The sequence below is a fragment of the Leifsonia sp. NPDC056824 genome (genome assembly GCF_042789575.1).
GTDB lineage: Bacteria > Actinomycetota > Actinomycetes > Actinomycetales > Microbacteriaceae > Leifsonia.
Map to the genome: position 1 here is coordinate 138,972 of NZ_JBHUAV010000005.1, position 113,844 is coordinate 252,815.

Here is a 113,844-nt window from a genome sequence, read left to right on the forward strand (position 1 = left end):
CATCTGTTGTCTTGGTCCGCCCACTGTCTTCCGCGCATCTGCTCAACTCTGGTGCCGCAGGCGCCCCGTGGCCCGCCGCCCTTGGCCCATCCCCCCACGAATCGCAGCGCTAGTGCGCGAGCGAGATGCCCTGCGTGCTGGGGTTGCCGCTGTAGACGCCGTCGATGACGTCGGCGAAGTCGGCGAGGATCACGTTGCGTTTGATGCTCATCTTCGGCGTGAGGTGGCCGCTGGCCTCCGTCAGCTCCGTGGCGAGGATGACGAATTTGCGGATGCTCTCCGCGCGGGAGACGCCCTGGTTGGCCGCGTCGATCGCGCGCTGGATCTCGGCGTTCACCGCCGGATTCACGGACGCCTCGGCGAGGGTCATGTCCTTGTCCTCGCCGTTGTTCGCCAGCCAGGTCGGCAGCATCTCGGTGTCGAGCGTCACCAGGGCTGCGATGAACGGCTTCTGGTCGCCGACGACGATCACCTGGCCGACCAGCGGGTTGGCGCGGATCGGGTCCTCGAGCGCCGCGGGGGAGACGTTCTTGCCGCCGGCGGTGACGATGATCTCCTTCTTGCGGCCGGTGATGGTCAGGTAGCCGTCCGCGTCGAAGGAGCCGAGGTCGCCGGTGCGGAACCAGCCGTCGTCGAAGGCCGCGGCCGTCGCCTCCGGGTTCTTCCAGTACTCCTTGAAGACGTTGATGCCCCTGACCTGGATCTCGCCGTCCGCCGCCAGCCGCAGGTCCACGCCGGGGAGGGCGGGGCCGACGGTGCCGATCTTGAACATGTCGGGCCGGTTCACGGTCGCGGGCGCCGTGGTCTCGGTGAGGCCGTAGCCCTCCAGGATCTTGATGCCGAGGCTGTGGAAGAAGTGGCCGAGGTGCGAGCCGAGCGGCGCGGAGCCCGAGACGGCGTACTTCACACGGCCGCCCATCGCGGCGCGCAGCTTGGAGAACACCAGCCGGTCGTAGAGGGCGAACTTGAGCTTGAGTCCGAACGGCACCGAGCCGGCCTCGACGGCCTTGGAGTGCTCGACGGCGACCTCGGCGGCGGCGCGGAAGATCTTGCCGCGGCCGCCGGCCTCCGCCTTCTGCTCTGCCGAGTTGTAGACCTTCTCGAACACGCGGGGCACCGCGAGCAGGAACGTCGGCTTGAAGCTCGCCAGCGCGGGCAGCAGCTGCTTGGTGTCGGCCTGGTGGCCCACCTTCACGCCCGCGGTGACGCACAGCACGGCGATGAACCGGGCGAATACGTGGGCCGTCGTGATGAAGAGCAGGGTGGAGGCGCCCTCCAGGACTTCGCCGAGCGCTTCGGTGGCGTTGCGCGACAACTCCACGAAGTTCGCGTGCGTGAGCACGCAGCCCTTGGGGCGGCCGGTGGAGCCGGAGGTGTAGATCAGGGTGCCGATGTCCTCGCCGCGTGCCAGGTTCCTGCGGCGCTCGATCTCGGCGTCCGGCACGTCGACGCCGGCGGCGGCCAGCTTGTCGAGGTCGCCCAGGTGGAGCTGCCAGACCTTCTCGATGAGCGGCAGGTCGGCGTGCACCTCGTCGAACCGGGAGAACATCTCCGCGGTCTCCAGGATGACGGCCTTCGCGCCGGAGTCCGCCATGTTCCACTGCACCTGCGCGGGCGAGGAGGTCTCGTAGATCGGGACGAGCACGGCGCCGGCGAACCAGGCCGCGAAGTCGATCAGGCTCCACTCGTAGCGGGTCTTGCACATCAGGCCGATCATGTCGCCCGGCTGGATGCCGGCGGCGACCAGGCCCTTGGCGAGCGCGACGACCTGGCGGTGGAACTCCGCGGCGGTCACGTCCTTCCAGCCTTCGCCGTCCGGGAGGCTGAACAGCGCGGCGTCCGGAGTGGCGGCGACCCGCTGCACGAGCAGGTCCGTCGCGTTGGCCTCCGGGTCGGCGGGGACGACGGCGGGGGTTTCGAACTGGTTCACGGTAGCTCCCTCGATACCGGGCGGGCGGGGGTCCGGGCCGAATCGCTCCGGCTCGCAGTGGTTGATTACACTCTAGATGGTGCGGCAGGGAGTCTTCCGAGACGGCCCGGTCCGCGCACTTCCACTTCGCCCGACCCACGCCCATCCGGAAGGGGCCCGCCTGTGCATGCCATCGGAATCGACATCGGCGGGACCAAGATCGCCGGAGCGGTCGTCGACGAGCTCGGCGCGATCGTCCGCGAGGACCGCGTGCCGACCGACGCGACGCGTCCGGAGGAGATCGAGAACGCCGTCGTCGCGATGATCGAGCGGCTGTCGGACGGGCCGGAGGAGATCGCAGGCGCGGGCGTCGCCGCCGCCGGCTTCATCGACGCGGCGCAGTCCACCGTGTATTACGCCCCGAACATCAACTGGCGGCACGAGCCGTTCCGGGAGAAGCTCGAGAAGCGCATCGACCTCCCGGTGCTCATCGAGAACGACGCCAACGCGGCGGGCTGGGCGGAGTTCCGCTACGGGGCCGGCCGGCTGGTCAGCGACATGGTCATCCTCACCATCGGCACCGGCGTGGGCGGCGCGATCGTCAGCAACGACCGGCTGTTCCGCGGCGGCTTCGGCGCGGGAGCGGAGATCGGCCACATGCGCGTCGTCCCCGGCGGCCTGCCCTGCGGCTGCGGCGCGCACGGCTGCATCGAGCAGTACGGCTCCGGCCGGGCGCTGCAGCGGATGGCCAACGAGCTCGCCGACGCCGGCGGCATCGGCCAGTCGCTCGCCGACGTGCGCACCCGCACCGGCGAGCTGACCGGCACGGACATCTCCGGCCTCATCATGGCGGGGGACCCCGGCGCGCTCGCCGCCCTGCGCCAGCTCGGCGACTGGCTCGGCCAGGCCTGCGCGAGCCTCGGCGCCGTCCTCGACCCGCAGCTCTTCGTCTTCGGCGGCGGCGTCGCCCAGGCGGGGGAGTTGCTGCTGGAGCCGATCCGCCAGGCCTACCTGGAGAACCTCCCGGCGCGCGGCTACCACCCGGAGCCGGAGTTCAAGATCGCGGAGCTGGTCAACGACGCCGGCGTGGTCGGCGCGGCCGACCTCGCCCGCCTGCACGCGGCGCTCTGAGCCGGTCCTCCCGCAGAGCAGAGCAGGGCACTAGGCTTTCGATCGATGTTCTACTGGCTGATGAAGAACCTGATCGCGGGGCCGTTGCTCCGCGGCGTCTTCCGCCCGTGGGTCGTCGGCCTCGAGAACGTCCCCGCGGACGGCGCGGTCATCCTCGCCAGCAACCACCTCTCGTTCATCGACTCGATCTTCCTGCCGATCGTCGTCGACCGGCACGTCTCCTTCCTCGCCAAGAGCGATTACTTCACCCGGCGCGGCCTGAAGGGCTGGGCGACCAAGGCGTTCATGAACGCCACTGGCCAGCTCCCCATCGACCGCTCGGGAGGCAAGGCCTCCGAGGCCTCGCTCAACACCGGCCTCGCGGTCCTCGCGCGCGGCGAGATCCTCGGCATCTATCCGGAGGGCACCCGCAGCCCCGACGGCAAGCTGTACCGCGGGCGCACGGGCGTCGCGCGGATGATCCTGGAGGCCGGCGTCCCGGTCGTCCCGGTCGCGATGATCGACACCGCCGAGATCATGCCGATCGGCCGCCGCATCCCGCGGATCGGGCGGATCGGCATCGTCATCGGCGACCCGATCGACTTCTCCCGGTTCGAGGGCATGGAGGGCGACCGCTTCATCCTCCGCTCGGTCACCGACGAGATCATGTACGCGCTGCACGCTCTGGGCCAGCAGGAGTACGTCGACGTCTACGCCAGCACGGTGAAGGAGAAGCGCGCGGCGCTCGCCGACTCGGCCTCCCCGCCGCCGGTGGCGGTCCCGTCACAATCCGCCCCCACGACGCCGGAGGCACGTCCGGCGCGATAGGCTCGGTTATCCCAATCCTCCCGACCGAGCGGACCCAGAACAGTGCTGCAGACCACAGATCCCGTCGTGAAAGCTGACGACTCCGTGATCGAGGGCCTGGACTATTGGCGCACGCTCCCGATCAAGCAGCAGCCGCAGTGGCCGGACGCGGAGGCCGCAGCAGCGGCGTCGGCGGAGATCGCTACCCTGCCCCCGCTGGTGTTCGCCGGCGAGGTGGACCAGCTCCGCACCCGGCTCGCGCGTGCGGCCGAGGGCAAGGCGTTCCTGCTTCAGGGCGGCGACTGCGCCGAGACCTTCGCGGGTGCGACCGCCGACCAGATCCGCAACCGCGTCAAGACGGTGCTGCAGATGGCCGTCGTCCTGACTTACGGCGCGTCGGTGCCCGTCATCAAGATGGGCCGGATGGCCGGGCAGTTCGCCAAGCCGCGCTCCAGCGACACCGAGACCCGCGGCGATGTGACGCTGCCGGCCTACCGTGGCGACATCGTCAACGGCTACGACTTCACGCCGGAGTCGCGCGCGGCCGACCCGCGCCGGCTGATCCAGGGCTACCACACGGCGGCCTCCACGCTGAACCTGATCCGCGCGTTCACCCAGGGTGGCTTCGCCGACCTGCGCGAAGTGCATAGCTGGAACCGGGGCTTCGCGGCGAATCCGGCCAACCAGCGCTACGAGGGCCTCGCCCGCGAGATCGACCGCGCCATCAAGTTCATGGAGGCCGCGGGCGCCGACTTCGACGAGCTCACCCGCGTCGAGTTCTACAGCAGCCACGAAGGGCTGCTGATGGACTACGAGCGCCCGATGACCCGCATCGACTCGCGCACCGGCACGCCGTACAACACCTCGGCGCACTTCGTCTGGATCGGCGAGCGCACCCGCGACCTGGATGGCGCGCACGTCGACTTCCTGTCCCGCGTCCGTAACCCGATCGGCGTCAAGCTCGGCCCGGCGACCACGCCGGAGACGATGCTGGAGCTCATCGACAAGCTCGATCCGAACCGCGAGCCGGGCCGGCTGACGTTCATCACCCGGATGGGCGCCGGCAAGATCCGCGACGCGCTGCCGCCGCTGCTGGAGGCCGTCAAGCGCTCCGACGCGAACCCGCTGTGGGTCACCGACCCGATGCACGGCAACGGCCTGACCACGCCGAACGGCTACAAGACGCGCCGCTTCGACGACGTCGTGGACGAGGTGCAGGGCTTCTTCGAGGCGCACCGCGCCGCCGGTACGCACCCGGGCGGCATCCACGTCGAGCTCACCGGCGACGACGTGACGGAGTGCCTGGGCGGCTCGGAGCACATCGACGAGGAGACCCTCGCGACCCGGTACGAGTCGCTGTGCGACCCGCGCCTGAACCACATGCAGTCCCTGGAGCTCGCCTTCCTCGTAGCCGAGGAGCTCAGCCAAGGCTGACCCGCCCCACAGCGACCGCCGAGGGGCACGTCGTTGTCACTTTTCCGCCCGGAAAGTGACAACAACGTGCCCCTCGAGCGTGTGTGCGGGAGTCTGCGAGGGGCGCGGGTCAGAAGCCGGAGAAGTTGACGGTGACGGTGGATCCCTTGGGCGCTTCCGTGCCTGGGGCGGGCGACACCTTGGAGACCACGAGGAGTGGCCCAGACCCTGGCAAATCGCCAATGGGTGGGTACGTGAGCTGGAAGCCGGCTGCCTGCAGGGCCGCCTTCGCCTTGTCCCAGGTCTGGCCGACCACATCGGGCACCGGCACCGGGGCGGGCCCGCGGGACGTCTCGAGGGCGAGCGTGTCGCCCGGGCGCACCGGCTGGCCCTGCGGCTGGGCGGAGATCACGTCGTTCTTGTCGATCGTGTCGCTGTAGCTCTGCGGCCCCGCCGTGGCGTGCAGGCCGACCTTCTCGAGCGCGGACGTCGCGGACGAGACCGACTTGCCTGCGACGTCCGGGATCGGCCCGACCGACACGACGAGGTTCACCGCCGCCGCCTGGAAGTAGCCGCCGCCCCCGGAGATGTCGCTGCCGTCGGAGGCGCGGGTCGCGGAGATGACCGTATTCGCAGGGACTTTCGCGTCGAACTGCTGCGCGACGTCGCCGACCTTCGCCCCGGTCCCCGTGATCGCGGACTTCGCCGCGTCGAGGCCCGCGCCCGCGAGTGCGGGGATGGTGACCGGCTTGGGGCCCTGCGAGACCCGGACCGTGATGGTGCTGCCGCGGTTCGCCGAGGCGCCGGCCTTCGGGTCGGTGCTGGACACCTGCCCTGCCGGGATCGTGACGCTGTACTCCTGCGCCTGGGCGGTCTTGAAGCCCAGGTTCACCAATGTCGTGGACGCCGCGGCCGGCGCCTGCGAGACGACGTTGGGCACCGTCACGAACGCGCCGGGCCCGGAGCCGAAGTACCAGCCCGTCCCGCCGGCGACCGCCGCCAGCACCAGCACGAGCGCGAACAGCCACCAGCCCTTGCCGCGGCGGAGCCGGGCGGCCTGGGTGAGCGTGTCCGTCGCAGTCGGCGTGCTGGAGGCGACCTGCTGCCGGATGGCGGGGTTGATGATCTGGGTGTCGCCGTCGGCGATGTCGAACGCGGGGGACAGCACCATCGTGGGCTGCATCACCGCGTCGCCGCGGATCGACTTCTCGGCCTCCCTGAGCCGGTCGAGCATTTCGCGGGCATCGGAGGGCCGGCGGTCCGGGTCCTTCTCGGTCGCCCACAGGACGAGCTCGTCGAGCTCCGGCGGGACGGCCGGGTTGGCGCTGCTCGGCGCAGGGACGGGGTCGTTCGCGTGCTGGTAGGCGATCTGCATCGGCTGCTCGCCGTGGAACGGCTGCGTGCCGGTGAGCATCTCGTACATCATGATGCCGAGGGCGTAGATGTCGCTGCGCGCGTCGGCGACGCCGCGGGTGACGAGCTCGGGGGAGAGGTAGGCGATCGTGCCGAGGAGGGCCTGCCCCGTCGCGGTGTTGGCGCTCGCGGCGCGCGCGAGGCCGAAGTCGCCGATCTTGATGCGGCCGTCGTCGGCGAGAAGGACGTTCTCGGGCTTGAGGTCGCGGTGCACGATGCCGGCCTTGTGGGCGGCGGCGAGGCCGCTGAGCACGGCCTCCATGATGTCGATGGTCTGCTCGGGCGTCAGTTTGCCGTAGTCCTTGAGCAGGTCGCGCAGCGTGATGCCGGGCAGGTACTCCATGACCAGGTACGCCATGTCGGAGTCCTGGCCCTGGTCGAAGACGTTGACCACGTTCGGGTGGGCGAGCCGGGCGGCGGAGCGGGCCTCCTGCACGAAGCGGCTCTTGAAGGTGTTGTCGTCGGCGAGATGGCCGTGCATGACCTTGATCGCGACCCGTCGCTCCAGGCGCAGATCGGTGGCCAGATACACCGTTGCCATGCCGCCTCGGGCGATCCGCGAGCGCACCTGATAGCGGCCGTCGACAAGACGGCCGATCATCGGGTCTGTCTGGCTCGTGGTCACGGATCGAGTCTAGGGAACGGGGCGCTCGCGAAACCTGCAAAACACCGGTGTGCGCCGGGGCTGTGACCCGGCTGTGACCTTCGGCGCGCCGCGCGCGTCAGCCGAGCTGCGCCAGCCACGCCCGCGCCGACGCCTCCCACTTGGCGTATGCGGTCGGGAAGGCCGAGATCTGCACCGCCTGGGCGGCCTGCGTGACGGTCATCGACGTCCACCCGGGGAGGTCGAGGAGGCCGCGCGTGTGGCCCTTGTTGGGGTTGTGCGCCCCGCCGTAGAAGGCCAGGGTCGCGCGGGTCGGGTCGAGCACCTGGGCGGGCGTTCCCCAGCCGGTGCTCGGCCGCTGCTGGAACAGGCCGAGGGAGTCGCGGTCGCCGTAGCGCACGTTCTTCAGCCCGGACTCCTGGGCCGCCGCCGCGAGGGCGATGACGATGCCCTGGGCGGGGACGCCCTCCTGGTGGCCGATGCGGATGATCAGCTGCGCGTTCACCCGCATCTCGTCGCTGAGCGCGACCACCTGACCCGGCTGGATGACCGGGGCCGGCGGCGGAGCCGGCGCCGTGACGACCGGAGCGGGCGCCGGGATCGGGGCGGCCGCAGCGATCGGCGTGTTCACTGCCGCCGTGGTCATGCCCGGAATGGCGAGCTTCTGGCCCGGGTAGATGATGCTCGCGCCGCTCAGGCCGTTGGCGGCGAGGACGGCGGAGGTGCGGAGGCCGAACTTGGCGGCGATGCCGCTGACCGTGTCGCCGCGGGCGACGGTGTACGCCGTCTTGGACGGCGCGGGGGCGGCCGCCGGAGCGGGCGCGGCCGGAGCGGGGGCCGCGGGCTTCGGCGCGGCGCTGAGCGCGAGCACCTGGCCGGGGAAGATCAGGCTCTTCCAGCTCAGCCCGTTGAGCGCGAGCACAGCGGCGGTGGACATGCCGAAGCGGGCGGCGATGCCGGAGACGGTGTCGCCGGTCTGCACCCGGTAGCTGGCGGGGGCGGCCGCGATCTCGATCTGGCCCGGGGTGGCCGTAACGCCCTCCTGGGCTGCGGCGGCACGGATGGTGTCCGTGCCCGGCGCCCGGTTCTCCGGGGCCCGGTCGCGCACCTCGCCGGTGGCGGCCTGCGCGGGGGCCAGGAGGTTCAGCGTCACCGCGATGGAGCCGGCGATCGCGATCGGCACCGTGCCCAGCATCCGCCGGTTGGTGCTCTCGCTCAGAGACATGGTCGACCCCCTTATGAGTGGCAAAGCCGTTGCCCACGGTGACACACAGTGAGTAAGGAGTCAACCAGTGTGGCTGCTGTGACAACAGTTAACACAACCGTAACATTCACCCGATCGTGTGATCTGCCGCCGGACATGGCACGCTTGTCTGTGTGAACGAGCAGGTCCAGGCCACCGAGTGGCTCACCATCCCCGACCTCGTGGAGCAGCTGGGACTCGGCGTCAGCCGGGTACGCCGCCTCATCGAGGACCGCCATCTCGCCGCGAAGCGCATCGACGGCATCCTCAAAGTCCCCGCCGCGTTCCTGCGCGACGGCGAGCCGCTGGGCGAGCTGCACGGCACGCTCATCGTGCTCTCGGACAACGGCTTCGACGACGACGAGGCGGTCGACTGGCTGCTCGCCGACGAGGAGAGCCTCGGCACGGCACCCATCGAGGCGCTGCGCGCCGGCCGCAAGGCCGAGGTGCGCCGCGTCGCGCAGGCGCTGGCCTGATCCGACTGGGCTGGTCCGACCGCCGGTCAGGACGCCCGGCGGGTGACCGTAACCGCGAGCTCGCGGAGCTGAGCACGCGCCGCCGGGCCGATCGGCGCCTCGTCGAGGGCCTCGATCGCGCTCGCGACGTTGTCCGCGATCATGCGCTCCACCTTCTCGACGGCGCCGGAGTCCCGGATCGTCATCTGGAGGGTCTGGATCTGCTGCGGCGTCAGGTCCTGGTCGCCGAGCAGCTCGTCCAGGGTCGCGCGCGCCCCGGCGGGGACGGCCTGCCGGGTGAGCGCGATGAGGACGGTCCGCTTGCCCTCGCGCAGGTCGTCGCCGCTCGGCTTGCCGGTGACCTCCGCGTCGCCGAAGACGCCGAGCAGGTCGTCGCGCAGCTGGTAGGCGATGCCGAGCGGGAGGCCGAACCGGCGGAGCGCGTCGAGCTGGCCGACCGTCGCGCCGGCGAGGCTGGCGCCGATCAGCAGCGGCGACTCGATGGAGTACTTGGCCGACTTGTAGACGATGACGCGCTCGGCCCTGGCCAGCTGGTCGGCGTCCGGCCGTCCGGCCCAGCCGATCTCTTCGAAGATGTCGAGGTACTGGCCGGCGGTGACGTCGAGGCGCATCCGGTTGAACTCGGCCCGCGCCGACCGCCGCGACGATGCGCTCACGGTCTGGGTCATCCCCTCGTCGAAGAGCTCGTCGCTGAGGATGAGCAGGTAGTCGCCGAGCAGCGTCGCCGCCCCGGTGCCGAACGTCGCGCCCGAACCCTGCCAGCCCTCCTGGTCGTGCAGCCGCTCGAAGCGGCGGTGCGCGGACGGGGCGCCGCGGCGGGTGTCGGAGTTGTCGATGAGGTCGTCGTGCACGAGTGCGGCGGCGTGGAACAGCTCGAGCGCCGAGGCGACGGAGACGACCGCGTCGAGCGGCCCGCCCGCGGTCACCGCCGCGCTGTCACCCGGTTCGTCGGCGGCCGTGCGCACCGCCTGCCAGCCCCAGAAGCAGAACAGCGCCCGGAAACGCTTCCCGCCGCTGAGAAAATCCCTCGAAAAAGCCGCGATCGGGGCGAGTTCGTCGGCTATGGAGACGAGAATGGATGCACGCGTATCGAAGAATCCATCGATTCTTGACTGGATGAGGTCGACGAACCGGATGCTTTCAGACACACGTATAGCCTAGTCAGAGTGGTGCGGCTACAATCGGCCACACAACGCCTAGAACCCGCTAGAAAGAGGGGGGTCCCGGATGCCGCTTTCAGAACATGAGCAGCGCCTCCTCGAAGAGATGGAACGCAGTCTCTACCAGAATGACGCGGATTTCGTCGCGAAGGTCGGAGGCAAGCGGGCCCGCCCCGCGTACCGGTCGATCGTCCTCGGAATCCTGCTCGCCGTCATCGGCGTTGCGGTCCTCGTGACCGGCGTCTTCGTCCAGCTCCCCATCGTCGGAATCCTCGGATTCGTCGTCATGTTCGGCGGTGTGCTCCTGGCCATCGCGCCGGGCAAGCGCGTGGCGATCGATCCCGACGCGGCGGCCGCCGGCTCATCCGGCAAGCCGACCCGTGGCCAGCCCGGCTTCATGGATCGCATGAACGACCGCTGGGACAAGCGCCAGGACGGGCAGCAGTAGCCCCTCCACCGCACTCCACTGACGCACCCACCTTTCGGGCCGATCTTCGGATCGGCCCTTTTTCGTGCGCTCGGCACTCCCTGGGAGTGCATTCGCCCTCCATTTCCCTCCACCGGGTTCTCCCGCGTGATTTCGCGGCACGAACACCCCTAAACGGGGCAAAATTCCCGATTGGGCAGATTTTGTGGATGAGAGTGGAGTAAAGTGGAGGCACACCGCAACCGTGGCCGGGAGAGTGGGGGGTGGCACCGATGTTCCTCGGTACCTATGCCCCCAAGCTGGATGAGAAGGGGCGCATCATCCTGCCGGCCAAGTTCCGGGATGAGCTCGCGTCCGGGCTCGTCCTGACCCGCGGTCAGGAGCACTGCGTCTACGTCTTCTCGCAGCGCGAGTTCGAAGCGCTCCACGAGAAGATCCGGCAGGCGCCGGTGACCAGCAAGCAGGCCCGCGACTACCTGCGCGTCTTCCTCTCGGGGGCGAGCTCGGAGGTCCCGGACAAGCAGAACCGGGTCACCGTCCCGACGGCGCTGCGGTCGTATGCGGCTCTCGACAGGGACCTGGTCGTGATCGGCGCGGGAAGCCGCGCCGAGATCTGGGACGCAGAGGCGTGGGAGACGTACCTCGCCGAGCAGGAGGCAGCATTCGCGAACACGGAGGAGGAGGTGATCCCGGGACTGTTCTAGCGCCTGGCGCCGGACTCCCAGCCATACGCCCTGACACCACTTCCCCGGTGGCAGGTCGGAATGGATGGGGATCAGGAACCAGGAGCCGATCCTCCCGGGTGCGGACATGACAGACGACATCCACACCCCCGTCCTGCTCGAGCGCTGCATCGAGCTGCTCGGCCCCGCCCTCCAGAAGCCGGGCGCCGTCTTCGTGGACGCGACGCTCGGCATGGGCGGCCACTCGGCCGGCGTGCTGGAGCGCTTCCCCGAGGTCATCCTGGTCGGCCTCGACCGCGACCAGGAGGCGCTGGCCATCGCCGGCGAGCGGCTCGCCCGGTTCGGCGACCGCGTCCACCTGGTACACACCGTGTACGACGGCATCCGCGACGCCATCGACGGGCTCGGGTTCGACGAGATCGACGGTGTGCTGTTCGACCTCGGCGTCTCCTCGCTGCAGCTCGACCGCGTCGAGCGCGGCTTCTCGTACTCCAAGGACGCGCCGCTCGACATGCGCATGGACGGCACCAGCGACCTCACCGCGGAGGTCGTGCTCGCAACCTACTCCGAGGCGGACCTGCGCCGGATCTTCCGCGACTACGGCGAGGAGAAGCTCGCCGCCCGCTACGCGCGCCGCATCGTGGAGGAGCGGCAGAACGCGCCGATCGTCCGCTCCGGCCAGCTCGTCGACATCCTGCAGAAAGCCACGCCCGTCGCGGTGCAGCGGCAGGGCCACCCGGCCAAGCGCGTCTTCCAGGCGCTGCGCATCGAGGTGAACCAGGAGCTGGCCGTGCTGGAGCGCGCCATCCCGGCCGCCATCGACGCGCTGGCGGTGGGCGGCCGCATCGTCGTGGAGGCGTACCAGTCGCTGGAGGACCGCATCGTCAAGCGCGAACTGCAGACGCGGTCGCGCTCCAGCGCACCGGCGGGGCTCCCGGTCGAGCTGCCGGAGCACCGGCCCCAGCTGAAGCTGCTGATCCGGGGCGCGGAGCTGGCGGACGACGAAGAGAAGGCCGCGAACCCGAGGGCCACCCCGGTGCGCCTGCGCGCGGCCGAACGAGTGAGGAGGGACTCGTGAGCAACACCGCATTCAAGCGGACCGGGGGGACCGGAACGACCGGCGTCCGCAAGCGTCCGACGATGACCTGGCACGTCCCGGCGTCCGCGGCGGCGACCGCGCAGGCGCTCGACGCGCCCGCGCCGCTCCTCGACCGGCCGGAGCAGCCGGCACGCGAGCGCCGCTCCCACCTCGAGGTCGTCTCGACCCGCAGCCAGCGCCGCGCGCGTCCGCGCACCGTCTACGCGATCACCGCCGTGTCCTCGCTGCTCGTGATCGTGGTCGCGCAGCTCCTGCTCAGCATCGGGGTCTCCCAGGGCGCCTACCAGCTCAGCTCGCTGCAGGCCCAGCAGACGCAGCTCCAGCGAAGCTACCAAGCCGCTTCGGAGGACCTCAACCGGCTCACGTCGCCGCAGAACCTCGCCGCCAACGCCAACGCACTCGGCATGGTGAGCAACAGCAACCCCGCCTACCTGCGCCTCTCCGACGGCGCCGTCCTCGGCGCGCCCGTCGCGGCGACCGGCGCGGCCGGCACCGTGACGGGAGGCCAGGGCAACCTGGTCCCGAACTCGCAGCTCAACGGTGTGCCGCTCGCGGCGGCTCCCGGGCTGACCGTGACCGGTGCTCCCGCGGCCGCCGCAGGGGCCGCCCAAGCTGGGAGTTCCGCAAGCGCGGGTGCGGCCTCCACGACTCCGGCGAAGCCGTCCGTACCGTTGCAGGGAGCGTTGCCGACACCGGTGACGCACTGACGACGCGACGGGACGGACGCGGGGCGTGATCAACAGGAAGATGCTGCGGAGGCGGACGGCCCTCACCATCGTGGCTGTGGCAGCCTTCGTCGCCATCCTCGGCGGCAAGCTGGTCGACATCCAGGTGGTCCGCGCCGACGCTCTGCAGAGGGCGTCGGTGAACGCCAAGGAGGACTCCAAAACCCTCTACGGCAACCGCGGCGACATCGTCGACGCGAGCGGCAAGATCCTGGCGACGACGATCTACACGTACACCGCGGCGGCCTCGCCGTCCGACGCGATCGCCGGCGGCCGCGACAAGATGGTGGAGGCCGCCGCCAAGATCGGCGCGATCACCGGCCAGGGCGGCGACGCGGTGGTGAAGCTGTTCGACGACGCGCTGAAGGCGAACGCCAAGTCCAAGTACGTGCTGATCAAGTCGGGCATGGACGTGACCACCTTCGACAGGCTCGACAAGCTGCCGTACCCCTGGCTCACCTTCGACAAGGCGCAGGCGCGCAGCTACCCGAACGGCGCCGTCGCCGGCAACCTGATCGGCTACGTCTCGCAGGGCGGCAACGGCGGCCTGGAGGCGAGCGAGAACGGCTGCCTGGCCGGCAAGAACGGCCTGCAGACCTACCAGCGCGGCGCGGACGGGGTGGCCATCCCCGGCAGCACGGTCGTCCAACAGAAGGCGAAGGACGGCGGCACGCTCGAGCTCACGGTCGACAGCGACCTGCAGTGGTTCGCCGAGCAGACGCTGGCCCAGCAGGTGAGCGCGACCGGATCGAAGTTCGGCTTCGTGACCGTGGCGGAGGCGAAGACCGGCAAGATCAAGGCGATCGCCCAGTGGCCCGCGCTCGACCCGAACAACATCGACGCCACCGACCCGTCGTACTGGCGCCTCCAGTCCCTCACCGACCCGCGCGAGCCCGGCTCGACGTTCAAGGCCCTCACCGCCGCGATGCTCATCGACCAGGGCAAGGCGACGCCGGCCAGCCAGGTCCTGGCACCGTACGAGTGGAAGTCGGGCAACGGCGCCGACCTGCACGACTCGGGGTACCACGCGCCGGAGCGGCTGACCCTCACCGGCGTCCTGATGAACTCGTCGAACACCGGCATGTCCCAGCTCGGCAGCGCGCTCACCGACCAGACCCGCTACGACTACCTCAAGAAGTTCGGCATCGGCGACGACACCGGGCTCCCGTACCCGGGCGAGTCGTCCGGCATCCTGAACCCGGTCAAGGGCTGGGACGACCAGACCAAGTACGCCACCATGTTCGGCCAGGGCGTCTCGACGACCCAGCTCCAGATGGTGAGCGCCTACCAGGCGCTGGCCAACGGCGGCACCCGCATCCCGCTGACGATGGTCGCGGGCTGCAAGCAGGCCGACGGCACCGTCACCGATGCCCCGAAACCGACCCCGGTGAAGGTCGTCTCGGCCGACGCGGCCACCACGACGCTCGGGATGCTGGAGTCCGTGACGACCACGGGCGAGCTCTCGAAGCAGCTGAAGATCCCCGGCTACAACGTCGCCGCGAAGACCGGTACGGCCCAGCAGCCGGACGGCAAGGGCGGCTATCTGCCGTCGTACTACGTGTCGGTGATGGGGGTCGCCCCGGTGGACGATCCGCAGTACGTCGTTTCGGTCAACCTCGGGTTCCCGACTACCATTACTTCGTCGGCTGCCGCCGCTCCGCTGTTCCACACGATCATGAGCCAGGTGCTGAAGACCTACCGGGTGAAGCCCTCGACGTCGAGCCCGGCCGACTACCCGCCCTACTACTGAATCCGACCGAGACGCCGTCGCCCCGACCGTCTCGTGATCCACGAACCCCCGACTGAAAGTGAGCCCCGTGACAGGACCGGCGCCCTCCTCCCTGCGCCCCGAGCATCCCGTCGCCCGCCCGCTCGCCCAGTTGGTCGCGGAGTTCGGGCTGGATGTCCGGGGAGACCTCGACGCCGTCGAGGTGACCGGAGCAGCCCTCGCGAGCTCGGCGGTCGAGCCGGGCGACCTGTACGTCGGCGTGCCGGGCAAGAACGCGCACGGCGCGAGCTACGCCGCGGCCGCCGTCGAGGCGGGAGCCGTCGCGGTCCTGACCGACGCCGCGGGCGCTGAGCTCGCGGCCGACGCGGGCGTCCCCGTCATCGTGACGCCCGACCCGCGCGCCGCCCTCGGCGCGGTGGCGAGATGGGTCTATCGCACCGACGAGAACGCGGCCACGCTGTTCGGCGTCACCGGCACCAACGGCAAGACCAGCGTCGTCTACCTGCTCTACGGCATCCTGGGCCAGCTCGGCGTCGTCGCCGGCCTGTCCTCGACCGCCGAGCGCCGCATCGGCGAGCACGCGATCACCAGCAAGCTGACCACCCCGGAGGCCAGCGAGCTGCACGCGCTGCTCGCCCGGATGCGCGAGGAGGGCGTCCGCGCCGTCGCGGTCGAGGTCTCCGCGCAGGCGCTCAGCCGGCACCGCGTCGACGGCATCGAGTTCGACGTCGTCGGCTTCACCAACCTCAGCCACGACCACCTCGACGACTACGCCGCGATGGACGACTACTTCGCGGCCAAGCTGGAGCTCTTCCAGCCCGACCGCGCCCGCCGCGGCGTCGTGACGGTGGACTCCGAGTGGGGCCGTTCGCTGGTCGAGCAGTCCCGCATCCCGGTCTCCACGCTCGCCAGCGTGCCGGGCGTCGACGCCGACTGGACGCTGACCGTGATCGAGGAGACCATCGCCGAGACGGTCTTCGAGCTCGCCGGCCCGGACGGGCGGCGCCTGGAGACCAGCGTGCCGCTGCTCGGCGCGTACAACGCCGCCAACGCGGCGCTCGCGATCGTCATGCTGGTGGAGTCCGGCTACGACCTCGACGCCATCGGCGCCGCGCTGGAGCGCGACGGCGGGATCGACGCCTACGTCCCCGGCCGCACCGAGCGGCTCTCCGGCGACCGCGGCCCCGTCGTCTTCATCGACTACGGGCACACGCCCGACGCCTTCCTGTCGTTGCTGGGCGCGCTGCGCCGGGTCACCGACGGCCGGATCGTCATGGTCTTCGGCGCCGACGGCGACCGCGACACCACCAAGCGCGCCGACATGGGCGCGATCGCCGCGCGGGGCGCCGACGCGGTGGTCATCACCGACTTCCACCCGCGCTCGGAGGACCCGGCCGTGATCCGCGCCGCGCTGCTCGACGGCGCCCGCGCCGCCGTGCCGGACGCCGAGCTCTACGAGGTCGCCGACCCGCGCGCCGCCTTCCGCACGGCGCTCTCGCTCGCCGGCGACGGCGACGTGGTGCTCTACGCGGGCCCGGGGCACGAGGACTACCAGGAGGTCGCAGGAAAGCGCCTCCCGTACTCCGCCCGCGACGACGCCCGGCTCGCACTGCGAGAGGCCGGGTGGCTCTGATGATCGCCCTCACCCTGGCCGAGGTCGCCGCGGCGACCCGCGGCGAGCTCCTACTCGACGGCACCGGCGCTACTCCGGAGACCGTCGTGGACGGGCTCTCCACCACCGACTCGCGGGAGGTCGTGCCCGGCACGATCTTCTTCGCCAAGCCCGGCGAGGTGACCGACGGCCACCTGTTCGCCCCGCAGGCCGCCGAGGCCGGCGCGGCGCTCCTGGTCGTCGACCACGCGCTCGACCTGCCGGTGCCGCAGCTGCTCGTGGCCGACACCGTCGTGGCGCTCGGCGACCTCGCCACCGAGGTCATCGCCCGCGTCCGCGCGCTCGGCACGCTGAAGATCGTCGGCGTCACCGGCTCCAACGGCAAGACGACCACCAAGAACCTGCTGCGCGCCATCCTGGAGCAGCTCGGCCCGACCATCGCCCCGCGCGCGTCGTTCAACAACGAGGTCGGCGCGCCGGTCACGATGCTGGAGGTCACCGAGGAGACGCAGTACCTCGTCGCAGAGATGGGCGCCAGCGGCATCGGCGAGATCGCACGGCTGGTCCGGATGGCCCGGCCCGACATCGGCATCGTCCTCAAGGTGGGCCTCGCGCACGCCGGCGAGTTCGGCGGCATCGAGAAGACCCTCGCGGCCAAGACCGAGATGGTCAGCGACCTCCTGGAGTCCGACGTCGCCGTGCTCAACCTCGACGACCCGCGCGTCGCCTCGATGGCCGACAAGACCCTCGCCCGCGTGCTGTGGTTCGGCCTGGACGACCGCGCGGCGGTGCGGGCCACCGACGTGCGCTCGACCGCGCGCGGCACCTCGTTCGTGCTGCACCTCCCGCCGGCCGACGGCGGCGAGGGCGCGGGGGAGTCGCGTCCCGTGCAGTTCCGCGTGCTCGGCGAGCACCACGTCATGAACGCGCTGGCCGCCGCGGCCGCCGCGCACACCCTCGGCGTGGACATCGACACGATCGTGAGCGCCCTGGAGACCGTCCAGCGCGCCGAACGCTGGCGGATGGAGGTCATGGGCGGCGCCCGCGGCGTCACCGTCATCAACGACGCGTACAACGCGAGCCCCGACTCGATGTCCGCCGCCATCAAGACGCTGGCCCAGATCGCCGAGCCGGGGGAGCGCACCATCGCCGTCCTCGGCGAGATGAGCGAGCTGGGCGAGTTCTCCGGCGAGGAGCACGACCGGATCGGCCTGCTCGCTGTCCGGCTGGGCATCGACCAGCTCGTCATCGTCGGGCCGTCCGCACGGCGCATGCACATCACCGCCATCAACGAGGGCTCGTGGGACGGGGAGTCCCTGTACTTCGAGACCCAGGACGCGGCGTTCGACCACCTCAGCGGGGCGCTGCGCTCCGGGGACACGGTGCTCGTCAAGTCCTCCAACTCGGCGGGGCTGCGCTTCCTCGGCGACCGACTGGGAGAATTCTTCTCGTGAGAGCCCTTCTGACCTCCGGCGCGCTGTCGATGGCGTTCACGCTGTTCCTGACGCCGCTCTTCATCCGGCTCTTCCGGCGGCTCCAGTGGGGCCAGTTCATCCGCGACGACGGGCCGCAGAGCCACCACGCCAAGCGCGGTACGGCCACGATGGGCGGCATCGTCGTCATCCTCGGCACGCTGTTCGGCTACTTCACGGCGCTGCTGCTGACGGGCGACGAGACGAGTGTGTCCGCTCTCCTCGTGCTGTTCCTCATGGTCGGCCTCGGGGTCGTCGGGTTCGTGGACGACTTCCTCAAGACCCGCAGGGAGCGCAGCCTCGGCCTGACCGGCTGGGCGAAGGTCGCCGGGCAGGTCATCGTGGCCACGGTCTGGGCGTTCCTGGCCGTCCGGTTCCCGGACGGGCGCGGCTACACGCCTGCGACGATGAGCGTCTCGTTCATCCGTGACCTCCCCATCGACTTCGGCGCGATCACCAAGTTCGGCGTGATCGGCGTGCTGGTCGGCTACGGCCTGTACCTGATCTGGATCAACTTCCTCGTCGCGGCGACCTCCAACGGCGTGAACGTGACGGACGGCCTCGACGGGCTGGCGTCCGGCGCGAGCATCCTCGCCATCGGCGCGTACATCATCATCGGGTTCTGGCAGTCGATCCAGTCGTGCGCGAGCCCCAACCTCAATCCCGAGAACCTCGCCAAGTGCTACGACGTGCGCGATCCGTTCGACCTGGCGATCGTCGCGACGGCGATCGTGGGCGCCGTGGTCGGGTTCCTCTGGTGGAACACGTCGCCCGCGCAGATCTTCCTCGGCGACACCGGCTCGCTCGCCCTCGGCGGCGCGGTCGCGGCGCTCGCGATCCTCAGCCGCACCGAGCTGCTGCTCGTCCTCATCGGCGGCCTGTTCGTGATCGAGGCGGGCTCGGTGATCGTCCAACGGGCGTACTTCAAGGTCACGCGCGGCAGGCGCATCTTCCTGATGAGTCCGATCCACCATCACTTCGAGCTGAAAGGCTGGGCGGAGGTGACGGTCGTGGTCCGGTTCTGGATCATCGGCGGCCTCCTCGTCGCGGCCGGCGTCGGGTCGTTCTACCTCGAGTGGCTCGCGACGTGACCGGATCGCGGGAGCGCCTGGAGGCGCTCACCAGCTGGCACCACGACTGGTCGGGCCTGCGGGTCGCCGTCTTCGGCCTCGGCGTCACCGGCTTCTCGGTCGCCGACACGCTCGCCGAGCTGGGAGCGGAGGTGCTGGTCGTCGCCTCCCGCGCCGACGCCGAGCGCGCCATGCTGCTGGAGGTCATCGGCGCCGAGCTGCTGGAGGAACCGGACCTCAGCGCGCCGCCCGCGCGGCTCGTGGAGTTCGACCCGGAGCTCGTCGTCGTCTCGCCCGGCTTCCACTGGGACCACCCGCTGCTGCTCTGGGCCGACCACCGTGGCCTTCCGGTGTGGGGCGACATCGAGCTGGCCTGGCGGCTGCGCGACAAGGTGGGCGAGCCCGCCGACTGGATCTGCGTCACGGGCACCAACGGCAAGACCACGACCGTCCAGCTGACCGCGACCATGCTGCTCGCCGGCGGCTCCCGCGTCGCGCCGTGCGGCAACATCGGCGTGCCGGTGCTCGACGCCATCCGCGACCCCCAGGGCTTCGACGTGCTCGTCGTGGAGCTGTCGAGCTATCAGCTCCACTGGATCAACCGGAACCGCGGCGGCGTGCTCTCGCCGTACTCGGCCGCCTGCCTGAACATCGCCGACGACCACCTCGACTGGCACGGCTCGATGGAGGCGTACATCGCCGCCAAGGCCAAGGTCTACGACAACGCCCAGGTCGCCTGCGTGTACAACCGTGCCGACCAGAACACGCTTCGCATGGTCGAGGAGGCCGAGGTGGTCGAGGGCGCCCGCGCGATCGGCTTCGGCCTCGACATCCCCGGCCCCAGCGACTTCGGCATCGTGGACGGCATCCTCTGCGACCGCGCCTTCCTGGAGGACCGCCGCAACAGCGCGATCGAGCTGACCACCCTCGACGAGCTCGCGGAGGCCGGCCTCGCCGCCCCGCACGTCGTCGCCAACATCCTCGCCGCCAGCGCCCTGGCCCGCTCCTACGGCGTCGAGCCGCAGGTCATCCGCGACGTGCTCACCGCGTTCCGCCTCGACGCCCACCGCATCGAGCTGGTGCGGGTGGAGGCCGGCGTGAGCTGGGTGGACGACTCCAAGGCCACGAACCCGCACGCCGCCGACGCGTCGCTGCGCGCGTACCCGTCGGTCGTGTGGGTGGTCGGCGGCCTGCTCAAAGGCGTAGACATCGACCAGCTCGTGTCCGCGCACGCGACCCGGCTGCGCGGCGCCGTGCTGATCGGCGTCGACCGCGCCGCCCTGCTGGCCGCATTCGAGCGACACGCCCCCGGGCTGCCGGTGCTGGAGGTGGAGGCCGACGAGACTGAGGGGGTCATGCCGCTGGCGGTTCGGCTGGCCGGCGGTCTCGCCCGCGAGGGGGACACCGTCCTGCTCGCACCGGCGGCGGCGTCGATGGACCAGTTCGCCGACTACGCCGAGCGCGGGCGCCTCTTCCAGGCGGCCGTCAACGAGTTCTTTGGAGGTGAGGCGGATGACGACGAGCCCGCCTCGCGTCCGCCGGGGGCCTGACCCGCGCGATCAGCCGGAGCAGCCCGGGCAGCCGGGACAGTCCGCGGACTCCCGCGGCTTCTCCACCCGCATCTCGCTCGGCCGTGCGATGAACAGCGAGTCCTCCGACTACTTCCTGCTGCTCGGCATCACGCTCTTCATGGTGGTGTTCGGGCTGGTCATGGTGCTCTCGTCGTCCGCGGTCGAGTCGCACAACGACACCGACAACTTCTTCTCGCGGTTCTGGTCACAGGGCATGTACACCCTCATCGGCCTCCCGCTGATGTTCATCGTCTCGCGCATCCCGATGACCTTCTGGAAGCGCTCGATCTGGTTCATCCTCGGCGCGGCCTGCTTCGTGCAGTTCCTGGTGCTGGTGACACCGCTCGGCGTGGAGATCGGCGGCAACCGCAACTGGATCCGCATCGGCGGGTTCGTCGGCCAGCCGTCGGAGGCGATCAAGATCGCGCTCGTCATCTGGCTGGGCGTGGTCCTGGCCCGCAAGCAGGACCTCCTCGACGACTGGCGGCACGTCGCGCTGCCGGTGCTCCCGATCGCGGGCGGCGCCATCGGCGTGGTCGTGCTCGGCGGCGACCTCGGCACGACCATCGTCATGTCGGCGTTCGTGCTGGGCGGCCTCTACTTCGCGGGAGTCCGCCTGCGCTATCTGTTCACCGGACTGGTGGGCGTCGCCGTCGTGGCCGTCGTGGTGGCGATGTCGAGCGCCAGCCGGATGGGGCGCATCGCCGCGCTCTTCGGCGGCACGAGCGCCGCGAACCCCGACGTCAACTGGCAGATCGACAACGGCTTCTACGCGCTCGCCTCTGGCGGCGTGTTCGGCGTCGGCCTCGGCAACTCGCACTCGAAGTGGTCGTGGCTGCCCGCCGCCGACACCGATTTCATCTTCGCCATCATCGGCGAGGAGCTCGGCCTGATCGGCGCGATCGTGGTGCTGCTGCTGTTCGTGATGCTCGCGATCGTGTTCCTGCGGATCATCCACGCGTCCACCGACACCTTCCCGCGCGTCACGACCGCGGCGATCATGGTGTGGCTGATCTTCCAGGCGTTCGTGAACATCGCCGTCGTGCTCGGCGTCATCCCGGTGCTCGGCGTGCCGCTCCCACTGATCTCTGCGGGAGGGACTGCGATGATCAGTTCCATGATCGCAATCGGCATCGTGATGTCCTTCGCCCGCCAGAACGCCCGCGACGCCCGTCGCGCCACCGGCAGCGCCCTGTGAGCCGCTACCTCCTGGCCGGTGGTGGGACCGCCGGCCACGTCAATCCGCTGCTCGCCGTCGCCGACCGCCTGCGCCGCGACGACCCGTCCGCGGAGGTCGTGGTCCTCGGCACGAAGGAGGGGCTGGAGGCGCGGCTCGTCCCGGCCCGCGGCTACGAGCTCGCGACCATCCCGAAGCTGCCGTTCCCGCGCCGCCCGAACGGCGCCGCCCTGCGCTTCCCCGGGGAGTACCGGCGCGCCGTCCGCTCGGTCACCGACCTGATCCGCGAGCGCGGCATCGACGTCGTGGTGGGCTTCGGCGGCTACGCGGCCGCGCCGGCGTACTCGGCCGCCCGCCGTGCGCACGTCCCGTATGCGCTGCACGAGGCGAACGCCCGGCCTGGCCTCGCGAACCGGCTCGGCGCCCGGTCCACCCCGTGGGTCGGCGTCGCGTTCGAGGGAACCCCGCTGCGGCACGCCCGGTTCGTCGGGATGCCGCTGCGCCGCGAGATCGAGGAGCTGGACCGCCAGGCCGCCCGCCCGGCCGCCCTCGCCGAGTTCGGGCTCTCCGCCGACCGCCCGACCCTCCTGGTCACGGGAGGCTCGCTCGGCGCGCGGCGGCTCAACGGCACCATCGCCGACCGCGCCGTGCAGCTCACGGCCGCCGGCTGGCAGGTGCTCCACATCCAGGGCGGCCGCGGCGAGCTGACCGATCCCGGCGTCGAGCACTACCGGCTGCTCGACTACTGCGACCGGATGGACCTCGCGTTCGCGCTGACCGACTTCGCCGTCGCCCGCGCGGGCGCCGCGACGGTCTGCGAGTTCGCCGCCCTCGGCGTCCCCGCCGTGTATGTGCCGTTCCCGATCGGCAACGGCGAGCAGCGCTTCAACGCGGCGGGCGTGGTGGAGGCCGGCGGCGGCATCCTGGTGGACGACGCGGACTTCCTGCCCGGCTGGGTCGACGGGCACCTGCTCCCGCTGCTCGCCGACCGCGCGGCGGTTGTCGAGATGGCCCGCAAGGCCGCGGTCACGGGTGTGCGCGACGGCTCCGACCGGATGGTCGCCCTGATCCGGAGCGCCCTGACCGGATCCTGAGGTTCGCCGCGTAGCCTGTAACCTGTCAACTCGACTCGCGGACCGAAAGCAGCACCTGTGACGATCAAACCCGACCTCAACGCCACCATCCCCGACGAGCTGGGCAGTCTCCACTTCGTCGGCATCGGCGGCTCGGGCATGAGCGGCATCGCGCGCCTGTTCTTGGAGTCCGGCCACACGGTCACCGGCTCCGACGTGCGCCACTCGGCCAACGTCGACGCGCTGCGCGCCCTGGGCGCCACCGTCGCGATCGGCCACGACGCGGCGAACGTCGGCGACGCCGACACCCTCGTGGTCACCGGCGCGCTCTGGCAGGACAACCCCGAGTACCAGCTCGCGCTCGCCAACGGCATCCCGGTGCTGCACCGCTCGCAGGCGCTGGCCTGGCTGATCAACAAGAAGCGCCTGGTCGCGGTCGCCGGCGCGCACGGCAAGACCACGTCGACCGGCATGATCGTCACCGGCCTGCTCGGCCTCGGCGAGGACCCGAGCTTCGTCAACGGCGGTGTCATCGCCTCGCTCGGCAAGAGCTCGCAGACCGGCACCGGCGAGCTGTTCGTCGTGGAGGCGGACGAGTCGGACGGCTCCTTCCTGCTCTACGACACGGCGGTCGCGCTGATCACCAACGTCGACCCGGACCACCTCGACCACTACGGCTCGCTGGAGGCGTTCGAGGACGCCTTCGTGACCTTCGCCAGGGAGGCCGACGAGCTCGTCGTCGTGTCCTCCGACGACGCGGGTGCGAAGCACGTCCACCGCCGGCTGCTGGAGGTCGCGCCCGACAAGCGCATCGTCACCTTCGGCGAGGCGGACGACGCCGACGTGCGCGTCCACTCGATCGACACGGACGGCCCCGTCGCGTTCACGCTGAGTCACGCCGGCGCCGAGTACTCGGCGCGCCTGCGCGTCCCTGGACGGCACAACGCGATCAACGCCGCCGGCGCCTTCGCCGTGCTGACCGGCCTCGGCTTCGAGCCCGCCGCCGCGCTGGCCTCCATCGCGGAGTTCGGCGGCACGGAGCGCCGCTTCGAACTGCACGGCAACGTGGGCGGCGTGAGCGTCTACGACGACTACGCCCACCACCCGACCGAGGTCGCCGCCGCCCTGTCGGCCGCGCGCACGGTCGTCGGCGAGGGCCGCATCATCGCGGTCCACCAGCCGCACCTCTACAGCCGCACGCGCCTGTTCGCGCAGGAGTTCGCCGAGACGCTGGAGACCTACGCCGACGAGACCGTCGTGCTCGACGTCTACGGCGCGCGCGAGGACCCGGAGCCCGGGGTGACCGGCGCGCTGGTCGCGGACCGGTTCCAGCATCCCGAGCACGTCGCGTTCATCGCCGACTGGCAGGAGGCCGCCGATCACACCGCGCGGATCGCGCGCGAGGGCGACTTCGTCATCACCCTCGGCTGCGGCGACGTCTACCGGATCGTCCCGCAGCTCCTCGACTCGCTCCGCCGCGTCCGGGAGTAGCCGCGGTGAAGCGTCCAGCGGGGTTCGACCGGTCGGCGGCACGACAGAACGGCGCTCCGGCGCCCTCCGCGCCGGAGACCGCGGCCCCTGCGCGCCCTGAGCCGGGCCGTGCGGCGTCCGCGTCGCCGGTCGGGACGATCACCGAGCCGATCCCGATCGTGCGCACGCAGGAGCCGATCCCCGAGCGGAAGCCCAGCCCGTCCCGCGCGGCGGCCGACCGCCTCCCGCTCTCCGAGCGCGTGCCGAGCAACCGCGAGATCTCGAAGGCCCTCCGCGCCGCCCGCGCCGAACGCCGGCGGGTGGAGCGCGGAGAGGTGCGCCGGTTCACCAAGCGCTCGCGCCGCCGCAGGATGGCCTGGATCGGCGCCGCGGGCGTCGCCGTCGCGCTCGTGCTCGGCGTGATCCTGGTCGGCCTCTCGCCGCTGCTCGCCCTCCGGCACATCCAGGTCGTCGGCGCCTCCCGGCTCGACGCCGGCGCGATCTCTGCCAAGCTCGGCGACCAGGTCGGCAAGCCGCTCGCACTGCTCGACCAGGCCGCGATCTCCAGCGACCTGGCCGCCTTCCCGCTCATCCGCAGCTACACGCTGGAGAGCCACCCGCCGGACACGCTCGTGGTGCGCATCGTCGAGCGCCAGGCGATCGGCGCCGTCCAGCACGGGTCGGCGTTCGTGCTCGTGGACGCGGCGAAGGTGCCGATCTCCTCCAGCGCGACCCGGCCGGCCGGGTATCCGGTCATCGCCGCGACGGGGGCCGCGGCCGACGCGAACGCCGACTCCGGCTTCGCCGCTGCGGCCGCCGTGCTGTCGTCGCTGCCCGCCGACGTGCTGAGCCGGGTGGACACCATCTCGGCGAAGACGAAGGACGACGTGTCGTTCACGCTCCGCGAGGGCGGCGCGACCGTGGTCTGGGGGAGCGCGGAGGACTCCGCGCTCAAGTCGGCAGACCTCACGGCGCTGCTCACGGGCGCGCCCAAGGCGAACCGTTTCGACGTCTCATCGCCGCACAGCGTGACGACAGGATGACCGGGTTGACGGCGCATTTGCCGACACGCCTGCGAACTGCGGCGGGAGCGGCCCCTGCGGCCCTACCGTCGAAATCGAGAATTGCATACTCAGCATAACTTTAAGCCTCGAGTTGAGGTTGAAGGTTCCCGTGGAGGCCGGACGTGACAGCAAACCAGAACTACCTCGCCGTGATCAAGGTCGTCGGCATCGGCGGCGGCGGCGTCAACGCCGTCAACCGGATGATCGAGCTCGGCCTGCGCGGCGTCGAGTTCATCGCCATCAACACGGACGCCCAGGCGCTGCTGATGAGCGACGCCGACGTGAAGCTCGACGTGGGCCGGGAGATCACCCGCGGCCTCGGCGCCGGAGCCGACCCCGAGGTCGGCCGCCGCGCGGCGGAGGACCACGCGGAGGAGATCGAGGAGGCGCTCGCAGGCGCCGACATGGTCTTCGTGACCGCGGGCGAGGGCGGCGGCACCGGCACCGGCGGCGCGCCCGTCGTGGCCCGCATCGCCAAGTCGATCGGCGCCCTGACCATCGGTGTCGTCACCAAGCCGTTCTCGTTCGAGGGCAAGCGCCGCCAGCAGCAGGCCGAGTCCGGCGTGCAGCGGCTCAAGGAAGAGGTCGACACCCTCATCGTCGTGCCGAACGACCGGCTGCTGGAGATCAGCGACCGCGGCATCAGCATGCTGGAGGCGTTCTCCACCGCCGACCAGGTCCTCCTCGCCGGCGTGCAGGGCATCACCGACCTGATCACCACCCCCGGGCTCATCAACCTCGACTTCGCCGACGTCAAGTCGGTCATGCAGGGCGCGGGCTCCGCGCTCATGGGCATCGGCTCCTCGCGCGGCGCCGACCGGGCCATCAAGGCCGCGGAGCTGGCGGTCGCCTCCCCGCTGCTGGAGGCCTCCATCGACGGCGCCCACGGCGTGCTGCTCTCCATCCAGGGCGGATCGAACCTCGGCATCTTCGAGATCAACGACGCGGCCCGCCTGGTGCAGGAGGCCGTCCACCCCGAGGCCAACATCATCTTCGGTGCGGTCATCGACGACACCCTCGGCGACGAGGTCCGGGTCACGGTCATCGCCGCCGGGTTCGACGGCGGCGAGCCGAAGACCGTCCAGGCCTCGGCCGCGGACGCCCGCCGCTCGACCTTCGTCGAGTCGGGCCACGAGGAGCCGGCGATCACCTCGTCCGCCACGGTCGAGCACGCCGAGCCGGAGGCCGCGGCCACCGAGTGGCACGCGACCGGCGAGACCCCGGTGACCGAGACCACGCAGAAGGACCCGGCGTTCGACGACGAGAATGACGACCTCGACATCCCCGACTTCCTCAAGTAGCCCGCTCGCGGAGCGGCTCGCCGCGGTCCGGGAGGGCGTCGCCGACGCAGCCAGGGCCGCCGGCCGCTCCCCGGACGAGCTGACGACGATCGTGGTGACCAAGTTCCACCCGGCGTCGCTGGTGCGCGAGCTCGCCGCTCTCGGCGTGCGCGACGTGGGGGAGAACCGGCACCAGGAGGCGCAGGAGAAAGCGGCGGAGCTCGCCGACCTGGACCTGCGCTGGCACTTCGTCGGCCAGCTCCAGAGCAAGAAGGCGCGGCAGGTGCGGCGCTACGCGGCCGTCATCCACTCGCTCGACCGGATCGCACTGGTCGACGCGCTGAAGCTCGACGACGCGCCCGACGTGGACGTGTTCGTCCAGCTCAACCTCACCGACGACCCGGGCCGTGGCGGCGTCGCCGACCGCGACCTGGAGCCGCTGGTCGAGCATGTGCTCGCCACCCCCGGCCTGAACCTCCTCGGCGTGATGGCGGTCGCCCCGCTGGACGAGGAGCCGGCGCGCGCGTTCGAGCGCGTGCGGCTCGCGAGCGAACGGGTCCGTGCACTCGCACCGGAGGCCACCGCCATCTCGGCCGGGATGTCCCAGGACTACCGCGAAGCCATCGCCGCTGGTGCGACACACCTTCGCATCGGCACCGCCATTACCGGGAATCGGCCGAGCCTTCGTTAATCTCGAAGAGAAGAAGGTTCATTCAGTGCGTGCGAGGCGTCGGCGCACCGGTCTACACGGAGGAAGCGCATGGCCAACCCGCTGAAGAAGACGATGGTCTATCTCGGCCTCGCCGACGAGGAGCTGGAGTTCGACGAGCCGCAGGAGCAGCACCCGGTGCAGCACCAGCCGCGCCGCGAGGCTCCCGCCCCGTCGCCCGTCCAGCCCGTCCCGCACCCTGCACCGGTCGCACCCGTGGCCGGGCGCGCACCGGTCACGCCGCTGCGCAAATCGTCCACCGCACGGAATGTTTCGGTACAGGAAATGAACGAGATCCTCACAGTCCACCCCCGCCAGTACCGCGACGCGCAGGCGATCGCCGAGTCGTTCCGCGAGGGCATCCCGGTGATCATCAACCTCTCGCAGATGAGTGAAGGCGATGCCCGCCGGCTCATCGACTTCGCCAGCGGACTCTCGCAGGGCCTCTACGGCAAGATCGAGCGGGTGACCCCGAAGGTCTTCCTGCTCTCGCCGTCGCACGTCGTCGTCTCCGGCGAGCACGGCGGCCAGGACGCCGACGTCGACGCCTCCTTCTTCGCGCAGGCCTGATCCACTCTTCGAAAGCGCACCGTCCGGCAGGGCGGTGCGCTTTCGTGCATACGCGGTCGTTCATACTGGAGGGGTGCTTGTCGTCTCGATCATCGCGAACGTGCTCTACTACGTCCTGCTGATCTACTTCTTCGTCCTCTGGGCCCGCTTCGTGCTCGACCTGGTGCGCACCTTCGCGCGGCAATGGCGCCCGCGCGGCTTCGGACTCGTCCTGGCGGAGTCGACCTACGTGGTCACCGACCCGCCGATCCGCTTCTTCCGCCGGATCATCCCTCCGCTGTCGATGGGGCCGGTCGCGATCGACTTCGGCTGGAGCCTCACCATGCTGGTCGTCATCATCGGCCTCTACGTGACCCTCAGTTTCACCTGACGCACTCCGAGCGTCGGTTGGGGTCGGGCTGGGCTGCCGTTGTAGTGTGGTCGAGGCCGACGCACCACGGGTGCGGCGGAGTGCGCGGCGGCCGTGCACTTTGCTAGCGTTGGCTGAACGCACTCATTGTTCGTCCTTTTTAGATCTAAGGTGGCTTCTCATGGCGCTGACTCCGGAAGATGTGGTCAACAAGCGGTTTCAACCGACGAAATTCCGTGAGGGCTACGATCAGGACGAGGTCGACGACTTCCTCGACGAGGTCGTCGTCGAACTCCGACGACTGACCCAGGAGAGCGACGAGCTCAAGCAGCGCCTCGTGGCCGCCGACTCGCGCATCGCAGAGCTGCAGCGCAGCGGTGGCTCCGGTCAGGCCGCGGCTCCCGCGCCCGCCGCCGCCGACAACGGCGAGGTGCAGCGCCTCCAGCAGGAGAACGACGACCTCAAGCAGCGCCTGGCCGCCGCGCAGCAGCAGGCCCAGCAGGCCTCCGCCGCCGCTCCGGCCGCAGCCGCGGGCGCCGCAGCGGGCTTCGCCGCGGGCGCCACCGACGCGAACGACCCGAACGCGACCAACAACCTCCTCCAGCTCGCGCGCCGCCTGCACGAGGAGCACGTCCGCGAGGGCGTGGAGAAGCGCGACGCGCTCATCGCCGAGGGGCACGCCACCGCCGCCCGCATCGTCGCTGAGGCCGAGTCCAAGCAGCGCGCCCAGATCAGCGCCCTCGACCAGGAGCGTTCGGGCCTCGAGCGCCGCATCGACGAGCTCCGCGGCTTCGAGCGCGACTACCGCCAGGGACTGAAGGGCTACATCGAGGGCCAGCTCCGCGACCTCGACAGCCAGTCCGCCTCCCTCGGCGGCAACGCCCCCACCCCGGTGCCCGCGGGCTCCGGCGACGGCCAGGACCAGGGCGCCCAGCCTCCGGTCTTCCCGGGCTTTGGAGGCTAGCCCTTCGAGGGCCAAGGTCAGCATCAGGGCCTTGGTGATCCTGGCGGTGGTCGCGCTCTGCGTGTACCTCCTGGACCAGATCGCCAAGGTCCTGGTCGTCTCGAACCTCTACGAGGGCCAGCAGGTCCAGGTCCTCGGACAGCTCCTCCAGCTCCACTTCGTCAAGAACCCGGGCGCGGCCTTCTCCATCGGCAGCGGGTCGACCTGGATCTTCTCGATCGTCGGCGTCGGCGTGCTCGGCTTCGTCATCTGGTACGCGCCGCGCATCCGTTCGACCGCGTGGGCCATCCTCTTCGGCCTCCTGCTCGGCGGTCTGCTCGGCAACCTGACCGACCGGCTCTTCCGCGAGCCGGGCTTCGGTGTCGGGCACGTCGTGGACTTCCTGCAGATCCCGCTGCTGCCCGCCATCTTCAACCTCGCGGACGTCGCCATCGTCTCGAGCATGGTGCTGTTCCTCATCCTGTCGCTGCGCGGCGTCGGCCTCGACGGCCGGCCGGCCGATGAGGACGACGAGGCGGCGGATGACGACGCGGTCGTCGAGGCCGAGCCCGCCTCGGAGGCGCACGAGCCCCGGAACCCGCAGCCCTGATGCAGTCGCGCAGCCTCCCCGTCCCGGACGGCCTCGAGGGCTCCCGCGTCGACGTGGGCCTCGCCAAGCTCCTCGGCTTCTCCCGCAGCTTCGCCGCCGAGGTGGCCGAGGCCGGCGGCGTCACCATCGACGGCCGTGAGGCGGACAAGTCCGACCGGCTCTCCGCCGGCTCCTGGCTCGAGGTCTCCTGGAAGCCGCGCGAGGAGGCCCGCATCGTGCCGATCGCGGTGCCCGAGCTGACGGTCGTGCACGATGACGACGACATCGTGGTCATCGACAAGCCGGTCGGCGTCGCCGCGCATCCCTCGGTCGGCTGGGAGGGCCCCACGGTCCTCGGCGCCCTGGCGGCCGCGGGCTTCCGCATCTCGACCTCCGGAGCCGCCGAGCGCGCCGGGATCGTCCACCGCCTCGACGCCGGCACCAGCGGCCTGATGGTCGTGGCCAAGTCCGAGCACGCCTACACCGTGCTCAAGCGCGCCTTCCACGACCGCACGGTGGAGAAGATCTACCACGCGGTCGTCCAGGGCCACCCCGACCCGCTCACCGGGACGATCGACGCGCCGATCGGCCGCCATCCCCGCAGCGACTGGAAGTTCGCCGTCGTCGCCGGCGGCAAGCCGTCCGTCACGCACTACGAGACCATCGAGGCGTTCCCGGCGGCGAGCCTGCTGGAGATCCACCTGGAGACCGGCCGCACCCACCAGATCCGCGTGCACATGGCCGCCCAGCGGCACCCGTGCGCCGGCGACGCGATGTACGGCGCCGACCCGGCGCTGTCGGCGCGGCTGGGGCTCACCCGGCAGTGGCTGCACGCCGTCCAGCTCGCCTTCGACCACCCGGCGACGGGGGAGTGGGTGACCTTCACCACGACCTACCCGGCGGATCTGCAACACGCTCTCGACGTGCTCCGAGCGTCGTAGGTCCGACGTAGTCTTAAGCCCTCACCTCGACCCGGAGCAATAGTGCCGACCGACTCCTTCGTCCACCTCCACGTCCACAGCGAGTACTCGATGCTCGACGGGGCCGCACGCGTCAAGCCGCTCATCGAGGCGGCCGTCGAGCAGGGCATGCCGGCCGTGGCGATCACCGACCACGGCAACATGTTCGGCGCGTTCGACTTCTGGCGCACGGCGACGGACGCCGGCATCAAGCCGATCATCGGCACCGAGGCCTACCTGACCCCGCGCACCCACCGCACCGACAAGACCCGCGTGCGCTGGGGCGACGGCGGCGGCGACGACGTGTCGGGCTCCGGCGCGTACACGCACATGACGATGCTCGCGGCGACGACCGAGGGGATGCACAACCTCTTCCGGCTCTCGTCGTACGCCTCCACCGAGGGCTACTACTTCAAGCCGCGCATGGACCGCGAGCTGCTGAACCGCTACTCGAAGGGCATCATCGCGACCACGGGCTGCCCGTCGGGCGAGGTGCAGACCCGGCTGAAGCTCGGTCAGTACGAGGAGGCCAAGAAGGCGGCCGCCGAATTCCGTGACATTTTCGGGCCCGAGAACTTCTTCGCCGAAATCATGGATCACGGGCTCGGCATCGAGCGCCGCGTCATGAGCGACCTGCTCCGGCTGGCCAAAGACCTCGGCCTCCCGCTGGTGGCCACCAACGACCTGCACTACACGCACGCGGCCGACGCCAAGAGTCACGCCGCGCTGCTCTGCGTGCAGTCCGGCTCGACGCTGGACGATCCCAACCGGTTCAAGTTCGACGCCGACGAGTTCTACCTCAAGACGCCCGAGGAGATGCGTCGGATCTTCCGCGACCACCCGGACGCCTGCGACAACACGCTCGCCATCGCCGAGCGCGTCGACGTGAAGTTCGACACCGCGGCCAACTACATGCCGCGCTTCCCGGTGCCGGAGGGCGAGACCGAGCAGAGCTGGTTCGTCAAGGAGATCGAGAAGGGCCTCCATGAGCGCTACCCGGGCGGCATCACCGAGGAGGTCCGCAAGCAGGCCGACTACGAGATCGGCGTCATCTCGCAGATGGGCTTCCCCGGCTACTTCCTCGTCGTCGCCGACTTCATCAACTGGTCGAAGAACAACGGCATCCGCGTCGGCCCCGGCCGAGGCTCCGGCGCCGGCTCGATGGCCGCCTACGCGATGCGGATCACCGACCTCGACCCGCTGCGGCACGGCCTGATCTTCGAGCGCTTCCTCAACCCCGACCGCGTCTCCATGCCCGACTTCGACGTCGACTTCGACGACCGCCGACGCGGCGAGGTCATCAAGTACGTCACCGAGAAGTACGGCTCGGAGCGCGTCGCGCAGATCGTCACCTACGGAACCATCAAGGCCAAGCAGGCGCTGAAGGACTCCGGCCGCGTGCTCGGCTTCCCCTTCTCGATGGGCGAGAAGCTCACCAAGGCGATGCCGCCGCCCGTCATGGGCAAGGACATCCCGCTCACCGGCATCTTCGACAAGGAGCACCCGCGCTTCAAGGAGGCCGTGGACATCCGCGCGGTCGTCGAGAGCGACCCGGAGGCCAAGACGGTCTTCGACACCGCGCTCGGGCTGGAGAACCTCAAGCGCCAGTGGGGTGTGCACGCGGCGGGCGTCATCATGTCCTCCGACCCGCTGATCGACATCATCCCGATCATGAAGCGCGAGCAGGACGGCCAGATCGTCACGCAGTTCGACTATCCGGCCTGCGAGTCGCTCGGCCTGATCAAGATGGACTTCCTCGGGCTGCGCAACCTGACGATCATCAACGATGCGCTCGACAACATCCGCGACAACCGGGGCGAGAACCTGGTGCTGGAGGACCTCGAGCTGGACGACCGCGGCGCCTACGAGCTGCTGTCCCGCGGCGACACGCTTGGCGTGTTCCAGCTCGACGGCGGCCCGATGCGCTCGCTGCTGCGCCTGATGAAGCCGGACAACTTCGAGGACATCTCGGCGCTCATCGCGCTGTACCGCCCGGGTCCGATGGGCGCGAATTCGCACACGAACTACGCGCTGCGCAAGAACAACCTGCAGGACATCACGCCGATCCACCCGGAGCTCGCGGAGCCGCTGGCGGAGATCCTCTCGACCAGCTACGGCCTGATCATCTATCAGGAGCAGGTCATGGCCATCGCGCAGAAGGTCGCCGGGTTCTCGCTCGGACAGGCCGACATCCTGCGCCGCGCGATGGGCAAGAAGAAGAAGTCCGAGCTGGACAAGCAGTTCGAGGGCTTCTCGCAGGGTATGGTCGACCGCGGCTTCTCGATGGCGGCGGTCGGCAAGCTGTGGGAGATCCTCCTGCCGTTCTCCGACTACGCCTTCAACAAAGCGCACTCGGCTGCCTATGGGGTCATCTCGTACTGGACCGCGTACCTGAAGGCGCACTATCCGGCCGAGTACATGGCCGCGCTGCTGACCAGCGTCGGCGACTCCAAGGACAAGATGGCGCTCTACCTCAACGAGTGCCGCCGGATGGGCATCAAGGTGCTCCCGCCGGACGTCAACGAGTCCAACCTGTACTTCGCCGCCGTCGGCACCGACATCCGCTTCGGCATGGGCGCGGTCCGCAACGTCGGCGCCAACGTTGTGGACGGCGTGCGGGCCGCCCGTGAGGAGAAGGGCCGGTTCGAGTCGTTCCACGACTTCCTCAGCAAGGTCCCTGTGCACGCGGCCAACAAGCGCACGGTCGAGTCGCTCATCAAGGCGGGCGCGTTCGACTCGCTCGGGCACACCCGGCGCGCGCTCGTGGAGGTGCACGAGGACGCGGTGGAGTCCGCGGTCAAGATCAAACGCAGCGAGGCGAACGGCGACGTCGGCTTCGACTTCGACAGCCTCTGGGGCGAGGACGAGCAGAACCAGACGCAGCACCACATCCCCGACCGCCCGGAGTGGGTGAAGCGCGACAAGCTCGCGTTCGAGCGCGAGATGCTCGGGCTCTACGTCTCCGACCACCCGCTGGCCGGGCTGGAGCTGCCGCTCGCCAAGCTCGCGAGCACGTCGATCGCCGAGTTGCTCTCCTCCGACAGCGTGCAGGACGGCGACACCGTCGTCATCGCGGGACTCGTGACGAGCGTGCAGCACCGCGTGGCGAAGGCGTCGGGCAACCAGTACGGCATGATCCAGGTCGAGGACTTCGGCGGCGAGATGACCGTCATGTTCATGGGCAAGGCGTACACGGAGTTCTCGCCGATGATGCAGGGCGACTCGATCGTCGTCGTGCGCGGCCGGGTCAGCATGCGCGACGACGGGATGAACCTGCACGCGTTCAGCCTGATGGTGCCCGACCTCGGCCAGGCCGACGACATCGGGACGCTGATGATCACGATGGCCGACCAGCGCGCGACGACCGACACGGTGTCCTCGCTCGCCGAGGTGCTGTCGCGCCATCCCGGCGACAGCGAGGTGCGCCTGCGCCTGGTCAAGGGCCAGGTCGCGCGCGTCTTCGAGGTCCCGCGTCCCGTGAAGGTGTCGCCCGACCTCTACGGCGAGCTCAAAGGCCTCCTCGGCCCCAACTGCCTCGTGTAGCCGCCACATTCGTGCCGAATGTCGCCTTTGGCGACGCGAGAGCGCACATTCGGCACGAATCGCGCCTTCGCACATTCGTGCCGAATGTCGCCTTTGGCGACGCCAAAGTGCACATTCGGTACGAATGTGCGGGGGTCAGTCGAGTTCGCTGGGGCGGTGGTAGCGGCGCTCGTGGTACAGCAGCGGCTCGTCGGGGGCGCCGAGTTCGCCGTCCTCGATCTGGACGACCACCACGGCGCTGTTGTGGACGTGGAACCGCTCCACGATGCGGCCGACCATCCACGCGGTCACGTCGTTGACGACCGGGAGGCCGTGGGGTCCGCGGCGCCAGTGGTCGCCGAGGAACCGCCGCGTGTTGTCGTCCGACAGGATCTCCGCGACGCCCTTGTTGCGCACGCCGAGCATGTGGATGATCACCCGGTCGGTCTCCGCGATCGCCGGCCAGCTCGACGCCGACAGCGCCATGTTGAACGTCGCCAGCGGCGGGACGGCGGACAGCGACGCGAGCGAGGTCGCGGTGAACCCCACCGGCGTGCCGTCGGCGGTCTGCGCGGTGATGATCGCCACACCGGCGGCGTGCCGGCGGAACGCCTGCCGGAAGGCGGAGAGGTCGGGGGTCGCGTCAGTCATACGCAGTTATCAAGCGCCGTTCGGGGTGAGGAATTCCGCGCCAGCTCTCAGGCTGAGCGGAGCGGTGGTGCGGATAGGCTTGACCGGTCATGATGCAGACCATCGATCTCCGCGGAGTCCAGCCTACCCGGGCCGCTTTCGAGCGCCTCGTCCCCCGTCCCGTCGTGGACATCCAGGTCGCCGTGCGCGTCGCAACCGAGTTGATCGACGACGTCCGGGCCAGGGGAGCGGCCGCTCTGGCGGACCAGGCGGCGAAGTTCGACGGCGGCGCCCCCGCCTCGGTGCGCGTACCGGCCTCCGAGATCGCCGCGGCCGTCGTTGCGTTGCCGCCCGACGTGCGCGCTGCGCTGGAGGAGGCCATCGTCCGCGTCCGCGAGGCGACCGCCGCGCAGGTCCCTCCGCCCGCCGAGACCCGGATCGGGCCGGGCGCGACCATCGTGCAGCGCTGGCAGCCGGTGGAGCGCGCGGGCCTGTACGTCCCCGGAGGCAAGGCCGTCTACCCGTCGAGCGTCGTGATGAACGCCGTGCCGGCGCAGGTCGCGGGCGTCGCCTCCGTGGCGCTCGCCAGCCCGCCGCAGCGCGCGTTCGGCGGCGCGGTGCACCCGGTCATCCTCGGGGCGGCCGGACTGCTCGGCATCGACGAGGTCTACGCGATGGGCGGCGCCGGCGCGATCGGCGCGCTCGCCTGGGGCGTGGAGGACATCGGGCTCGACCCGGTCCAGGTCATCACCGGCCCCGGCAACATCTACGTCGCCGCGGCCAAGCGCGTCGTCCGCGGCCAGGCCGGCATCGACTCGGAGGCCGGGACCACGGAGATCCTCGTGATCGCCGACGACACCGCCGACGCCCGCTTCGTCGCCGCCGACCTGATCAGCCAGGCCGAGCACGACGAGGCCGCGGCCTCCCTGCTCGTCACCGACAGCCCGGCGTTCGCCGAGCGGGTCGCGGCCGAGCTGGAGGCCCTCGCCGGCGCCACCAAGCACGCCGAGCGGGTGCGCACGGCGCTGGCCGGCCAGCAGTCGGCGCTCGTGCTCGTGGACGACCTCGCTGCGGCGGCGGCGTTCAGCAACGCCTACGGCCCGGAGCACCTCGAGCTGCAGACCACCGACCCGGACGCGCTGCTCGCGCTCATCCAGAACGCCGGCGCGATCTTCGTCGGCTCGAGTGCCCCGGTCAGCCTCGGCGACTACCTCGCCGGCTCCAACCACGTCCTACCCACCGGCGGCCAGGCCCGGTTCTCGCCCGGTCTCGGCGCGTACTCGTTCCTGCGGCCGCAGCAGGTCATCCGCTACGACCGCGACGCGCTGCGGGAGGTCGCCGACCGCATCGTCGCGCTGTCGTCGGCGGAGGACCTGCCCGCGCACGGCGAGGCGGTCACCATCCGCTTCGAGTGAGGCGCACGGCGACCCGTCCTCCGGGCGTCCTCCCGTGATTCCCCGGTAAGATTCCGTTCATGTTCTGCCCCTTCTGCCGTCACCCGGACTCCCGCGTCATCGACTCCCGCACGAGCGACGACGGGCTCTCGATCCGGCGTCGCCGGCAGTGCCCGGAGTGCGGTCGCCGCTTCTCGACGACGGAGACCGCGAGCCTCAGCGTGATCAAGCGCAGCGGGGTCGTGGAGCCGTTCAGCCGCGAGAAGATCGTGCTCGGCGTGCGCAAGGCCTGCCAGGGCCGGCCGGTGACGGACTCCGACCTCGCGGTGCTCGCGCAGAAGGTGGAGGAGACCATCCGCTCGACCGGCGCCTCCCAGATCGAGGCGAACGACATCGGGCTCGCCATCCTCCCCGAGCTCCGCGAGCTGGACGAGGTGGCCTACCTGCGCTTCGCGAGCGTCTACCAGGCGTTCGACTCGCTGGAGGACTTCGAGGAGGCCATCCAGCAGCTCCGCGTCGAGCACCGGGGCGAGCCGGCCGACGTGCAGAGCTGACGAGCGCACGAGCGCGAGCGGGGTATTCTCAAACCGGCATGTATCGCACACTCTTCTCCCTCGTCCTGTCGAAGCTCGACCCGGAGCGCGCGCACCACCTCGCCTTCCTGGTGATCCGGGCCCTCCCCGCGCTCGGTCTCGGCGGTCTCGTCCGCCGCTTCACCGCGCCGGACCCGTCGCTGGCCGTGGACGCCCTCGGCCTGCGGTTCGACTCCCCGTTCGGCGTCGCCGCCGGTTTCGACAAGGACGGCGAAGCGGTCCTCGGCCTCGGCGACCTCGGCTTCGGCCACGTCGAGGTGGGCACCATCACCGCCCTCCCGCAGCCGGGCAACGACCGGCCGAGACTGTTCCGGCTCATCCCGGACCGCGCCGTCATCAACCGGATGGGCTTCAACAACCACGGTGCGGGGGATGCCGCCAACCGGCTGCTGAAGGTCCGCCGCGCCCGGCAGCGGCCCGTGCTCGGCGTGAACATCGGCAAGAGCCGCGTGGTCGCCGTCGAGGACGCCACCCAGGACTACCTGACCAGCGCCCGCGCGCTCGCGCCGGTCGCCGACTACCTCGTCGTCAACGTCAGCTCGCCGAACACGCCGGGGCTCCGCGGCCTCCAGGAGCTGGAGCTGCTGGCCCCGCTGCTCACCGCCGTCAAGGGCGTCGCAGGGGAGACCCCGCTGCTGGTCAAGATCGCGCCCGACCTCACCGACGAGCAGGTCGAGAAGATCGCGGGCCTCGCCGTCGAGCTGGGCCTCGCCGGGATCATCGCGACGAACACAACGATCTCCCGCGACGGCCTCCTGACCGACCCCGCCGTGGTGGAGGCTGCCGGCGCCGGCGGGCTCTCCGGCGCACCGCTCGCCGCGCGCTCACTGGAGGTGCTGCGCCTGATCCGCGCGCACGTCCCCGCCGAGCTCTGCGTGATCTCGGTCGGCGGCGTGGAGACCGCCGAGGACGTGCAGCAGCGACTCGACGCGGGCGCCACGCTCGTGCAGGGCTACACCGCGTTCCTCTACCGCGGCCCGCTGTGGGCGCGGCAGATCAACCGCGGGCTGCTACGCCTCCGGCGTGCCCTGGTGGAAGCGTAAGCGCCAGCGGCCTCCCACGCGCAGCCACAGCGAGCTGCGCAGGCTGGCGCCGCGGTCGTCGACCGTGCGGGCCGTGAGCAGGATGGCGTCGGCGCCGATCCGCTCGGCGCCGAGCACCGCGAGCTCCGCGGCGGGCGCGTCCTCCTCGGCCAGGGCCTCCAGGATCGCGTCGCGGCCCCACAACCGGCCCGAGCGGCCGATCTCCTCGAAGTCGGGGTGCAGCAGTGCGGCGACCCGGGCGGAGTCCGCACGGACGGTCGGCTCCACGAGCTCGCGTTCCAGCCGCGTCACCACATCCTCGTCCGTCTCGGTCGCGGATAGCAGCTCGTCGAAGAGGTCGAACTCGACGGTCTGGGCGGCAGGCTGGGCAGCAGAGCCCGCGGGAGCGGCCTCGGCCACAGCCAGCGCGGGCGCCGGCTCGTGCACGGCCGCTCCGGGCCAGCCCGGCCCGATCGGGATGGCGTCGTCGTCGCGGTAGGCGGTCGCCGCCGCGCGGGCGCGCTTGTCGGCCGCCTCGTTCAGGTCGTGTCCGGCATGGCCCTTGACCCACTCGAACGTGTACGTGCGGCCCTGCAGCGCCCGGTCGAGCCGCTCCAGCAGCTCGCGGTTGAGCACGGGCGCGCCGTCCGACTTGCGCCAGCCCTTGCGCTTCCAGCCCGGCATCCACTTGGTGACCGAGTTGATCACGTACTGGCTGTCGCACAGGATGCGCAGGTCCTCGTCCACATGCGCGGTCGACTCCAGAAGGTCGATGACCGCCATGAGCTCGCCCATGTTGTTGGTGCCGTGCGGCCAGCCGCCCGCCGACCAGTGCTCGTCGTCGACGTACCAGGACCAGCCGGCAGGGCCGGGATTACCGAGGGCGGAGCCGTCCGCCGCTGCGACGATCGTCACGTCAGGCGGGGTACTGGCCGCGCTTGACCTGCGGCTTCGGGAGGCGCATGACGCGGAGCTGGAACGCGCGCATGGCGGCGTACCACTTGAGACCGCGCTCCACCTTGGTCTTACCGAACTTGTCGCCGACCTTCCTGGTCACCAGGAGGCCGAGCACGATGGCGTCGACCACGGCGATGAAGAAGAACGCCCACAGCGCCACCAGGCCCCAGACCTGCATGAACGCGTAGGGGAGGAAGCTGAGCACGATCACCAGCAGCATGATCGGGATGAGGAACTCGCCGATGCTGAACCGGGCGTCCACGTAGTCGCGCACGTACCGGCGCTGCGGACCGCGGTCGCGCTGCGTGAGGTAGCGCTCGTCGCCGGCCGCCATGCCGACGCGCGCCCGCTCGCGCGCCTCGGCCTGGTGCGTCCGCGCCGCCTTGGCCGCCTCTTTGCGGTCGGTCGGCACGAGCGGCCGCTTGCGCGCGGCCTCCTGCTCGCGGCGGGTGGGCGTCGGGGCGCCCTTGCCCTGCAGCCGGGCCGTGGTCTGTTCGGGGGTCTCGGGGCCGGGCGCCTGTGCCTCGTCCGCCGGGTTCTGTCGTTTCGCCAACGCTTGCGCCTTCGTTTGTGGGGTCCCTTTAAGATTACCCGCATGACAGACACCCAGCAGACTCCTTCCGGCCGATCCGCAGCCGGGGACCGGCCGGAGGTGGAGGAGCGCATCCGCTCCTCCGTCGAGACCGGCCTCCCGTCGACCATCGCCGAGCTCTCGCGCCTCGTGCGCATCCCCTCGGTCTCGTGGACCGCCTACGATCCGGGGAACGTCCGGAAGAGTGCGGAGGCCGTGGCGGAGCTGCTGCGCGACACCGGCGCGTTCGAGAGCGTCGAGATCAAGCAGGCGCCGATCTCCGGGCCGTCGACCGGTGCGGGCGAGGCCCTCGGCCAGCCGGCCGTGCTCGCGACGCGCGCCGCGAAGAACGGCCGCCCGACCGTCCTCCTCTATGCCCACCACGACGTCCAGCCGCAGGGCGACGCCGAGAACTGGGACACCCCGCCGTTCGAGCCGACCGTGCGCGGCGACCGGCTCTACGGCCGCGGCGCCGCCGACGACAAGGCCGGCGTGATGGCGCACGTCGCCAGCGTCCGCGCGCTGGTGGACACCCTCGGAGCCGACTTCGACCTCGGCCTCGCGGTCTTCATCGAGGGCGAGGAGGAGTTCGGCTCCCGCTCGTTCGCGAACTTCCTGGAGCAGAACAAGTCGGCGCTCTCCGCCGACGTGATCGTGGTCGCCGACTCCGACAACGTGGATATCGACACGCCCGCCCTCACCGTGTCGCTGCGCGGCAACGTGACCTTCAAGCTCACGGTCTCCACGCTGGAGCACGCGTCGCACTCCGGCATGTACGGCGGCGCCGCCCCCGACGCCATGCTCGCGCTCGTCGCGCTGCTCGCGACGCTGCACGACGAGAACGGCTCCGTCGCGGTCGAAGGACTGCGCTCGCACGACGACGCAGCCGAGCCGCCCGCGCTGAGCGAGGAGCAATTCCGCGAGGAGGCCGCGCTGCTGCCCGGCGTGACCCCGATCGGCACCGGACCGATCCTGTCCCGGATGTGGTCCCAGCCGACCGTCACGATCACCGGCGTCGACGCGCCCAGCGTCGTGGACGCCTCCAACACCCTCCTGCCGAGCGTCGCCGTGCGGCTGAGCGCCCGGATCGCGCCCGGCCAGAGCGCCACCGAGGCCTACGAGGCACTGGAGCGCCACCTGCGCGCGCACGCGCCCTTCGGCGCGCACGTCGAGATCAGCGACGTCGACACCGGGGACCCCTTCCTGGTCGACACCGCCGGCTGGGCGGCGAGCGAGGCGAAGCGCGCCATGACCGACGCGTGGGGCGCGGAAGCGGTCGAGACCGGCATCGGCGGCTCCATCCCGTTCATCGCCGACCTCGTGCGCGAGTTCCCCGCTGCGCAGATCCTGGTCACCGGCGTCGAGGACCCGGACACCCGCGCCCACAGCCCGAACGAGTCGCTCCACCTCGGGGTGTTCAAGAGGGCGATCCTCGCCGAGGCGCTGCTGCTCGCGCGCCTGGACGCCCGGAACTGAGCGAGTTCGCGGGAATGGGACGTACAATCGACCCAGATTTCGCAATCGAGTCCTGAAGAACGTGTAAGGAGCCCCATGACCGACACAGCGCTGACCGCGACCAAGGCCCACGGCGTCGGCCTGACCGACAACGCAGCGGGCAAGGTCCGGAGCCTGCTCGAGCAGGAGGGCCGCGACGACCTGCGTCTGCGCGTCGCCGTCCAGCCCGGCGGCTGCTCCGGCCTGATCTACCAGCTGTACTTCGACGAGCGCATGCTCGACGGGGACGCGACCGTCGACTACGACGGCGTGGAGGTCATCGTCGACAAGATGAGCGTGCCCTACCTGGACGGCGCCACGATCGACTTCGAGGACACCATCCAGAAGCAGGGCTTCACGATCGACAACCCCAACGCGACGGGCTCCTGCGCCTGCGGGGACTCGTTCCACTGAGCGTCACATAACACAAAAAACAGCTCTGGGCCGCCCCGTGTGGGCGGCCCTTTGTGTTCGAAACCGGGTGTCCGTCGGAGTAGGGTAGAGAACGCCACATACAGTTGCATGTGAACTGTCCCCGAGTCTCTCGAAAGGTCACCGGTGCGTCACAATCGCCGTTTCCGATGGGTTGCAATCCCGATCGCAGCGACACTTGCCATCGTCCTCGCGGGCTGCACGCAGGCCCAGCTCCACGGATTCCTGCCGGGCTTCGTCGAGGGCCAGCAGCCCGTCACCAACCACACCGACCGCATCAGCGGCCTCTGGGTGACCAGCTGGATCGTCCTGCTCATCGTCGGCATCATCGTCTGGGGCCTCATCCTCTGGGCGGTCGTCGTGTACCGCCGCCGCAAGGGACAGACCGGACTGCCGGTGCAGCTGCGCTACAACATGCCGATCGAGATCTTCTACACGATCGTGCCGCTCATCCTGGTGCTCGGCTTCTTCGCCTTCACCGCGCGCGACCAGAACGCCATCGAGCAGCCGTACGCGCACCCCGACCTCAAGATCCAGGTGTACGCCAAGCAGTGGGCCTGGGACTTCAACTACGTCACCGACAACGTGTACGACCCGGGAATCCAGGCGCAGCCGAGCGACACGAACGCCACGCCCGGCTCCGTCCAGGAGAGCCAGATCCCCACGCTGTACCTCCCGGAGAACAAGAAGATCACGGTCCAGCTCGACTCGCGCGACGTGATCCACTCCTTCTGGGTGCCGGCCTTCCTCTACAAGAAGGACGTCATCCCCGGCAAGACCAACTACATGTACTTCTCGACCACGGGCCGCACCGGCACGTTCGTCGGCAAGTGCGCGGAGTTGTGCGGCGAGTACCACTCGGCGATGCTCTTCAATGTGAAGATCGTGTCGCAGAGCGAGTACGACGCCCACATCCAGTCGCTCCGCGACAAGGGCTTCACGGGCCAGCTCGGGTCCCAGTACGACCGCAACAACAACCTGCCCGGCACGGGCGCCCCCACGGGCAACGAGTGATTCCGGCAACGAGTAGGACAGACGCATGACGACGACAGCACCGGCGCCCGGAGCGACCACCGCGCCCGCTCCGAAGCCCACCCTCCTCACCGCCAACGGTGTGGAGCGCAAGGGCAACATCCTCGTGAACTACATCACGTCGACGGACCACAAGACGATCGGGTACATGTACCTGATCTCGTCGTTCATCTACTTCCTCATCGGCGGCGTGATGGCCCTCATCATCCGCGCCCAGCTCTTCGAGCCGGGTCTCGCGGTGGTGCAGACCAAGGAGCAGTACAACCAGCTCTTCACGATGCACGGCACGATCATGCTGCTGATGTTCGCGACGCCGCTCTTCGCCGGCTTCGTGAACGTGCTGATGCCGCTCCAGATCGGCGCGCCCGACGTTGCCTTCCCGCGGCTGAACGCGCTGGCGTACTGGTTCTACTCGTTCGGCTCGCTGATCGCGGTCGCCGGCTTCCTGACCCCGCAGGGTGCGGCGTCGTTCGGCTGGTTCGCGTACGCGCCCCTGTCGAGCACGACCTTCTCGCCGGGCATCGGCGGCAACCTCTGGGTGCTCGGCCTCGGCCTCTCCGGCTTCGGCACCATCCTCGGCGCGGTCAACTTCATCACGACCATCATCACGATGCGCGCGCCGGGCATGACCATGTTCCGCATGCCGATCTTCACCTGGAACGCGATGGTCACCTCGATCCTCGTGCTCATGGCCTTCCCGGTGCTCGCCGCCGCGCTGTTCGCCCTCGCGGCCGACCGCGTGTTCGACGCCCACATCTACGACGCCGCAAACGGAGGGGCGCTGCTCTGGCAGCACCTGTTCTGGTTCTTCGGCCATCCCGAGGTGTACATCATCGCGCTGCCGTTCTTCGGCATCGTGTCCGAGATCTTCCCGGTGTTCAGCCGCAAGCCGATCTTCGGGTACAAGACCCTGATCTACGCAACGATCTCCATCGCGGCCCTGTCCGTCACCGTGTGGGCGCACCACATGTACGTGACCGGCTCGGTGCTGCTGCCCTGGTTCTCGCTGATGACGATGCTCATCGCGGTCCCGACCGGCGTGAAGATCTTCAACTGGATCGGCACGATGTGGCGCGGCTCGCTGACCTTCGAGTCCCCGATGCTGTGGTCGATCGGCTTCCTGATCACCTTCACCTTCGGTGGCCTCACCGGTGTCATCCTCGCGTCGCCGCCGCTCGACTTCCACGTCTCCGACACCTACTTCGTGGTGGCGCACTTCCACTACGTCGTGTTCGGCACCGTCGTGTTCGCCATGTTCGCCGGCTTCTACTTCTGGTGGCCGAAGTGGACCGGAAAGATGCTCAACGACCGTCTCGGCAAGTGGCACTTCTGGCTGCTGTTCATCGGCTTCCACACGACCTTCCTCATCCAGCACTGGCTGGGCGTCGTGGGCATGCCCCGCCGGTACGCGACCTACTCGCCCGCCGACGGCTTCACCTGGATGAACCAGGTCTCCTCGATCGGCGCCGGCATCCTGGCGGTCTCGATGATCCCGTTCTTCGTGAACGTCTACCTGACGGCGCGCAACGCCCCGAAGGTCACGGTCAACGACCCGTGGGGCTACGGCCGCTCGCTCGAGTGGGCGACCTCCTGCCCGCCGCCGCGGCACAACTTCACGTCGATCCCCCGCATCCGCTCCGAGTCGCCGGCGTTCGACCTCAACCACCCCGAGGCCGGCATCCCGATCGGCGTCGGCGGCGGCAAGGACGCCCCGGACGCCCCGGTGCTCGACCTCTCGAACAACAAGGTGAAGTGACCCATGAGAGCCAATTCCATCCTCTTCTGGATTCTGTCGGTCTTCTTCATCCTCTCGGCGATCGTCTACACGCTGTGGAGCCTGCTCGACCCGATGCACATGAAGGTCGAGTGGGTCGGCACCGTCGCGCTGACCCTGAGCGCCATCCTGGCCGCGTTCATCGCGTTCTATGTCGGCCGCTCGCACTCCGCCCAGGGCGGCGAGTTGCCGGAGGACCTCCTCGACGCGAACATCGACGACGGCGACCCCGAGCTCGGCCACTTCTCCCCGTGGAGCTGGTGGCCGGTGGCCCTCGCGACCGGCGCCGCGCTGGTCATGCTCGGCCTCGCGGTCGGCTTCTGGATCTGCTTCATCGGCGTGGCCTTCAGCGTCGTCTCCATCGTGGGCTGGGTCTACGAGTACTACCGCGGCTACTTCGCGCGCTGACCCGCACGCACCACACGAAGGCCGCCTCCCTCAGGGAGGCGGCCTTCGTCGTCCCCCCACCTACCTGACAGGACACGCCGCCCGGAGGGCGCAACAGGCGGCGTGTCCTGTCAGTTGGTTCGTCTAGGGGACGCAACACGCCGCATCGCGGCTGGCGCGGCGGCGTGTTGCGTCCCCTCGTTCGCGCGGCGGCCGACGTCGTGCCGCGATCTATCTGACAGAACACGCCGCCCGGAGGGCGCGTCGGGCGGCGTGTCCTGCCAGTTGGTTCGTCCAGGGGACGCAACGCGCCGCGTCGCGGCTGGCGCAGCGGCGTGTTGGGTCCCCGCGGTCGCGCGGCGGCGCGGGCTAGCGGGCGGTGAAGGTGAGGACGTCGACCGAGACGGTGGTCGCGTCGGTCGCGGCGGGAGCCGCCGCCGCGTGGCGGGCGGACGGCCCCATGCCGGCCAGGGCGGCCCGGAGGGCGTCGTCGACTGCTAGCTCGTACGACACCGGTTCGCGCGTCAGCGGGGCGTACAGCGGCTCTGCGGCCACGATGACGTCCTCCGCCTTGTCGGACGGGATGTCGAGCATGGTTCCTGCCGCCCGCAGCGACGTGAGGTGGTCGACGCGCGGCACGACGACCGCGAGCGTTCCGCCCGGCCGCAGGACGCGGTGGAACTCGGGGAGGTTGCGGGGCGCGAACACGTCCAGCACCACATCCGCGCTGTGCGTACGCACCGGGAGCGGCCGCCAGGTGTCGGCCACCAGGCCGTCGACGTCCGGCGACGAGCGCACGGCGCGGGCGACGGCCGCGGGGGAGAGGTCCATGGCCAGCCCGACCGCGCCGGGGGAGCCGACGAGCACCGCGCGCAGGTAGTAGCCGGTGCCGGCTCCCGCATCCAGGACACGCTCCGCCGGTGCGACGGCCGCCGCCAGCGCCCGGGCGATCGGCGCGTACGCTCCGCCCTCCAGCACCGTGTCCCGGGCGTCCAGCATCTCGGCCGTGTCGCCGACGAACTTGCTCCCGCCGCCGAGGAGGGACACGTACCCGCGCTTGTTGACGTCGTGCCGGTGTCCGGCGGCGCAGCCCAGCGTGAGGCGGTCGACCGGCTCGAGGTCCTGTCCGCAGACGGGGCAGCGCAGCCAGGACGCGAGCCGGGTCAGGTCGGGCACAGGGGCCTCCAGGAAGGTCGGGAGCGAGGGGACGCGGATACGCGAAAGCGCCGGTGCAGAAGCTGCACCGGCGCTCTCACATTGGATCAGTGGTGGCCGTGGCCCGACTCGAGCTCTGCGCGGGTCGGCGGGACCAGCCGGTCCTCGAAGAACCAGCGCGACAGGCTCGCCCGCATGCGCGTGCCTGCCGTGATCTTGCCGCGCTTGTTCGGGCGGATCATCAGCGGCTCGTACGCCTCAAAGCTGATGAGGCGCCAGCGCTCGTAGTCGCTGAGCTGCTCGTGCACCTCGATGAACTCGCCACCCGGCAGCTTCACGATGCGGCCGGTCTCGTAGCCGTGCAGGGCGATCGAGCGGTCCTTCTTCGCCAGCGCGATGCAGATGCGCTTGGTGAGGAAGTACGCCACGACCGGGCCGACGAAGAGCAGGGCCTGGAGGGTGTGGATGACGCCCTCCATCGTGAGCTTGAAGTGCGTCGCGATGATGTCCGAGGAGGCCGCAGCCCAGAACACCGCGTAGAAGGTCACGCCGGCGGCGCCGATGGCCGTGCGGGTGGCCGCGTTGCGCGGACGGTCCAGGATGTGGTGCTCGCGCTTGTCGCCGGTGACCCACGCCTCGATGAAGGGGTAGATCATCACGGTCACGATGAAGAGACCGAGGATGGCGACGGGGACGATGATGTTGAACGACCAGGTGCGGTTCAGCCAGACGAACTCCCAGCCCGGCGGGACCAGACGCAGCGCGCCGTCCGCGAAGCCGATGTACCAGTCGGGCTGGGTGCCGGCGGACACGGGGGACGGGTCGTACGGGCCGTAGTTCCAGATCGGGTTGATGGTGAAGAACGACGCCATGAGCGCGATGACACCGAACACGATGAAGAAGAAGCCGCCGGCCTTCGCCGCGTACACCGGCAGGACCGGGTAGCCGACGACGTTGCCCTGCGTGCGGCCGGGAGCGGCGTACTGCGTGTGCTTGTGGACGACCACGAACACGAGGTGCAGCGCGATGAACGCGACCACCAGAGCGGGCAGCAGCAGGATGTGCAGCGTGTACAGGCGTCCGACGATCGCGGTGCCGGGGAACTCGCCGCCGAAGAGCAGGAACGAGATCCAGGTGCCGACGACGGGGAGGCCCTTGACCAGGCCGTCGATGATCCGGAGGCCGTTGCCCGAGAGCAGGTCGTCCGGGAGCGAGTAGCCGGTGAAGCCCTCGGCCATCGCCAGGATGAACAGCGTGAAGCCGATCACCCAGTTCAGCTCGCGCGGCTTGCGGAACGCGCCCGTGAAGAAGATGCGGAGCATGTGCAGGCCGATCGCGGCCACGAACAGCAGCGCCGCCCAGTGGTGGATCTGGCGCACGAGCAGGCCGCCGCGCACCTCGAACGAGATGTTGAGGGTCGACTCCATCGCCGCGGACATATGGATGCCCTTGAGCGGCACGTAGGAGCCGTTGTAGACGACCTCCGCCATCGACGCCTGGAAGAAGAACGTCAGGAACGTTCCGGTCAGCAGGATGACGATGAAGCTGTAGAGGGCGACCTCACCGAGCAGGAAGGACCAGTGGTCCGGGAAGATCTTGCGCCCGAACTCCTTGACCGCGCCCGAGATGCTGGTGCGGTCCTCGATGTAGTTGGCGGCGGCAGCGGTGAAGCCGCCGCTCTTGGCCGTGGTGGGTGCCGCAGGGGCTGCGGCGGTCGAGGTGCTCAATGACGCTCCCAGAAACTCGGGCCGACGGGCTCGTGGAAGTCGCTGCGGGCGACCAGGTAACCGTCGGCGTCAACGGTGATCGGCAGCTGCGGCAGTGGCCGCTTCGCCGGTCCGAAGATGACCTGCGCTTCGTGCGTGATGTCGAACTGCGACTGGTGGCACGGGCACAGCAGGTGGTGGGTCTGCTGCTCGTAGAGCGCCACAGGGCACCCGACGTGCGTGCAGATCTTGGAGTAGGCGACGATGCCGTCGTAGTTCCAGTTCTCGCGGCCCTGCGAGACGTGCAGGTCCTCGGGCTTGAGGCGCATGAGCAGCACGGCCGCCTTGGCCTTCTGCTCCAGCATGTCCGGGGCGTCGTTGAGGCCCTCGGGGATGACGTGGAAGGCGCTGCCGAGCGTGACGTCGGAGGCCTTGATCGGGGTGCCGGACGGGTCGCGGGTGAGGCGGATGCCCTGGGCCCACATGGTCTGCGACAGCAGCTCGGCCGGGTCGACGCCCTGCGGCGCCAGGCCGCGGAAGAGGATGACGCCGGGCAGCGGGAACGCGATCAGCGCGCCGATGAGGCTGTTGCGGATCAGCACGCGGCGGTTGAAGCCGGACTCCTCGTCGGCCTGGCGGAAGATCTCCGCCGCACGCTCGGTGGTCTGCTCGGAGCCGCGCACCGGGTGACGGAGGTCGACGCCCTCCTTCTCGTGCATGAGGGCCTTGCCCCAGTGCACAGCGCCGATGCCGATCGCGAGGAGAGCGAGGGTGATGCCGATGCCGATGAACAGGTTGTTCAGGCGGACCGAGCCCGGGTCGCCGGCGTTGATCGGGAACGCCATGTAGGCGGCGACCGCCCAGACGGAGCCCGCGATCGACAGGTAGAACAGCGTGTAGACGGTGCGCTCGGCGCGCCGCTCCTTCGTGGGGTCGAGGTCGGTCACCCGCTGCCGGTGCGGCGGGAACCCGGGGTTCTCGACGGCATCGCGGATGACGATCGCGGTGCCGGGGTCGCCGGTCCGGTGCACGTCGACGGCCGACGAACTGGGCGTCAGCTCGTGACCGCCGTTCTCGTCCTGTGCCATTGTTCTCCTTCTTACGCTGTGCTGCTTCTACAAGTACGACAGAACGGTCAGTTGGACTTCGCCGTGATCCACACGGTCAGCGCCACGATGGCGCCCAGACCGAAGATCCAGAGGAAGAGTCCCTCGGCCACCGGGCCGAGCGAGCCGAGCTCGATGCCGCCCGGGGACGGGTTGTTCTGGATGTACTTGAGGTACGTGATGATGTCGGCCTTGCCCTGGGGCGAGATGTTCAGGTCGTTGAACACCGGCATGTTCTGCGGGCCGGTGATCATGGCCTCGTAGATGTGCTTGGCGCTCACACCGGTGAGCGGCGGGGCGTACTTGCCCTCGGTGAGGGCTCCACCGGCGCCGGCGACGTTGTGGCACATCGCGCAGTTGATCCGGAAGAGCTGGGCGCCGTTGGCGGCGTCGCCCTTGCCGTCGAGGAACGTCTGCTCGGGGATCGACGGCCCGGGAGCGAGGGAGGCGACGTAGTCGGCCAGGGCCGCGACCTCTTCGTTCGAGAACTGGACCGGCTTCTCCTGGGCCTGCGGGCCCTGCATCTGCATGGGCATGCGGCCGGTGCCGACCTGGAAGTCGACCGCGGCGGCGCCGACGCCGATGAGCGACGGCGCGTTGACGGTGCCCTGGGCGGACATGCCGTGGCAGGTGGCGCAGTTGGCCTGGAAGAGCTTTTCGCCCTGCGAGACCGACGACTTGCTCGCCGTCTGGACCTGCGGGGTGTCGGCGGAGGCCGTGGTGGTGGTGAACGCGGCGTAGGCTCCGCCGGTCAGGCCGAGGCCGATGGCGAGCAGGGCGACGGTGGCGAGCGGGTGGCGGCGACCGGTCTTGCGCGCGGCCTTCGCGTTACGCGATGGCGCTGCTGCGCGGGACTTCTGGGTGCCGGGGACGCGGGGACGCATGAGGTGAGGTCAGCTCCTGTTGATCTATCGGATGAGGTAGATGACCGCGAACAGTCCGATCCACACAACGTCGACGAAGTGCCAGTAGTACGACACGACGATGGCGCTCGTGGCCTCTTTGTGGCCGAAGGTCTTGACCGCGAACGCGCGGCCGATGACGAGCAGGAAGGCAATGAGGCCGCCGGTGACGTGGAGGGCGTGGAAGCCGGTCGTCAGATAGAAGGCGGAGCCGTAGGCGTTGGCGTCGAGCGAGATGCCCTCGGAGACGAGCGTGGCGTACTCGAGCACCTGGCCGGAGACGAAGATGGCGCCCATGACGTAGGAGAGGGCGAACCACTCGACGAGGCCCCACTTCCAGAACTGCAGCACACCGCCCGTGCGCCGCGGCTGGAGGCGCTCGGCGGCGAACACACCCATCTGGCAGGTCACGGAGCTCAGCACGAGGATCGTGGTGTTCACGGCCGCGTACGGGATGTTCAAGTGCTGCGTCTCGGCGGCCCACAGATCGGGCGACGTCGACTTGAGCGTGAAGTAGATCGCGAACAGACCCGCGAAGAACATCACCTCGGAGCCGAGCCAGACGATCGTGCCGACGGCCACGACATTGGGCCGGTTGATCGCCGGCGCACTCGTTGCAGGGGAAATGGAGGTGCTCGTCACAAAACCCATTATGGCTGAAAAGAAGCCGTGGTTTTCTCACCTGAAAGGCACGAATATGCCTCGATTCAGGAAAGTGCCGCCGTGAACCTGGTACAAACGGGCGGCTCCCCGTGGCGTGTCGCCTCCCCATAGGATCGCTGTATGACGGAAAAGCAGTCCTGGTCGTCCGTGCTCACCTCCCTTCTGGCCCGCGAGGACCTGAGTGTGGCGGACGCGGCGTGGGCGATGGACCAGGTCATGTCGGGCGAGGCCACGGAGGCCCAGCTCGCCGCTTTCCTCATCGCTCTGCGGGCCAAGGGCGAGACCGTGGACGAGATCGTCGGCTTCCGCGACGCCATCCTCGACCACGCGGTCCCGCTGCCCGTCGACCCGATGGCGCTCGACATCGTCGGGACGGGGGGCGACCGGTTCGGCACCGTGAACGTCTCGACCACGGCCTCCATCGTCGCCGCGGCGGCCGGAGTGCCGGTCATCAAGCACGGCAACCGGGCGGCCAGCTCGTCGTCCGGGTCGTCGGACGTGCTGGCCGCGCTCGGCATCGACCTGACACTTCCGCCGGAGCGGGTGGCCGAGGTGCTGAAGAGCACCGGGATCACGTTCGCGTTCGCCAGCGCGTTCCACCCGGGCTTCGCCAACGCGGGGCCTGTGCGCTCGCAGCTCGGCGTGCCGACCGTGTTCAACTTCCTCGGGCCGCTGTGCAACCCGGCGCGTCCCGAGGCGTCGGCGGTCGGCGTTGCGACGCTCGACCGCATCCCGCTGATCGTCGGCGTGTTCCAGACCCGCGGCGCGACCGCGCTGGTCTTCCGCGGCGACGACGGCCTCGACGAGCTGTCGACCACCGGTCACAGCCACGTCTGGGAGGTCTCCAGGGGCCTCGTCACCGAGCACGACATCGATCCGCGCGATCTGGGCATCCCGCGCGCCAGGATCGAGGACCTGCTCGGGAAGGACGCCGCGTACAACGCGGCTGTCGTGCGTGCCGTGCTCGCGGGCCAGGAGGGCCCCGTGCGCGATATCGTGCTGCTCAACGCGGCGGCCGGGCTCGTGTCATTCGAGCTCGCGTCCGACCCGTCGAGGGTCCAGGTGTCCATCCTGGATCGGTTCCGTTCGCACATGGCGGTCGCCGCCCAGGCGATCGACTCCGGGGCTGCGGCCGCGAAGCTCGAGGAATGGGTCGAGGCGACGCACTGACAGCAAGTGGAAGGAAGGGTTTTCGATGAAGAAGCTCATCAACGACGTACCCGACGTCGTGACCGAGTCCCTCGCGGGGTTCGGACGGGCTCACGCGGACATCGTGACGGTGTCGCAGGACCCCCGCTTCGTCTCCCGGGCCGACGGCCCGGTGCGCGGCAAGGTCGGCCTGGTCAGCGGTGGAGGCAGCGGCCACGAGCCGCTGCACGCCGGTTTCGTGGGGAAGGGCATGCTGGACGCCGCCGTTCCCGGTGAGGTCTTCACCTCGCCGACGCCGATGCCGATCGTGGAGGCCACCAAGGCCGCGGACGGTGGCGCCGGGGTGCTCCACATCGTCAAGAACTACACGGGCGACGTGCTGAACTTCGAGACGGCCGCCGACCTGGTGGGTGCGGAGGGCATCACGGTGCGCGCCGTCGTCACCAACGACGACGTCGCGGTCCAGGACTCCCTCTACACCGCGGGTCGCCGCGGCGTCGCCGGCACCGTGCTGGTGGAGAAGATCGCCGGAGCGGCGGCCGACCGTGGGGACGACCTCGACGCCGTCACCGCGGTGGCCGAGAAGGTCAACGCCAACGTGCGCTCGATCGGCCTCGCCCTCACCGACGGCACCGTCCCGCACGCGGGCGAGCCCGGCTTCGTGCTCCCGGAGGACGAGATCGAGTTCGGCGTCGGCATCCACGGTGAGCCGGGCCGCGAGCGGATCAAGCTCGAGCCGGCCGACCGCCTGGTGGACCGGATGATGGACGCCATCCTCACCGACCTGCCGTTCTCGTCCGGCGACACCGTGCTGCTGTTCGTCAACGGCATGGGCGGCACGCCGCTCTCGGAGCTCTACATCCTGTTCCGGCGTGCGGCGGAGATCCTCGACGAGAAGGGGATCGTCCTTGGCCGGTCGCTGGTCGGGAACTACGTCACCTCGCTGGAGATGCAGGGCGCCTCGATCACGGTGCTGAAGCTGGACGACGAGCTGACCGCCCTGTGGGACGCGCCGGTGCACACGGCCGCGCTCCGCTGGGGCGTTTGAGACGGCGTACGCTCCACTACCGGATACGACACGAGGAAGGATGCGCTGATGGCGCTGGACACGAACTGGGTCACCTCCTGGGTCTCGGCTGCGGCGACGGCCGTGGGCGAGCACAAGGGTGAGCTGAACACGCTCGACCGGGAGATCGGCGACGGCGACCACGGCGAGAACATGGACCGCGGCTTCCGCGCGTCCGTGGACGCGCTCGCGAAGCTGCCCGCCGACGCGACGCCGTCCGCGGCGCTGCGCTCGGTGGCGATGACCCTGATCTCCACGGTCGGCGGCGCCTCCGGCCCGCTGTACGGCACGGCCTTCCTCAAGGCGGCCGAGCCGGTCGGCGACGCGGACCCGATCGACGGGGAGACCCTGGTCGCGCTGCTGACGGCAGCGCGCGACGGCATCGTGTCCCGGGGCAAGGCGCAGTCCGGCGACAAGACGATGATCGACGCCTGGACCCCCGCGGTGGACGCGGCCTCGGCCGCGCTCGCCGCGGGGTCCGACCCCGTCGCGATCCTCGACGCGGCGGCCACGGCGGCCGAGCAGGGCTCCGACGCCACGATCCCGCTGGTCGCCCGCAAAGGCCGCGCCAGCTATCTGGGCGAGCGCTCGGCCGGCCACCGCGACCCGGGCGCGCAGTCGACCGCGCTCATCCTGCGGGCCGCCGCAGAGGCGGCCGGATGACCGCGGATCCGGATGGGCGCGTCGGGCTCGTCTTCGTTTCGCACAGCTCGCAGCTCGCCGCCGGCGCCGTCGCCCTCGCAAGGCAGATGGCGCCGTCGGTGACGCTGCTGGCGGCGGGCGGCACGGACGACGACGGGATCGGCACCAGCTTCGGCAAGGTGATGACCGCGGTGGGGGAGGCCGACCAGGGCTCCGGCGTCGTGGTCGTCAGCGATCTGGGCTCGGCGCTGCTGACCGCGGAGACCGTCTTCGACATGCTGCCGGAGGACGAGCGCGCGCGCGTGCGCGTCGTCGACGGACCCTTCGTGGAGGGCGGCGTCGCCGCGGCCGTGGCCGCGGAGACCGGAGCCGACCTCGCGGGGGTCGCGGCCGCCGTGGAGGGCGCGCGCTCGGCGTGGGCCGACGCGGAGCCGGCGCCGGTCGCCGAGGCCTCCACGCCCCAGGCGTCTGCCGCCGTGCGCGGCGCGGACGGCTACACGCGCGAGGTGCTCGTGCGCAACCCGCAGGGCCTGCACGCCCGGCCGGCCGCCGAGTTCGTCAAGCTCGCCAACACCTTCCCGGTGAAGGTGACCGTGAACGGCAAGGACGCCAAGAGCCTGCTCGGCGTGATGTCGCTCGGGCTGACCGCGGGCGCGACGGCCTCCATCGCGTCGCCGGACAGCGAGGGGGAGGCCGCGGTCGACGCCCTGGTCGACCTGGTCGAGAGCGGATTCGGGGAGGTCTGAGATGACATCGGCGGTGCGCAGGCTCATCCCCGCGTCCTTCACACCTGTTCCGTCGTACCGGCCGGAGCACGTCGTCGGCTTCGAGGCGGTGACCTCGTTCGCGCCCGGGCTCGATGCCATCGGGATCGCCGTGGGCACGGACGGTCCGGTCGACGCCGACCTCGGCCTCGACCGGGACGCGCTCACGCGCGCCGGGTTCGAGGGCAAGGCCGGCCAGACCCTCCTGATCCCGACCGAGGCCGCTCCGCTGCTCTACGCGGTCGGCGCGGGCGACCCGGAGGACCTGACGGCGGACGCCGTCCGCGACCTCGCCGCCACCTTCGCCCGCGCGGCGTCGTCGTCGGCCGCGCTCGGCCTGCGCCTGCCGGTGACGGGGGCCGTCCCTCCCGAGCGCGTCGGCCAGGTGGTGGCGGAGGGCGCGCTGCTCGGCCGCTACCGGTACTCCGAGCTGAAGTCGGCGCCGACGGTGACCGAGCTCACCCGGCTCGAACTGCTCGTGGACGAGGAGCCGTCCTCGGCCGTGGCCGACGGCCTCCCCGCCGGTGCGGTCACCGCCCGCGGCGCCGCGATCGCCCGCGACCTCGCCAACACGCCGCCCGGCCATCTGACCGCCACCGACTTCGGCGAGCTCGCCCTGGAGCTGGCAGGCGACTTCGGCCTGGAGGTCGAGGTCTTCGACCGGCAGCAGCTCGTCGACTTGGGCTGCGGCGGGCTGCTCGGCGTCAACGCCGGGAGCGCGGAGGAGCCGCGGATGATCCGCCTCCGCTATGTCCCGGACGAGCCGACCGGGCACCTGGCGTTCGTCGGCAAGGGCATCATGTACGACTCCGGCGGCATCAGCCTCAAGCCGTCCGACCCGATGCACCTGCTGATGAAGATGGACATGGGCGGCGCCGCCGCGATCTTCGGCGCGCTGTCCAGTCTCCGGGATCTGGGCTGCACGACGATGGTCACCGCGTTCCTGATGTGCACCGACAACATGCCGTCCGGTTCCGCGTACAAGCTGGGCGACGTGCTCACGGCGCGCGGCGGCACGACCGTGGAGGTCAAGAACACCGACGCCGAGGGGCGCCTGGTGCTGATGGACGGGCTCGTCCTCGCCACGGAGGAGGAGCCCGACGCCGTCGTGGACATCGCGACCCTCACCGGCGGTGCGTTGCTGGCGCTGGGGCCGGCCAGGGCGGCGCTGTTCGCGTCCGACCAGGGGCTGGCCGACGCGATCGTGGCGGCCTCCCGCAGCACCGACGAGAAGGTCTGGCAGCTGCCGCTGGAGGCCGCCTATCGCAAGCTGCTGGACTCCGACATCGCCGACCTCGCCAACGTCGGCGGCCCGTATGCGGGCGCGACGACGGCCGCGCTGTTCCTGCGCGAGTTCGTCGGCGAGACGCCGTGGGCGCACCTCGACATCGCGGGCACGATGCACGCCGACGCCGACGACGCCTGGCGCTCCAAGGGCGCCACCGGCTACGGCGCCCGCCTGCTCGCCGAGCTGGCCCTCCGCTTCCGCCGCTAACGGACATCCACCTCCCGGCCCCGCCCAAACGCAGCCACCGGAGGACATCCGGCCCTCCCCACCCCCAAACTCCTCCGCTACCCCCGCCTCCGGCCGGCGGCAACGGAGGACATCCCACCCACACGACCCCGGATGTCCTCCGTTGACTGCCGACACGCTGGCGGCGTGGGCCGATCTCCTCCGCTGGCGACACTGGCGCTAGGCCCCCGGTTACTGCGCCTGCTCGCAGAGCTCGCCGCCGCTAACGGAGGACATTCGGCTCGCCGCTCCCTCCAAACGCAGCTCGCGGAGGACATCCGGGCCTCCGTGGGCCCGAACTCCTCCGTTGGCAGCAGCACTCGGGTAGCCCCCGGTTCCCCGGTCCCTCCGGTGCCGCCGCTAACGGAGGAGTTCCCGGCCAACCGAGCCCGGATGTCCTCCGTTACCCGTCGGCACGCCGTTGCGGGAGCCGGATGTCCTCCGGCTACGTCAGAGGTCGGGACATTTCGAGTTCGAGGGCCGTGCGGTCGAGCGGGTACGGCTGCGTGCGGCCGGTGAAGGCGAAGCCGCGGCGCTCGTAGTAGCGGATGGCGGCGGCGTTGTGTTCGTGGACCTCGAGCAGCAGCCGGCCGGAGCGCAGGCGTGCCCAGTCGATCACCGCGTCGAGGAGTGCGTCGGTGACGCCCTGCTCGCGACCGCGCTGGGCGGGCGTCACGTAGACGCCGACCAGGTGTGGGTGGGGGGACCCGGTCGCGTGGAAGCCGCCCATCGTCCCCAGCCAGCGCCCGTCGGGCGCGACGGCGGCGAACAGCCGGCTGCTCGGCGACGTGTTCGCCGCGCGCCGCCGCCAGTGCTCGTCGGGGTGCAGCCGGGCCGCGGCCAGCGTCTCCAGGAACGCGATGGGCGTGTCCTCGAGCATCTCCAGGCGGATCGCGCGGTACGCGGTCCAGTCGGCCTCCACGCTCGGGCGGACGACCCAGGACGTCACGTCAGTTCCGCTCGGCCAGCAGCGCCTCGGTCTCGGCGAGCAGGATGGCCGTGCACAACCCGTCGAGGGCGGCGCGCAGCTCGGCCAGCGGCGGGAACGTCGGCGCAATGCGGATGTTCGCGTCGCGCGGGTCCTCGCCGTACGGATACGTCGCCCCGGCGGGCGTCACCGCGATGCCGGCCTCCTTGGCGAGCTGGACGGCGCGCTTGGCGCAGCCGTCGAGTACGTCCAGGCTGACGAAGTAGCCGCCGTGCGGCGCGTTCCACGAGCCGGCGCCCCACGGCTCCAGCCGCGCCCGGAACGCCTCGTCCACCGCGGCGAACTTGGGCTCCAGGATGGCGCGGTGCTTCTCCATGTGCGCTGCCAGGCCCTCGGCATCCCGCAGGAACTGGACGTGGCGGAGCTGGTTGAGCTTGTCCGGGCCGATGCTCTGCGCGGCCGAGTTGCGCTGGAACCAGGCGATGTTGGCCTCCGACGCGCCGATGAAGGCGACGCCTGCTCCCGGGTATGTGACTTTGGAGGTGGAGGCGAAGATCAGCGGGCGGTCCGGGTTGCCGGCCTCGGCGGCCAGCGCCAGGATGTCGATCGGCTCCGGCCGCTCGTCGCTCAGGTGGTGGACGACGTAGGCGTTGTCCCAGAACAGCCGGAAGTCCGGGGCCGCGTCCAGCGACACCAGAGCGCGCGCGACCTCCTCGCTGTAGACCGCGCCGGAGGGGTTGGAGTACACCGGCACGCACCACATGCCCTTGATGCTGTCGTCGGTCGCCAGCAGCGTCTCGATGGTCGCGATGTCGGGGCCGTCGTCGTTCATCGGCACGGCGATCATCCGGATGCCGAAGCGCTCGCAGATCGTGAAGTGCCGGTCGTAGCCGGGCACCGGGGCGAGGAAGCTGATCGGCTGGTGGCTCCACGGCAGGTCCCCGCCCGGCACGCCGTGCAGCAGCGCCTGCGCGACCGTGTCGTGCATGACCGTGAGGCTGGAGTTGCCGAGCGCGAGGAGCTGGGCGACCGGCACCCGCAGCGCGTCGGCGAAGATCGCGCGCAGCTCGGGGAGGCCGTTCGGGCCGCCGTAGTTGCGCAGGTCCGTTCCCGCCGCGTCCCGGTAGACGCCGTCCGGGAGGCGCAGGAGGTCGTTCGAGAGGTCCAGCTGCTCGGCCGAGGGCTTGCCGCGCGTGATGTCGAGCGCGAGGCCGGCGGCCTTCAGCTCGTCGTAGGCGCGCGCGAAGTCGGCGTGCGCGGCGCGGAGCGCTTCGGTGTCGAGGTCGGCGAGAGGTGCGGGAGCGGTGGTCACAATCCGATCGTAGCGGCGCGCTGGCCTCGGCGCCCTGGCGGGACGTGCGAACATCCGTTGTGTGACGGACGAACTGAAGCGCGGACGCGGGCACACCCGGATGAAGCTGTACATCGCCCTGGCGGTGGGCGTCGTCGTGGCGGTCGTCCTCTCCTTCTTCGAGGTGGTGCACCACGCGATCCTCACCGGCTGGGCGGCGGCCTGCCTGGTGTACGTCGTGTGGATCTGGACGACGGTCTGGCGCATGGACGCGTACGACACGCGCAGCCACGCGACCCTGGAGGACCCGGGGCGCCGGACGGTGGACCTGATCCTGACCCTCACTGCACTGGCCAGCCTGTTCGCGGTCGTCTGGGTCCTGGTCGAGGCGCGCAGCCTCAAGGGCGGCGCGCAGCTCGCCATCGCGCTGCTCGCCATCGTGAGCGTCGCGCTGTCCTGGCTGCTCGTCCACACCCTCTACACGCTGCGGTACGCGCGGATCTACTACCGCAAGAACGGCGGCGTCGACTTCAACCAGGACGAGCCGCCGCAGTACAGCGACTTCGCGTACCTCTCGTTCACGCTCGGGATGACGTTCCAGGTCTCCGACACGGACATCACCAGCTCGTACATCCGCCGGACCATCCTCCGGCACACACTGCTGTCGTACGTGTTCGGCACCGTCATCGTCGCGGCGACCGTGAACCTGGTGGCGGGGCTGACCTAGCGCTCGTAGCGGACGAAGCGGTAGCGCGTCCCGTTCGCGGAATCGAGCCACGGGCCGGGGTCGCCGCGCCATTCGGGGCCGAGGGCGGGCGCGAACGTGTCGCCCGCGACGGTGAGGTCGATCTCGGTCACCTCGACGCGGTCTGCGATCGGGAGGGTCTGCGTGTAGAGCTGGGCGCCGCCCATGATCCACACGGTGCCGGCGTCGGCGGTGCTCAGCGCGTCGTCGAGGGAGTGGACGACCGTCGCGCCCGTCGCCGCATAGTCCGCATCGCGCGTCACGACGATGTTCACCCGGCCGGGGAGGGGCCGGAACCGCTCGGGCAGGGACTCCCACGTCCGGCGGCCCATCACGACGGGGTCGCCGTCCGTCAGCTCGCGGAAGTGCTTCAGGTCTTCTGGAAGATGCCAGGGCATGACCCCGCCGGCGCCGATCACGCGGTCGTGGGCCTGCGCCCAGATCAGCGCGACGGAACGGCTGAGCGCGAGCGTCATACGGCCACGGCCGCGCGGATCGCGGGGTGGTGCTGGTAGTCCTCCACCACGAAGTCCTCGTACCGGTAGTCGAAGACGCTCTCCGGCTTCCGTGCGAACCGCAGCGTCGGCGCAGGATACGGGTCGCGGGTGAGCTGCTCGGTCACCTGCTCGACGTGGTTGTCGTAGATGTGGCAGTCGCCCCCGGTCCAGACGAAGTCGCCGGGCTCCAGGCCGACCTGCTGGGCGACCATCATCGTGAGGAGGGCGTAGCTGGCGATGTTGAAGGGGACGCCGAGGAACATGTCCGCGCTGCGCTGGTAGAGCTGGCAGGAGAGCCGGCCGTCGGCGACATAGAACTGGAAGAACGCGTGGCACGGCGCGAGGGCCATGTCCGGGATGTCGGCGACGTTCCAGGCCGAGACGATGATCCGGCGGGAGTCCGGGTTGCTGCGCAGCGTGTCGATCACCTGCTGGATCTGGTCGATGTGGGTTCCGTCGGGCGCCGGCCACGACCTCCACTGCACGCCGTAGACCGGGCCGAGCTCGCCGCGCTCGTCGGCCCACTCGTCCCAGATGGTGACGCCGTTGTCGCGCAGCCAGCCGACGTTGCTCTCGCCGCGCAGGAACCACAGCAGCTCGTAGGCGATCGACTTGAAGTGCACCCGCTTGGTCGTGATCAGCGGGAAGCCCTCGGCGAGGTCGAACCGGAGCTGGCGGCCGAACACGCTGCGCGTCCCGGTGCCGGTGCGGTCGGACTTGTGGCTGCCGTTCGCGAGGACGTCGCGCAGCAGGTCTTCGTACGGAGTCGGGATCGGCGTGCTCATCGAGACGATGGTACTTCTCCCGCGCCGGGGATGCCCCCTGACCCGCTGACCGTTACGGTCGTAGGCTCGGAACATGGAGCGGGCCGATGACGTGAAGGGGAATGGCGTCGCGGAGCCGGGCGGAGCACGCCACAGCGACGACGAGCTCGCCGACGCCCTCCAAGTCGAGGTCGACCGGGCGACCGCGGCCATCCCCATCATCGCGGGGCCGCTGCCTGCCGCGGACGGTGTTGCGGGCGCGGACGGCGCCGACGGCGCGGCGGCACTCAGCGACGCGGAGGTCACGGCGATCGTGGACGCGGACCTGCGCATCCACGACACGTTCGGGGCGATCCAGCATCTGCAGAACGTGCTGCAGGCGCGGGCGACGGCGGCGATCCCGCTGGTGGGGGAGCCGGCGGATGACGCCGAGGAGCAGGAGGAGCAGGAGGACGAGGAGGACGGCTGGGTCGGGCCGCCGACGCAGCTGATCAGCTTCGACGACCTCCCGTCGCGACGCCGGGACGACGGGCCGCAGCCGACGTACAGCGCGTGGGTGGGGGCGGCGGTGCCGCAGCCGCCGGTGCCCGAGCCTCCTGCGCCGCCTGCGGTGCTGCCGCCGGTTCAGCAGCGGCCGGAGGTGTCGCCGCCCAAGTTCCCGACGATCGCGCTCGACACCTCGACCGCCGCACCGCAGGAGACGCCTGCTCCCGAGACTTCCGCGCCGCGCGTCGAACCGCTCGGCCTCGTGCCGGCGGAGTACGCGCCGAGCGATTCGCAGCCGGTGCCGCTGCTCCCGGCCGACATCCACGCGGCTCTCCCCGTCGCGCTCGAGGCGCCGCTGGTCGGAGCCAAGCCTGCGCCGGTGGCCGGCAACGACCTCGGCCCGGCAACGGCCCCCGACCACATCGACGGCGACGACGCGCACAGCGCCCCGACTCCCGTCGCCTCGCCCCGGCCGCCCGAGGACTCCGCGGCGCCACACACCGCCCCGGTCGCACCTCCCGCGTTCGTACCGGAGACCGTGGACCTGGAGCCCACGCCCTTCGACCGGCGGGCGGGGCGCGCGTCCCGGCTGTTCTGGCTCTGGTTCGCCGGCACCTCCTCGCTGATCAGCGTCGGCGTGGGCGCGACCCTGTTCCTGCTCGGGCTGAGCCTGCGCCAGCTCCTGGTCGCGACGCTGTTCGGTGTCGCGCTGTCGTTCCTCCCGCTCGGGCTCGGGACGCTCGCGGGCAAGTGGAGTGGGCAGCCGACGATGGTGGTGTCGCGTGCCATCTTCGGCCTGCGCGGCAACGCCCTCCCGACCGCGCTGGCGCTGGTCACCAAGCTGTTCTGGGGCGCCGTGCTGCTCTGGCTTGCCGGGTCGGCCGCGGGATCACTCGCCGTCTCGGAGGGCTGGTCGCACAGTGCGGCGATCCCGACCGCGATCGCGCTGGTCGTGACGATCGCCGCCGCGGGCGTCGTGGCCTTCTTCGGCTATGGGCTCGTCTCCCGGGTGCAGCTGGTGCTCACGATCGCCTCGGCGGTGCTGATCGGCGTGACGGTCGCGGCGACCTGGCGGCACGTCGACCTCTCGCGCGCGCTCGCCATCCCCGACGCGCTCTGGACGCATGTCGTGACCGGCGCGGTGCTCGTGTTCAGCTACGTCGGGCTGGCCTGGGCGATGAGCAGCGCGGAGGTCGCCCGGTACCAGCGGCGGCGCTCCTCCGGCGCAGCGGGGATGCTGTGGGCGACGTTCGGGGCCGGGGTGCCGCCGTTCGTGCTCGTCTCCTATGGCGGCCTGCTCGCGGCCTCCGACCCGCGCATGGCCGCCGAGCTGGCCAGCGACCCGGTGGGAGGGTTCGTGCGGCTCGGCCTGCCAGCCTGGTACCCGGTCCCGTTGCTGCTGGCGGTGGGGCTCAGCCTGATCTCCGCGCTCGTGCTCACGATCTACTCGGGCGGCTTCACCCTCGACGCGCTCGGGGTGCGGCTCGGCCGGCGCTGGAGCACGGTGGTGATCGGCGCCGTGATCGCGGTTGCGGGCGTCGTGCTCGCGTTCACGGTGAGCGATCTGGATGTGGTGATCCGCGGCATCCCGACCGCGCTGTCGGTGCCGGTCGCGGCGTGGGCAGGGCTGTTCGCCGGTGAGATGATGCTGCGCACGCGCCGCTTCCACCACGGCTCGCTGCTGAACCGCGGCGGCGTCTACCCGGACTGGCGCTGGGCCAACCTCACGATGCTCGTGGTCGCCAGCGCGATCGGGCTCGGCTTCGTCAGCTCGCCGCTGCCGTGGCTGGCCTGGGAGGGCTACCTGGTCCGGCTGCTCGGCGCCGACCCCGGGATCGGCGCGAGCAACGTCGGCGTGCTGCTCGCGCTCGGCATCGGTTTGGTGACGCCGATGGTGTCGGGTGTGCGCGAGGTGCGGCGGCAGGAAGCGGTGGTGGTGGCGTAGCCAACGGAGGACATCCCCGCCGGCCACCCACCCTCCGGCAGCCAACGGAGGACATCCGCCCCCACCTCCGCCACATCTCCTCCGTTACCGCGTCGCCGCGCGGCCGCGGCCCGCTGGCAGCGGAGGACATCCCACCCCGAAACCGGCCGATCTCCTCCGTTGGCTGCCGACGGCGGGCATGGCACCCCGGAACTCCTCCGGTGGCGACAGGGCTAGGCTCTACTGCGTGCCGCACACTCTCCGTTCCGTCTGCGAGGTCGTCGAATCGCTCTGGCCGGTCGCCGGCGCGGAGGGCTGGGACGCGCCGGGGCTCGTGTCGGGCGACCCGGCCGCGAGCGTGGAGCGCATCCTCCTCTCGGTGGACGCCGTGGCCGCGACCGTCGAGGAGGCCGTCGAGGTCGACGCCGACCTCCTGATCGCCCATCACCCGCTGTTGCTGCGCGGCGTGACCTCCGTCGCCGAGGACCGCTACAAGGGCGCTTTGCTGGCCACCCTGATCCGCAACGACTGCGCCTTGATCGCAGCGCACACCAACGCCGACGTGGTCGCCGACGGCACGAGCGCCGTCCTGGCCGCCGCCCTCGGCCTCCGCGACACCACGCCGATCGCGCCCGCGCCCGACGGCGTCACCGGCATCGGCCGGGTCGGCACGCTGGCCGAGCCGACGACGCTCGGCACGCTCGCCCGCGCGCTCGCCGACCTCCTGCCGCCGACCGCCGGGGGAGTCCGCGCGGCCGGCGACTACCACCAGCCCGTCTCCCGCGTCGCGGTGTGCGGCGGTGCGGGCGACTCGTTGCTGGCCAGCGACGCCGTGCGCGGTGCCGACGTCTACATCACCGCCGACCTCCGCCACCACCCGGCGTCGGAGGCGCGCGAGCAGGCCGTCCTCGGCGGCGGACCCGCCCTCCTCGACGTCTCGCACTGGGCGAGCGAATGGCTGTGGCTCGACACAGCCGCCGAGAGCCTCCGCCGCGCGCTGCCCGGCGTGGAGGTCGTCGTCAGCGAGCTGCGCACCGACCCTTGGGATTTCGCGATCCTGCAATGATCCGCCAGACAGAACCAGCAGAGAGCAGAGCATGAAAGCCAGCCCCTCCGACCAGAACGAGCTCCTCCGGCTGCAGGCCGCCGACACCCGGCTCAGCCAGCTCGACCACACCATCCGCAACCTCCCGCAGGCCGCGCAGCTCGCCGCCCTGCAGCCCGAGCTCGACGCCTTGCGCGCCAAGTGGATCGCCGCGACCGGCGAGGTGGAGGACGCCCGCACCGAGTTGAAGCGCGTCGAGTCCGACGTCGAGGTCGTGGAAGCGCGCAAGCGCAGGGACAGCGACCGGCTGCAGCACACGTCCTCGGTGAAGGACGTCCAGGCGCTGGAGGCCGAGCTCGCGTCGCTCGCCAAGCGCCAGGGCGACCTGGAGGAGATCGAGCTGACGGTCATGGAGCGCCTGGAGGGGCTGGAGGCCAGCCTGTCCGGCATCGACGCCGAGCGCGAGGGGCTGGAGGGCAAGGCGCAGGAGCTGGAGGCGGCCCGCGACGGCGAGGCCGGCACTGTCGGCGCCCAGCGCGACGCCCTCGCCCGCGACCGCGCCACGATCGCCGGTGCGCTCCCCGCCGATCTGGTCGCCCTCTACGAGCGGCAGCGCTCGCGGTACGGCGTCGGTGCCGCGCTGCTGCTGCGCGGGGTGTCGATGGGCTCGAACGTGAAGCTCACGGAGTCCGACCTCGCCGACATCCGCCGCGCGGCGGACGACGACGTGGTGCTCTGCCCGGACAGCGGCGCGATCCTCATCCGCAACGAGGAGTCGGGGCTCTAGCGCGTGCGCTAGTCCCTCGGTGAGCCGGCCCCGGGCGTGGGCCAAGGCGAGAGGTGCGCTAGTCTTGGCCCCGGAATGGGTCGGCCAGACGGTCGCGTCGGTCCGCGCGAGCGGGCCGCCGAGGAACGTCCGGGCTCCGCAGAGCAGGGTGGTGGGTAACGCCCACCCGGGGTAACCCGCGAGAAAGTGCAACAGAGAGCAGACCGCCTCGCACGCGAGTGCGCGGTAAGGGTGAAACGGTGGTGTAAGAGACCACCAGCGGCCGGGGTGACCCGGCCGGCTGGGTAAACCTCGCCCGGAGCAAGGTCAGACAGGGGACCATGAGGCTGCTCGCCTCGTCCCCGGGTAGACCGCTAGAGGGCGGCGGCAACGTCGTCCCGAGAGAGATGGCCGTCCACGACAGAACCCGGCGTATCGGCCGACCCGTTCCCTTCGAGCCCCCGTCGAGGGGCACGTAAACGCCCCTAAAACGCGGTTTTAGGGGCGTTTGCGTGCCCCTCGAGGTCAGTCGGGGTCGGGGGTGAAGCGGTAGCCCATGCCGGCCTCGGTGAGGAGGTAGCGCGGGCTGGACGGGACGGGCTCCAGTTTCTTGCGGAGCTGGGCCAGGTACAGCCGCAGGTAGCCGGTGTCGTTCGTGTACTGCGGACCCCAGACCTGCGTGAGCAGCGCCTGCCGCGTGACCAGCCGGCGCGGATTGCGCACCAGCACCTCCAGGATCGCCCACTCGGTCGGCGTCAGCCGTACCGGCGACTCCCCGTCGGCCGTGCGCTTGAGCACCTGGTGGGCCGCGAGGTCGACGGTGATGTCCCCGAACCGCACCGCCGGCTCGTCGGCCGGCCCGGACTGGCGCCGCGTCAGCGCCCGGATGCGCGCGAGCAGCTCGTCCGCCGCGAACGGCTTGGTCACGTAGTCGTCGGCGCCAGCGTCGAGCGCGTCCACCTTGTCGGCCGAGCCGGTGCGGCCGGAGACCACCAGGATCGGGACGGTCGACCAGCCGCGCAGCCCCTCGATCACCTCGATGCCGTTCAGCTCGGGCATCCCGAGGTCGAGCATGACCAGCTCGGGATGGTGCTCGACCGCCTGCGTCAGGGCCTCCGCGCCGGTGCGGGCGGTGAGCACCTCGTAGCCGTGCGCGGTGAGGAGGATGCGGAGGGCGCGCAGGATCTGCTGGTCGTCGTCGGCGATCAGGATCCTCATGGCGTCTCCTCCGTGCTCGTGGTGGCGGGCTTGGTCGCGGCCGGCAGCGACACCACCATCGTGAGCCCGCCCCCCGGGGTGTCCTCGGCCTCCAGAGTGCCGCCCATCCCCTCGGCGAACCCCTTGGAGAGCGCGAGGCCGAGCCCGATCCCGGTGTCGTTGTCCGTGTCACCCAGTCGCTGGAACGGCAGGAAGACGGCCTCGCGGCGCTCGCCGGGGATGCCGGGCCCGTGGTCGACGACGCGCAGCTGCACCGTCCCGCCGAACTCGCTGGCGCCGATGACGGGCGGCCGGCCGTCCGGCGAGAACCGCAGGGCATTGCCGAGCAGGTTCACGAGCACGCGTTGCAGCAGCACGGCGTCGGCGAGGACCGGAGGCACGGACTCCGCCAGGTCCAGCTCCACCTGCGCCGGTCCCAGCCCCAGCTCTTCGAGCGCGGCCGGGATGACGTCCTCCAGCTCGGTCGGCGCGAGCGAGACCCCGAGCACGCCGGCCTGCACGCGGCTGACGTCGAGGAGGTTGGTGACCAGCGTGGCGAGGCCGTCCAGGCTGTCCTCCGCGGTCTCCAGCAGCGCCTCGCGGTCGCCGTCGCTGAGCGCGAGGTCGCGCTGGCGCAGCGTGGTGACGGCGGCCGTCGCCGCGGCGAGCGGGCGGCGGAGGTCGTGGCCGACGGCCGCGAGCAGCGCGCTGCGCACCCGGTCGGCCTCGGCGAGCGGGCCGAGCTCGCTGGCGGTCGCGGCGAGCTCGCGGTGCTCGAGCGCCGCGTCGAGCTGTGCGACGATCGCCGCGAGCAAGCGCCGGTCGGCGGCCTCCAGGTCGCGGCCGGACAGCTCCAGCGTGCCGCGGTCGCCCACCGCGATGCGTTGAGTGTGCGCGGAGTCCGGCTCGCCGTCGGTGGAGACCACCTCGTCGCCGTCCAGGAGGCGCACCCCGGTGAGCGAGAACGCCTCGCGTGTGCGGGTCACCAGCGCCTGGAGGGCGTCCTCGCCGCGGATGACGCCGCCGGCGACCGTGGCCAGCAGCTCGGCCTCCGCGGCGGCGCGCTGGGCGGCGCGCGTGCGCCGCGCGGCCTGGTCCACGACCAGGCTCACCAGGGCCGCGATGACCATGTAGAGGATCAGCGCCAGCAGGTGCAGGGGCTCGGCGATCGTGATCGTGTAGAGCGGGGCGACGAAGAAGTAGTCCAGCGTCAGCCCGGAGAGCAGCGCGGCGAACAGCGCAGGCCAGATCCCGCCGACCAGCGCGACGACCACCACCAGGAGCTGGTAGCTGAGCACGTCGGCCGTCATCGACTCGCTCGAGCGCATGCTCACCAGCACCAGCGTCAGCAGCGGGCCGCCGATCAGCGCGAGGAGGAAGCCGTAGACCTGCCGCCGGGTCGTGAGGCCGCCGCGCGGCCGCGGCAGCGAGAACCGGCCGCCCGCCCGGGAGTGCGTCACGATGTGCACGTCGATGTCGCCGGACTCCCGGACCACCGTCGCGCCGATCCCCGGCCCGGTCAGCAGCGCCGCGAGCCGGCTGCGCCGGGAGACGCCGATGACGAGCTGCGTCGCGTTCTCGCCGCGCGCGAACTCGACGAGTGCCTGCGGGATGTCGCTGCCGACCACCTGGTGGTAGCTGCCGCCGAGCTGCTCCACGAGCGCGCGCTGGGCCGCGAGTGCGCCCGGCGTCGCCTCGCGGAGGCCGTCCTGGCTGGTGACGTGCACGGCGAGCAGCTCGCCGCCGGCCGAGCGGGCGGCGATCCGGGCGCCGCGTCGCAGCAGCGTCTCGCCCTCCGGGCCGCCGGTGAGCGCGACGACCACGCGCTCGCGGGCCTCCCACTTGCCGGCGATGCCGTGCTCCGCGCGGTACTGCTGCAGCGCGCTGTCCACCTCGTCGGCCAGCCAGAGCAGCGCGAGCTCGCGCAGCGCGGTCAGGTTGCCGAGCCGGAAGTAGTTGGAGAGCGCGGCGTCGACGCGCGCCGCCGGGTAGACGACGCCCTCGGCGAGCCGGTCGCGCAGCGCCTGCGGGGCGAGGTCGACCACCTCGATCTGGTCGGCGCGGCGCAGCACGGCGTCCGGGATGGTCTCGCGCTGCTGCACCCCGGTGATCTGCTCGACCACGTCGTTCAGCGACTCGATGTGCTGGATGTTGACCGTCGACATCACGTCGATGCCGGCCGCGAGCATCGCGTCCACGTCCTCCCAGCGCTTCGCGTTGCTGTGCGATCCGTCGTCGGGGCCGGGCGCGTTGGTGTGGGCGAGCTCGTCGACGAGGGCGAGTTGCGGCGCGCGGGCCAGCACGGCGTCGAGGTCGAGCTCGGTGAGCTCCACCCCGCGGTGCTCGACCGAGCGGCGCGGCACGACCTCCAGCCCCTCCAGCATCGAGGCGGTGGCGGCACGGCCGTGGGTCTCCACGACCGCGACCACGACGTCCTTGCCGAGCGCCTTCAGCCGCTTGCCCTCCTCGAGCATCGTGTACGTCTTGCCGACGCCGGGCGCCGCGCCGAGCATGACCCGGAGGTGGCCACGCGCCATTCGCTCTCGATCCCCTTCTCGATGTCGGCCGGTCAGCGGCCGAGCCGGGCCAGCGCCAGGTTGAGCTGGAGCACGTTCACGGTCGGGTCGCCGAGGTAGCCGAGGTCCCGTGCTTGAATCCTAGACTCGACCAGCTTCTTCACCGTTGCTTCCGGCAGCCCGCGGGCCTCCGCGACGCGCTTGACCTGCAGCAGGGCGTACGCGGGGGAGATGTGTGGGTCGAGCCCGGAGCCGGACGCGGTCACCGCGTCGGAGGGGATCGCCGAGGCCGGCACCCCGTCCAGCTTCTCGATCGCGGCGGTGCGGTCCTGCACGGCCTTCACCTGCACCGGGTTGCCGGTGGCGAGGTTGCTGCCGGAGGAGGCCGCCGCGTCGTAGCCGGCGGGGCCGTTCGAGGTGGCCGCGGAAGGCCGCGACTGGAACCACTGCGGCAGCGGGTTCCCCTTCTCGTCCGTGAAGGCCTGGCCGATGAGGGCCGAGCCGACGGTCTTCCCGTCCTGCGTGATCATCGACCCGTTCGCCTGCGCCGGGAAGGCGAGTTGCCCGATCCCGGTCACGACGACGGTGTAGGCGACGCCGAGCGCGACCGTGAGCACGATCATGGCGCGGATGGCGACCCAGTACTGGCGCCAGGCGCCGCGGAGGCGGTTCATGTTCTGCGATTCCTTACTGTGGGTGGTCAGAATCCGGGGAGGAGGGCGACGACGAGGTCGATCAGCTTGATGCCGATGAACGGGGCGATGATCCCGCCGAGCCCGTAGATGAGGAGGTTGCGGCCGAGCAGCGAAGACGCCGCCGACGGCCGGTAGCGCACGCCGCGCAGGGCGAGCGGGATGAGCAGCACGATCACGATCGCGTTGAAGATCACCGCCGAGAGGATGGCGGAGGCGGGCGAGTGCAGCCCCATCACGTTGAGCACGGCGAGGCCGGGGAAGGCCCCGACGAACATCGCGGGGATGATCGCGAAGTACTTCGCCACGTCGTTCGCGATCGAGAACGTGGTGAGCGCGCCGCGGGTGATCAGGAGCTGCTTGCCGATCCGGACGATGTCGATCAGCTTGGTCGGGTCGGAGTCGAGGTCGACCATGTTGCCGGCCTCCTTCGCCGCCGACGTGCCGGTGTTCATCGCCACGCCGACGTCGGCCTGCGCGAGCGCGGGCGCGTCGTTGGTGCCGTCTCCGGTCATTGCGACCAGGGCGCCGCCCTCCTGCTCGCGGCGGATGAGCGCGAGCTTGTCCTCGGGCTTCGCCTCGGCGAGGAAGTCGTCCACGCCGGCCTCCGCCGCGATCGCCTTGGCGGTCAGCGGGTTGTCGCCGGTGACCATGACGGTGCGGATGCCCATCTTCCGGAGGTCGGCGAAGCGCTCGGCCAGGCCCTCCTTGACGATGTCCTTGAGGTAGACGACGCCGAGGAGGCGGGCCGTGCCGTCCGCGTCGCGCGTCGCCACGGCCAGCGGGGTGCCGCCGACCTGGGAGATGCGCTCGACCTCCCGATCCAACTCGGCCAGGGCCGAAGCCGGGGGAGGCGTGGTCTCACGGACCCAGGTGACGACGGCGCTCGCCGCACCCTTGCGCACCTGCGAGCCGTCCGGGAGGTCGAGCCCGCTCATCCGGGTCTGCGCGGTGAACGGCACGATCTCGCCTGCGATGTGCTCCGGCCGCTCGTATCCCAGCGTCTCGGCGAGCTCGACCACCGAGACCCCTTCCGGCGTCGGGTCGCTCAGCGAGGACTCCGCCGCCGCCCGCACGAGCTCGCCGCTGTCGGTGCCGCCGACGGCCGTGAACTCGCTGGCCCGGCGGTTCCCATAGGTGATGGTGCCGGTCTTGTCGAGCAGCAGCGTGGTCACGTCGCCCGCGGCCTCCACCGCGCGTCCCGACATGGCGAGCACGTTGTGCTGCACCAGGCGGTCCATGCCGGCGATGCCGATGGCCGAGATGAGCGCGCCGATCGTCGTCGGGATGAGGCAGACCAGCAGCGCGACCAGCACCGGGACGGTCGGCGACACGTTCGAATACCCGGCGACCGGCTGGAGGACGAGGACCACGATCACGAAGATGATCGACAGGCTGGCCAGCAGGATGTTGAGCGCGATCTCGTTGGGGGTCTTCTGCCGGGAGGCGCCCTCCACGAGCGCGATCATCCTGTCGACGAAGGTCTCGCCCGGCTTGCTGGTGATCCGCACCACGATCCGGTCGGAGAGCACCCGGGTGCCGCCGGTCACCGCGCTGCGGTCGCCGCCGGACTCGCGCACCACCGGGGCGGACTCGCCCGTGATGGCCGACTCGTCCACGGTCGCGATGCCGCGGATCACGTCGCCGTCGCCGGGGATGAGCTCGCCCGCCGTGACGACGACCACGTCCCCGAGGCGCAGGTCGCTGGAGGTGATCTGCTCGGTCGCGGCGGTCAGCGCCTCCGCGTCCCCGGTCTCGTCGTAGTGCGCGACGCGCGTGGCGACCGTGGTGGAGCGCGTCTTGCGAAGGGTGGCCGCCTGCGCCTTGCCGCGCCCCTCGGCGACCGACTCCGCCAGGTTGGCGAACAGCACGGTCAGCCAGAGCCACACGGCGATGCTCCAGGTGAAGGCGAGCGTCGCCGGTCCCGCGCCGCCCGCGCCAAGGAAGGGCTGCGCGATCGCGATCACCGTCGTGAGCGCCGCGCCGACCTCCACGATGAACATCACCGGGTTGCGCCACATGAAGCGCGGGTCGAGCTTGCGCAGCGCCCCGGGGAGGGCGGCGACGAGCTGCCGGGCCGAGAACGCCCCGGCCGGGGTGGCGACCGTGCGGGCCGCCGTCGAGTGGATGGTGGTCATGGTCAGTGCAGCCCTTCCGCCAGGGGACCCAGCGCGAGAACGGGGAAGTAGGTGAGTGCGGAGACCAGCAGGATGGTGCCGGCCATCAGCCCGACGAAGAGCGGGCGGTGCGTGGGAAGCGTGCCGGCGGTCGCCGGAATCCTGTTCTGGGCCGCGAGCGAGCCGGCCAGCGCGAGCACGAAGACGATCGGAACGAACCGGCCGAGGAACATCGCGACGCCGAGCGCCGTGTTGAACCAGGGCGTGGCCGCCGTGAGGCCGGCGAAGGCCGAACCGTTGTTGTTCGCCGCCGAGGTGAACGCGTAGAGCACCTCGCTGAAGCCGTGCAGCCCCGGGTTGAGGATGGAGGTCTTCTCCACGTCCGCGCGGATCGCGGGGACCGCGAAGCTCAGCCCGGTGCCCAGCAGCACGATCGCCGGGGTGGTCAGGATGTAGAGGCTCGCGAGCTTGATCTCGCGCGGGCCGAGCTTCTTGCCGAGGTACTCGGGCGTGCGGCCGACCATCAGCCCGGCGAGGAACACCGCGATGACCGCGATGACGAGGATGCCGTACAGCCCCGACCCGACGCCGCCGGGCACGGTCTCGCCGAGCATCATGTTGATCATCGCCATCATCCCGCCGAGCGGGGTGTAGCTGTCGAGCATCGAGTTCACCGCGCCGGTCGAGGTGGTGGTGGCCGCGGTGTTGAACAGCGTCGAGCCGAGCGTCCCGAACACCGTCTCCTTGCCCTCCATCGACCCGCCCAGCTCGAAGAGCGTCATGGCGACGAGCGAGACCAGGAAGAGCGAGCCCATCGTCGCCAGGATCGCGTAGCCCTGGCGCTTGTCGCCGACCATCGTGCCGAACGTGCGGGGCAGCGAGAACGGGATGACGAGCATGAGGAAGATCTCGACGAGGTTCGTCCAGGCCGTCGGGTTCTCGAACGGATGCGCCGAGTTGACGTTGAAGAATCCGCCGCCGTTCGTGCCGAGCAGCTTGATCGCCTCCTGGGAGGCCACCGGCCCGCCCGGGATGGACTGCGTCGCTCCCGCGATCGTGTGCACCGTGTCGAAGCCGCCGACGTTCTGGATGACGCCGCCGGCGATCAGCACGACCGCAGAGACCAGGGCCAGGGGCAGGAGGACGCGGCCGGTGCCGCGGATCAGGTCCACCCAGAAGTTGCCGATGCCGGCCTGGGTGAATGCGCCACCGCTGCGCCGGGCCGCGAAGCCGCGGACCAGCGCGACCGCGACGGCGATGCCGACCGCGGCGGACACGAAGTTCTGCACCGCGAGCGCGGCGAACTGCACCGTGTAGCCGAGGGTCACGTCGGGGGAGTACGACTGCCAGTTCGTGTTGGTCACGAACGAGATGGCGGTGTTGAACGCCGTGCCCTCCGGCACCGCGGGGAAGCCGAGGCTGTACGGCAGGACCTGCTGCAGTCGCTGAAGTCCGTAGACGATCAGGATGCCGACCACGGAGAACGCGAGCACGCCGCGCAGGTAGGCGGGCCAGGACTGCTGCGACCGCGGGTCGATGCCGATCAGCCGGTAGACGCCGCGCTCGACGGCGAGGTCCCTGTCGGTCGTGAAGACGCGCGCGAGGTAGTCGCCGAGCGGGCGGTAGGCGAGGGCGAGCAGGAGGACGAGGGTCGCGAGCTGCGCGACGAACAACCAGAACGTCCCCATCTCAGAACCGCTCCGGTTTGACCAGGGCGACGACGAGGTAGCCGATCGCCGCGACGCCGAGCAGCGCGGCGATCAGGGTGATGACGATCACAGTTTCTCGACCCCCCGGCCGACGAGCGCGACGACGAACGCCAGCGCTGCGACGGCGAGAAGGTAGACGAGGTCAAGCACGACTCTCTCCATCCATCGGGACGCCCCGGTCGGATGGCCGGGGGCGAGAGAGAGTCCACACCCGGATAAGGACGCGGGTGAGCGTCCTCACGCTTTTCTAACGGGCCTGCGCGCGATCCATGCGGATCGCTGACGGGCGCCGCGCTCGCGCCTAGTTGTCGGGCGTGATCCCGACCTCCGCCGACCGTCCGCGCGCTCCCGCGTCGCGGCGTTCGTTGCGCACCGCGAGAGCCGCCGCGCCCAGGATGCCCGCGTTGTTGCGGTGCGTCGCCGGCACGATCATCGTCTTGAGGTCGAGCAGCGGCAGGAAGTCCGCGTAGTTCTTGGACACGCCTCCGCCGACGATGAACAGGTCGGGGGTGAAGAGGAACTCCAGCGTCGAGTAGTACTTCTGCAGCCGTTTCGCCCACTTCTCCCAGGAGAGGTCCTCGCGCTCCTTCGCCGAGTAGGCGGCACGCGACTCGGCGTCGTGGCCCTCGATCTCCAGGTGGCCGAGCTCCGCGTTCGGGATCAGCACGCCGTCGTAGATGAGCGCCGAGCCGATGCCGGTGCCCAGGGTGGTCATGATGACCAGGCCGTCCGTACCCTTCGCCGCGCCGAAGCGCGTCTCGGCGTAGCCCGCCGCGTCCGCGTCGTTGACGAAGTGGATCTGCCGGCCCAGTGCCTTCTCGAACAGCTCCTCGGCGCGCAGTCCGATCCACTTCTTGGACACGTTGGCCGCCGAGAGCGTGACGCCGTGGCTGACGATGGCGGGGAAGCAGACGCCGACCGGGGCGTCCGGCTCCTCGGCGGCCAGCTTCTCGACGATCTCCTTGGTGGTCTCTACGATGTCGTCCGGCTTGCCGCCCTCCGGAGTGGGGAGCTTGATGCGGTCGCTGATCAACTCTCCGGTCTCGAGGTCGACCAGCGCCCCCTTGATCCCCGTTCCGCCGACGTCGATGCCGATTGCGTGGTTCTGCGCGCTCATGGTGTCGAATCTACCCCGCGGTCCGACGCGGCGGCAGCAGGCCCGGCGGCGGGATGACGCACCCGGCGGAATGACGCACGGTCAGGGCAGCGTCAGGATCTCCGCGCCCCGCTCCGTGACCACGAGCGTGTGCTCGAACTGCGCCGTGATGCTGCGGTCGCGGGTGACGACGGTCCAGTCGTCCGCCCAGAGGTCCCACTCGTGCGATCCCAGCGTCAGCATCGGCTCGATCGTGAACACCATCCCGACCTCCATCACGTCGTCGAACGCGGGCGCGGCGTCGTAGTGCGGGATGATCAGCCCGGAGTGGAAGGTCGAGCCGACGCCGTGCCCGGTGAAGTCGCGCACCACTCCGTAGCCGAAGCGCTTGGCGTACGACTCGATGGCGCGGCCGATCACGTTGACCTCGCGGCCGGGCGCGACCGCCTTGATGCCGCGGTTCAGCGCCTCCCTGGTCCGCTCGACCAGGAGGGTGACCTCCTGCGACGCCGTGCCGACGATGAAGGTCTGGTTGCTGTCGCCGTGGAAGCCGTTCTTGTAGGCGGTGATGTCGATGTTGACGATGTCGCCGTCCGCGAGCACGGTGTCGTCCGGGATGCCGTGGCAGACGACCTCGTTGACCGAGCTGCAGATCGACTTGGGGTAGCCGCGGTAGCCGAGCGTCGAGGGATAGGCGTCGTGCTCGATCAGGAACCCGTGGCCGATCGCGTCGAGCTCCTCGGTCGTGATGCCGGGGCGCACCGCCTGGCCGACCCGCTCGATGGCGCGGGCGGCGATCCGGCCGGACTCCCGGATCAGCTCGATCTCGGCCGGCGAGTAGACGTCGCCGCGGTCCGACGGGGTCGGTCCCTGCTTGCCGACGTACTCCGGCCGCGGGATGCGCGACGGGACGGAGCGCATCGCGGTGACGCGTCCCGGGACCAGGTGACCGGCGGAATCCTTGGGCATAGGATCAAGCTTATGACCGGCGAGAACGACTACGGCATCGAGCAGGATGCCGAGCACAAGTACTGGTACAACATGAAGAGCGGCCAGGTCGAGCAGGGTTTCCTCTCGCCCGCCCCCGACCGCGTCGGCCCGTTCGACACCCGCGCGGAGGCCGAGCACGCGCTCGAGAAGCTCCGCGAGAACAGCGCCAAATGGGCCGAAGAGGACGCCGAAGAGGGTCGGTAGCGTTGTCGTCATGACGATGGAACGGGTCCTCGCCGAGGTCAGGGGCTTCGACGGGGTGCTGGAGCTCGCGCCGGAGGCCGGCAGCGAGCACCCGGAGATCTCGTGGGGCGACCACTTCTTCTACTACGCCCCCGACGGCGTGGTGCCGACCAACCGGCAGCCGTACGCGACCATCGTCACGAAGGACTACCCGGACGACGTGGAGTCCCGGCTCGATGATCCTGGGCGCTGGCGGCTCAACATCCACGTTGGAGCGCAGGCGATGGCCGCGCTGACGGGTGGAGCCACCACGGGCTACGACGCCGAGGACGTCTTCCTCCCGCACCCGCTGTACGGCGACTACGGCTGGGTGTGCGTCGTGAACCCCGGCCCGGCCACGCTCGATCGCGCGCTGGCGGCCCTGCGCGACGCGCACGCCGGCGACCGGCGCCGGGTCGAGCGGCGCCAGGCGACCTCCGGAGAGACCGCCTAGAAGCTGTGCTCCGGTCCGGGGAACACCCCGCCCTGCACCTCGGACTTGTACGTGCGAGCGGCATCCGACAGCGCGCCCCGGAGGTCCGCGTACTGCTTCACGAACCGCGGGATGCGCCCGGTCGTGAAGCCGGCCCAGTCCGTCCACACCAGCAGCTGGCCGTCCACATGCGGGCCGGCTCCGACGCCGATCGTCGGGATGCGCAGCTCCTGCGTGACCCGCTGGGCCACGTCTGCCGGCACCATCTCCATCACGACCGCGAACGCCCCGGCGTCCTCGACAGCGTGCGCGTCGGCGAGGATCTGCTCCGCGCCCTCGCCGCGACCCTGCACGAGGTGGCCGCCGAGGCCGTGCTCGCTCTGCGGGGTGAAGCCGATGTGCGCCATCACCGGGATGCCGGCGCCCACGATGCGCCGGATCTGCTTGGCGCTGCGCTGCCCGCCCTCCAGCTTGACCGCGTGCGCGCCGGTCTCCTTCATGAAGCGAACGGCCGTGTGCAGCGCCTCCAGCGGCCCGGTCTCGTAGGAGCCGAACGGCATGTCGGCGACGACGAACGCGCGCTTGACGGCCTTCGCGACGGCGCGGGTCAGCGGGATCAGATCGTCCACCGTGACCGGGAGCGTCGTGTCGTAGCCCAGGACGTTGTTGCCGGCTGAGTCGCCCACCAGCAGGAAGTCGATGCCGGCCTCGTCGAAGATCTGGGCGGTCAGCATGTCGTAGCTGGTCAGCCCGGTGAACGGCTCGCCCGCCTCCTTCGCCGACTGGAAGTGGCGGGTCCGCACCCGCTTCAGCGACTCCATCGACGGTGTTGCGGGGTGGACGGAGGGCACAGGTGACTGCTCGCTCATGCGCCTCAGTCTAGTGACGCGGCACCCGCCGTCATCCGACGGGTTTGCGCCCGCGGAGCCACTAGTCTGGAGGGGCCGACGAAAGGGGCAGGATGGACAAGCAGCGCGACTTCGTTCTTCGCACCATCGAGGAGCGCGGCGTCAAGTTCGTGAGGCTGTGGTTCACCGACGTGGTCGGCACGCTCAAATCGGTCGCGATCGCGCCGGCCGAGGTCGAGGGCGCGTTCACCGAGGGTCTCGGCTTCGACGGCTCGGCCATCGAGGGCCTGACCCGCGCGTTCGAGTCCGACCTGCTGGCGCATCCCGACCCCACCACGTTCCAGATCCTGCCGTGGCGCGGGGAGATCGACCCGACCGCGCGCATGTTCTGCGACATCACCACGCCCGACGAGCAGCCGTCGGTGTCCGACCCGCGCAACGTGCTCAAGCGCACGCTGGAGAAGGCGGCCGACCGCGGCTTCACCTTCTACACGCACCCGGAAATCGAGTTCTACCTGCTCAAGTCCTCCACCTTCGGCGACGAGGGCCCGGAGCCCGTCGACTCGGCCGGCTACTTCGACAACGTCCCAGGCGGCACCGCGCACGACTTCCGCCGCCGTTCCGTGCGGATGCTGGAAGACCTCGGCATCTCGGTGGAGTTCAGCCACCACGAGGCCGGCCCCGGCCAGAACGAGATCGACCTCCGCTACGCCGACGCGCTGACCACGGCCGACAACATCATGACGTTCCGCACGGTCATCAAGGAGGTGGCGATCGAGCAGGGCGTGTACGCGACCTTCATGCCGAAGCCGCTCTCCGGCCACCCGGGTTCCGGCATGCACACCCACATGTCGCTGTTCGAGGGCGACACCAACGCGTTCTTCGAGGCCGGTGCGCAGTACCAGCTCTCCAAGACCGGCCGCCAGTTCATCGCCGGCCTGCTCAAGCACGCGCCGGAGATCACGGCCGTCACCAACCAGTTCGTCAACTCGTACAAGCGGCTCTGGGGCGGCGACGAGGCCCCGAGCTTCGTCTGCTGGGGGCACAACAACCGCTCCGCGCTGGTGCGCGTGCCGCTCTACAAGCCGAACAAGGGCCAGAGCTCGCGCGTCGAGTACCGCGCGATCGACTCCGCCGCGAACCCCTACCTGGCGTTCTCGCTGATGCTGGCCGCCGGCCTCAAGGGAATCGAGGGCGGGTACGAGCTGCCGCCGGAGGCCGAGGACAACGTCTGGGCGCTGTCCGACGCCGAGCGCCGCGCCCTCGGCTACAACCAGCTCCCGGCCAGCCTCGACCACGCCATCTCCCTCATGGAGGACTCCGAACTCGTCGCCGAGACGCTCGGCGAGTCGGTCTTCAACTACGTGCTGCTGAACAAGCGGCGCGAGTGGGCGGAGTACCGGGCGCAGGTCACTCCGTTCGAGCTGCGGTCGAACCTCGAGATCCTCTGACCCGAACGTGACCCGCGAGCAGCTCTCCCTCACGACGCTGGCTCGCGCCGGTTTCGTGGGGCTGAGCTCGGTCCGCGGCGAACTGGACGAACTGGTCGAGCTGACCGGCTTCGGCGTGGACGACCTCCTGCCGGCGCTGTCGACGGCCGCCGATCCGGACACTGCCCTCGCGCTGGCCCTGCGGCTGCTGCGGCACGCGCCGGTGCAGACCGCGCGCTACGTGCCGTCGCGGAACGACGCGCGCCGCGTGTTCCGGGTGATCGGCGCGTCCGAAGGCGCTGCCGAGTTCTTCCTGCGGCAGCCGGCCGAGCTGAGCGCGCTCGACGACCCGGTCACCGCGCTGCCGACCGCGGCCGAGCTGCGCGCCGACCTGCTCGACTCCGTCGGCGCGGTGGACGGCGTCGCCGCGCTGGAGGACGACGCCGCGCGCACCGCCCTCCGCGTGCGCTACCGCCGCCGGCTCGTGCAGCTCGCGAGTTACGACTTGGAGCAGGAGGACCCGGTCGCCGGGTTCGACGGCGTCGCCGCCGCGCTGTCCGACCTCGCCGCCGCCGCGCTGGAGGCCTCCCTCGCGGTCGCCCGCCGGCAGACCATCGGCACCGGCCCCGGCCGGTACCCGGAGGCGGAGGTGCGCGCCACCCGGTTCGCCGTCATCGGCATGGGCAAGGCCGGCGCGCGCGAGCTCAACTACGTCAGCGACGTCGACGTCATCTACGTCACCGAGGGCGACGAGGAGGCCGGCCTCAGCTCCGGCCGCGCGGTGGACATCGCCACGCGGCTGGCGGTGCTGACGCAGCGCGGCATCCACGAGCCGGCGATCGAGCCCGGCCTGTGGGAGGTCGACCCCAACCTGCGGCCGGAGGGCAAGGACGGCGCGCTCGTGCGCACCCTGGAGTCGCACATCGCGTACTACGACCGCTGGGCGAAGGGCTGGGAGTTCCAGGCGCTGTTGAAGGCCAGGCCCCTCGCTGGTGACCTGGAGCTGGGGGAGCGCTACGTCGCCGCGCTCGCGCCCAAGGTGTGGAGCAGCGCGTCGCGCGAGAACTTCGTGGAGTCGGTGCAGCGGATGCGCGAGCGCGTCACCGACAACATCCCCGACGACGAGACCCACTACCAGATCAAGCTCGGGCCGGGCGGCCTGCGCGACGTCGAGTTCACCGTGCAGCTCCTCCAGCTCGTCCACGGCCAGACCGACGAGCGCGTACGGCAGCGCGACACGCTGTCCGCCCTCGCCGCACTGGCCGCGCAGGGCTACATCGGCCGCGAGGAGGCGGCCGCCTTCTCGCAGGACTACCGCACGCTGCGCCTGATGGAGCACCGCCTCCAGCTGCGCCACCTCAGCCGCACCCACCTGATGCCGCGCGACGAGGGCGACGTGCGCATCCTGGCCCGCGCGACCGGGTTGGCGCCGAGCGCCGAGCAGCTCCTGGTGCGCTGGAACGCGATCAAGCACCGCGTGCGCGGCCTCCACGAGCGACTCTTCTACCGTCCGCTGCTGAGCGCGGTGGCCGCCATGCCCACCGACGACACCGGGCTGACCGGGGCGGCAGGGATGACCGGGGGAGCCGGGCTGACCAGCGAGCAGGCCGAGGCCCGGCTCGCCGCGATCGGCTTCCGCGACCCGCGCGGCGCGCTCGCGCACATCGCGGCGCTCACGGCCGGCGTCTCGCGGCGGGCGACCATCCAGCGCCACCTGCTGCCCGTGCTGCTGCAGTGGTTCGCCGCCGGGGCGGACCCCGACTACGGCCTCCTGACCTTCCGCCGGCTCAGCGAAGACCTCGGCACGACGCACTGGTACCTGAAGATGCTGCGCGACTCCACCGGCGCCGCCGAGCGGCTCACCCGGGTGCTGTCCGGGTCGCGGTACGCCGGCGAGCTGCTCGGCCGCATCCCGGAGTCCGTCGCGTGGCTGGAGTCGGAGGAGGAGCTGCGTCCGCGCACGGCTGAGGTGCTGCGCGAGGAGACCGCTGCGATCCTCGGCCGGCACCAGTCCGCGGCGACCGCGGCCGCGTCGCTGCGTGCCGTCCGCCGCCGCGAGGTGCTGCGCCTGGCGTTCTCGGCGATCCTCGGCTTCGCCACCATCGAGGAGCTGGCTCGCGGGCTGACCGCGGTGAACGAGAACGTGATCCAGGGTGTGCTGTCCGCGATCCGCGCCGAACGCGGCGATTCGGCCGACCTGGAGTTCGCGATCATCGGCATGGGCCGCTTCGGCGGCACCGAGCTCGGCTTCGGCTCCGACCTCGACGTGATGTACGTCTTCCGCCCGCTCGCCGCCGAGCAGGACGCCGCGCACAAGGCCGCGCTGGCGATCGTCGCGGACCTCAACCGGCTGACGGAGGACAACCGCCTCCCGCTCGACCTCGACATCGGCCTGCGCCCGGAGGGCAAGAACGGGCCGCCGGTCCGCTCGCTGGACGCCTACCGCGCGTACTACAAGCGCTGGTCGCTGACCTGGGAGGCCCAGGCGCTGCTGCGGGCCCGCGGCGTCGTCGGGGATGCGGCGCTGCTCGCCGACTTCGACACGGTGGCCGACGAGGTCCGCTACCCGGCCGCGATCGGCGAGCAGGAGGTCCGCGAGGTCAAGCGCATCAAGGCCCGCGTCGAGAACGAACGCCTCCCGCAAGGCGCCGACCCGGCCCGTCACCTGAAGCTCGGCCGCGGCTCGCTCAGCGACGTCGAGTGGTTCGTCCAGCTCATCCAGCTCCAGCACGCCGCCGCGATCCCGGCGCTGCGCACGACGTCGACCCTGCACGCCCTGGCGGTCGCCGTCGACAACGACCTGGTGGCGGACGACGATGCTGCCAAACTCCGCGACGCCTGGCTGCTGGCCTCGCGCGCCCGCTCGGCGATGACGCTCTGGACCAACAAGACCGCGGACGTCCTCCCGGCCGACCGGGTGGCACTGGAGGGCGTCGCCCGCCTCCTGGAGTACCCGCCGGGTTCGGCCAGCCGCCTGGAGGAGGACTACCTCGCGGTCACCCGCCGTGCGCGGGCGGTGTTCGAGCGCGGGTTCTACGGCCTCCCGGAGCGCCCGACCCCGACGGGGTGAATAGAAACGCCGCGCGTTAACAACGTCTTGCAGTAATAACGCGACGCGTTACTATAAGATCATGACCGATCCGATTACTCCCGGGGAGATCCTCTCCGAGGAGTTCATGGCCCCGCTCGGGCTCACGAAGTACGCGCTCGCGAAGGCCGTCCACGTCCCGGCGCAACGCATCGGCGACATCGTGAACGGAAAGCGGGCCATCACTCCCGACACGGCGCTCCGGTTCGCGCGCGCGTTCGGGACCACGGCCGAGTTCTGGCTGAACCTGCAGGCCCACCACGACATCGAGGTCGCCCTCGCCACCCACAGGGCCGAGTTCGAGGACATCGCGCCGCTGGCCGGCTGACGCCCGCACCGTCCGGGTCCGCGCAGAAAGCACGCCGACCCGGACGGATACGTCACATCCCGGGAACGGGCGTCAGCTCGTACACGTCGATGGTGCCGCCCATCGCGCGGTGCGGGTGGCCGGTGAGGAGGCCCTCGACGGAGTCCGCGCCGTCGGCCTCGATGAGGGTGTAGCCGCCGACGCTGCGGTCGGCTCCCTCGGAGACGGCGGCCGTCGGCGCGCCGAAGTCGATCAGGCCGGCGCCGACCTGCTGGGCCCAGGCGTTCCAGGCGGCGTTCATCTGCTCGGCCTGCTCGGGGGTGGGCTCCGGCATCGAGGCCATCGCCTCGGGGTCGGCGCGGTAGAGGAGGAGGTAACGGGCCATGTTGGGGTCCTTCCGTTTCGCGCGCGGGCCGGGGTTGGCCCGGGCGTCACCGAATCTAGTGCTGCGCTGGCGGGGAGGGAACAGCCGGAGGACAACCTGCGACAGTTTTCACCTGTTTCGAACCAGGCGCTCACCCACGGTTTCTGGGAGTTCATCGGGCGTCCGCTGACTACGGCGGTTTTCGGTGGGACGATCGGGAGGCCCGCAGCACGCTCGACCCGCGAACCCGACTTGTGCCGCCCCCGAAGCGCCTCCACCGCGAGTCCGAGCAGCCCCGAATCCCCCGAGCACCCCCGAATCCCGAGGAGCCCCGACAATGACCCCGCCCCGCCAGCCCGACCCTGCCTTCCCGGCCGGTGACAGCGGCGCCGCCGAGCCCGTCCGCCGGAACGTCGCGCACGCGCAGCGCCGCCGCACCTCCCTGACCAAGCGCATCCTGCTCGCCGTGGCCGGCGCGGTCGCCGCCGTCGCCGTCGCCGTCGGGGCGTTCGCCGCCTACTCCTACGTGGACCTGTCGAACGGCCTGCACCGCTCGAACATCACCCTCCCCGGCGCCGGCACGAAGAAGAACGTCGCCGAGAGCAACATCCTCGTCATGGGCCTCGACAGCCGGCTGGACGAGAACGGGAACGCCCTCCCGACCGACGTCTACAACGCCCTGCACGCCGGGAACCAGGGCGATGGCGGCTACAACGCCAACGTGCTGATGCTCATCCACATCCCGGCCGGCGGCAAGAAGGCTGTGGGCATCTCGATCCCGCGCGACGACTACGCGCCGCTGTCCGGGAGCCCGGACGGCGTGTCCGCCTCCAAGATCAAGGAGGCGTACGGCCTCGCCCTCGACCAGAAGCTCACCGAGCTGACCAAGGCGGGTGTCGCCCAGGCCGACGCCTACCAGCAGGCGCGCACGTTCGCCCGCCAGACAGAGCTGCAGACCGTGTCGGACTTCCTCGGCGGCGTGCGGATCGACCACTTCATCGAGGTCACGATGGCCGCGTTCTACCAGGTGGCCCAGGCCGTCCAGCCGGTCACCGTGTGCGTCGCGCAGGACACGCAGGACCCGTACTCCGGCGCCGACTTCAAGGCCGGCGTCCAGCAGCTCACGGCATCGCAGGCAGTGAGCTTCGTCCGCCAGCGCCGGGACGAGAACAACCCGTCGCTGAACTTCACCGACCTCGACCGAGAGCGCCGTCAGCAGGCGTTCATCGTCTCGCTGGCGACGAAGCTGAAGAAGGCCGACACCTTCGCGAACCCGGCGACCCTGGAGTCCCTGATCTCCGCCGCCAAGCAGAACATCGCCCTCGACTCCGGCTTCGACCTCCTCAGCTTCGCGTCGGAGGCGCAGCACCTGGCGGGCGGCAACATCACCTTCACGACGCTGCCGATCACCGGCTACGGGGTGAAGGACGGCAAAGACGTCAACCTCGTCGACCCGAACCAGATCCACGCCGTGGTGCAGCAGCTCCTGAACCCCGCGACGGCGACGCCGACCGCGACTCCGGGAGCGACCATCCCGACCGGGCCGCCGCCGACCACGACGGCGCCCGCGCCCTCCCCATCGCCGACCGCATCGGCGCCGGCCGGCCCGAACGGGACCTACACCGACCCGACCGCGCCGCTGCCGTCCGGGGGAGTGCCCTGCGTGAAGTAGGGCCTATTCGCCCAGCGCGTCGATGAGCGCGGCGTAGAGCGCGCTGAACCGCGCCCGGTGGTCGTCCGTCTCGATCGGGCTCAGCGGGAAGGTCACCTTCGCGCCGTACGACCACTCCGCGGAGACCCTGAAGTCTCCCGGCCACGGGTCGAACAGGTCGCGCCGGAACGCCGAGTTCGCGTCCGAGATGGTGAGCTGGGAGAGCCCGGCCCGAGGCCGCGCGACGACGACCGTCGCCACGTCGTACGGATCGGCGCTGCGCCCGGTGGCGTCGGCGAACACGATGGTCTTGTCGGTGAAGACCACGACCTTCGCGGAGAACACACCGGCGTCGTCGACGCGCACCCCGGAGTCCAGATGCTCGATCGGTCGCAGCCCGACCGCGAGCGCGATCCCGCTGACGAAATGCCCGAACCACTCGGCGCGGTCGTCGCTGCGCAACTGCATCCACGCTGGCCCTTCGAGGGACCGGCCGACCTCGTCCAGCACCTCGGTCAGGTCTCTCTCGGCCATGCGCTCCTCCTCGGCGTCCCGCAGTGGATGCGGACTCCCGCGACAACCGTAGCGGTGCGGCGGGGCGGGCGCACGTCATGGCGCGTGCCGCGTGCCTGCTCGGGCCTTCCCCCGGTCTGGGGGCTTGGCATCCCCACGGGTCCATGAAAAATTATGTGTGCAGCCGCAATCGATTATCGGAGATCGATCGCGGTTTTCCGACGCGCGGCCTTTCGGGTAGGCCGAAGCGTTACTGGGCCCGGACGCGGCGATGCGCGTGCCGGGCCCTCTCAGTCCTGCCCGAGGTGAACAACAGACCGACGAAGGGGAAGCTGTGGCTGTCACGCATGGCCCGGAGTGCCAGGAGTGCGGAGGGCCCACCCGAGTCTCGCCGAACCCGTACTTTCGAACCGGCCTCTCCGTGCACTCGGAGGTCGCTGTGTGCGGCCGCTGTGGCACGACCGCCTTCGTCCCGGTGGCCGCAGCACCGCGGCCTGCCGCCGAGGTGCGGCGGACGCTGCCGGAGATCGTCCGGGGTGTGTTCGCCAAGCGATCGCGCTGAGCCGCGCTCCTGACGCCACCACTCCCCGCGCCTCGAGCACCGTCCTCCGACCCGAGCGCGTGGAGCTCAGGGACCGGCGAGGGTGCAGACTTGATGATGGCGGTCGCCGTCCGTAACGACGACGAAACCCTCCGAAGCCTGTTTGCCGATCGGGGGGCGCGCGTAGATCCGACCGCCGCCGATCGTGTGCCCCTGCAAGGTCAGGCCGCCCATATCCACGGCGCCTGAGTAGAAGCAGCGGTAGTCCTCGCCGAGGTATTGCACACGCGGAGGGATGGCTTCTGGTCAGAACGCGCCCGACTGAGCCCAGACGCACAGAGAGCCGATCCCGACAGTGATCGCAGCGACAGCCAGCGCGACGAGGCCCAGGGTGATGGCGACCGCCGCCGATTCGTTCAGCCACGAGCGCGATAGTGCCGGCTGCGGGCCGTCCGTGTTCGCCTCCCTGTGGAGGTCGCCCGACGTCATGGCTAGAACCTTGCAGCGCCGATCCCGAAAAAAGTCCGCACGAGCCGCGGTGTCGGTCGCTTTCGCGATCGTCCTGCAACCCGTGCGGACTCCCTGCGGACTAACGCGTCCGCGACGTCTACTCACACCCCGTAGTACTTCCGCGAGATTCCACAGGTTTTGTGTAGCCGACGGTTGGGAGTGATTGTGCCGCGATGGGACTCCGGTGGACTGTGGGCGGACTGCGGACAGTCGCGGGGTTTTTGTGGGCATCAGACGAACAGCGACCAGACGTTCGCTATGCCTCCTGCTATCAGGCCGACCCCGATGATCCAGATGTCTTGCTTCACCTCCAGGGGGCGACGTTTGGCAGCGTTCATGACCACTGCGATGCTGGGTCCGATCTGCCAAGTCATAGGGTCGTCAGGGTCAGAGGAACCCTCGCTCAGCTTCTTGACATCATCCTTCACTCCTGCAAAGAGGCGGAATAGTCCGACCATCGGTAGGACGACAGAGACGACGCACAGCAGGATGATGGTGATTCGGGGGATGTCCATAGGCGGCAATCGTATCGATGGCTGTCGTGGAGGGTTCAACTAGCCACAGGGCTGACAGATGCCCGCATGTGCTCCCGTTTTGCAAGTAGGAACTCGCGCGAACCTTAACGGAACGCTTTCATGGGAAATCCGCTCAATGACGAACGCTGCGCATGGAAGACACCTCGCGCACGCAACTCTGTAATAACGCCGCTCTGACTAGCCCGAACGACGTCATACTGTCCTGATCGAACATATGTTCTAATTATGGCGTGACGCGCCCGAAGCCTATCCGCTATGACAGGGACACCTGGCTTGTGATGCGCGACGACAAGGTGGTTCCGAAGGCCGTTATCCGTCGGTACACGGACAAGCGCGGGAAGGACCAGTACCTGCTGATCCGGTGGGACCTAGAACCGGCAGAACGACGGCTAATGGCGGTGTGCCGGTCGCTCGAACGGGCTGACGAGCTCGTGCGGTACGACAACAATGTGCACGGGTATTGGGATGGACCGCCGAACGCTCACCCGGCTGGCTAGGGCTTGGGGGCTTTCGTGATAGACCCATGAATACAGAAAGCGTGAATCGCTTTCGAGGCCGTGCCGGTCTTCGGATGATGCCTACTTGGATTCCCGGGGTAATCTGCTCGGCACGCGATCAAACCGTGCGTCGAAGTGATGTCGCAAGGAAAGGGCCGCGCCCGTGACGGACGCGGCCCTTTCTGCAGCAGAGTTGCTCACGCCCCGTAGTACAGCTCGTACTCTCGAGACGTGATTGGGCATGATTGGCCTTGTTTGAAGGTGCTGGTCAACTCAGCTTTCAGTGATCGGGCGCATTCGCTCGAATGGGTACTCAATCGAGATTGCTGCGGACTAATTGCGGACTAAGCCCGCGTGAGAAGTGAGCCTTTGGCCTGTGCCGTTTGTCGCGGAGTGCTCAAGGGCCCACTTAGCTCGCGGGGATGACTGCGCCCCAGTACTCGTAGTCCGGGTCGTCGTCGGCCTCGGGTGCCAGTTGGGTCCATCCGCGAGACGAGAGCAGGCGCTGCATCGGCTTGTTTTGTCGGTGGACATGAGAAACGGCGAGTCCGCTGCGGAGGAGATTGTCTGCGAGGATCTTTTGGCACGTCGTCTCGAAGCATTCAAGGATGTCGTCGCCGACGCCCTGCCCTTTTGAATCAAGATGTCGCGCAGCGATCGCCAAGTCAAATCGGATGGCGCCCTCCACGTAGGCCGCTTTCATGACCAGCACGGCGTCAATCCGCGTTCCGTCCTCGGACAGTCGCAGCCGAACAATAGCGCCATCACGCATCGGCGTTCTGATACCCCGAACGATGCGCTGAACCTTAGTGGCCCAGGGCTTTCGGTCGTCCGAAATATGAGCGCCTGCGAGGCCCACTTGCCGGCGCGGTGATGCTTCAGCGCATCGAAATTCATTCAGCAAGGCGCGGTGACTGTACTCGCCGCTCACCCATGAACTCAATTGTGGGCGGGAGCCGGAAGTGGCGAGGCCTCGTTCTGAATTCGCTCGAAAAGCCTGTCATCTTGAAGAGTGCGATCGATCAGCCGCGAGAATTCGTCGTACGTTGAAATATCGCGAATGCGGGACGACGCGAGGACGCGGCGTTCGTCACGGCTCTTAGTTGCGGCGCGGCGCGATGTGATTGGCATTCCTGGTCTCCCCTCTTCAAATGCACAGTAGCCTCCCGACCCGGGAGAAAGCTAGACGCGGACTACCGAATATCTTCGGACAGGACATCCGGCTGGCGTCGTCATTCGAACCTATGTTCTAATGATTGCGTGACGCGTCCGAATCCAACCCGCTACGACAGGGACACATGGCTGGTCATGCGCGACGACAACGTGATCCCGAAAGCCGTTATCCGCCGCTACGCGGAAAGGGAGGCCGCGACCAGTATCTGTTGATCCGGTGGGATCTCGATCCGGCAGAGCGTCGCCTCATGGCCGTATGCGAATCACTCGAGCGAGCAGACGACATCGTGCGGTACGACAACAACGTCCGTACGGGTACTGGGATGGTCCTCCGAACCCGCATCCGGGAGGTTAGCTCCAGTTGACCCGATCGGTGGGTAGCTGCTTGATCCGGACCGAAATGCGATCGCTGGAAGCACGACGCGAGTCGAGATGCTACCTCGCACGGGGCGCACTCACTATCGTGACGATATGGAGCCGACGACCGCCTTTGTGATGGCATTGCTTGCCCTGACTGTTTCTCTTATCGCAGCCGTCGCGTCGGTGACAACGTTGACCCGATCGATCATCTACCGCGCTAGGCCCCAGCTGGAATTTGACATCAGATCGACTTTGCGAGTGCTCGATTCAGGCCTGCACGAGAGTCGACAAGTTCGGGCGGTTAACCACGGAATGGGGGTGATGCGAGACGTGGAATGGTGGGGCGTACACCAATATTCAGGGAACGGCGGCAGAGTCCTCAGCAGGAAGACGACGCTCGAGCAAGGCGAAGCTATTTCCGCAAGCGTTGAGGTGACCCCTAACTCGAAGTGGAAATCAGACATGTACTTCGAGCTGAGATGGAGGTCTGAGCCAGACTTCCGCAAAATCAAATCGCGAGCGCTGCTCCCTGATTGAGTAACAGCCAGCTTCGACGACAACCTCGACGCTGGCCGCACGACCAGCGCGACGGCAAATGCGGCGGTTGGGTGGACACGTATTGGCGCGTGTGCCCGCGACAAGAAAGAGTCCGCACGAGACGCGGTGCCGGTCGCTTTCGCGGACCGTCCTGCAACTCGTGCGGACTTTTTGCGGACTAACGCGTCCGCGACGTCTTGAAATCCGCGTAATTACGCGGGATTCCGCTTACACCCCGTAGTACAGCTCGTACTCGAACGGGTGCGGACGCTGCGCGAGGGGCTTGATCTCCTTCTCGCGCTTGTACTCGATCCAGGTCTCGATGAGCTCCGGGGTGAACACGCCGCCTGCGATGAGGAAGTCGTGGTCGGCCTCGAGCGCGTCGAGCGCCTCGCCGAGGGATGCCGGGACCTGCGGGATGTTGCGGGCCTCCTCGGGCGGGAGCTCGTAGAGGTCCTTGTCGACAGGCTCGTGCGGCTCGATGCGGTTCTTGATGCCGTCGAGGCCCGCCATCAGCTGGGCGGCGAACGCCAGGTACGGGTTGCCCGAGGCGTCCGGCGCGCGGAACTCGATGCGCTTGGCCTTCGGGTTGGTGCCCGTGATCGGGATGCGGATGGACGCCGAGCGGTTGCCGGCCGAGTAGACCAGGTTGACCGGGGCCTCGAAGCCCGGGACCAGGCGGTGGAACGAGTTCACCGTCGGGTTCGTGAACGCCAGCACCGCCGGGGCGTGCTTGAGCAGGCCGCCGATGTACCACCGGGCGATGTCGGACAGGCCGCCGTAGCCGGCCTCGTCGTAGAACAACGGCTTGCCGTCGTTCCACAGCGACTGGTGGGTGTGCATGCCCGAGCCGTTGTCGCCGAACAGCGGCTTCGGCATGAACGTCGCAGTCTTGCCCCACTGCTCTGCCGTGTTCTTGACGATGTACTTGAACTTCAGGAGGTCGTCCGCCGCGTGCACCATCGTGTCGAAGCGGTAGTTGATCTCCGCCTGGCCCCCGGTGCCCACCTCGTGGTGCGCGCGCTCCAGGATGAGACCGGCGTCGATCAGCCGCAGCGAGATGTCGTCGCGCAGGTCGGCCTGCTTGTCGACCGGGCTCACCGGGAAGTAGCCGCCCTTGTACGGGGTCTTGTTGCCGAGGTTGCCGCCCTCTTCGACGCGGCCGGAGTTCCAGGCGCCCTCCTCGGAGTCCACCGCGTAGAAGCTGGCGTTCTGCTTCACCTCGTAGCGGACGTCGTCGAAGATGTAGAACTCGGCCTCCGGCGCGAAGAACGCGGTGTCCGCGATGCCGGTGGAGGCGAGGTACTTCTCCGCCTTCTTGGCGACCTGACGCGGGTCCTTCGCGTAGATCTCGCCGTTGCGGGGGTTGTAGATGTCGAAGACCATGATCAGCGTGCGCTCGGCACGGAACGGGTCGACGTATGCGGTCGAGACATCCGGGATCAGCTGCATGTCCGACTCGTGGATCGACGCGAAACCGCGGATCGAGGAACCGTCGAACAGCTGGCCGACCGAGAAGAACTCCTCGTCGACGGTCGCTGCGGGGATGTTGAAGTGCTGCTGAACACCGGGCAGATCGGTGAAGCGGATATCAAGGAACTTGACGTCGGTGTCCTTGATGTACTTGAGCACCTCGGAAGAATCACGGAACATACGGAGGACTCCCAATGGCTTGCGGTGACGGACTGCGCGTGCAGCCCAAGCTACACGCTAAGGGGAGGCCGTTTCCCTCCGGTGACGCAAATGTTTCCGGCATGTTACGCGGTGCGCTGCCGGCGGGCGGTACGGCCGAGGGATCGGTCGGCACGGCCCGGTAAACTGGAGGGGTGCCGCAGAACACCCAGCCCTCCCGCTCCGGCGACCTCGCTCCCAGCCGTTACCCGGGGGAGCGGCTCGGCCTCCCGGAGGCGGGCCCGCGGTCGGTCGGGAGGTTCGGCCGCCGTCTCGGCGCCATCGTCGTCGACTGGGCGCTCGCGTCGCTGATCTCGCTGGCGTTCTTCCACTACGACTCGTGGGCGAACATCGGCATCTTCGCGCTGATGCAGGTCGTCTTCATCCCGACGATCGGCGGCAGCATCGGCCACCGGATCTTCGGGATGCGCGTCGTCGCGGTCGCCGGCGGCTGGGTCGGCGTCTGGCGGCCGGTGGTGCGCACCGTGCTGCTCTGCATCGTCATCCCGGCGCTGGTGTGGGACTCGGACCAGCGCGGCTTCCACGACAAGGTCGCCGGGACGGTGCTGATCCGCGCGTAGCCGCTCCGGTCGCGTCCCGCGCGCCGTTACACTCCTGGCATGCGCGCCTTCGGCTTCGCCCGCGACCTGCTCCGGCCGGACTCCGCCGGCGCCCACCGCGTGACGTACACCGAGCTGTTCTTCGACCTCGTCTTTGTGTTCGCGGTCACCCAGGTGTCGCATGTGCTCCTGCACGAGCAGTCCGGCCTCACCCTGCTGCACGCGGTGATGCTGACGATGGTGGTCTGGTGGGTGTGGATGTTCACCACCTGGGCGTCGAGCTGGCTCGACCCGGAGCGCGGCGCGGTGCGCGGCCTGTTCGTGGTGCTGATGCTGCTCGGCCTGCTGCTGGCCTCCGCGATCCCGGAGGCGTTCGGCGACCGCGCCGTGCTGTTCGCCGCGTGCCTGGTGCTCATGCAGCTCAGCCGCAGCGTCTTCACCCTGTTCGCGTTCGGCCGGGCGCATCCCGAGCACGCGGTGAACTTCGTGCGCATCATCGTGTGGCATGCGGTGGCCGGTACGCTGTGGCTGGTCGGCGCCTTCCTCCCCGACGAGGGCCGGCTCGTGGTCTGGCTGGTCGCGCTGGCCGTCGACTACATCGGGCCGCGCACGCGGTTCTGGACGCCGGGCCTCGGCAGCTCGGCGCTGGCGAGCTGGAACATCTCGGGCGCGCACATGGCCGAGCGGGTGAGCCTGTTCCTGATCATCGCGCTCGGCGAGTCGATCGTGGTCACCGGCGCCGCCTTCTCGACCGCGCCGCTCGACTTTGTCCATCTCGCGGCGTTCCTCGCCGCGTTCGTGGGGACCGTGCTGCTCTGGCTGCTCTACTTCTCGCACAGCCAGCAGAGCGGGAGCGCGTACCTCGAGCGCGCGACGGAGCGGGGGATGATCGCGCAGACCGCGTACACGTACATCCCGTTGCTGCTGGTGCTCGGCATCGTGCTCTCGGCCGTCGGCGACGGCCTCGTCCTGCAACGGCCGGTCGGCACTCCGACGTCGTGGACGGCGGGGCTGCTCTGCGGCTCCGCGATCGTCTACCTCGTCGGGCTGCTGCTGTTCCGCCGGGCGACCGGGATGCGCTGGTCGCTCACCCTGGTGGTCGGCGCGGCGGTGGTCGCCGTGCTGTGGCCGGTCGCCGGCCTCCTGCCGACGGCGGTCGTCGCGTGGGGTGTGAATGTGGTGCTGGCGCTAGTCCTGCTAACAGAATCCCTCGCCTCCCGCCGCACCCCCACCTCAACCATTTAACGAACGAAGGGCACGTCGTTGTCACTTTTCCGGTCGGAAAGCGACAACGACGTGCCCCTCGGCAGTCTTAGCGGGCGCGCTGGGCCCGCACCTTCATGGGGTCGACGCCCTTGGGGATCGGCATCGCGTTCTCGAGCGACGCCAGACGGTTGCTGATCGCGATGACCTCGGCCTTGGTGAGGGTCGGCTTGATCTTCGACAGCGTGCGAGGGACCTTGTGCAGCGCGACCGAGTCGGCGTCCGGCCCCACGGAGATCACGGTGACGGGCACGTTCGGCAGCACGCGGTTGATCTTGCGGCGCTCCTCGTCGACCATCCGCTGCGTGCGGGTCTTGGGGCCTTCGCTGATGAGCACGACGCCGCCGCGGCCGGTGGCACGGTAGACCGCGTCCTGGGTCTTGCCGTTGACGGCGATCGGCATCTCCGAGCCGCGCCAGCTGCGCTTGAGCGAGCTGCGCAGCACAGCGCCGACGGCGCCCGGCTGGCCTTCGATCTGCGAGTAGGCGGCGCGCTCGGCGCGGCGGCCGAGGATGATGAGGCCGAGCAGCACGCCGAGGAGGACGCCCGCGACGATCCAGAGGACCATCGTGAAGACGTTGCCGTCCGACAGGAACACCGCCATCGCGACGCCCGCGAGGATCGGCAGCACGATGGCGCCCACGATGTAGAGCAATGCGCGGTCGTCGTAGCGGCGGGTCATCTGGAAGACCTGCCACATCTGCTTCAGCCGACCGGGCTCCTTGGTGGACTTGTCCTTACGTGCCATAGCTATAAGGATACCGGCTCGCCCGGCCCCCGGCTGACCTGTTCACGGCAGGCGTAGCGCCGATCGGGAGGCCGCGCTCAGACGCTCGCGCGGCCTCCCGGATCGGCGTGGGGATCGTGCTCAGGAGACGGCCTGCGCGAAGCCCGCCGACGCGTCGGCGAGGTGCTGCAGCTCGGCAGGGACCTCGCGTCCCTTGGCCGCCATCGACTGCGCCCACAGCCGTCCGGCGCGGTACGACGAGCGCACCAGCGGGCCGGACAGCACGCCGAGGAAGCCGATCTCCTCCGCCTCCTGCTTGAGCTCGACGAACTCGTCCGGGTGCACCCAGCGGGCGACCGGGAGGTGGCGCGGGCTGGGCCGCAGGTACTGCGTGATCGTGATGATGTCGGTGCCCGCGTCGTGGAGGTCCTGGAGGGCCTGACTGATCTCCTCACGCTCCTCGCCCATCCCGAGGATGAGGTTGGACTTGGTGATCAGCCCGGCGCTGCGGCCCTGCGTGATGACGTCGAGCGAGCGGTCGTAGCGGAACGCCGGGCGGATGCGCTTGAAGATGCGCGGTACGGTCTCGACGTTGTGCGCGAACACCTCCGGCTCGGCTGAGAACACCTCGCCCAGGTACTCCGGGTTGCCGGAGAAGTCCGGGACCAGGATCTCCACGCCGGTGCCGGGGCTCTGGCGGTGGATCTCGCGGATCGTCTCCGCGTACAGCCAGGACCCTTCGTCCGGGAGGTCGTCCCGGGCCACGCCGGTCACGGTCGAGTAGCGCAGGCCCATCTTCGCCACGGACTCGCCGACGCGGCGGGGCTCGTCCCGGTCGAAGTCGGCCGGCTTGCCGGTGTCGATCTGGCAGAAGTCGCAACGCCGGGTGCACTGCGAGCCGCCGATAAGGAACGTGGCCTCGCGGTCCTCCCAGCACTCGTAGATGTTCGGGCAGCCGGCCTCCTGGCAGACCGTGTGCAGCTCCTCGGACTTCACCAGGTTCTGGAGCTGGCGGTACTCGGGGCCCATCTTGGCCTTGGTCTTGATCCACGCGGGCTTGCGCTCGATCGGCGTCTGGGCGTTGCGGACCTCCAGGCGGAGCATGCGTCGGCCCTGCGGTTCTGCGCTCATGCGGCGACCTCCGTCGCGGTCGTGGTGTTCGTCGTGGTGTTCGTGCCGGCGGCGGCGACCGAGCTGGTGGACGCGTCGGCCAGCGCGCGGTCGAGGGCGTCCTGGATGAGCGGAGCGACGTCCTGCGGTGTGACGGTGCGGCCGAGGACGCGGGAGATCGTCGTCACGCCCGCGTCGCGGATGCCGCACGCGACGATCTTCTCGTAGGGGTCGAGGCTGTTCGAGCAGTTGAGCGCGAAGCCGTGCATCGTGACGCCCTCGGCGACGCGGATGCCGATGGCGGCGATCTTCTCGTCGGCCGGCCTCCCGTCGTCGGTGGTGCCGTGCCCCGGCAGCCAGACGCCGGAGCGGCCCTCCACGCGCTCGCCTGGGACGCCGAGTCCGACGAGCACCTCGATGAGGACGCCCTCGAGCCAGCGGACGTAGCCCACGACGTCGATCGGCTCGGCCAGCCGGAGGATCGGATAGCCGACGAGCTGTCCCGGCCCGTGCCAGGTGATCTTCCCGCCGCGATCGACATCGATCACGGGGGTGCCGTCGGTGGGGCGTTCGTCGGGGGAGGTGCGCTTGCCCGCGGTGAAGACCGGGGCGTGCTCGAGCAGGAGGACGGTATCGGGCGCGCGCCCCGCGGCCACGTCGGTGTGGGTGCTGCGCTGCAGGCGGAGACCGTCGTCGTACGGGACGTGCGGCCCGCCGAGTCCGGAGACATCGAAGATCGTCATAGAGGCATCCTAAATGGACTGAGTACAGAAAATGTCCACCGGGGCCCGATGGGGCTGAAGTCCTGCACAGGTTCGGGGTGGGAGCGAGTTCTCCACGGATGTGCGGGCGGGGGCCTCGGGGGTGCGGCCGGCCGCGTGTACTGGGGGCATGGTGAATCGACGGAGACCGGTGGATGCCGGCAAATGTGCGGCGGCGATCGCGGACGCGGAGGGGTGGATGGTGCTCGGGCGGCGGCCGGGGAGCATGAGTGGCGACGCGTCGCTCGTCGTCGCGGGGGGCGAGCTCCGCGGTCAGGCGGTGTTGACGGTGACGGGCGCCGTCTGCGGGTTGACGTGGGACGGTGTCGCGTCGTCGCACCTGCCGCGGTCGCTGCCGCCGCCGCGCGACCGGCGGGCGAGCCGCGGCGGGGTGGTCGTCCGGCTGCGGGAGCACCCAACGGGCGGGACGCTGGAGGATGTGCTCGCCGCCGATCGCCGGGCGACCACGGGCGACGGTGTCACTGTGGTCGCCGCCGATGGCGCGTTGACGGCCGGCGAGGCCGTCACGGTGCTCGTCGCGGTTGCGCGCGGACTCTCCGGCCTGCACGCGGCCGGGCGTGGTGGCGTTGGTCTCAGGCCGGCGGACATCGGTCTCCGCGATGACGGCTGCCCTGTGCTGACGGCGATCGACCGGCTGCGGGAGCTCGACCAGCAGACGATGTCGGAGGACGTCGCCGCATTCGCGGACCTGGCGGGCGTTCTGTGCGGCGCTGTCACCGGGAAGCGAGGCGATGCCGTCCTCGCTGCGGCGACCGACCGACTGCACCGGAGCTGGGAGGACGCTGTTGCGGGAGTCCTACGGGCTGCCGACCCGACGGCTGTGCGTGGGGTGGGAAGCGGCGCTCCGGGGGAGGCGGAGTCTCGGGCGCGCGGCGATCCGGGCGCCGGTGGGGGCCCCGTCGCCGATCGGCGCGAGCGCCTACAGGTGAGAAGCGAACGCGATGTCCTCGGCATCTTGGAGCGGGCACTCGACGTGCTGGGCGACCGCCCCGTCACACGCGGGCTGGCGGTGGCGCGTGGTTGGATCGCCGCACGACCGAAACTGGTCGCCATCGCGTGCACTCCGCTGGTGGGCGTGGCGGTGCTGCTGATGATCCCGGGTCACGACGGTCCGCGCTGAGGGCCCCCTGGCCCGCGCTCGCGCTGTCACCGCCTCCCCATGCCACCTCTGCCGAGGGGCACGTAAACGCCCTCAAAACGGCGTTTTAGGGGCGTTAACGTGCCCCTCGGCGGCCGCTCACTCGCTCGCGGGTGGGCGGGAACGCGGAACGGCCCGGCTCCGAAGGGAGCCGGGCCGTCCGTCAGGCGGTTCAGATGCCGAGGCTGCCCTCGAACGCGCCGCCCTCGAGGCGGTTCTTCACCGCGACGAGGAAGCGCGCGGCGTCCGCGCCGTCGACGATCCGGTGGTCGTACGACAGGGCGAGGTACACCGTGGAGCGGATCGCGATCGAGTCCGAGCCGTCGGCCGTGACCACGACCGGCTTCTTGGAGACGATGCCCGTGCCCAGGATCGCGACCTGCGGGAGGAACACCAGCGGAGTGTCGAACAGCGCGCCGCGCGAACCGGTGTTGGTCAGCGTGAACGTTCCGCCGGCGAGCTCGTCCGGCTTGAGGTGGTTGTCGCGCGTGCGCTGGGCGAGGTCCGCGATCTCACCGGCGAGGCCGGCGATGTCGAGGTCCGACGCGTTGCGGATGACCGGCGTGAGCAGGCCGCGCTCGGTGTCTACCGCGATCGAGATGTTCTCGTGGTCCGGGTAGACGATGCTGTCGCCGTCGACCGTGGCGTTGATGACCGGGTAGGCCTTCAGCGCCTCGGCGGCTGCGAGGGCGAAGAACGGCAGGAAGGAGAGCTTGGTGCCGGTCTTGGCGAGGAAGTCGCCCTTCACCTTGTCGCGCAGGGCGGCGACCTTGGTCACGTCGACCTCGACCACCGTGGTGAGCTGAGCGGTCGACTGCATCGAGATGACGGCGCGCTCGGCGACGACCTTGCGGAGGCGGGACATCTGCTGCGTGGTGCCGCGGAGCGGGGAGACCTCGACCACGGGAGCGGCGGCGGCCGGGGCCGCGGCGGCAGCGGCCGGAGCGGCAGCCGCGAGGATGTCCTCCTTGCGGATGCGTCCGCCGACGCCGGTGCCGGTCACGTTCGCCAAGTCGACGCCGTGCTCGTTGGCGAGCTTGCGGACGATCGGGGTCACGTAGCCCGAGGTGCCGGCGTGCGCGCCGCCCGACGAGGCCGGAGCCTCTGCAGCGGGTGCCGGTGCGGCCGCGGGGGCCGGTGCAGCAGCGGGGGCCGGAGCGGCGGCCGGGGCCGGAGCAGCAGCGGGGGCCGGAGCAGCGGCCGGAGCCTCCTGCGCCGAGTCGGGAGCGGCGGCAGGCGCCTCCTGAACGGGAGCGGCGGGAGCGGCCTCGGCGGCGGGGGTCGGAGCCTCCTGAGCCGGAGCGGCCGGCGCAGCCTCGGCAGCCGGAGCAGCCTCAGCGGCCGGAGCCGGCGCAGCCTCAGCCGGCGCAGCCTCAGCCGGCGCAGCCTCAGCCGGCGCAGCCTCGGCGGGCGCGGCCTCAGCCGGCGCAGCGGCCTCCGGCGCAGCGGCCGGAGCCTCGCCCGCACCGGAGCCGTCGCCGATCGTCACGAGCGCAGTGCCCACCTCGACCGTCTCGTCCTCCTGCACCAGGATCGCCTCGATGACGCCCGCGACGGGCGAGGGGATCTCGGTGTCGACCTTGTCGGTCGAGACTTCGAGCAAGGGCTCGTCCACCTCGACACGGTCGCCAACGTTCTTCAGCCAGCGGGTGACCGTGCCTTCCGTAACACTCTCGCCGAGTGCCGGGAGGCTGACGGATTCGCTCATGAGCTTCTCTCCTTCAAAACCTGATCGTTCAGTAGCTTATTGCAGCCGCTCGCGCGGCGGACGCCTTAGAGGGTGTGCAGCGGCTTGCCCGCGAGGTACAGGAAGGCCTCGCCGAGCGACTCGCTCTGCGTCGGGTGCGCGTGCACGAACGGGGCGATGTCCTCCGGGTGCGCCTCCCAGTTCACCACGAGCTGCGCCTCGCTGATGAGCTCGCCGACGCGCGCGCCGATCATGTGCACGCCGACGACCGGGCCGTCCTTGACGCGGACGACCTTGACGGTGCCGCTCGTGCCGATGATCTCGCTCTTGCCGTTGCCGGCCAGGCTGTAGTCGTAGCTCGAGATCGCGTCGGCGCCGTACTGCTCCGCCGCCTTGACCTCGCTGAGGCCGATCGAGGCGACCTCGGGGTCGCAGTAGGTGACCTTCGGGATGTTGACGTCGGGGACGACGATCGGGTTGAGGCCCGCGATCTCCTCGGCCACGAAGATGCCCTGCTGGAAGCCGCGGTGCGCGAGCTGCAGGCCGGGGACGATATCGCCGACGGCGTAGACGCCGGGGATGTTGGTCTGGAGGCGCTCGTCGGTGATGACGAAGCCGCGGTCGAGCGTGACGCCGACCTCGTCGTAGCCCATGCCGGCCGTGAGCGGGCCGCGGCCGACCGCGACGAGCAGCAGCTCGGCGTCGACCGTGCTGCCGTCCTCGAGCGAGACGACGACGCCGTCCTCGTTCTGGGTGACGCCGGAGAACCGGACGCCCAGGCGGTAGTCGATGCCGCGGCGGCGGAAGGCGCGCTCCAGCGACTTGCTGATGGCCTCGTCCTCGTTGGGGACCAGGTGCGGGAGGGCCTCGATGATGGTGACCTCCGCGCCGAAGGACTTCCAGACGCTGGCGAACTCGACGCCGATGACGCCGCCGCCGAGGACCGCGACCTTCTTGGGGACGAAGTCGAGCTCGAGGGCCTGCTCGCTGGCGATCACGCGGCCGCCGATCTCGAGGCCGGGGAGGCTGCGCGAGTAGGAGCCGGTGGCGAGGATGACGTTCTTGCCCGTGATGGTGTCGTCGCCGACCTGCACGGTCGTGGGGGAGGTCAGCTTGCCCTCGCCCTCGATGACCGTGATGCCGCGGGCCTTCACCAGGCCCTGGAGGCCCTTGTACTTCTTGGCGATGATGCTCTGCCGGTACTCGGTGACACCGTTGATGTCGATGCCCTTGAACTCCGTGACGATGCCGTACTTGGCCGACTCCCGCGTGTAGTCCGCGACCTCGGCCGCGTGCAGCAGCGCCTTGGTCGGGATACAGCCGCGGTGCAGGCAGGTGCCGCCGACCTTTTCCTTCTCGATCATGCCGACGGTGAAACCGAGCTCGGCCGCACGCAGCGCTGCTGCGTAGCCTCCACTCCCACCGCCGAGCACCACAATGTCAAAGTTCTGCTCAGACACCCAGCTACTCCTCGCGCATCAGGATTCGTGACACGATCCTGCCCCGAGGGATGACTCGAGGCAGGCGTTGCATTGGCAGGATTTTCCTGCCCATACGACCCTACTACCTCTGGGAAAAGTCCTCGGCCAAACGGATGAGCGCACGTACGCTGACGGCGGACGGGCCCTTGCCGGTGAAGCCGTACGGAGCCGACGGGCCCTTGGCCGGCCCGGCGATGTCGAGGTGCGCCCACGGGATGCGCGGCGCGTCGTCCTCCTCGCCCGTGCGGCCGATGAACTCCTGGAGGAAGACGCCGGCCAGCAGCATCCCGCCCGCGGTCACACCGGGATTGGCGTTGGCGATGTCGGCGACGTCGGAGTTGATGGTGGCGCGCAGCTCGCTCGCGAGCGGCATCGGCCAGAGCAGCTCGCCGGAGGCCTTGGCGGCGGCGAGGACGTCGCCGACCAGGTCGTCGGAGCCCATGACCGCGGCGTAACGGGTGCCGAGCGCGACCATCGCGGCGCCGGTCAGGGTCGCGACGTCCACGATCGCGTCCGGGTGCTCCTCGCCGGCGGCGACTAGGCCGTCCGCGAGCACGAGCCGGCCCTCGGCGTCGGTGTTGAGCACCTCGACGGTGCGTCCGCCGCGCATTCGCAGCACGTCGTTCGGGCGGATGGCCGAGCCGGACGGCATGTTCTCGGCCAGGCACAGCCACGCGGTCACGCGGACGGGCAGCGCCAGCCGGGCGGCGGCGAGCGCGACAGCGAGCACGGTGGCGGCGCCGGTCATGTCGTACTTCATGCCCACCATCCCCGACGGCGGCTTGAGCGACAGGCCGCCGGAGTCGAACGTGATGCCCTTGCCGACGAGCGCGAGGTGCTTCTCAGCTGCGGCCGGCGCGTAGTCGACCTTCACCAGCCGGGGCGGCCGCACCGAGCCCTGGCCGACACCGAGGATGCCGCCGAAGCCCTCGGCCTCCAGCCGGCGCTCGTCCCAGACCTCGACGGTGACCGGCAGGCCCTCGACCGCCTCCGCGACCCGGGAGGTGAACGACGCGGGGTAGAGGTCGATCGGGGGAGTGTTGACCAGGTCCTTGACCAGTGCGGCAGCGCCGGACACGGCGAGGGCGCGCGCGACGAGGTCGTCGCCGGCCTCCGACGCGCCGACGACCTCGATGGTCTCGACGGGTGTCTTGACGCCCGCGCGGCTGGCGGACCGGTACTCCGTGAAGGCGTACGCGCCGAGCGCAGCGCCCTCGAGGACGGCGCCCAGCTGCGCGTCGTCGTCGGTCGGGAGGTCGAGCGCGACGTGCCCGACACCGGCGAGCTGGCGGATGGCAGTGCCCGCCGCGTAGCGCAGCGCGTCCTCGTCCACCGGCTCGGGGAGGCCGACGACCGCGAGTGCAGGACCGCCCGCAACGCCGGGCAGCCGCACCAGCTCGTCCTTGCCACCGCCGAAGCCGACCGCCGCGAGCGACGCGTCCAGCCCGTCCGGAGCCGCGGCCGACAGCACGGTGACGCCGTCGGCGCCGGAGCGCGCGGCGATGACCAGGACATCGGCGGAGGAAGAGGGAGTGGAAGTGAGGCTGAGGGCGGGAGGCGTCATATCTCGACCCTAACGGCTGATCGCCGCGTGACCGCGGAGGCCGTATGTTCGCTGTGGGCGTGCTGCGAGCGGCCCTGTGCGCGGCGACCCGACGGGGCACGCGGCCTAGAGTTGATGTATGCGAGACCCGGGTGAACTGTACGAGCTGAATCCGGCACTGGTGGTGCCGGATGGCCTGCCCCTGATCGCGGGGCTCACCGGGTTCGCCGACGCCGGCTCCGGCGTCAGCCAGCTCGGCACCTACCTTCTCGGCACGCTCGACAGCGAGGTCGTGGCGACCTTCGACGCCGACATCCTGCTCGACTACCGCGCGCGCAGGCCGATCATCTACTTCGACCAGGACCACCTGGCCGACTACCAGCCGTCCACGCTGAAGCTGCACCTGGTCTACGACGAACTGCGCCAGCCGTTCCTCCTGCTGTCCGGGTTCGAGCCCGACTTCCGCTGGGAGGCGTTCACGGAGGCCGTGCTCGGGCTGATCGAGCGCTACTCGGTCAAGAGCGTCACCTGGGTGCACTCCATCCCGATGCCGGTGCCGCACACCCGGCCGATCGGCGTGACGGTCAGCGGCAACCGCCGCGACCTGATCGAGGCGATGTCGATCTGGAAGCCGCAGACGCAGGTGCCGGGCAACGCCCTCCACCTGCTCGAGTACCGGCTGCAGCAGCTGTCGTACCCGATCGCCGGGTTCGTCCTGCTCATCCCGCACTACCTCGCCGACACCGAGTACCCGGCCGCGGCCATCGCCGGGCTGGAGAGCATCAGCGCGGCGACCGGCCTCATCTTCCCGACCGACCGCCTGCGCGAGGAGGACCGCGAGTTCGTCGCGAACATCGACGAGCAGGTGGCCGGCAACGCCGAGCTGGGCAAGCTGGTCGGCACGCTCGAGGAGCGGCACGACACGTACATGGAGGACACCCAGCTCCGTTCGCCGCTCACCGACCGCGACGGCGAGCTTCCCAGCGCCGACGAGATCGCGGCCGAGCTGGAGAACTTCCTCGCGTTCCGCCGGCACGGCGACGACCGCCGCGGCGACGACGAGAACCCGCGCCCCGAGCGCTGACCCGGCCTCCGCGACGGTCCCGTTCGCGCGGCGGGCATAGGATCGTGGGGTGAATTCGCGTCGATCCTGGGTCATCTTCGGGATCGGAGTCTTCGCTTACCTCGTCGCTGTGATGCAGCGCACGAGCATCGGCATCGCCGGCGTCGCCGCGACCGACCGCTTCCACGTCTCCGCCGCCGTGCTGTCGTCGATGGCGGTCGTCCAGCTCATCGTCTACGCCGCGATGCAGGTGCCGGTCGGCGTCCTGATCGACCGGGTCGGCTCGCGGGCGCTGATGATCGCGGGAACCGCCCTGATGGTCGTCGGGCAGGTGACGGTCGCGTTCGCGCCGACCATCGCGCTCGCCATCGTCGGCCGCATCCTCGTGGGTGCAGGCGACGCGACCGTGTTCACCTCGCTCATGCGGCTGGTGAACTCCTGGTTCCGCGGCCGCCTCGTCCCGCAGCTCTCGCAGTGGATCGGCAACATCGGCCAGCTCGGCCAGGTGCTGTCCGCCGTCCCGTTCGCCCTGCTCCTCCACGAGTCCGGCTGGACGGTGGCCTTCCTCAGCGCGGCGTCGGTGTCGGTGGTCGCGCTGGTCGGAATCGTCGCCGCCATCCGCGACCGTCCGGTCGGGTCGAGCGAGGGCCCGCGCCCGGCGACCTGGCGCGAGTCGATCCGGCAGCTCCGGATCAGCCTCGCCCGGCCGGGCACGCAGCTCGGGTTCTGGTCGCACTTCACCACGCAGTCCTCCGGCACCGTGTTCAGCCTGATGTGGGGACTGCCGTTCATGGTGTTCGCGCTCGGCATCGACCCGGCGGAGGCGAGCGGACTCCTCATCGTGTCGGTCGTGGCGGGCCTGATCGCCGGCCCGATCCTCGGACTGCTGACCGCGCGCTTCCCGCTGCGGCGCAGCAACCTCGTGCTCGCGATCGTCGGAATGATGGGGATCGTCTGGGCGCTGCTGCTGCTGTGGCCGGGGACGCCGCCGCTCTGGCTCCTGATCCTCGTGCTGGTGGCGATCGGGATCGGCGGCCCCGGCTCGCTGATCGGGTTCGACTTCGCGCGTACCTCCAATCCGCTGCACAGCCTGGGCTCCGCCAACGGCATCGTGAACGTCGGCGGCTTCCTGGCCAGCTTCGTGATGATGTTCCTCATCGGCATCGCCCTGGACGCCCAGAACACCGCCCACACGGTCGCCGGTCTCTACGCTCTCGACTCCTTCCGCTGGGCGTTCGCCCTGCAGTACGCGATCATCGGCCTCGGCGTCGTCTTCCTCGTCCGAGCCCGCCGGCGCACCCGCCGCCGCCTCGCGGAGGAGGAGGGAATAGAAGTGGGTCCCTTGTGGGTTGCACTCGTTGACGCTTGGCGAAGGCGAGATGGTCGGGAGCCTGGCGAGAACGTGCAATAATTGATACCTGGACCCGTTCATGTTCTTGGGGTCGGAGCACTAGATGGTGCCCGGCGCGACAGCCCAAGGCTTGACATGGGTCTTAGTAATGTCCGCACGCGACCTCAGCCCGGGCGCACGGTCGGCTCACCACGGCCCGCCCCGGTATGAAAGCCCTTCGCTTGTATGAAAGGTAGGCAGATGGCAACCCGTGCAGCAACCAAGGCCCGCGAGGCCGAGGCGGTCGAGGAGACCGAAGAGACCGCTGCGGCCGCCAAGCCGGCAGCGAAGAAGACGACGGCCAAGTCGCCGGCCAAGGCGCCGGCGAAGAAGGCCGCGCCCAAGAAGGGCGCCACCAAGGCCAAGGGCGACGACGACGAGGAGCTCGACGACGACGCCGAGGTCGAGATCGACGCGGACGACACGGCCGGGGTGGCCGATGACGCCGTCGACGCCGACGAGACCGAGGGCGACGACGCCGAGGCGGACGACGCCGAGGGGTCCGGCCCCAAGGGCGAGAGCGCGGCTGTGCAGGCGGCGGCGGACGCCCCGCTTCCCACCGACGCGCTCGTGCTGCGCGCCGTGGACGAGGACGACGACGTCCCCGTGTACTCCACGACGATCACCGGCGCGACCGCAGACCCGGTCAAGGACTACCTCAAGCAGATCGGCAAGGTCCCGCTGCTGAACGCCGCGGAGGAGGTCGAGCTCGCGATGCGCATCGAGGCCGGCCTGTTCGCGGAGGACAAGCTCGCGAACACCCCGAACATGCCCAAGGAGCTCGAGCGCGAGCTGCGCTGGGTCGCCCGTGACGGCCAGCGCGCCAAGAGCCACCTGCTCGGGGCCAACCTGCGCCTCGTGGTCAGCCTCGCCAAGCGCTACACCGGCCGCGGCATGCAGTTCCTGGACCTCATCCAGGAGGGCAACCTGGGTCTGATCCGCGCCGTCGAGAAGTTCGACTACACCAAGGGCTTCAAGTTCTCGACCTACGCCACCTGGTGGATCCGTCAGGCGATCACCCGCGCGATGGCCGACCAGGCCCGCACCATCCGCATCCCGGTGCACATGGTGGAGGTCATCAACAAGCTGGCCCGCGTCCAGCGGCAGATGCTGCAGGACCTCGGCCGCGAGCCCACCCCGGAAGAGCTCTCCAAGGAGCTCGACATGACCCCCGAGAAGGTCATCGAGGTGCAGAAGTACGGTCGCGAGCCCATCTCGCTCCACACCCCGCTGGGTGAGGACGGCGACAGTGAGTTCGGCGACCTGATCGAGGACACCGAGGCGGTCGTTCCGGCCGACGCGGTCGGCTTCACGATGCTGCAGAAGCAGCTCGAGAGCCTCCTCGACTCCCTCTCCGAGCGCGAGGCGGGCGTCATCCGCATGCGCTTCGGCCTGGGCGACGGCATGCCGAAGACGCTCGACCAGATCGGCGACACCTTCGGCGTGACGCGGGAGCGCATCCGGCAGATCGAGTCGAAGACGATGGCGAAGCTGCGCCACCCGTCCCGCTCGCAGTCGCTGCGCGACTACCTCGAGTAAACGGTGCGCTACCGACTGGCGGTCATCGCCGGCCGCCTCGCCCGCTGGCTGCTGCGCCTGCGGGGAGGCGGCTCCGCGGTGCCGGGGCGGGTCGCGCTCGCGATCGCGCCGAAGTTCCTCGAACGTGCTGTCAGCCGCCTCCCGCTGGGGGTCGTCTTCGTCTCCGGTTCCAACGGCAAGTCGACGACCACCAACATGCTCACGGCGATCCTGCGCGAGCACGGGCTGAACGTCTTCACCAACCCGTCCGGCGGCAACCTGCCGCAGGGGATCGCCTCCGCCCTGCTGGCGGATGTGCCGCTCGACGGCTACGTCCGCGGCGACGTCGGGGTGATCGAGGTGGACGAGGCGTACGGCGTCGACCTCGCGACCGTTCTGAAGCCGCGCGGCTCGCTGCTGCTCAACGTGCAGATCGACCAGCTCAACCGGTTCTTCGAGCCCACCCGCGTGATCGGGATGCTCCGCACGATCGCGGAGCGCTCGGCCGAGTTCGTCGTGGTGAACGCCGACGACGACAGCCTCGCGCGGGTCGGCGCGGAGCTCGCCGCTGCGGGCCGCGACGTGACGACCTTCGCTGTGGCCCCGGCCATCATCGAGTCCTCGCCGAACGGCCTCGCCAACGTGGCGGACCTCTCCGGCGTCGCTGCCGGCGCCCTCCCGGTGCCCGCCGTGTTCGTCAGCAAGCTGGAGACGCAGAGCGCGCAGCTCACGATGGGCGGCGAGTCCATCCGGATCGGCCTGCCCGCGCGCGGCCTGCACTACGCGGTGGACGCCGCCGGCGCGACGGCGATGGCCCGGCGGGTGCTGGGCGACCGCTTCCAGTCGGAGGCCGTCGTCGCGGCGATGAGCTCGCTGCGCACGGTCTACGGCCGCGGCGAGACGCTGAAGGTCGGCGACGAGGACATCGAGATCATCATGATGAAGAACCCGCCGAGCCTCCAGCTCAACCTCGACTATCTGAGCCACAGCCCGGAGCAGGTCTTCGTCGCTGTCGACGAGGGCACGCCCGACCCGTCCTGGGTCTACGACATCGACCTCTCCAAGCTGGAGCATGTCGACATCGTCTCCGGCACGAAGGCCTGGCAGTTCGCGACCCGGTTCGCCTACGCCGGGATCGAGGTCGACCAGGTGATGCCGGAGCTGCGGCCCGCCCTGCAGGCGTTCCTCGCCCTCCCGAAGCCGTCGCGCGGCACCAAGACGATGATCGTGAACTACGAGCAGATGATGGCCATCCGCAAGCAGCTCGGCTTCCTCGACCTGGAAGGCGGCGACAAGTGACCGTCCTCCGCATCCTGCACCTCTACCCGCGCGAGCTCGGGATCAACGGCGACGCCGGCAACGTGCTCGCCCTGGCCGAGCGCGCGCGCTGGCGCGGCGTGGACGTCGACATCGTGTCGCACGCTCCCGGCGCCGAGCTGCCCGCCAGTGCCGACATCGTGCACATCGGCTCCGGCCCGCTGTCCGCGCAGCGCGCTGTCGCCGCCGACGTGGCCCTGATCGCGCCGCGGCTGCGGCAGTGGCGCGACGCCGGAGTGCCGATCCTCGCGATCGCGGGCGGCTGGCAACTCCTGGGCGAGGAGATCGTGACGCCGGACGGCGAGACGCTAGCCGGCGCCGGGGTGTTCCCGACCCGCGCGGTGCTCGGGTCGCGGCGTCACGTCGCGGAGGTCGTCGTACGGATGTCCGACGGTGTCACACTCGCGGGTTTCGAGAACCACTCGGCGACCACGACGTTCAGCGCGGACGCCGCGGGTGCAATGCCCCTCGGCGACGTGGTGAGCGGCTTCGGGAACGGCGACAAGACGGAGGGCGTCGTGCTCGGGAGCGCCATCGGCACCCACCTGCACGGCCCGGTCCTCCCGATGAACCCGGTCCTGGCCGACCGGATGCTGCAGACCGCGCTGCGCGGCGAGCTCCCGCCGGTGCCGCAGACCGAGCGCGTGGACCGTTACGCGGCGAACGCGCGCCGCGCCATCGCGGGCCGCCTCGGCGTCGCGGTCTGACCGCTCGTCAGCTCTCCTGGGCGTCAGTTCTCGTAGACGCGGGGGACGCGCACAGCCACGCCGGTGATCATCTCGTCGGCGATGGTCTCGGCCCAGTCCGCGTACTTCTCCGCGGTGACCGAGCCGTCGCGGCCCGACCCGAAGAGGACGGCGGTGTCGCCGACCGCGACGCGCGCCAAGCCCGCGTCGACCAGCATCGTGTCGACGTCGACGGCGATCACGCGGCAGCGCTGGCCGGCGAGGAGGACCGAGCTCTTGGCGATGCCCAAGACGGGCACGCCGTCGCCGAACCCGATCCCGAGGCGCACATGCGTGGTGCCGCCGACATGGACCTCCACGACCGGCGCCTCCAGCCGCATCACGGGCTCCAGCCCGAGCTCGGCGCCGGTGGTGTCGTCGAACGGCGAGAAGCCGTAGGCGGCGATGCCGAAGCGCACCAGGTCGAAGCGGGCCTCCGGCATCCGGATGCCCGCCGAGCTCGCCGCGAGGTGCAGGATCTCGAACCGGGCGCCGCGCTCCTCGGCCTCCGCCACGGCGCTGCGGAACTCCGCGAGGGACGCCTCATCGTCGGCGATGGAGGCGTCGGCCAGGTGCGACCACGCCGCACGGATGCGGACGACGCCCTGCCGCTCCAGCTCCAGTGCGGCGTCGATCAGGTGCGGCCACTGCTCGCGGGTCGCCCCGTTGCGGCTGAGGCCGGTGTCGACCTTGAGGTGCACGACGGCAGGACGGTCGGCGCCCGCGGCCGCGATGGCGTCGAGCTGCCAGACGGCCGAGATGCCCAGCTCGATGTCGGCCTCGATCGCGGCGCGCCAGTCGGTGTCGTCGCCGTGCAGCCAGGCCAGCAGCGGGACCGTGATGCCCGCGGCGCGCAGGACGAGCCCCGCGGGGACCTCCAGCACGGCGAGGGAGGTCGCTCCCGCCTCCAGCCCGGCCTCCGCGATGGGGAGCAGGCCGTGGCCGTAGGCGTCGGCCTTGACCGCGAGCATGGTCTCGGCGGGAGCGATCAGCGCGGTGAGGTGCCCGACGTTCCGGCGGAGTGCCGCCAGGTCGATGATCGCGCGGGGGAGCGGCTCCGCGATCGCGTCCACGATGGTCACTGCGCCGCCGCCTTCCGGGTCCAGTGGCCGTACAGCCGCTCGATGCGGCGGCCCAGTCTGCTCGTGATGACCGAAGCGGCGACGCCGAGCGCTGCCTCCCAGTCGAGCGCGGTCGGCTCGCCGCGGGCCGGGTCGCCGAACAGGACCACCTCGTCGCCCGGCTGTGCTTCTGCGTCGCCGATGTCGACCACGAACTGGTCCATCGCGATGCGGCCGGTGATCCGGCCGGTGGTCTCGCCGACCAGCACGGGCGCCTTGTTGGAGGCGACGCGCAGGATGCCGTCGGCGTAGCCGAGCGCGACCAGCACGAGCGTGCTGGGGCGGTCGGTGCGGTAGGTGTAGCCGTAGGAGACGCCGCGGTCGGCCCCGACGCGCTTCACCGCGATGATCTCGCCGGTGAGGCGCAGGGCCGGGGCGACGCCGGGAAGGTCGGTCAGGCCGAGCAGTTCGGGACCGAGCAGGTGCGCAGGCCCGCTGGCGTGGCGTCCGGCGGGGAAGCCGACCGTGACGGGCAGCGGGATGCCCTCGTCGGCGACGGCCGCGGCGTCCTCCACCCGGGAGACGAGAAAACCGCCGACCCCCGCGTCGGTCAGCGCCCGGGCGACGGGGATGAGCCCGTGCCCGTACGCGTCCGCGCGGAGATCGGCGGTGCAGTCGGGGAGTGGTGCGGCGGCCGCGCTGGCGGCGTTCGAGCGGATGACGTCGAGGTCGACGAATGCGCGCCTGCGCACGCCGGTGGCTCCTGCCATCGCTCGTTCAGCCCGTTCGCGTGTGCCGCGGGGACCCTAGGCGCGCTGCTCTTCGAAGAGACGAGCCGTCTCGTCGTGCCAGCTGTGCGCGATCTGCGAGAGCTTCTCCTGGTGCTTCTTGCCGTGGTGGGCGCAGAAGAGGAGTTCGCCGTTGTTGACCACGACGCGGATGTACGCCTGAGCGCCACAGCTGTCGCAGCGGTCTGCGGCCGTCAATTGCGGCCCCGACTCGAGCTCGTCAACCGCACCGTTCTCCGAGGTGATAGTAGACATGTGATGCTCCTTTCCGTCGCAACCGGTGAACTCGGTACGTCTATAGAACCACGTAAACCCGGAGACGAGGCGCGTATCGGCTGCTATTTCGCTCAACGCGTAGCCTTCGGGCCCGTGGGTGTCGGGGCGGGGATCGCCCGGCGCAGCACGTAACCTGGAGGATGCACGCGCGCGGATTCGCGCGCCGCACCCGGAACGACTGCACGGAACACAAGGAGCGCTCGTGGCGAGCTCGGACTATTCGGCGAGGCACCTCTCGGTGCTGGAGGGCCTGGAGGCCGTCCGCAAGCGCCCAGGCATGTACATCGGCTCCACCGACTCCCGCGGCCTCATGCACTGCCTGTGGGAGATCATCGACAACTCCGTCGACGAGGCGCTCGCCGGGCACGGCTCGGCTATCGAGGTCATCCTGCACCCGGACGACAGCGTGGAGGTGCGCGACACCGCACGCGGCATCCCCGTCGACGTCGAGCCCAAGACCGGGCTGACCGGTGTGGAGGTCGTCTTCACCAAGCTGCACGCCGGCGGCAAGTTCGGCAGCGGGTCCTACGCGGCCTCCGGCGGCCTGCACGGCGTCGGCGCCTCCGTCGTCAACGCCCTCTCCGAGCGGCTCGACGTCGAGGTCGACCGTGACGGCAAGACCTGGGCGATGTCGTTCCACCGCGGCGAGCCGGGCGTGTTCGACGACGGCAAGGCCGCGCCGAGCCCCGACGCGAAATTCTCCCCGTTCGTGAGCGGCAGCGAGCTGCGGGTCGCGGGCAAGGTCGCCAAGGGCGTCACCGGAACACGCATCCGCTACTGGGCCGACCGGCAGGTGTTCACCGCCGGCGCCGACTTCTCGGTGGAGGACCTCGTGGGGCGTGCCCGGCAGACGGCGTTCCTCATCCCTGGCCTGGCGATCACGATCGACGACCAGCGCTCGGTCGAGGGCGAGCGGACCACCTTCAGCTACGAGGGCGGCATCTCCGAGTTCGTGGACTTCCTCTCGCCCGACAGCCCGATCACCGAGACCTGGCGGCTCACCGGCGAGGGCCACTTCACCGAGACCGTGCCGGTGCTCTCCGACGGCGGCGCGATGGTGCCGACCGAGCTGAAGCGCGAGTGCCAGGTCGACATCGCGCTGCGCTGGGGGACCGGTTACGACACGGTGATGCGCTCGTTCGTCAACATCATCGCGACGCCCAAGGGCGGCAGCCACCAGACCGGCTTCGACCAGGGGATGCTCAAGTTCCTGCGCCAGCAGGTGGAGCTGAACGCGCGCCGGCTGAAGGCCGGCACGGACAAGCTGGAGAAGGACGACGTCATGGCCGGGCTCACGGCCGTGCTGACCGTGCGCCTCCCCGAGCCGCAGTTCGAGGGCCAGACCAAGGAGGTCCTCGGCACGCCGGCGGTGCGCGCGATCGTGGCCAACGTCATCCAGAAGGCCCTCGCCGAACGGTTCGCGTCGACCAAGCGCGACGACAAGACGCAGTCGGCGCTCGTGCTCGACAAGGTCGTCGCCGAGATGAAGTCCCGGATCTCGGCCCGCGCCCACAAGGAGACGCAGCGGCGCAAGAACGCGCTGGAGACGTCCTCCCTGCCGGCGAAGCTCGTGGACTGCCGGTCGAGCGACGTGGCGAACAGCGAGCTGTTCATCGTGGAGGGCGACTCGGCGCTCGGCACCGCTCGGCGTGCGCGGGACAGCGAGTACCAGGCGCTGCTGCCGATCCGCGGCAAGATCCTCAACGTGCAGAAGGCGTCGGTCTCCGACATGCTCTCCAACGCGGAGTGCGCGGCGATCATCCAGGTGATCGGGGCAGGGTCCGGACGCTCGTTCGAGCTGGGCTCCGCGCGATACGGCAAGGTCATCATCATGTCGGACGCGGACGTCGACGGCGCCCACATCCGCACGCTGCTGCTCACGCTGTTCTTCCGCTACATGCGGCCGATGATCGAGGAGGGCCGGGTGTTCGCCGCCGTGCCTCCGCTGCACCGGGTGGTCGCGGTCAACCCCGGCTCCAAGCCGAACGAGACGATCTACACGTACTCGGAGGCCGAGCTGCAGGCGGTGCTCGCCGACCTCAAGAAGCGCGGCCGGAAGTACCAGGAGCCCATCCAGCGCTACAAGGGCCTCGGCGAGATGGACGCGGACCAGCTCGCGACCACGACGATGGACCGCTCCCACCGCACGCTGCGCCGGGTGCGCGTCTCCGACGCCGAGGCGGCCAACCGCGTCTTCGAGCTGCTGATGGGCAACGACGTGGCGCCCCGCAAGGAGTTCATCATCGCGGGCGCCGACGACCTGTCCCGGGCCCGCATCGACGCCTGACGGTAACGGAGGACATCCAGCGCGGAGCACCGCCGGAGGTCAGCCAACGGAGGAGTTCGGGGCCGGTTCGGGCCGGATGTCCTCCGTTTGCCGCGCCCTCGCGACGGGTGGGGGTGTCGGTAACGGAGGAGATTCGGGGCGGGTTGGGGCGGGAGTCCTCCGGTAGCGGACGGCGCGCCAGGGGCGGGGTGGATGTCCTCCGTTGGCTGCGTCAACTGATGGCTGAGGGAGGCTACGACCATGTCGAGGGGGTGCCGGAGCCGTCGCGGCGGGCACCGCCCTGGGGGCGCGTGGCGAGCTGCCGGCGCCGCGTAAGTGACTCCGACGGCGAGGCGGCCAACCGCGTGTTCGAGCTGCTGATGGGCAACGACGTGGCGCCCCGCAAGGAGTTCATCATCGCGGGCGCCGACGACCTGTCCCGCGCCCGCATCGACGCCTGACGTCGGCAACGGAGGAGATCCGGCGCGGAGCGCTGCTCAATGTCAGCCAACGGAGGAGTTCGGGGCTGGTTCAAGCCGTGGCTCCTCCGTTAGCCGCGCCCTTGCGGCGGGAGCGGTGTCGGTAACGGAGGAGATCGGGGCCGGTTTCGGGTGGATGTCCTCCGGTGGGTGGCGGCGCGCCGGGGCGGGAGGACGGAGTCCTCCGTTACCGACTAGCGCGTCAGGCGAGGCGGCGGCCGAGGGAGGTGACGACCATGTCGAGGGGGGTGCCGGAGCCGTCGCGGCGGGCGCCGCCCTCGGGGAGGATGCGCGCAGCGCCGTCGGGGCCGACGGCCAGGGCGGGAGCCGCGCCGACCCAGGCGAGCGCCAGCTCGGTCTCGCCCTTGAGGAAGCGCTGCGAGCGCACGCCGCCGGTCGCGCGGCCCTTGGCCGGGAACTCGGCGAAGTCGCTGACCTTGCCGCTGCCGGGGTCCGCGCCGGGGAGGGTCTGGTCGCTGACGGCGATGGTGACGACCACCGCGTCGGAGCGCTCCGCGGCCTCCACCGCGCCGAAGAACACGACGCGGGCGTCGCCGGCCAGGTTGATGCCGGCCATCCCGCCGGCCGCGCGGCCCTGCGGGCGCACCGAACCGGCGGAGAAGCGCAGCAGCTGGGAGTCGCTGGAGACGAAGACCAGCTCGGCGTCGTCCGCCGACTGCACGGCGCCGACGACCGCGTCGCCGGCCTTCAACGCGATGACCTCGAACTCGGGCTTGTTCGCCCAGTCGCCCGGCGTCACCCGCTTGACCACGCCCTGGCGTGTGCCGAGGGCGATCGCCTCCGGGGCGTCCAGCGAGACGAGCGCGAGCACGCGCTCTTTGCGGTCGGCCAGCGCGAGGTAGTCGCCCACCTTCACGCCCGCGCCGAGCTGCACCGAGTTGAGCGGGGCGGCCGGGAGGTCGACCGGCGAGAAGCGGATGAGGCGGCCACGGTCGGTGACGGCGCCGATCTCGCTGCGGCTCGTGGTGTCGAGCCGCGACAGGATCGCGTCGTGCTTGCTGCGGCGGGCCGGCGGCTGGATGCGGTCCAGGCCCTCGCCCTCGCCCGCGCCCGCGTCGACGCGCAGGATGCGGCCGGTGGTCGACAGGTAGACGCGGCAGGGGGTGTCTGCGACCTCCAGCTGAATCGTCATCGCCTTGCTGCGCGAGCCCGCGCCCGCGATGGACGGCTTGGCCTCGGTGAGCAGGGTGCGGCGCGGGGTGCCGAACTTCAGTGCGACCTGCTCCAGCTCGTCGGACACCAGCGCGTCGATGCGCGCGCGGCTGGCGAGGAGCTCCTCCAGCTCGGCGATCTCCGCCCGCAGCTGGTCGCGCTCGGTCTCGAGCTCGATGCGGGAGAACTTCGTCAGCCGGCGCAGCCGCAGCTCGAGGATGTAGTCGGCCTGCAGCGTGCTGAGGTCGAACACCTGCTGCAGCCGCGTGCGCGCCTGGTCGGTGTCGTCGGAGGTGCGGATGACCTGGATGACCTCGTCGATGTCGAGGATCGCGACGAGGAGGCCCTCGACCAGGTGCAGGCGCTCCTTGCGGCGCGCGAGCCGGAACTCGGAGCGGCGGGTGACGACGCTGATCCGGTGGTCGATGTACACCCGCAGCAGCTCGCGCAGCCCGAGGGTCTGCGGGCCGCCGGCGACGAGGGCGACGTTGTTGATCGAGAAGCCCTCCTCCAGCGGCGTGTGCCGGTAGAGCTGCTCCAGCACGGCGTCCGGGCTGAACCCGGTCTTGATGCCGATGACGAGCCGGAGGCCGTGCTGGCGGTCGGAGAGGTCGGTCACATCGGAGATGCCGTTCAGCTTCTTCGCGTTGACGCCGTCCTTGATCTTCTCGATCACGCGCTCCGGGCCGACCCCGTAGGGCAGCTCGGTGACGACGAGGCCGCTCTTGCGCGCGGTGATCGACTCGACGCCCACCTTGGCGCGCATCTTGAAGCTGCCGCGCCCGGTCGCGTACGCGTCGCGCACGCCCGAGAGGCCGGCGATGGTGCCGCCGCTCGGGAGGTCGGGGCCCGGCACGTAGTCCATCAGCTCGTCGAGCGTGGCCTCCGGGTTGGCGAGGAGGTGTCGGGCGGCGCCGACGACCTCCACCAGGTTGTGCGGAGCCATGTTGGTGGCCATGCCGACCGCGATGCCGCTGGCGCCGTTGACCAGGAGGTTCGGGAACGCCGCGGGCAGCACGTCGGGCTGCAGGAGCTGGTTGTCGTAGTTGGGGACGAAGTCGACGACGTCCTCGTCCAAGTCCTCGGTGAGGGCGAGCGCGGCGGCGGCGAGGCGCGCCTCGGTGTAGCGCGCAGCGGCCGGGCCGTCGTCCAGCGAGCCGAAGTTGCCGTGGCCGTCGACCAGCGGCACGCGGAGGGTGAAGTCCTGGGCCATGCGCACGAGAGCGTCGTAGATGGCGCTGTCGCCGTGCGGGTGCAGCTTTCCCATCACCTCGCCGGTGACGCGCGCCGACTTGACGTGACCGCGGTCCGGGCGGAGGCCCATCTCGGTCATCATGTAGAGGATGCGCCGCTGCACGGGCTTCAGGCCGTCGCGCGCGTCGGGGAGCGCTCGCGAGTAGATGACGGAGTACGCGTACTCCAGGAACGAGCCCTGCATCTCGGTCGTGACGTCGACGTCTTCGATGCGTTCGGTTGCCGGGGCCTGATCGTCTGCTGGTGTCATTCGTGCATTCGGTGTGTGGGGCGGCAGGAGGCGCGCCGGTTCGACGGCTCCCGTCCGTCCAGCTGTGACAGACTGGGCCGGATGCCCCCCATGCTACCGGCCGCGTTCACGACCAGAGCGAGCCTCGCCACGGTAATGCCGAGTTCCCTGGGGGCGCTGCACGGGGAGGACAACGACCTCGGGCTTCCTCCGCTGCAGCATGTGGTCGTCGTCGTGGTCGACGGCCTCGGCGCCGCGGCGCTGCGGGCGCGCGAAGGGCACGCCAGGACGCTGGCCTCCCGGCTCGCCAAGACGACGACGATCGACGCCGGCTTCCCGACCACGACGGCCGCCGCGCTGGCGACGCTGACGACCGGGACGACGCCGGGGGAGCACGGCCTGGTCGGCTACCGGGTCCGCGACGACGCGGGCCGGCTGACCAACCAGCTCAACGGCTGGGACGAGCGGATGGATCCGGCCACCTGGCAGCGCGCCGAGACGGTCTTCGAGCGGGCCGCTGCCGACGGCGTCGCCTCCTACGCGCTCGGCGTCCCCGCGTACGCGGACTCCGGCTTCACCCACGCTGTGCTGCGCGGCGCGGAGTTCATCGGCGGCCGCACGATGGCCGACCGCTTCGACGCCGCGCGCACGATCCTCCGGACGCCTGGGCCTGCACTCACCTACCTCTACGTCGCCGAGCTCGACCAGGTCGCGCACGCCCGCGGCTGGGAGTCGCCGCGCTGGACGGCCGAGCTGGAGACCCTCGACGCGCTGGTCGCCGGGCTCGCGGCCTCCCTCGGCCCCGGCCAGGGTGTGCTGGTCACCGCCGACCACGGCATCGTCGACATCCCCGAGAGCGGGCATGTGCTCTACGACACCGCTCCCGAGCTGCTGGAGGGCGTCGCCGAAGTCGCGGGCGAGCCGCGGCTGCTGCACCTCTATACAGAGGAGGGCGCGCCCGCGGACGACGTGGCCGCGCGCTGGCGTGACATGGAGGGCGGCCGTTCGTGGGTCGCGACCCGCGCCGAGGCGATCGAGGCGGGCTGGTTCGGCCCGTCCGTCGAGCCGGAGGTCGCGCCGCGGATCGGCGACGTGCTCGTGGCCGCCAGGAAGCGCATCGCCTACTACGACTCGCGCGACCCGCAGCGCACCGGACGCAGCATGATCGGCCAGCACGGCTCGCTCACGGTCGAGGAGACGCGGGTGCCGCTGCTGCGGTTCGGGGCGGCGGGTTAGACCTCGGGAAGCGGCCGCTCAGGCCAGGTCGTCGTCCGTGCGCGCGCCGAAGACGATCTCGTCCCAGCTCGGCATCGCGGCGCGTCCCTTGCGGCGGCCCGACACGACAGGCGTCTGCTCCTGGGTGGAGGACAGCGGCGCGGGCGGGGGAGGC

The 113,844-nt window shown here is 70.4% G+C and carries 102 protein-coding genes, 1 other RNA gene and 1 pseudogene (1 of these 104 cut by a window edge); 61 read left to right on the forward strand and 43 right to left on the reverse strand.

Going from position 1 to position 113,844, the window contains the following annotated elements; genetic code table 11:
• Positions 1 to 109: 109 nt before the first annotated feature.
• Entirely contained in the window at positions 110 to 1,930 is a 1,821-nt protein-coding gene (locus ACFRFH_RS17665) for an AMP-dependent synthetase/ligase (protein WP_382464302.1), read from the reverse strand.
• A gap of 162 nt (positions 1,931 to 2,092) precedes the next feature.
• Here ACFRFH_RS17665 and ACFRFH_RS17670 point away from each other — a divergent pair, with 162 nt between their 5' ends.
• The 3 genes from ACFRFH_RS17670 to ACFRFH_RS17680 all read left to right on the forward strand — a co-directional run bounded on the left by ACFRFH_RS17670 (position 2,093) and on the right by ACFRFH_RS17680 (position 5,260).
• Entirely contained in the window at positions 2,093 to 3,040 is a 948-nt protein-coding gene (locus ACFRFH_RS17670; protein ID WP_382464303.1) for an ROK family glucokinase, read from the forward strand.
• A gap of 45 nt (positions 3,041 to 3,085) precedes the next feature.
• Positions 3,086 to 3,847 carry a lysophospholipid acyltransferase family protein gene (locus ACFRFH_RS17675; protein ID WP_382464304.1) on the forward strand — a complete coding sequence of 254 codons (762 nt, stop codon included), beginning with the start codon at positions 3,086 to 3,088 and terminating at the stop codon, positions 3,845 to 3,847.
• Between the two features lie 84 nt (positions 3,848 to 3,931).
• Complete coding sequence (locus tag ACFRFH_RS17680; RefSeq protein ID WP_382460020.1) at positions 3,932 to 5,260, forward strand: class II 3-deoxy-7-phosphoheptulonate synthase; 1,329 nt, start codon at positions 3,932 to 3,934, stop codon at positions 5,258 to 5,260.
• A gap of 109 nt (positions 5,261 to 5,369) precedes the next feature.
• Here ACFRFH_RS17680 and pknB read toward each other — a convergent pair whose 3' ends face one another.
• Together pknB and ACFRFH_RS17690 are read right to left on the reverse strand one after the other, a co-directional pair.
• Positions 5,370 to 7,277 (reverse strand): Stk1 family PASTA domain-containing Ser/Thr kinase, encoded by a 1,908-nt coding sequence (gene pknB / locus ACFRFH_RS17685; RefSeq protein WP_382464305.1) that lies wholly within the window; start codon positions 7,275 to 7,277, stop codon positions 5,370 to 5,372.
• A gap of 97 nt (positions 7,278 to 7,374) precedes the next feature.
• A complete protein-coding gene (locus ACFRFH_RS17690; protein WP_382464306.1) occupies positions 7,375 to 8,481 on the reverse strand; it encodes a LysM peptidoglycan-binding domain-containing protein in 1,107 nt (368 codons plus the stop codon).
• 152 nt (positions 8,482 to 8,633) lie between these two features.
• Here ACFRFH_RS17690 and ACFRFH_RS17695 point away from each other — a divergent pair, with 152 nt between their 5' ends.
• Positions 8,634 to 8,975: an Rv2175c family DNA-binding protein gene (locus ACFRFH_RS17695; protein WP_382464307.1), complete on the forward strand. Its 342-nt coding sequence runs from the start codon at positions 8,634 to 8,636 to the stop codon at positions 8,973 to 8,975.
• Between the two features lie 26 nt (positions 8,976 to 9,001).
• Here ACFRFH_RS17695 and ACFRFH_RS17700 read toward each other — a convergent pair whose 3' ends face one another.
• Positions 9,002 to 10,123: a polyprenyl synthetase family protein gene (locus ACFRFH_RS17700; protein ID WP_382464308.1), complete on the reverse strand. Its 1,122-nt coding sequence runs from the start codon at positions 10,121 to 10,123 to the stop codon at positions 9,002 to 9,004.
• A gap of 79 nt (positions 10,124 to 10,202) precedes the next feature.
• On the opposite strand from ACFRFH_RS17700, the gene ACFRFH_RS17705 reads away from it, so the two are divergent.
• The 21 genes and pseudogenes from ACFRFH_RS17705 to dnaE all read left to right on the forward strand — a co-directional run bounded on the left by ACFRFH_RS17705 (position 10,203) and on the right by dnaE (position 34,249).
• The gene (locus ACFRFH_RS17705; RefSeq protein ID WP_382464309.1) at positions 10,203 to 10,583 is read left to right on the forward strand and encodes a DUF3040 domain-containing protein; all 381 of its coding nucleotides are present in this window, start codon (positions 10,203 to 10,205) and stop codon (positions 10,581 to 10,583) included.
• 251 nt (positions 10,584 to 10,834) lie between these two features.
• Positions 10,835 to 11,266: a division/cell wall cluster transcriptional repressor MraZ gene (gene mraZ, locus ACFRFH_RS17710; RefSeq protein WP_382464407.1), complete on the forward strand. Its 432-nt coding sequence runs from the start codon at positions 10,835 to 10,837 to the stop codon at positions 11,264 to 11,266.
• A 106-nt stretch (positions 11,267 to 11,372) separates the two neighbouring features.
• Entirely contained in the window at positions 11,373 to 12,323 is a 951-nt protein-coding gene (rsmH, locus tag ACFRFH_RS17715; protein WP_382464310.1) for a 16S rRNA (cytosine(1402)-N(4))-methyltransferase RsmH, read from the forward strand.
• Entirely contained in the window at positions 12,320 to 13,051 is a 732-nt protein-coding gene (locus tag ACFRFH_RS17720) for a hypothetical protein (RefSeq protein WP_382464311.1), read from the forward strand. Before rsmH ends, ACFRFH_RS17720 begins: the two co-directional genes overlap by 4 nt.
• 25 nt (positions 13,052 to 13,076) lie before the next feature.
• Entirely contained in the window at positions 13,077 to 14,819 is a 1,743-nt protein-coding gene (locus ACFRFH_RS17725; RefSeq protein WP_382464312.1) for a peptidoglycan D,D-transpeptidase FtsI family protein, read from the forward strand.
• A gap of 67 nt (positions 14,820 to 14,886) precedes the next feature.
• Entirely contained in the window at positions 14,887 to 16,431 is a 1,545-nt protein-coding gene (locus ACFRFH_RS17730) for a Mur ligase family protein (RefSeq protein WP_382464313.1), read from the forward strand.
• Positions 16,431 to 17,864 carry a UDP-N-acetylmuramoyl-tripeptide--D-alanyl-D-alanine ligase gene (gene murF / locus ACFRFH_RS17735; RefSeq protein ID WP_382464314.1) on the forward strand — a complete coding sequence of 478 codons (1,434 nt, stop codon included), beginning with the start codon at positions 16,431 to 16,433 and terminating at the stop codon, positions 17,862 to 17,864. The genes ACFRFH_RS17730 and murF overlap by 1 nt, the downstream gene beginning before the upstream one ends.
• Positions 17,861 to 18,973, forward strand: a complete 1,113-nt coding sequence (gene mraY, locus ACFRFH_RS17740; RefSeq protein WP_382464315.1) for a phospho-N-acetylmuramoyl-pentapeptide-transferase — start codon at positions 17,861 to 17,863, stop codon at positions 18,971 to 18,973. The genes murF and mraY overlap by 4 nt, the downstream gene beginning before the upstream one ends.
• The gene (gene murD, locus ACFRFH_RS17745) at positions 18,970 to 20,502 is read left to right on the forward strand and encodes a UDP-N-acetylmuramoyl-L-alanine--D-glutamate ligase (protein WP_382464316.1); all 1,533 of its coding nucleotides are present in this window, start codon (positions 18,970 to 18,972) and stop codon (positions 20,500 to 20,502) included. Before mraY ends, murD begins: the two co-directional genes overlap by 4 nt.
• Positions 20,465 to 21,721 (forward strand): putative lipid II flippase FtsW, encoded by a 1,257-nt coding sequence (gene ftsW / locus ACFRFH_RS17750; RefSeq protein WP_382464317.1) that lies wholly within the window; start codon positions 20,465 to 20,467, stop codon positions 21,719 to 21,721. The genes murD and ftsW overlap by 38 nt, the downstream gene beginning before the upstream one ends.
• The gene (locus tag ACFRFH_RS17755) at positions 21,718 to 22,794 is read left to right on the forward strand and encodes a glycosyltransferase (RefSeq protein ID WP_382464318.1); all 1,077 of its coding nucleotides are present in this window, start codon (positions 21,718 to 21,720) and stop codon (positions 22,792 to 22,794) included. Before ftsW ends, ACFRFH_RS17755 begins: the two co-directional genes overlap by 4 nt.
• A gap of 57 nt (positions 22,795 to 22,851) precedes the next feature.
• A pseudogene (gene murC, locus ACFRFH_RS17760) lies at positions 22,852 to 24,364 on the forward strand (UDP-N-acetylmuramate--L-alanine ligase).
• Positions 24,270 to 25,286: an FtsQ-type POTRA domain-containing protein gene (locus ACFRFH_RS17765; protein WP_382464319.1), complete on the forward strand. Its 1,017-nt coding sequence runs from the start codon at positions 24,270 to 24,272 to the stop codon at positions 25,284 to 25,286. The pseudogene murC and the gene ACFRFH_RS17765 overlap by 95 nt, the downstream one beginning before the upstream one ends.
• A 143-nt stretch (positions 25,287 to 25,429) precedes the next feature.
• Positions 25,430 to 26,608: a cell division protein FtsZ gene (gene ftsZ, locus ACFRFH_RS17770; RefSeq protein WP_382464320.1), complete on the forward strand. Its 1,179-nt coding sequence runs from the start codon at positions 25,430 to 25,432 to the stop codon at positions 26,606 to 26,608.
• Positions 26,574 to 27,278: a YggS family pyridoxal phosphate-dependent enzyme gene (locus tag ACFRFH_RS17775; RefSeq protein ID WP_382464321.1), complete on the forward strand. Its 705-nt coding sequence runs from the start codon at positions 26,574 to 26,576 to the stop codon at positions 27,276 to 27,278. The genes ftsZ and ACFRFH_RS17775 overlap by 35 nt, the downstream gene beginning before the upstream one ends.
• A gap of 69 nt (positions 27,279 to 27,347) precedes the next feature.
• On the forward strand, positions 27,348 to 27,866 hold the full coding sequence (locus ACFRFH_RS17780) for a cell division protein SepF (protein WP_345834701.1): 519 nt from the start codon (positions 27,348 to 27,350) through the stop codon (positions 27,864 to 27,866).
• A gap of 73 nt (positions 27,867 to 27,939) precedes the next feature.
• Positions 27,940 to 28,236, forward strand: a complete 297-nt coding sequence (locus ACFRFH_RS17785) for a YggT family protein (protein WP_179605620.1) — start codon at positions 27,940 to 27,942, stop codon at positions 28,234 to 28,236.
• 160 nt (positions 28,237 to 28,396) lie between these two features.
• Positions 28,397 to 29,179, forward strand: coding sequence for a DivIVA domain-containing protein (locus tag ACFRFH_RS17790; protein ID WP_382464322.1), 783 nt, complete (start codon positions 28,397 to 28,399; stop codon positions 29,177 to 29,179).
• Between the two features lie 34 nt (positions 29,180 to 29,213).
• Complete coding sequence (gene lspA, locus ACFRFH_RS17795) at positions 29,214 to 29,768, forward strand: signal peptidase II (RefSeq protein WP_382464408.1); 555 nt, start codon at positions 29,214 to 29,216, stop codon at positions 29,766 to 29,768.
• Entirely contained in the window at positions 29,768 to 30,688 is a 921-nt protein-coding gene (locus tag ACFRFH_RS17800; protein ID WP_382464323.1) for an RluA family pseudouridine synthase, read from the forward strand. The genes lspA and ACFRFH_RS17800 overlap by 1 nt, the downstream gene beginning before the upstream one ends.
• Positions 30,689 to 30,778: 90 nt before the next feature.
• Positions 30,779 to 34,249 (forward strand): DNA polymerase III subunit alpha, encoded by a 3,471-nt coding sequence (gene dnaE / locus ACFRFH_RS17805; RefSeq protein ID WP_382464409.1) that lies wholly within the window; start codon positions 30,779 to 30,781, stop codon positions 34,247 to 34,249.
• Between the two features lie 135 nt (positions 34,250 to 34,384).
• Here the strand turns inward: dnaE and ACFRFH_RS17810 are convergent, their stop codons facing one another.
• Complete coding sequence (locus tag ACFRFH_RS17810; protein WP_382464324.1) at positions 34,385 to 34,879, reverse strand: flavin reductase family protein; 495 nt, start codon at positions 34,877 to 34,879, stop codon at positions 34,385 to 34,387.
• Positions 34,880 to 34,968: 89 nt separating this feature from the next.
• Here ACFRFH_RS17810 and hisD point away from each other — a divergent pair, with 89 nt between their 5' ends.
• Genes hisD through ACFRFH_RS17825 form a run of 3 tightly spaced genes read left to right on the forward strand, consistent with a single transcriptional unit; the run spans position 34,969 to position 37,888 of the window.
• Positions 34,969 to 36,273: a histidinol dehydrogenase gene (gene hisD / locus ACFRFH_RS17815; protein ID WP_382464325.1), complete on the forward strand. Its 1,305-nt coding sequence runs from the start codon at positions 34,969 to 34,971 to the stop codon at positions 36,271 to 36,273.
• Positions 36,274 to 36,332: 59 nt separating this feature from the next.
• Complete coding sequence (nrdR, locus tag ACFRFH_RS17820; protein ID WP_345834707.1) at positions 36,333 to 36,806, forward strand: transcriptional regulator NrdR; 474 nt, start codon at positions 36,333 to 36,335, stop codon at positions 36,804 to 36,806.
• A 38-nt stretch (positions 36,807 to 36,844) separates the two neighbouring features.
• Positions 36,845 to 37,888: a quinone-dependent dihydroorotate dehydrogenase gene (locus ACFRFH_RS17825; protein WP_382464326.1), complete on the forward strand. Its 1,044-nt coding sequence runs from the start codon at positions 36,845 to 36,847 to the stop codon at positions 37,886 to 37,888.
• Here ACFRFH_RS17825 and ACFRFH_RS17830 read toward each other — a convergent pair.
• Positions 37,856 to 38,782: an RNase H family protein gene (locus tag ACFRFH_RS17830; RefSeq protein ID WP_382464327.1), complete on the reverse strand. Its 927-nt coding sequence runs from the start codon at positions 38,780 to 38,782 to the stop codon at positions 37,856 to 37,858. The genes ACFRFH_RS17825 and ACFRFH_RS17830 overlap by 33 nt on opposite strands.
• Before the next feature lies 1 nt (position 38,783).
• Complete coding sequence (locus ACFRFH_RS17835; RefSeq protein ID WP_382464328.1) at positions 38,784 to 39,377, reverse strand: DUF3043 domain-containing protein; 594 nt, start codon at positions 39,375 to 39,377, stop codon at positions 38,784 to 38,786.
• 42 nt (positions 39,378 to 39,419) lie between these two features.
• Between ACFRFH_RS17835 and ACFRFH_RS17840 the strand changes: the two genes are divergently transcribed.
• The 5 genes from ACFRFH_RS17840 to ACFRFH_RS17860 all read left to right on the forward strand — a co-directional run bounded on the left by ACFRFH_RS17840 (position 39,420) and on the right by ACFRFH_RS17860 (position 44,535).
• Positions 39,420 to 40,871: a dipeptidase gene (locus ACFRFH_RS17840; protein ID WP_382464329.1), complete on the forward strand. Its 1,452-nt coding sequence runs from the start codon at positions 39,420 to 39,422 to the stop codon at positions 40,869 to 40,871.
• Between the two features lie 75 nt (positions 40,872 to 40,946).
• Positions 40,947 to 41,303 (forward strand): iron-sulfur cluster insertion protein ErpA, encoded by a 357-nt coding sequence (gene erpA, locus ACFRFH_RS17845; protein WP_382459996.1) that lies wholly within the window; start codon positions 40,947 to 40,949, stop codon positions 41,301 to 41,303.
• Between the two features lie 144 nt (positions 41,304 to 41,447).
• On the forward strand, positions 41,448 to 42,335 hold the full coding sequence (gene coxB / locus ACFRFH_RS17850; RefSeq protein ID WP_382464330.1) for a cytochrome c oxidase subunit II: 888 nt from the start codon (positions 41,448 to 41,450) through the stop codon (positions 42,333 to 42,335).
• A gap of 25 nt (positions 42,336 to 42,360) precedes the next feature.
• Positions 42,361 to 44,109 (forward strand): cytochrome c oxidase subunit I, encoded by a 1,749-nt coding sequence (ctaD, locus tag ACFRFH_RS17855; protein WP_382464331.1) that lies wholly within the window; start codon positions 42,361 to 42,363, stop codon positions 44,107 to 44,109.
• A gap of 3 nt (positions 44,110 to 44,112) precedes the next feature.
• A complete protein-coding gene (locus ACFRFH_RS17860; protein WP_382464332.1) occupies positions 44,113 to 44,535 on the forward strand; it encodes a cytochrome c oxidase subunit 4 in 423 nt (140 codons plus the stop codon).
• 348 nt (positions 44,536 to 44,883) lie between these two features.
• Here the strand turns inward: ACFRFH_RS17860 and ACFRFH_RS17865 are convergent, their stop codons facing one another.
• The 5 genes from ACFRFH_RS17865 to ACFRFH_RS17885 form a co-directional block, all read right to left on the reverse strand.
• Complete coding sequence (locus tag ACFRFH_RS17865) at positions 44,884 to 45,690, reverse strand: methyltransferase domain-containing protein (RefSeq protein ID WP_382464333.1); 807 nt, start codon at positions 45,688 to 45,690, stop codon at positions 44,884 to 44,886.
• Positions 45,691 to 45,776: 86 nt separating this feature from the next.
• Positions 45,777 to 47,396, reverse strand: coding sequence for a cytochrome bc complex cytochrome b subunit (locus tag ACFRFH_RS17870; RefSeq protein ID WP_382464334.1), 1,620 nt, complete (start codon positions 47,394 to 47,396; stop codon positions 45,777 to 45,779).
• A complete protein-coding gene (locus ACFRFH_RS17875; RefSeq protein ID WP_382464335.1) occupies positions 47,393 to 48,463 on the reverse strand; it encodes a Rieske 2Fe-2S domain-containing protein in 1,071 nt (356 codons plus the stop codon). Before ACFRFH_RS17875 ends, ACFRFH_RS17870 begins: the two co-directional genes overlap by 4 nt.
• A 47-nt stretch (positions 48,464 to 48,510) precedes the next feature.
• Entirely contained in the window at positions 48,511 to 49,365 is an 855-nt protein-coding gene (locus ACFRFH_RS17880) for a c-type cytochrome (RefSeq protein WP_382464336.1), read from the reverse strand.
• 24 nt (positions 49,366 to 49,389) lie between these two features.
• Positions 49,390 to 50,034 (reverse strand): heme-copper oxidase subunit III, encoded by a 645-nt coding sequence (locus ACFRFH_RS17885; RefSeq protein WP_382464337.1) that lies wholly within the window; start codon positions 50,032 to 50,034, stop codon positions 49,390 to 49,392.
• A 132-nt stretch (positions 50,035 to 50,166) separates the two neighbouring features.
• Between ACFRFH_RS17885 and trpD the strand changes: the two genes are divergently transcribed.
• From trpD to ACFRFH_RS17910, 5 genes are read left to right on the forward strand one after another with little or no spacing between them, the layout of a single operon-like run.
• Positions 50,167 to 51,216: an anthranilate phosphoribosyltransferase gene (gene trpD, locus ACFRFH_RS17890; protein ID WP_370053951.1), complete on the forward strand. Its 1,050-nt coding sequence runs from the start codon at positions 50,167 to 50,169 to the stop codon at positions 51,214 to 51,216.
• A 25-nt stretch (positions 51,217 to 51,241) separates the two neighbouring features.
• The gene (gene dhaK, locus ACFRFH_RS17895; RefSeq protein WP_382464338.1) at positions 51,242 to 52,243 is read left to right on the forward strand and encodes a dihydroxyacetone kinase subunit DhaK; all 1,002 of its coding nucleotides are present in this window, start codon (positions 51,242 to 51,244) and stop codon (positions 52,241 to 52,243) included.
• A gap of 48 nt (positions 52,244 to 52,291) precedes the next feature.
• Entirely contained in the window at positions 52,292 to 52,924 is a 633-nt protein-coding gene (gene dhaL, locus ACFRFH_RS17900) for a dihydroxyacetone kinase subunit DhaL (RefSeq protein WP_382464339.1), read from the forward strand.
• Positions 52,921 to 53,649 carry a dihydroxyacetone kinase phosphoryl donor subunit DhaM gene (gene dhaM / locus ACFRFH_RS17905; protein ID WP_382464340.1) on the forward strand — a complete coding sequence of 243 codons (729 nt, stop codon included), beginning with the start codon at positions 52,921 to 52,923 and terminating at the stop codon, positions 53,647 to 53,649. The genes dhaL and dhaM overlap by 4 nt, the downstream gene beginning before the upstream one ends.
• 1 nt (position 53,650) lies before the next feature.
• Positions 53,651 to 55,162 carry a leucyl aminopeptidase gene (locus ACFRFH_RS17910; protein WP_382464341.1) on the forward strand — a complete coding sequence of 504 codons (1,512 nt, stop codon included), beginning with the start codon at positions 53,651 to 53,653 and terminating at the stop codon, positions 55,160 to 55,162.
• A gap of 463 nt (positions 55,163 to 55,625) precedes the next feature.
• On the opposite strand, the gene ACFRFH_RS17915 is transcribed toward ACFRFH_RS17910, so the two are convergent.
• Both ACFRFH_RS17915 and ACFRFH_RS17920 read right to left on the reverse strand, forming a co-directional pair.
• On the reverse strand, positions 55,626 to 56,129 hold the full coding sequence (locus tag ACFRFH_RS17915; protein ID WP_382464342.1) for a GNAT family N-acetyltransferase: 504 nt from the start codon (positions 56,127 to 56,129) through the stop codon (positions 55,626 to 55,628).
• A gap of 1 nt (position 56,130) precedes the next feature.
• Entirely contained in the window at positions 56,131 to 57,420 is a 1,290-nt protein-coding gene (locus ACFRFH_RS17920) for an aminotransferase class I/II-fold pyridoxal phosphate-dependent enzyme (RefSeq protein ID WP_382464343.1), read from the reverse strand.
• A 61-nt stretch (positions 57,421 to 57,481) separates the two neighbouring features.
• On the opposite strand from ACFRFH_RS17920, the gene ACFRFH_RS17925 reads away from it, so the two are divergent.
• On the forward strand, positions 57,482 to 58,126 hold the full coding sequence (locus ACFRFH_RS17925) for a DUF1345 domain-containing protein (protein ID WP_382464344.1): 645 nt from the start codon (positions 57,482 to 57,484) through the stop codon (positions 58,124 to 58,126).
• On the opposite strand, the gene ACFRFH_RS17930 is transcribed toward ACFRFH_RS17925, so the two are convergent.
• Entirely contained in the window at positions 58,123 to 58,620 is a 498-nt protein-coding gene (locus ACFRFH_RS17930; RefSeq protein WP_382464345.1) for a dihydrofolate reductase, read from the reverse strand. The two genes, ACFRFH_RS17925 and ACFRFH_RS17930, sit on opposite strands and share 4 nt — an antisense overlap.
• Entirely contained in the window at positions 58,617 to 59,426 is an 810-nt protein-coding gene (locus ACFRFH_RS17935; protein ID WP_382464346.1) for a thymidylate synthase, read from the reverse strand. Before ACFRFH_RS17935 ends, ACFRFH_RS17930 begins: the two co-directional genes overlap by 4 nt.
• A 73-nt stretch (positions 59,427 to 59,499) precedes the next feature.
• Between ACFRFH_RS17935 and ACFRFH_RS17940 the strand changes: the two genes are divergently transcribed.
• The 4 genes from ACFRFH_RS17940 (at position 59,500) to rnpB (ending at position 64,077) form a co-directional block, all read left to right on the forward strand.
• The gene (locus ACFRFH_RS17940) at positions 59,500 to 61,836 is read left to right on the forward strand and encodes a cytosine permease (protein ID WP_382464347.1); all 2,337 of its coding nucleotides are present in this window, start codon (positions 59,500 to 59,502) and stop codon (positions 61,834 to 61,836) included.
• Positions 61,837 to 62,062: 226 nt separating this feature from the next.
• The gene (locus ACFRFH_RS17945) at positions 62,063 to 62,881 is read left to right on the forward strand and encodes a Nif3-like dinuclear metal center hexameric protein (protein WP_382464348.1); all 819 of its coding nucleotides are present in this window, start codon (positions 62,063 to 62,065) and stop codon (positions 62,879 to 62,881) included.
• Positions 62,882 to 62,912: 31 nt separating this feature from the next.
• A complete protein-coding gene (locus ACFRFH_RS17950) occupies positions 62,913 to 63,647 on the forward strand; it encodes a zinc ribbon domain-containing protein (protein ID WP_382464349.1) in 735 nt (244 codons plus the stop codon).
• A gap of 76 nt (positions 63,648 to 63,723) precedes the next feature.
• Positions 63,724 to 64,077, forward strand: an RNA gene (gene rnpB, locus ACFRFH_RS17955) — RNase P RNA component class A.
• Between the two features lie 74 nt (positions 64,078 to 64,151).
• Here the strand turns inward: rnpB and ACFRFH_RS17960 are convergent.
• The 8 genes from ACFRFH_RS17960 to map form a co-directional block, all read right to left on the reverse strand.
• Complete coding sequence (locus tag ACFRFH_RS17960) at positions 64,152 to 64,844, reverse strand: response regulator (protein ID WP_382464350.1); 693 nt, start codon at positions 64,842 to 64,844, stop codon at positions 64,152 to 64,154.
• Positions 64,841 to 67,360, reverse strand: a complete 2,520-nt coding sequence (locus ACFRFH_RS17965; RefSeq protein WP_382464351.1) for a DUF4118 domain-containing protein — start codon at positions 67,358 to 67,360, stop codon at positions 64,841 to 64,843. The genes ACFRFH_RS17960 and ACFRFH_RS17965 overlap by 4 nt, the downstream gene beginning before the upstream one ends.
• Before the next feature lie 32 nt (positions 67,361 to 67,392).
• Positions 67,393 to 68,013 (reverse strand): potassium-transporting ATPase subunit KdpC, encoded by a 621-nt coding sequence (kdpC, locus tag ACFRFH_RS17970; RefSeq protein ID WP_382464352.1) that lies wholly within the window; start codon positions 68,011 to 68,013, stop codon positions 67,393 to 67,395.
• A gap of 26 nt (positions 68,014 to 68,039) precedes the next feature.
• Positions 68,040 to 70,169, reverse strand: coding sequence for a potassium-transporting ATPase subunit KdpB (kdpB, locus tag ACFRFH_RS17975; RefSeq protein WP_382464353.1), 2,130 nt, complete (start codon positions 70,167 to 70,169; stop codon positions 68,040 to 68,042).
• 2 nt (positions 70,170 to 70,171) lie between these two features.
• Positions 70,172 to 71,836, reverse strand: coding sequence for a potassium-transporting ATPase subunit KdpA (gene kdpA / locus ACFRFH_RS17980; protein ID WP_382464354.1), 1,665 nt, complete (start codon positions 71,834 to 71,836; stop codon positions 70,172 to 70,174).
• Position 71,837: 1 nt separating this feature from the next.
• Complete coding sequence (locus tag ACFRFH_RS17985) at positions 71,838 to 71,927, reverse strand: potassium-transporting ATPase subunit F (RefSeq protein WP_370053922.1); 90 nt, start codon at positions 71,925 to 71,927, stop codon at positions 71,838 to 71,840.
• 231 nt (positions 71,928 to 72,158) lie between these two features.
• Positions 72,159 to 72,974 (reverse strand): polyphosphate--glucose phosphotransferase, encoded by an 816-nt coding sequence (ppgK, locus tag ACFRFH_RS17990; RefSeq protein ID WP_382464355.1) that lies wholly within the window; start codon positions 72,972 to 72,974, stop codon positions 72,159 to 72,161.
• A gap of 81 nt (positions 72,975 to 73,055) precedes the next feature.
• The gene (gene map, locus ACFRFH_RS17995; protein WP_382464356.1) at positions 73,056 to 73,922 is read right to left on the reverse strand and encodes a type I methionyl aminopeptidase; all 867 of its coding nucleotides are present in this window, start codon (positions 73,920 to 73,922) and stop codon (positions 73,056 to 73,058) included.
• A gap of 12 nt (positions 73,923 to 73,934) precedes the next feature.
• On the opposite strand from map, the gene ACFRFH_RS18000 reads away from it, so the two are divergent.
• Both ACFRFH_RS18000 and ACFRFH_RS18005 read left to right on the forward strand, forming a co-directional pair.
• Positions 73,935 to 74,147 (forward strand): SPOR domain-containing protein, encoded by a 213-nt coding sequence (locus ACFRFH_RS18000; protein ID WP_382464357.1) that lies wholly within the window; start codon positions 73,935 to 73,937, stop codon positions 74,145 to 74,147.
• 10 nt (positions 74,148 to 74,157) lie between these two features.
• Positions 74,158 to 74,619 carry a DUF6194 family protein gene (locus ACFRFH_RS18005; protein ID WP_382464358.1) on the forward strand — a complete coding sequence of 154 codons (462 nt, stop codon included), beginning with the start codon at positions 74,158 to 74,160 and terminating at the stop codon, positions 74,617 to 74,619.
• Here ACFRFH_RS18005 and panB read toward each other — a convergent pair.
• Positions 74,616 to 75,467 carry a 3-methyl-2-oxobutanoate hydroxymethyltransferase gene (panB, locus tag ACFRFH_RS18010; RefSeq protein WP_382464359.1) on the reverse strand — a complete coding sequence of 284 codons (852 nt, stop codon included), beginning with the start codon at positions 75,465 to 75,467 and terminating at the stop codon, positions 74,616 to 74,618. The genes ACFRFH_RS18005 and panB overlap by 4 nt on opposite strands.
• Before the next feature lie 92 nt (positions 75,468 to 75,559).
• On the opposite strand from panB, the gene glnA (ACFRFH_RS18015) reads away from it, so the two are divergent.
• The 3 genes from glnA (ACFRFH_RS18015) (at position 75,560) to ACFRFH_RS18025 (ending at position 80,292) form a co-directional block, all read left to right on the forward strand.
• Positions 75,560 to 76,897: a type I glutamate--ammonia ligase gene (glnA, locus tag ACFRFH_RS18015; RefSeq protein ID WP_382464360.1), complete on the forward strand. Its 1,338-nt coding sequence runs from the start codon at positions 75,560 to 75,562 to the stop codon at positions 76,895 to 76,897.
• A gap of 7 nt (positions 76,898 to 76,904) precedes the next feature.
• Complete coding sequence (locus tag ACFRFH_RS18020) at positions 76,905 to 79,946, forward strand: bifunctional [glutamine synthetase] adenylyltransferase/[glutamine synthetase]-adenylyl-L-tyrosine phosphorylase (RefSeq protein ID WP_382464361.1); 3,042 nt, start codon at positions 76,905 to 76,907, stop codon at positions 79,944 to 79,946.
• A gap of 61 nt (positions 79,947 to 80,007) precedes the next feature.
• A complete protein-coding gene (locus tag ACFRFH_RS18025) occupies positions 80,008 to 80,292 on the forward strand; it encodes a HigA family addiction module antitoxin (protein WP_345834748.1) in 285 nt (94 codons plus the stop codon).
• Between the two features lie 52 nt (positions 80,293 to 80,344).
• Here ACFRFH_RS18025 and ACFRFH_RS18030 read toward each other — a convergent pair whose 3' ends face one another.
• Positions 80,345 to 80,656, reverse strand: a complete 312-nt coding sequence (locus ACFRFH_RS18030) for a hypothetical protein (RefSeq protein ID WP_382464362.1) — start codon at positions 80,654 to 80,656, stop codon at positions 80,345 to 80,347.
• A 316-nt stretch (positions 80,657 to 80,972) separates the two neighbouring features.
• Between ACFRFH_RS18030 and ACFRFH_RS18035 the strand changes: the two genes are divergently transcribed.
• Positions 80,973 to 82,307 (forward strand): LCP family protein, encoded by a 1,335-nt coding sequence (locus ACFRFH_RS18035; RefSeq protein ID WP_382464363.1) that lies wholly within the window; start codon positions 80,973 to 80,975, stop codon positions 82,305 to 82,307.
• Between the two features lie 3 nt (positions 82,308 to 82,310).
• On the opposite strand, the gene ACFRFH_RS18040 is transcribed toward ACFRFH_RS18035, so the two are convergent.
• The 5 genes from ACFRFH_RS18040 to ACFRFH_RS18060 form a co-directional block, all read right to left on the reverse strand.
• Complete coding sequence (locus ACFRFH_RS18040; protein ID WP_382464364.1) at positions 82,311 to 82,820, reverse strand: hypothetical protein; 510 nt, start codon at positions 82,818 to 82,820, stop codon at positions 82,311 to 82,313.
• Between the two features lie 607 nt (positions 82,821 to 83,427).
• Positions 83,428 to 83,625, reverse strand: coding sequence for a hypothetical protein (locus tag ACFRFH_RS18045; protein ID WP_382464365.1), 198 nt, complete (start codon positions 83,623 to 83,625; stop codon positions 83,428 to 83,430).
• Between the two features lie 21 nt (positions 83,626 to 83,646).
• Positions 83,647 to 83,829 (reverse strand): hypothetical protein, encoded by a 183-nt coding sequence (locus tag ACFRFH_RS18050; RefSeq protein ID WP_382464366.1) that lies wholly within the window; start codon positions 83,827 to 83,829, stop codon positions 83,647 to 83,649.
• Between the two features lie 251 nt (positions 83,830 to 84,080).
• Positions 84,081 to 84,365 carry a hypothetical protein gene (locus tag ACFRFH_RS18055; RefSeq protein WP_382464367.1) on the reverse strand — a complete coding sequence of 95 codons (285 nt, stop codon included), beginning with the start codon at positions 84,363 to 84,365 and terminating at the stop codon, positions 84,081 to 84,083.
• A gap of 927 nt (positions 84,366 to 85,292) precedes the next feature.
• The gene (locus tag ACFRFH_RS18060; protein ID WP_382464368.1) at positions 85,293 to 85,814 is read right to left on the reverse strand and encodes a hypothetical protein; all 522 of its coding nucleotides are present in this window, start codon (positions 85,812 to 85,814) and stop codon (positions 85,293 to 85,295) included.
• A 713-nt stretch (positions 85,815 to 86,527) separates the two neighbouring features.
• On the opposite strand from ACFRFH_RS18060, the gene ACFRFH_RS18065 reads away from it, so the two are divergent.
• Positions 86,528 to 86,953 (forward strand): hypothetical protein, encoded by a 426-nt coding sequence (locus tag ACFRFH_RS18065; protein ID WP_382464369.1) that lies wholly within the window; start codon positions 86,528 to 86,530, stop codon positions 86,951 to 86,953.
• Between the two features lie 228 nt (positions 86,954 to 87,181).
• Here the strand turns inward: ACFRFH_RS18065 and glnA (ACFRFH_RS18070) are convergent, their stop codons facing one another.
• Positions 87,182 to 88,606: a type I glutamate--ammonia ligase gene (gene glnA / locus ACFRFH_RS18070; protein ID WP_382464370.1), complete on the reverse strand. Its 1,425-nt coding sequence runs from the start codon at positions 88,604 to 88,606 to the stop codon at positions 87,182 to 87,184.
• Between the two features lie 173 nt (positions 88,607 to 88,779).
• Between glnA (ACFRFH_RS18070) and ACFRFH_RS18075 the strand changes: the two genes are divergently transcribed.
• The gene (locus tag ACFRFH_RS18075; protein WP_382464371.1) at positions 88,780 to 89,205 is read left to right on the forward strand and encodes an RDD family protein; all 426 of its coding nucleotides are present in this window, start codon (positions 88,780 to 88,782) and stop codon (positions 89,203 to 89,205) included.
• 39 nt (positions 89,206 to 89,244) lie between these two features.
• Positions 89,245 to 90,429, forward strand: coding sequence for a low temperature requirement protein A (locus ACFRFH_RS18080; RefSeq protein WP_382464372.1), 1,185 nt, complete (start codon positions 89,245 to 89,247; stop codon positions 90,427 to 90,429).
• Between the two features lie 67 nt (positions 90,430 to 90,496).
• On the opposite strand, the gene ACFRFH_RS18085 is transcribed toward ACFRFH_RS18080, so the two are convergent.
• The 3 genes from ACFRFH_RS18085 to lipB all read right to left on the reverse strand — a co-directional run bounded on the left by ACFRFH_RS18085 (position 90,497) and on the right by lipB (position 93,027).
• Positions 90,497 to 91,195 (reverse strand): DUF4191 domain-containing protein, encoded by a 699-nt coding sequence (locus ACFRFH_RS18085; RefSeq protein ID WP_382464373.1) that lies wholly within the window; start codon positions 91,193 to 91,195, stop codon positions 90,497 to 90,499.
• 120 nt (positions 91,196 to 91,315) lie between these two features.
• Positions 91,316 to 92,305 carry a lipoyl synthase gene (lipA, locus tag ACFRFH_RS18090; RefSeq protein ID WP_382464374.1) on the reverse strand — a complete coding sequence of 330 codons (990 nt, stop codon included), beginning with the start codon at positions 92,303 to 92,305 and terminating at the stop codon, positions 91,316 to 91,318.
• Entirely contained in the window at positions 92,302 to 93,027 is a 726-nt protein-coding gene (gene lipB, locus ACFRFH_RS18095; RefSeq protein ID WP_382464375.1) for a lipoyl(octanoyl) transferase LipB, read from the reverse strand. Before lipB ends, lipA begins: the two co-directional genes overlap by 4 nt.
• Positions 93,028 to 93,175: 148 nt before the next feature.
• Here lipB and ACFRFH_RS18100 point away from each other — a divergent pair, with 148 nt between their 5' ends.
• Positions 93,176 to 94,186, forward strand: coding sequence for a hypothetical protein (locus tag ACFRFH_RS18100; RefSeq protein ID WP_382464376.1), 1,011 nt, complete (start codon positions 93,176 to 93,178; stop codon positions 94,184 to 94,186).
• Positions 94,187 to 94,376: 190 nt separating this feature from the next.
• Here the strand turns inward: ACFRFH_RS18100 and sucB are convergent, their stop codons facing one another.
• From sucB to ACFRFH_RS18115, 3 genes are all read right to left on the reverse strand, one after another.
• Complete coding sequence (sucB, locus tag ACFRFH_RS18105) at positions 94,377 to 95,912, reverse strand: 2-oxoglutarate dehydrogenase, E2 component, dihydrolipoamide succinyltransferase (protein WP_382464377.1); 1,536 nt, start codon at positions 95,910 to 95,912, stop codon at positions 94,377 to 94,379.
• A 65-nt stretch (positions 95,913 to 95,977) separates the two neighbouring features.
• On the reverse strand, positions 95,978 to 97,351 hold the full coding sequence (gene lpdA / locus ACFRFH_RS18110; protein ID WP_382464378.1) for a dihydrolipoyl dehydrogenase: 1,374 nt from the start codon (positions 97,349 to 97,351) through the stop codon (positions 95,978 to 95,980).
• Positions 97,352 to 97,454: 103 nt separating this feature from the next.
• On the reverse strand, positions 97,455 to 98,936 hold the full coding sequence (locus tag ACFRFH_RS18115) for a leucyl aminopeptidase (RefSeq protein ID WP_382464379.1): 1,482 nt from the start codon (positions 98,934 to 98,936) through the stop codon (positions 97,455 to 97,457).
• A gap of 118 nt (positions 98,937 to 99,054) precedes the next feature.
• Between ACFRFH_RS18115 and ACFRFH_RS18120 the strand changes: the two genes are divergently transcribed.
• From ACFRFH_RS18120 to ACFRFH_RS18140, 5 genes are all read left to right on the forward strand, one after another.
• Entirely contained in the window at positions 99,055 to 99,999 is a 945-nt protein-coding gene (locus tag ACFRFH_RS18120; protein WP_382464380.1) for a proteasome assembly chaperone family protein, read from the forward strand.
• A 49-nt stretch (positions 100,000 to 100,048) separates the two neighbouring features.
• Positions 100,049 to 101,389 (forward strand): nitrate/nitrite transporter, encoded by a 1,341-nt coding sequence (locus ACFRFH_RS18125; RefSeq protein ID WP_382464381.1) that lies wholly within the window; start codon positions 100,049 to 100,051, stop codon positions 101,387 to 101,389.
• A gap of 180 nt (positions 101,390 to 101,569) precedes the next feature.
• Entirely contained in the window at positions 101,570 to 102,907 is a 1,338-nt protein-coding gene (locus tag ACFRFH_RS18130) for an RNA polymerase sigma factor (protein WP_382464382.1), read from the forward strand.
• A 3-nt stretch (positions 102,908 to 102,910) separates the two neighbouring features.
• Positions 102,911 to 104,185: a MurT ligase domain-containing protein gene (locus tag ACFRFH_RS18135; RefSeq protein WP_382464383.1), complete on the forward strand. Its 1,275-nt coding sequence runs from the start codon at positions 102,911 to 102,913 to the stop codon at positions 104,183 to 104,185.
• Positions 104,182 to 104,910, forward strand: coding sequence for a type 1 glutamine amidotransferase (locus ACFRFH_RS18140; RefSeq protein WP_382464384.1), 729 nt, complete (start codon positions 104,182 to 104,184; stop codon positions 104,908 to 104,910). The genes ACFRFH_RS18135 and ACFRFH_RS18140 overlap by 4 nt, the downstream gene beginning before the upstream one ends.
• A gap of 23 nt (positions 104,911 to 104,933) precedes the next feature.
• Here ACFRFH_RS18140 and alr read toward each other — a convergent pair whose 3' ends face one another.
• Genes alr through ACFRFH_RS18155 form a run of 3 tightly spaced genes read right to left on the reverse strand, consistent with a single transcriptional unit; the run spans position 104,934 to position 107,032 of the window.
• Complete coding sequence (gene alr / locus ACFRFH_RS18145) at positions 104,934 to 106,010, reverse strand: alanine racemase (RefSeq protein ID WP_382464385.1); 1,077 nt, start codon at positions 106,008 to 106,010, stop codon at positions 104,934 to 104,936.
• Entirely contained in the window at positions 106,007 to 106,741 is a 735-nt protein-coding gene (locus tag ACFRFH_RS18150) for an alanine racemase C-terminal domain-containing protein (RefSeq protein WP_382464386.1), read from the reverse strand. The genes alr and ACFRFH_RS18150 overlap by 4 nt, the downstream gene beginning before the upstream one ends.
• A gap of 54 nt (positions 106,742 to 106,795) precedes the next feature.
• Entirely contained in the window at positions 106,796 to 107,032 is a 237-nt protein-coding gene (locus ACFRFH_RS18155; RefSeq protein WP_055915732.1) for a hypothetical protein, read from the reverse strand.
• A 223-nt stretch (positions 107,033 to 107,255) separates the two neighbouring features.
• Here ACFRFH_RS18155 and ACFRFH_RS18160 point away from each other — a divergent pair, with 223 nt between their 5' ends.
• Together ACFRFH_RS18160 and ACFRFH_RS18165 are read left to right on the forward strand one after the other, a co-directional pair.
• Positions 107,256 to 109,340, forward strand: a complete 2,085-nt coding sequence (locus ACFRFH_RS18160) for a type IIA DNA topoisomerase subunit B (RefSeq protein ID WP_382464387.1) — start codon at positions 107,256 to 107,258, stop codon at positions 109,338 to 109,340.
• A 218-nt stretch (positions 109,341 to 109,558) separates the two neighbouring features.
• A complete protein-coding gene (locus tag ACFRFH_RS18165; RefSeq protein WP_382464410.1) occupies positions 109,559 to 109,780 on the forward strand; it encodes a hypothetical protein in 222 nt (73 codons plus the stop codon).
• 220 nt (positions 109,781 to 110,000) lie between these two features.
• On the opposite strand, the gene ACFRFH_RS18170 is transcribed toward ACFRFH_RS18165, so the two are convergent.
• Positions 110,001 to 112,475 (reverse strand): DNA topoisomerase (ATP-hydrolyzing) subunit A, encoded by a 2,475-nt coding sequence (locus ACFRFH_RS18170; protein WP_382464388.1) that lies wholly within the window; start codon positions 112,473 to 112,475, stop codon positions 110,001 to 110,003.
• Between the two features lie 135 nt (positions 112,476 to 112,610).
• Here ACFRFH_RS18170 and ACFRFH_RS18175 point away from each other — a divergent pair, with 135 nt between their 5' ends.
• Positions 112,611 to 113,690: an alkaline phosphatase family protein gene (locus tag ACFRFH_RS18175; protein WP_382464389.1), complete on the forward strand. Its 1,080-nt coding sequence runs from the start codon at positions 112,611 to 112,613 to the stop codon at positions 113,688 to 113,690.
• An 18-nt stretch (positions 113,691 to 113,708) separates the two neighbouring features.
• On the opposite strand, the gene sepH is transcribed toward ACFRFH_RS18175, so the two are convergent.
• Positions 113,709 to 113,844, reverse strand: partial view of a septation protein SepH gene (gene sepH, locus ACFRFH_RS18180; protein ID WP_382464390.1) — the 3' end only. 1,028 nt of this gene lie beyond the right edge of the window; the window shows 136 of its 1,164 coding nt (coding positions 1,029-1,164); the start codon falls outside the window, past its right edge; the stop codon is at positions 113,709 to 113,711.

Coding starts and splice junctions, on each gene's coding strand:
- ACFRFH_RS17860 (WP_382464332.1), top strand. CDS start 44,113: ATGAGAGCCAATTCCATCCTCTTCTGGATTCTGTCGGTCTTCTTCATC.
- kdpC (WP_382464352.1), bottom strand. CDS start 68,013: ATGAACCGCCTCCGCGGCGCCTGGCGCCAGTACTGGGTCGCCATCCGC.
- ACFRFH_RS18005 (WP_382464358.1), top strand. CDS start 74,158: ATGACGATGGAACGGGTCCTCGCCGAGGTCAGGGGCTTCGACGGGGTG.
- ctaD (WP_382464331.1), top strand. CDS start 42,361: ATGACGACGACAGCACCGGCGCCCGGAGCGACCACCGCGCCCGCTCCG.
- ACFRFH_RS17875 (WP_382464335.1), bottom strand. CDS start 48,463: ATGGCACAGGACGAGAACGGCGGTCACGAGCTGACGCCCAGTTCGTCG.
- ACFRFH_RS17910 (WP_382464341.1), top strand. CDS start 53,651: ATGACATCGGCGGTGCGCAGGCTCATCCCCGCGTCCTTCACACCTGTT.
- ACFRFH_RS17800 (WP_382464323.1), top strand. CDS start 29,768: ATGCAGTCGCGCAGCCTCCCCGTCCCGGACGGCCTCGAGGGCTCCCGC.
- nrdR (WP_345834707.1), top strand. CDS start 36,333: ATGTTCTGCCCCTTCTGCCGTCACCCGGACTCCCGCGTCATCGACTCC.
- ACFRFH_RS17705 (WP_382464309.1), top strand. CDS start 10,203: ATGCCGCTTTCAGAACATGAGCAGCGCCTCCTCGAAGAGATGGAACGC.
- ACFRFH_RS18030 (WP_382464362.1), bottom strand. CDS start 80,656: ATGGCCCGTTACCTCCTCCTCTACCGCGCCGACCCCGAGGCGATGGCC.
- ppgK (WP_382464355.1), bottom strand. CDS start 72,974: ATGAGCGCGCAGAACCACGCAATCGGCATCGACGTCGGCGGAACGGGG.
- ACFRFH_RS18050 (WP_382464366.1), bottom strand. CDS start 83,829: ATGACGTCGGGCGACCTCCACAGGGAGGCGAACACGGACGGCCCGCAG.
- ACFRFH_RS17690 (WP_382464306.1), bottom strand. CDS start 8,481: ATGTCTCTGAGCGAGAGCACCAACCGGCGGATGCTGGGCACGGTGCCG.
- rsmH (WP_382464310.1), top strand. CDS start 11,373: ATGACAGACGACATCCACACCCCCGTCCTGCTCGAGCGCTGCATCGAG.
- glnA (WP_382464370.1), bottom strand. CDS start 88,606: ATGTTCCGTGATTCTTCCGAGGTGCTCAAGTACATCAAGGACACCGAC.
- ACFRFH_RS18040 (WP_382464364.1), bottom strand. CDS start 82,820: ATGGCCGAGAGAGACCTGACCGAGGTGCTGGACGAGGTCGGCCGGTCC.
- ACFRFH_RS17885 (WP_382464337.1), bottom strand. CDS start 50,034: ATGGGTTTTGTGACGAGCACCTCCATTTCCCCTGCAACGAGTGCGCCG.
- glnA (WP_382464360.1), top strand. CDS start 75,560: ATGGACAAGCAGCGCGACTTCGTTCTTCGCACCATCGAGGAGCGCGGC.
- ACFRFH_RS18155 (WP_055915732.1), bottom strand. CDS start 107,032: ATGTCTACTATCACCTCGGAGAACGGTGCGGTTGACGAGCTCGAGTCG.
- ACFRFH_RS18000 (WP_382464357.1), top strand. CDS start 73,935: ATGACCGGCGAGAACGACTACGGCATCGAGCAGGATGCCGAGCACAAG.
- ACFRFH_RS18025 (WP_345834748.1), top strand. CDS start 80,008: ATGACCGATCCGATTACTCCCGGGGAGATCCTCTCCGAGGAGTTCATG.
- ACFRFH_RS18065 (WP_382464369.1), top strand. CDS start 86,528: ATGGAGCCGACGACCGCCTTTGTGATGGCATTGCTTGCCCTGACTGTT.
- ACFRFH_RS17825 (WP_382464326.1), top strand. CDS start 36,845: ATGTATCGCACACTCTTCTCCCTCGTCCTGTCGAAGCTCGACCCGGAG.
- ACFRFH_RS17950 (WP_382464349.1), top strand. CDS start 62,913: ATGAAAGCCAGCCCCTCCGACCAGAACGAGCTCCTCCGGCTGCAGGCC.
- kdpB (WP_382464353.1), bottom strand. CDS start 70,169: ATGACCACCATCCACTCGACGGCGGCCCGCACGGTCGCCACCCCGGCC.
- ACFRFH_RS18115 (WP_382464379.1), bottom strand. CDS start 98,936: ATGACGCCTCCCGCCCTCAGCCTCACTTCCACTCCCTCTTCCTCCGCC.
- panB (WP_382464359.1), bottom strand. CDS start 75,467: ATGAGCGAGCAGTCACCTGTGCCCTCCGTCCACCCCGCAACACCGTCG.
- ACFRFH_RS18120 (WP_382464380.1), top strand. CDS start 99,055: ATGCGAGACCCGGGTGAACTGTACGAGCTGAATCCGGCACTGGTGGTG.
- ACFRFH_RS17790 (WP_382464322.1), top strand. CDS start 28,397: ATGGCGCTGACTCCGGAAGATGTGGTCAACAAGCGGTTTCAACCGACG.
- ACFRFH_RS17810 (WP_382464324.1), bottom strand. CDS start 34,879: ATGACTGACGCGACCCCCGACCTCTCCGCCTTCCGGCAGGCGTTCCGC.
- ACFRFH_RS18100 (WP_382464376.1), top strand. CDS start 93,176: ATGGTGAATCGACGGAGACCGGTGGATGCCGGCAAATGTGCGGCGGCG.
- dhaL (WP_382464339.1), top strand. CDS start 52,292: ATGGCGCTGGACACGAACTGGGTCACCTCCTGGGTCTCGGCTGCGGCG.
- kdpA (WP_382464354.1), bottom strand. CDS start 71,836: ATGGGGACGTTCTGGTTGTTCGTCGCGCAGCTCGCGACCCTCGTCCTC.
- ACFRFH_RS17780 (WP_345834701.1), top strand. CDS start 27,348: ATGGCCAACCCGCTGAAGAAGACGATGGTCTATCTCGGCCTCGCCGAC.
- dnaE (WP_382464409.1), top strand. CDS start 30,779: ATGCTCGACGGGGCCGCACGCGTCAAGCCGCTCATCGAGGCGGCCGTC.
- erpA (WP_382459996.1), top strand. CDS start 40,947: ATGACCGACACAGCGCTGACCGCGACCAAGGCCCACGGCGTCGGCCTG.
- ACFRFH_RS17935 (WP_382464346.1), bottom strand. CDS start 59,426: ATGAGCACGCCGATCCCGACTCCGTACGAAGACCTGCTGCGCGACGTC.
- ACFRFH_RS17940 (WP_382464347.1), top strand. CDS start 59,500: ATGGAGCGGGCCGATGACGTGAAGGGGAATGGCGTCGCGGAGCCGGGC.
- ACFRFH_RS17675 (WP_382464304.1), top strand. CDS start 3,086: ATGTTCTACTGGCTGATGAAGAACCTGATCGCGGGGCCGTTGCTCCGC.
- lipA (WP_382464374.1), bottom strand. CDS start 92,305: ATGAGCGCAGAACCGCAGGGCCGACGCATGCTCCGCCTGGAGGTCCGC.
- ACFRFH_RS17775 (WP_382464321.1), top strand. CDS start 26,574: ATGACGACCTCGACATCCCCGACTTCCTCAAGTAGCCCGCTCGCGGAG.
- map (WP_382464356.1), bottom strand. CDS start 73,922: ATGCCCAAGGATTCCGCCGGTCACCTGGTCCCGGGACGCGTCACCGCG.
- ftsW (WP_382464317.1), top strand. CDS start 20,465: ATGACGACGAGCCCGCCTCGCGTCCGCCGGGGGCCTGACCCGCGCGAT.
- ACFRFH_RS18055 (WP_382464367.1), bottom strand. CDS start 84,365: ATGGACATCCCCCGAATCACCATCATCCTGCTGTGCGTCGTCTCTGTC.
- murF (WP_382464314.1), top strand. CDS start 16,431: ATGATCGCCCTCACCCTGGCCGAGGTCGCCGCGGCGACCCGCGGCGAG.
- ACFRFH_RS17880 (WP_382464336.1), bottom strand. CDS start 49,365: ATGCGTCCCCGCGTCCCCGGCACCCAGAAGTCCCGCGCAGCAGCGCCA.
- dhaK (WP_382464338.1), top strand. CDS start 51,242: ATGAAGAAGCTCATCAACGACGTACCCGACGTCGTGACCGAGTCCCTC.
- hisD (WP_382464325.1), top strand. CDS start 34,969: ATGATGCAGACCATCGATCTCCGCGGAGTCCAGCCTACCCGGGCCGCT.
- ACFRFH_RS17840 (WP_382464329.1), top strand. CDS start 39,420: ATGACAGACACCCAGCAGACTCCTTCCGGCCGATCCGCAGCCGGGGAC.
- sucB (WP_382464377.1), bottom strand. CDS start 95,912: ATGAGCGAATCCGTCAGCCTCCCGGCACTCGGCGAGAGTGTTACGGAA.
- ACFRFH_RS18035 (WP_382464363.1), top strand. CDS start 80,973: ATGACCCCGCCCCGCCAGCCCGACCCTGCCTTCCCGGCCGGTGACAGC.
- ACFRFH_RS17960 (WP_382464350.1), bottom strand. CDS start 64,844: ATGAGGATCCTGATCGCCGACGACGACCAGCAGATCCTGCGCGCCCTC.
- ACFRFH_RS18165 (WP_382464410.1), top strand. CDS start 109,559: ATGGCTGAGGGAGGCTACGACCATGTCGAGGGGGTGCCGGAGCCGTCG.
- dhaM (WP_382464340.1), top strand. CDS start 52,921: ATGACCGCGGATCCGGATGGGCGCGTCGGGCTCGTCTTCGTTTCGCAC.
- ACFRFH_RS17965 (WP_382464351.1), bottom strand. CDS start 67,360: ATGGCGCGTGGCCACCTCCGGGTCATGCTCGGCGCGGCGCCCGGCGTC.
- ACFRFH_RS18080 (WP_382464372.1), top strand. CDS start 89,245: ATGCGCGCCTTCGGCTTCGCCCGCGACCTGCTCCGGCCGGACTCCGCC.
- trpD (WP_370053951.1), top strand. CDS start 50,167: ATGACGGAAAAGCAGTCCTGGTCGTCCGTGCTCACCTCCCTTCTGGCC.
- ACFRFH_RS18130 (WP_382464382.1), top strand. CDS start 101,570: ATGGCAACCCGTGCAGCAACCAAGGCCCGCGAGGCCGAGGCGGTCGAG.
- ACFRFH_RS18085 (WP_382464373.1), bottom strand. CDS start 91,195: ATGGCACGTAAGGACAAGTCCACCAAGGAGCCCGGTCGGCTGAAGCAG.
- ACFRFH_RS17930 (WP_382464345.1), bottom strand. CDS start 58,620: ATGACGCTCGCGCTCAGCCGTTCCGTCGCGCTGATCTGGGCGCAGGCC.
- lipB (WP_382464375.1), bottom strand. CDS start 93,027: ATGACGATCTTCGATGTCTCCGGACTCGGCGGGCCGCACGTCCCGTAC.
- ACFRFH_RS18175 (WP_382464389.1), top strand. CDS start 112,611: ATGCCGAGTTCCCTGGGGGCGCTGCACGGGGAGGACAACGACCTCGGG.
- mraZ (WP_382464407.1), top strand. CDS start 10,835: ATGTTCCTCGGTACCTATGCCCCCAAGCTGGATGAGAAGGGGCGCATC.
- ACFRFH_RS18170 (WP_382464388.1), bottom strand. CDS start 112,475: ATGACACCAGCAGACGATCAGGCCCCGGCAACCGAACGCATCGAAGAC.